Annotated in this window: 106 protein-coding genes and 1 riboswitch (2 of these 107 cut by a window edge); of the genes, 61 read left to right on the top strand and 45 right to left on the bottom strand. The window is 72.1% G+C overall.

Translation table 11 applies throughout. The features are described from left to right. A protein-coding gene (locus ACERZO_RS15580) for a methionyl-tRNA formyltransferase (RefSeq protein WP_372665343.1) crosses the window boundary here: on the bottom strand, positions 1-673 show its 5' portion. The gene continues 272 nt to the left of window position 1, outside the view; 673 of the gene's 945 nt are visible here — the first part of the coding sequence; its start codon is at positions 671-673; its stop codon lies off the left edge, out of view. A 115-nt stretch (positions 674-788) separates the two neighbouring features. Here ACERZO_RS15580 and ACERZO_RS15575 point away from each other — a divergent pair, with 115 nt between their 5' ends. Further along, positions 789-2,081: a lysine N(6)-hydroxylase/L-ornithine N(5)-oxygenase family protein gene (locus ACERZO_RS15575; RefSeq protein WP_372665342.1), complete on the top strand. Its 1,293-nt coding sequence runs from the start codon at positions 789-791 to the stop codon at positions 2,079-2,081. On the opposite strand, the gene ACERZO_RS15570 is transcribed toward ACERZO_RS15575, so the two are convergent. The 4 genes from ACERZO_RS15570 to ACERZO_RS15555 form a co-directional block, all read right to left on the bottom strand. After that, entirely contained in the window at positions 2,068-2,553 is a 486-nt protein-coding gene (locus tag ACERZO_RS15570) for a DinB family protein (RefSeq protein ID WP_372665341.1), read from the bottom strand. The two genes, ACERZO_RS15575 and ACERZO_RS15570, sit on opposite strands and share 14 nt — an antisense overlap. A gap of 73 nt (positions 2,554-2,626) precedes the next feature. After that, positions 2,627-3,424: an ABC transporter ATP-binding protein gene (locus ACERZO_RS15565; protein ID WP_372665340.1), complete on the bottom strand. Its 798-nt coding sequence runs from the start codon at positions 3,422-3,424 to the stop codon at positions 2,627-2,629. Between the two features lies 1 nt (position 3,425). Next, the gene (locus tag ACERZO_RS15560; protein WP_372665339.1) at positions 3,426-4,469 is read right to left on the bottom strand and encodes a FecCD family ABC transporter permease; all 1,044 of its coding nucleotides are present in this window, start codon (positions 4,467-4,469) and stop codon (positions 3,426-3,428) included. A 1-nt stretch (position 4,470) separates the two neighbouring features. Then, entirely contained in the window at positions 4,471-5,508 is a 1,038-nt protein-coding gene (locus tag ACERZO_RS15555; protein WP_372665338.1) for a FecCD family ABC transporter permease, read from the bottom strand. A 136-nt stretch (positions 5,509-5,644) separates the two neighbouring features. On the opposite strand from ACERZO_RS15555, the gene ACERZO_RS15550 reads away from it, so the two are divergent. The 4 genes from ACERZO_RS15550 (at position 5,645) to ACERZO_RS15535 (ending at position 25,406) form a co-directional block, all read left to right on the top strand. Then, positions 5,645-23,677, top strand: coding sequence for a non-ribosomal peptide synthetase (locus tag ACERZO_RS15550; protein WP_372665337.1), 18,033 nt, complete (start codon positions 5,645-5,647; stop codon positions 23,675-23,677). A 2-nt stretch (positions 23,678-23,679) separates the two neighbouring features. Then, positions 23,680-24,096, top strand: a complete 417-nt coding sequence (gene panD, locus ACERZO_RS15545) for an aspartate 1-decarboxylase (RefSeq protein WP_372665336.1) — start codon at positions 23,680-23,682, stop codon at positions 24,094-24,096. Between the two features lie 67 nt (positions 24,097-24,163). Continuing rightward, positions 24,164-25,186: an ABC transporter substrate-binding protein gene (locus tag ACERZO_RS15540; protein ID WP_372665335.1), complete on the top strand. Its 1,023-nt coding sequence runs from the start codon at positions 24,164-24,166 to the stop codon at positions 25,184-25,186. Between the two features lie 10 nt (positions 25,187-25,196). Beyond that, the gene (locus tag ACERZO_RS15535; protein WP_372665334.1) at positions 25,197-25,406 is read left to right on the top strand and encodes an MbtH family protein; all 210 of its coding nucleotides are present in this window, start codon (positions 25,197-25,199) and stop codon (positions 25,404-25,406) included. 46 nt (positions 25,407-25,452) lie between these two features. Here the strand turns inward: ACERZO_RS15535 and ACERZO_RS15530 are convergent, their stop codons facing one another. Further along, positions 25,453-26,061 carry a dihydrofolate reductase family protein gene (locus tag ACERZO_RS15530; RefSeq protein ID WP_372665333.1) on the bottom strand — a complete coding sequence of 203 codons (609 nt, stop codon included), beginning with the start codon at positions 26,059-26,061 and terminating at the stop codon, positions 25,453-25,455. 75 nt (positions 26,062-26,136) lie between these two features. On the opposite strand from ACERZO_RS15530, the gene ACERZO_RS15525 reads away from it, so the two are divergent. After that, positions 26,137-27,006, top strand: a complete 870-nt coding sequence (locus ACERZO_RS15525; RefSeq protein ID WP_372665332.1) for a LysR family transcriptional regulator — start codon at positions 26,137-26,139, stop codon at positions 27,004-27,006. A 48-nt stretch (positions 27,007-27,054) separates the two neighbouring features. Here ACERZO_RS15525 and ACERZO_RS15520 read toward each other — a convergent pair whose 3' ends face one another. From ACERZO_RS15520 to ACERZO_RS15510, 3 genes are read right to left on the bottom strand one after another with little or no spacing between them, the layout of a single operon-like run. Then, positions 27,055-28,806 (bottom strand): ABC transporter ATP-binding protein, encoded by a 1,752-nt coding sequence (locus ACERZO_RS15520; RefSeq protein WP_372665331.1) that lies wholly within the window; start codon positions 28,804-28,806, stop codon positions 27,055-27,057. Beyond that, positions 28,803-30,467, bottom strand: a complete 1,665-nt coding sequence (locus ACERZO_RS15515) for an ABC transporter ATP-binding protein (RefSeq protein ID WP_372665330.1) — start codon at positions 30,465-30,467, stop codon at positions 28,803-28,805. The genes ACERZO_RS15520 and ACERZO_RS15515 overlap by 4 nt, the downstream gene beginning before the upstream one ends. Positions 30,468-30,520: 53 nt before the next feature. Next, on the bottom strand, positions 30,521-31,372 hold the full coding sequence (locus tag ACERZO_RS15510; RefSeq protein ID WP_372665329.1) for a hypothetical protein: 852 nt from the start codon (positions 31,370-31,372) through the stop codon (positions 30,521-30,523). 44 nt (positions 31,373-31,416) lie between these two features. Here ACERZO_RS15510 and ACERZO_RS15505 point away from each other — a divergent pair, with 44 nt between their 5' ends. Together ACERZO_RS15505 and srmL are read left to right on the top strand one after the other, a co-directional pair. Then, positions 31,417-31,929, top strand: coding sequence for a DinB family protein (locus ACERZO_RS15505; RefSeq protein WP_372665328.1), 513 nt, complete (start codon positions 31,417-31,419; stop codon positions 31,927-31,929). A 450-nt stretch (positions 31,930-32,379) separates the two neighbouring features. Next, positions 32,380-33,546 (top strand): PheS-related mystery ligase SrmL, encoded by a 1,167-nt coding sequence (gene srmL, locus ACERZO_RS15500; protein ID WP_372665327.1) that lies wholly within the window; start codon positions 32,380-32,382, stop codon positions 33,544-33,546. Here srmL and ACERZO_RS15495 read toward each other — a convergent pair. Beyond that, positions 33,478-34,047, bottom strand: a complete 570-nt coding sequence (locus ACERZO_RS15495) for a TetR/AcrR family transcriptional regulator (protein WP_372665326.1) — start codon at positions 34,045-34,047, stop codon at positions 33,478-33,480. The genes srmL and ACERZO_RS15495 overlap by 69 nt on opposite strands. 48 nt (positions 34,048-34,095) lie before the next feature. On the opposite strand from ACERZO_RS15495, the gene ACERZO_RS15490 reads away from it, so the two are divergent. The 6 genes from ACERZO_RS15490 (at position 34,096) to ACERZO_RS15465 (ending at position 39,503) form a co-directional block, all read left to right on the top strand. Next, a complete protein-coding gene (locus tag ACERZO_RS15490; RefSeq protein WP_372665325.1) occupies positions 34,096-35,049 on the top strand; it encodes a zinc-dependent alcohol dehydrogenase family protein in 954 nt (317 codons plus the stop codon). 16 nt (positions 35,050-35,065) lie between these two features. Next, positions 35,066-35,776 carry an MBL fold metallo-hydrolase gene (locus tag ACERZO_RS15485; RefSeq protein ID WP_372665324.1) on the top strand — a complete coding sequence of 237 codons (711 nt, stop codon included), beginning with the start codon at positions 35,066-35,068 and terminating at the stop codon, positions 35,774-35,776. Positions 35,777-35,901: 125 nt separating this feature from the next. Beyond that, entirely contained in the window at positions 35,902-36,720 is an 819-nt protein-coding gene (locus tag ACERZO_RS15480) for an ABC transporter permease (protein WP_372665323.1), read from the top strand. Further along, complete coding sequence (locus tag ACERZO_RS15475; protein WP_372665322.1) at positions 36,705-37,406, top strand: ABC transporter ATP-binding protein; 702 nt, start codon at positions 36,705-36,707, stop codon at positions 37,404-37,406. The genes ACERZO_RS15480 and ACERZO_RS15475 overlap by 16 nt, the downstream gene beginning before the upstream one ends. Further along, positions 37,393-38,403 carry an ABC transporter substrate-binding protein gene (locus ACERZO_RS15470; RefSeq protein ID WP_372665321.1) on the top strand — a complete coding sequence of 337 codons (1,011 nt, stop codon included), beginning with the start codon at positions 37,393-37,395 and terminating at the stop codon, positions 38,401-38,403. Before ACERZO_RS15475 ends, ACERZO_RS15470 begins: the two co-directional genes overlap by 14 nt. Then, positions 38,400-39,503: an LLM class flavin-dependent oxidoreductase gene (locus tag ACERZO_RS15465; RefSeq protein WP_372665320.1), complete on the top strand. Its 1,104-nt coding sequence runs from the start codon at positions 38,400-38,402 to the stop codon at positions 39,501-39,503. The genes ACERZO_RS15470 and ACERZO_RS15465 overlap by 4 nt, the downstream gene beginning before the upstream one ends. Here ACERZO_RS15465 and ACERZO_RS15460 read toward each other — a convergent pair. The 5 genes from ACERZO_RS15460 to ACERZO_RS15440 all read right to left on the bottom strand — a co-directional run bounded on the left by ACERZO_RS15460 (position 39,500) and on the right by ACERZO_RS15440 (position 44,314). Next, complete coding sequence (locus ACERZO_RS15460; RefSeq protein WP_372665319.1) at positions 39,500-40,120, bottom strand: class F sortase; 621 nt, start codon at positions 40,118-40,120, stop codon at positions 39,500-39,502. The genes ACERZO_RS15465 and ACERZO_RS15460 overlap by 4 nt on opposite strands. Next, positions 40,110-40,955 carry a DUF4397 domain-containing protein gene (locus tag ACERZO_RS15455; protein WP_372665318.1) on the bottom strand — a complete coding sequence of 282 codons (846 nt, stop codon included), beginning with the start codon at positions 40,953-40,955 and terminating at the stop codon, positions 40,110-40,112. Before ACERZO_RS15455 ends, ACERZO_RS15460 begins: the two co-directional genes overlap by 11 nt. Positions 40,956-40,975: 20 nt before the next feature. Continuing rightward, complete coding sequence (locus ACERZO_RS15450) at positions 40,976-42,784, bottom strand: glycosyl transferase (protein ID WP_372665317.1); 1,809 nt, start codon at positions 42,782-42,784, stop codon at positions 40,976-40,978. A gap of 95 nt (positions 42,785-42,879) precedes the next feature. Then, positions 42,880-43,665: an IclR family transcriptional regulator gene (locus ACERZO_RS15445; RefSeq protein WP_372665316.1), complete on the bottom strand. Its 786-nt coding sequence runs from the start codon at positions 43,663-43,665 to the stop codon at positions 42,880-42,882. A gap of 58 nt (positions 43,666-43,723) precedes the next feature. Next, entirely contained in the window at positions 43,724-44,314 is a 591-nt protein-coding gene (locus ACERZO_RS15440) for a TetR/AcrR family transcriptional regulator (RefSeq protein WP_372665315.1), read from the bottom strand. Between the two features lie 85 nt (positions 44,315-44,399). On the opposite strand from ACERZO_RS15440, the gene ACERZO_RS15435 reads away from it, so the two are divergent. From ACERZO_RS15435 to ACERZO_RS15420, 4 genes are all read left to right on the top strand, one after another. Further along, positions 44,400-45,320 carry an oxygenase MpaB family protein gene (locus ACERZO_RS15435; protein WP_372665314.1) on the top strand — a complete coding sequence of 307 codons (921 nt, stop codon included), beginning with the start codon at positions 44,400-44,402 and terminating at the stop codon, positions 45,318-45,320. Positions 45,321-45,329: 9 nt separating this feature from the next. Beyond that, positions 45,330-46,355, top strand: a complete 1,026-nt coding sequence (locus ACERZO_RS15430) for an LLM class F420-dependent oxidoreductase (protein ID WP_372665313.1) — start codon at positions 45,330-45,332, stop codon at positions 46,353-46,355. A gap of 121 nt (positions 46,356-46,476) precedes the next feature. Beyond that, the gene (locus tag ACERZO_RS15425; RefSeq protein ID WP_372665312.1) at positions 46,477-47,790 is read left to right on the top strand and encodes an MFS transporter; all 1,314 of its coding nucleotides are present in this window, start codon (positions 46,477-46,479) and stop codon (positions 47,788-47,790) included. Beyond that, positions 47,777-49,192 (top strand): pyridoxal phosphate-dependent decarboxylase family protein, encoded by a 1,416-nt coding sequence (locus ACERZO_RS15420; protein ID WP_372665311.1) that lies wholly within the window; start codon positions 47,777-47,779, stop codon positions 49,190-49,192. The genes ACERZO_RS15425 and ACERZO_RS15420 overlap by 14 nt, the downstream gene beginning before the upstream one ends. 1 nt (position 49,193) lies before the next feature. Here the strand turns inward: ACERZO_RS15420 and ACERZO_RS15415 are convergent, their stop codons facing one another. The 8 genes from ACERZO_RS15415 to mrf form a co-directional block, all read right to left on the bottom strand. Beyond that, the gene (locus ACERZO_RS15415; protein WP_086675395.1) at positions 49,194-49,466 is read right to left on the bottom strand and encodes a DUF6295 family protein; all 273 of its coding nucleotides are present in this window, start codon (positions 49,464-49,466) and stop codon (positions 49,194-49,196) included. A 13-nt stretch (positions 49,467-49,479) separates the two neighbouring features. Next, positions 49,480-50,220: a dienelactone hydrolase family protein gene (locus ACERZO_RS15410; RefSeq protein WP_372665310.1), complete on the bottom strand. Its 741-nt coding sequence runs from the start codon at positions 50,218-50,220 to the stop codon at positions 49,480-49,482. Beyond that, positions 50,217-51,908, bottom strand: a complete 1,692-nt coding sequence (locus tag ACERZO_RS15405; protein ID WP_372665309.1) for an MFS transporter — start codon at positions 51,906-51,908, stop codon at positions 50,217-50,219. The genes ACERZO_RS15410 and ACERZO_RS15405 overlap by 4 nt, the downstream gene beginning before the upstream one ends. Next, a complete protein-coding gene (locus ACERZO_RS15400) occupies positions 51,905-52,339 on the bottom strand; it encodes a MarR family winged helix-turn-helix transcriptional regulator (RefSeq protein ID WP_372665308.1) in 435 nt (144 codons plus the stop codon). Before ACERZO_RS15400 ends, ACERZO_RS15405 begins: the two co-directional genes overlap by 4 nt. A gap of 63 nt (positions 52,340-52,402) precedes the next feature. After that, complete coding sequence (locus ACERZO_RS15395; RefSeq protein WP_372665307.1) at positions 52,403-53,452, bottom strand: GTP-binding protein; 1,050 nt, start codon at positions 53,450-53,452, stop codon at positions 52,403-52,405. Next, the gene (rpmF, locus tag ACERZO_RS15390) at positions 53,449-53,598 is read right to left on the bottom strand and encodes a 50S ribosomal protein L32 (RefSeq protein WP_372665306.1); all 150 of its coding nucleotides are present in this window, start codon (positions 53,596-53,598) and stop codon (positions 53,449-53,451) included. The genes ACERZO_RS15395 and rpmF overlap by 4 nt, the downstream gene beginning before the upstream one ends. Then, positions 53,598-53,852: a type B 50S ribosomal protein L31 gene (locus tag ACERZO_RS15385; protein ID WP_372665305.1), complete on the bottom strand. Its 255-nt coding sequence runs from the start codon at positions 53,850-53,852 to the stop codon at positions 53,598-53,600. The genes rpmF and ACERZO_RS15385 overlap by 1 nt, the downstream gene beginning before the upstream one ends. Continuing rightward, positions 53,849-55,093 carry a ribosome hibernation factor-recruiting GTPase MRF gene (mrf, locus tag ACERZO_RS15380; RefSeq protein ID WP_372665304.1) on the bottom strand — a complete coding sequence of 415 codons (1,245 nt, stop codon included), beginning with the start codon at positions 55,091-55,093 and terminating at the stop codon, positions 53,849-53,851. Before mrf ends, ACERZO_RS15385 begins: the two co-directional genes overlap by 4 nt. A 79-nt stretch (positions 55,094-55,172) precedes the next feature. Here mrf and rpmB point away from each other — a divergent pair, with 79 nt between their 5' ends. The 5 genes from rpmB to cobA all read left to right on the top strand — a co-directional run bounded on the left by rpmB (position 55,173) and on the right by cobA (position 57,444). Next, positions 55,173-55,409 carry a 50S ribosomal protein L28 gene (rpmB, locus tag ACERZO_RS15375; protein ID WP_372665303.1) on the top strand — a complete coding sequence of 79 codons (237 nt, stop codon included), beginning with the start codon at positions 55,173-55,175 and terminating at the stop codon, positions 55,407-55,409. Next, complete coding sequence (gene rpmG / locus ACERZO_RS15370; protein ID WP_372665302.1) at positions 55,409-55,576, top strand: 50S ribosomal protein L33; 168 nt, start codon at positions 55,409-55,411, stop codon at positions 55,574-55,576. The genes rpmB and rpmG overlap by 1 nt, the downstream gene beginning before the upstream one ends. After that, on the top strand, positions 55,576-55,881 hold the full coding sequence (rpsN, locus tag ACERZO_RS15365) for a 30S ribosomal protein S14 (protein WP_372665301.1): 306 nt from the start codon (positions 55,576-55,578) through the stop codon (positions 55,879-55,881). The genes rpmG and rpsN overlap by 1 nt, the downstream gene beginning before the upstream one ends. Next, on the top strand, positions 55,878-56,132 hold the full coding sequence (gene rpsR / locus ACERZO_RS15360; RefSeq protein ID WP_372665299.1) for a 30S ribosomal protein S18: 255 nt from the start codon (positions 55,878-55,880) through the stop codon (positions 56,130-56,132). The genes rpsN and rpsR overlap by 4 nt, the downstream gene beginning before the upstream one ends. Before the next feature lie 85 nt (positions 56,133-56,217). Continuing rightward, on the top strand, positions 56,218-57,444 hold the full coding sequence (gene cobA / locus ACERZO_RS15355; protein ID WP_372665298.1) for a uroporphyrinogen-III C-methyltransferase: 1,227 nt from the start codon (positions 56,218-56,220) through the stop codon (positions 57,442-57,444). Here cobA and ACERZO_RS15350 read toward each other — a convergent pair. Together ACERZO_RS15350 and ACERZO_RS15345 are read right to left on the bottom strand one after the other, a co-directional pair. Beyond that, a complete protein-coding gene (locus tag ACERZO_RS15350; protein ID WP_372665297.1) occupies positions 57,432-57,677 on the bottom strand; it encodes a hypothetical protein in 246 nt (81 codons plus the stop codon). The genes cobA and ACERZO_RS15350 overlap by 13 nt on opposite strands. A 4-nt stretch (positions 57,678-57,681) precedes the next feature. Then, positions 57,682-58,560, bottom strand: coding sequence for an alpha/beta fold hydrolase (locus ACERZO_RS15345; protein ID WP_372665296.1), 879 nt, complete (start codon positions 58,558-58,560; stop codon positions 57,682-57,684). A 136-nt stretch (positions 58,561-58,696) separates the two neighbouring features. Here ACERZO_RS15345 and ACERZO_RS15340 point away from each other — a divergent pair, with 136 nt between their 5' ends. Both ACERZO_RS15340 and ACERZO_RS15335 read left to right on the top strand, forming a co-directional pair. Further along, positions 58,697-59,539 (top strand): crotonase/enoyl-CoA hydratase family protein, encoded by an 843-nt coding sequence (locus ACERZO_RS15340; protein WP_372665295.1) that lies wholly within the window; start codon positions 58,697-58,699, stop codon positions 59,537-59,539. A 13-nt stretch (positions 59,540-59,552) separates the two neighbouring features. Continuing rightward, entirely contained in the window at positions 59,553-61,256 is a 1,704-nt protein-coding gene (locus tag ACERZO_RS15335) for an AMP-binding protein (protein ID WP_372665294.1), read from the top strand. Positions 61,257-61,333: 77 nt separating this feature from the next. On the opposite strand, the gene ACERZO_RS15330 is transcribed toward ACERZO_RS15335, so the two are convergent. Both ACERZO_RS15330 and ACERZO_RS15325 read right to left on the bottom strand, forming a co-directional pair. Continuing rightward, on the bottom strand, positions 61,334-61,738 hold the full coding sequence (locus ACERZO_RS15330; RefSeq protein ID WP_372665293.1) for a hypothetical protein: 405 nt from the start codon (positions 61,736-61,738) through the stop codon (positions 61,334-61,336). A gap of 34 nt (positions 61,739-61,772) precedes the next feature. After that, positions 61,773-62,282, bottom strand: coding sequence for a hypothetical protein (locus ACERZO_RS15325; RefSeq protein ID WP_372665292.1), 510 nt, complete (start codon positions 62,280-62,282; stop codon positions 61,773-61,775). A 317-nt stretch (positions 62,283-62,599) separates the two neighbouring features. Between ACERZO_RS15325 and ACERZO_RS15320 the strand changes: the two genes are divergently transcribed. The 8 genes from ACERZO_RS15320 to trxA all read left to right on the top strand — a co-directional run bounded on the left by ACERZO_RS15320 (position 62,600) and on the right by trxA (position 66,986). After that, positions 62,600-62,830 (top strand): hypothetical protein, encoded by a 231-nt coding sequence (locus tag ACERZO_RS15320; protein ID WP_372665291.1) that lies wholly within the window; start codon positions 62,600-62,602, stop codon positions 62,828-62,830. Between the two features lie 13 nt (positions 62,831-62,843). Further along, positions 62,844-63,470, top strand: coding sequence for a CDP-alcohol phosphatidyltransferase family protein (locus tag ACERZO_RS15315; RefSeq protein WP_372665290.1), 627 nt, complete (start codon positions 62,844-62,846; stop codon positions 63,468-63,470). 325 nt (positions 63,471-63,795) lie between these two features. After that, the gene (gene gcvH / locus ACERZO_RS15310; RefSeq protein ID WP_086679382.1) at positions 63,796-64,182 is read left to right on the top strand and encodes a glycine cleavage system protein GcvH; all 387 of its coding nucleotides are present in this window, start codon (positions 63,796-63,798) and stop codon (positions 64,180-64,182) included. A 115-nt stretch (positions 64,183-64,297) separates the two neighbouring features. After that, positions 64,298-64,768, top strand: coding sequence for a glycogen accumulation regulator GarA (gene garA / locus ACERZO_RS15305; RefSeq protein ID WP_086679381.1), 471 nt, complete (start codon positions 64,298-64,300; stop codon positions 64,766-64,768). Next, complete coding sequence (gene ftsR, locus ACERZO_RS15300) at positions 64,765-65,511, top strand: transcriptional regulator FtsR (RefSeq protein WP_372665289.1); 747 nt, start codon at positions 64,765-64,767, stop codon at positions 65,509-65,511. Before garA ends, ftsR begins: the two co-directional genes overlap by 4 nt. Positions 65,512-65,727: 216 nt before the next feature. Further along, on the top strand, positions 65,728-66,201 hold the full coding sequence (locus tag ACERZO_RS15295) for a bifunctional nuclease family protein (protein ID WP_009078856.1): 474 nt from the start codon (positions 65,728-65,730) through the stop codon (positions 66,199-66,201). A 42-nt stretch (positions 66,202-66,243) separates the two neighbouring features. Beyond that, on the top strand, positions 66,244-66,639 hold the full coding sequence (locus tag ACERZO_RS15290) for a MerR family transcriptional regulator (RefSeq protein WP_372665288.1): 396 nt from the start codon (positions 66,244-66,246) through the stop codon (positions 66,637-66,639). 11 nt (positions 66,640-66,650) lie between these two features. Beyond that, the gene (gene trxA / locus ACERZO_RS15285) at positions 66,651-66,986 is read left to right on the top strand and encodes a thioredoxin (protein WP_372665287.1); all 336 of its coding nucleotides are present in this window, start codon (positions 66,651-66,653) and stop codon (positions 66,984-66,986) included. On the opposite strand, the gene ACERZO_RS15280 is transcribed toward trxA, so the two are convergent. Continuing rightward, positions 66,967-67,599: a TetR/AcrR family transcriptional regulator gene (locus tag ACERZO_RS15280; protein ID WP_372665286.1), complete on the bottom strand. Its 633-nt coding sequence runs from the start codon at positions 67,597-67,599 to the stop codon at positions 66,967-66,969. The genes trxA and ACERZO_RS15280 overlap by 20 nt on opposite strands. Positions 67,600-67,877: 278 nt before the next feature. On the opposite strand from ACERZO_RS15280, the gene ACERZO_RS15275 reads away from it, so the two are divergent. Together ACERZO_RS15275 and gcvP are read left to right on the top strand one after the other, a co-directional pair. After that, positions 67,878-68,456: a MerR family transcriptional regulator gene (locus ACERZO_RS15275; RefSeq protein WP_372665285.1), complete on the top strand. Its 579-nt coding sequence runs from the start codon at positions 67,878-67,880 to the stop codon at positions 68,454-68,456. Positions 68,457-68,498: 42 nt separating this feature from the next. Further along, positions 68,499-68,597: riboswitch (glycine riboswitch) on the top strand. Positions 68,598-68,766: 169 nt separating this feature from the next. After that, positions 68,767-71,643, top strand: coding sequence for an aminomethyl-transferring glycine dehydrogenase (gcvP, locus tag ACERZO_RS15270; RefSeq protein ID WP_372665284.1), 2,877 nt, complete (start codon positions 68,767-68,769; stop codon positions 71,641-71,643). 1 nt (position 71,644) lies between these two features. Here the strand turns inward: gcvP and ACERZO_RS15265 are convergent, their stop codons facing one another. Both ACERZO_RS15265 and ACERZO_RS15260 read right to left on the bottom strand, forming a co-directional pair. Continuing rightward, on the bottom strand, positions 71,645-72,388 hold the full coding sequence (locus tag ACERZO_RS15265; protein ID WP_372665283.1) for a helix-turn-helix transcriptional regulator: 744 nt from the start codon (positions 72,386-72,388) through the stop codon (positions 71,645-71,647). 68 nt (positions 72,389-72,456) lie between these two features. Further along, the gene (locus tag ACERZO_RS15260) at positions 72,457-73,125 is read right to left on the bottom strand and encodes a hypothetical protein (protein WP_372665282.1); all 669 of its coding nucleotides are present in this window, start codon (positions 73,123-73,125) and stop codon (positions 72,457-72,459) included. A 124-nt stretch (positions 73,126-73,249) separates the two neighbouring features. Between ACERZO_RS15260 and ACERZO_RS15255 the strand changes: the two genes are divergently transcribed. Further along, a complete protein-coding gene (locus ACERZO_RS15255; protein WP_372665281.1) occupies positions 73,250-74,197 on the top strand; it encodes an NAD-dependent epimerase/dehydratase family protein in 948 nt (315 codons plus the stop codon). Next, positions 74,194-76,368 carry a glycosyltransferase family 2 protein gene (locus tag ACERZO_RS15250; protein WP_372665280.1) on the top strand — a complete coding sequence of 725 codons (2,175 nt, stop codon included), beginning with the start codon at positions 74,194-74,196 and terminating at the stop codon, positions 76,366-76,368. Before ACERZO_RS15255 ends, ACERZO_RS15250 begins: the two co-directional genes overlap by 4 nt. Here the strand turns inward: ACERZO_RS15250 and ACERZO_RS15245 are convergent. Next, the gene (locus ACERZO_RS15245; protein WP_372665279.1) at positions 76,298-76,795 is read right to left on the bottom strand and encodes a GtrA family protein; all 498 of its coding nucleotides are present in this window, start codon (positions 76,793-76,795) and stop codon (positions 76,298-76,300) included. The two genes, ACERZO_RS15250 and ACERZO_RS15245, sit on opposite strands and share 71 nt — an antisense overlap. 137 nt (positions 76,796-76,932) lie before the next feature. Between ACERZO_RS15245 and ACERZO_RS15240 the strand changes: the two genes are divergently transcribed. Continuing rightward, positions 76,933-78,087, top strand: coding sequence for an NAD-dependent epimerase/dehydratase family protein (locus ACERZO_RS15240; RefSeq protein WP_372665278.1), 1,155 nt, complete (start codon positions 76,933-76,935; stop codon positions 78,085-78,087). Positions 78,088-78,138: 51 nt separating this feature from the next. On the opposite strand, the gene ACERZO_RS15235 is transcribed toward ACERZO_RS15240, so the two are convergent. Continuing rightward, positions 78,139-78,501 carry a nuclear transport factor 2 family protein gene (locus ACERZO_RS15235; RefSeq protein WP_372665277.1) on the bottom strand — a complete coding sequence of 121 codons (363 nt, stop codon included), beginning with the start codon at positions 78,499-78,501 and terminating at the stop codon, positions 78,139-78,141. Positions 78,502-78,641: 140 nt separating this feature from the next. Here ACERZO_RS15235 and ACERZO_RS15230 point away from each other — a divergent pair, with 140 nt between their 5' ends. From ACERZO_RS15230 to ACERZO_RS15220, 3 genes are read left to right on the top strand one after another with little or no spacing between them, the layout of a single operon-like run. Further along, positions 78,642-78,956: a hypothetical protein gene (locus ACERZO_RS15230; RefSeq protein ID WP_372665276.1), complete on the top strand. Its 315-nt coding sequence runs from the start codon at positions 78,642-78,644 to the stop codon at positions 78,954-78,956. 36 nt (positions 78,957-78,992) lie between these two features. Next, entirely contained in the window at positions 78,993-79,802 is an 810-nt protein-coding gene (locus ACERZO_RS15225) for a helix-turn-helix domain-containing protein (protein WP_372665275.1), read from the top strand. 43 nt (positions 79,803-79,845) lie between these two features. Next, positions 79,846-80,619: an aldo/keto reductase gene (locus ACERZO_RS15220; RefSeq protein ID WP_372665274.1), complete on the top strand. Its 774-nt coding sequence runs from the start codon at positions 79,846-79,848 to the stop codon at positions 80,617-80,619. Here ACERZO_RS15220 and ACERZO_RS15215 read toward each other — a convergent pair. The 6 genes from ACERZO_RS15215 to ACERZO_RS15190 all read right to left on the bottom strand — a co-directional run bounded on the left by ACERZO_RS15215 (position 80,616) and on the right by ACERZO_RS15190 (position 86,823). Then, a complete protein-coding gene (locus ACERZO_RS15215) occupies positions 80,616-82,064 on the bottom strand; it encodes a hypothetical protein (protein ID WP_372665273.1) in 1,449 nt (482 codons plus the stop codon). The two genes, ACERZO_RS15220 and ACERZO_RS15215, sit on opposite strands and share 4 nt — an antisense overlap. A 115-nt stretch (positions 82,065-82,179) precedes the next feature. Continuing rightward, entirely contained in the window at positions 82,180-83,061 is an 882-nt protein-coding gene (locus ACERZO_RS15210; RefSeq protein ID WP_372665272.1) for a 3-methyladenine DNA glycosylase, read from the bottom strand. Then, positions 83,058-84,101 carry a hemolysin family protein gene (locus ACERZO_RS15205; protein ID WP_372665271.1) on the bottom strand — a complete coding sequence of 348 codons (1,044 nt, stop codon included), beginning with the start codon at positions 84,099-84,101 and terminating at the stop codon, positions 83,058-83,060. The genes ACERZO_RS15210 and ACERZO_RS15205 overlap by 4 nt, the downstream gene beginning before the upstream one ends. Then, on the bottom strand, positions 84,098-85,435 hold the full coding sequence (locus ACERZO_RS15200) for a hemolysin family protein (protein ID WP_372665270.1): 1,338 nt from the start codon (positions 85,433-85,435) through the stop codon (positions 84,098-84,100). The genes ACERZO_RS15205 and ACERZO_RS15200 overlap by 4 nt, the downstream gene beginning before the upstream one ends. A gap of 215 nt (positions 85,436-85,650) precedes the next feature. After that, positions 85,651-86,217, bottom strand: a complete 567-nt coding sequence (locus ACERZO_RS15195) for a TIGR03086 family metal-binding protein (protein WP_372665269.1) — start codon at positions 86,215-86,217, stop codon at positions 85,651-85,653. A gap of 24 nt (positions 86,218-86,241) precedes the next feature. After that, entirely contained in the window at positions 86,242-86,823 is a 582-nt protein-coding gene (locus ACERZO_RS15190) for a TetR/AcrR family transcriptional regulator (RefSeq protein WP_257918778.1), read from the bottom strand. A 186-nt stretch (positions 86,824-87,009) separates the two neighbouring features. On the opposite strand from ACERZO_RS15190, the gene ACERZO_RS15185 reads away from it, so the two are divergent. The 5 genes from ACERZO_RS15185 (at position 87,010) to pip (ending at position 91,174) form a co-directional block, all read left to right on the top strand. After that, positions 87,010-87,408: a hypothetical protein gene (locus ACERZO_RS15185; RefSeq protein ID WP_372665268.1), complete on the top strand. Its 399-nt coding sequence runs from the start codon at positions 87,010-87,012 to the stop codon at positions 87,406-87,408. Further along, entirely contained in the window at positions 87,405-88,055 is a 651-nt protein-coding gene (locus ACERZO_RS15180) for a DUF3558 domain-containing protein (protein WP_372665267.1), read from the top strand. Before ACERZO_RS15185 ends, ACERZO_RS15180 begins: the two co-directional genes overlap by 4 nt. A gap of 3 nt (positions 88,056-88,058) precedes the next feature. Further along, positions 88,059-89,390, top strand: a complete 1,332-nt coding sequence (locus ACERZO_RS15175) for a hypothetical protein (RefSeq protein ID WP_372665266.1) — start codon at positions 88,059-88,061, stop codon at positions 89,388-89,390. 34 nt (positions 89,391-89,424) lie between these two features. Then, positions 89,425-90,153 (top strand): ESX secretion-associated protein EspG, encoded by a 729-nt coding sequence (locus ACERZO_RS15170; RefSeq protein ID WP_372665577.1) that lies wholly within the window; start codon positions 89,425-89,427, stop codon positions 90,151-90,153. 79 nt (positions 90,154-90,232) lie between these two features. Next, entirely contained in the window at positions 90,233-91,174 is a 942-nt protein-coding gene (pip, locus tag ACERZO_RS15165) for a prolyl aminopeptidase (protein ID WP_372665265.1), read from the top strand. Between the two features lie 67 nt (positions 91,175-91,241). Here the strand turns inward: pip and ACERZO_RS15160 are convergent, their stop codons facing one another. Further along, entirely contained in the window at positions 91,242-92,441 is a 1,200-nt protein-coding gene (locus ACERZO_RS15160) for a Glu/Leu/Phe/Val dehydrogenase dimerization domain-containing protein (protein ID WP_372665264.1), read from the bottom strand. A gap of 123 nt (positions 92,442-92,564) precedes the next feature. Here ACERZO_RS15160 and ACERZO_RS15155 point away from each other — a divergent pair, with 123 nt between their 5' ends. The 7 genes from ACERZO_RS15155 to ACERZO_RS15125 all read left to right on the top strand — a co-directional run bounded on the left by ACERZO_RS15155 (position 92,565) and on the right by ACERZO_RS15125 (position 100,220). After that, on the top strand, positions 92,565-93,491 hold the full coding sequence (locus ACERZO_RS15155; protein ID WP_372665263.1) for a LysR family transcriptional regulator: 927 nt from the start codon (positions 92,565-92,567) through the stop codon (positions 93,489-93,491). Positions 93,492-93,611: 120 nt separating this feature from the next. Then, the gene (locus tag ACERZO_RS15150; RefSeq protein ID WP_372665262.1) at positions 93,612-94,874 is read left to right on the top strand and encodes a glutamate-cysteine ligase family protein; all 1,263 of its coding nucleotides are present in this window, start codon (positions 93,612-93,614) and stop codon (positions 94,872-94,874) included. Continuing rightward, positions 94,871-96,208 (top strand): ergothioneine biosynthesis protein EgtB, encoded by a 1,338-nt coding sequence (gene egtB, locus ACERZO_RS15145; protein WP_372665261.1) that lies wholly within the window; start codon positions 94,871-94,873, stop codon positions 96,206-96,208. Before ACERZO_RS15150 ends, egtB begins: the two co-directional genes overlap by 4 nt. A 4-nt stretch (positions 96,209-96,212) precedes the next feature. Then, positions 96,213-97,031: an ergothioneine biosynthesis protein EgtC gene (gene egtC, locus ACERZO_RS15140; protein ID WP_372665260.1), complete on the top strand. Its 819-nt coding sequence runs from the start codon at positions 96,213-96,215 to the stop codon at positions 97,029-97,031. Further along, positions 97,028-98,005, top strand: a complete 978-nt coding sequence (gene egtD, locus ACERZO_RS15135) for an L-histidine N(alpha)-methyltransferase (RefSeq protein ID WP_372665259.1) — start codon at positions 97,028-97,030, stop codon at positions 98,003-98,005. The genes egtC and egtD overlap by 4 nt, the downstream gene beginning before the upstream one ends. Positions 98,006-98,051: 46 nt before the next feature. Next, a complete protein-coding gene (locus tag ACERZO_RS15130; RefSeq protein WP_372665576.1) occupies positions 98,052-98,474 on the top strand; it encodes a nitroreductase family deazaflavin-dependent oxidoreductase in 423 nt (140 codons plus the stop codon). 141 nt (positions 98,475-98,615) lie between these two features. Continuing rightward, complete coding sequence (locus tag ACERZO_RS15125; RefSeq protein ID WP_372665575.1) at positions 98,616-100,220, top strand: alpha/beta hydrolase; 1,605 nt, start codon at positions 98,616-98,618, stop codon at positions 100,218-100,220. A 45-nt stretch (positions 100,221-100,265) separates the two neighbouring features. Here ACERZO_RS15125 and ACERZO_RS15120 read toward each other — a convergent pair whose 3' ends face one another. Beyond that, a complete protein-coding gene (locus tag ACERZO_RS15120; protein ID WP_372665258.1) occupies positions 100,266-100,844 on the bottom strand; it encodes a TetR/AcrR family transcriptional regulator in 579 nt (192 codons plus the stop codon). A 90-nt stretch (positions 100,845-100,934) separates the two neighbouring features. On the opposite strand from ACERZO_RS15120, the gene ACERZO_RS15115 reads away from it, so the two are divergent. Further along, positions 100,935-101,780 (top strand): alpha/beta fold hydrolase, encoded by an 846-nt coding sequence (locus ACERZO_RS15115; protein ID WP_372665257.1) that lies wholly within the window; start codon positions 100,935-100,937, stop codon positions 101,778-101,780. Positions 101,781-101,950: 170 nt separating this feature from the next. Continuing rightward, positions 101,951-102,655 (top strand): MgtC/SapB family protein, encoded by a 705-nt coding sequence (locus ACERZO_RS15110; protein ID WP_372665256.1) that lies wholly within the window; start codon positions 101,951-101,953, stop codon positions 102,653-102,655. Here ACERZO_RS15110 and ACERZO_RS15105 read toward each other — a convergent pair. Together ACERZO_RS15105 and ACERZO_RS15100 are read right to left on the bottom strand one after the other, a co-directional pair. Further along, a complete protein-coding gene (locus ACERZO_RS15105; protein ID WP_372665255.1) occupies positions 102,652-103,440 on the bottom strand; it encodes an alpha/beta fold hydrolase in 789 nt (262 codons plus the stop codon). The genes ACERZO_RS15110 and ACERZO_RS15105 overlap by 4 nt on opposite strands. Before the next feature lie 70 nt (positions 103,441-103,510). Then, positions 103,511-106,324: an aconitate hydratase gene (locus ACERZO_RS15100; RefSeq protein WP_372665254.1), complete on the bottom strand. Its 2,814-nt coding sequence runs from the start codon at positions 106,322-106,324 to the stop codon at positions 103,511-103,513. Between the two features lie 348 nt (positions 106,325-106,672). Here ACERZO_RS15100 and ACERZO_RS15095 point away from each other — a divergent pair, with 348 nt between their 5' ends. Continuing rightward, a complete protein-coding gene (locus tag ACERZO_RS15095) occupies positions 106,673-107,983 on the top strand; it encodes an NlpC/P60 family protein (protein WP_372665574.1) in 1,311 nt (436 codons plus the stop codon). Positions 107,984-108,027: 44 nt separating this feature from the next. Beyond that, positions 108,028-108,738 carry an SAM-dependent methyltransferase gene (locus ACERZO_RS15090; RefSeq protein ID WP_372665253.1) on the top strand — a complete coding sequence of 237 codons (711 nt, stop codon included), beginning with the start codon at positions 108,028-108,030 and terminating at the stop codon, positions 108,736-108,738. Between the two features lies 1 nt (position 108,739). On the opposite strand, the gene ACERZO_RS15085 is transcribed toward ACERZO_RS15090, so the two are convergent. Next, positions 108,740-109,141, bottom strand: a complete 402-nt coding sequence (locus ACERZO_RS15085; RefSeq protein ID WP_372665252.1) for a DUF1801 domain-containing protein — start codon at positions 109,139-109,141, stop codon at positions 108,740-108,742. A gap of 27 nt (positions 109,142-109,168) precedes the next feature. On the opposite strand from ACERZO_RS15085, the gene mobA reads away from it, so the two are divergent. From mobA to ACERZO_RS15065, 4 genes are all read left to right on the top strand, one after another. After that, the gene (gene mobA / locus ACERZO_RS15080) at positions 109,169-109,714 is read left to right on the top strand and encodes a molybdenum cofactor guanylyltransferase (RefSeq protein ID WP_372665251.1); all 546 of its coding nucleotides are present in this window, start codon (positions 109,169-109,171) and stop codon (positions 109,712-109,714) included. Between the two features lie 478 nt (positions 109,715-110,192). Beyond that, positions 110,193-111,263, top strand: a complete 1,071-nt coding sequence (locus ACERZO_RS15075) for an AAA family ATPase (protein WP_176169441.1) — start codon at positions 110,193-110,195, stop codon at positions 111,261-111,263. A gap of 7 nt (positions 111,264-111,270) precedes the next feature. Next, a complete protein-coding gene (locus ACERZO_RS15070) occupies positions 111,271-112,215 on the top strand; it encodes a DUF58 domain-containing protein (RefSeq protein ID WP_372665250.1) in 945 nt (314 codons plus the stop codon). Beyond that, entirely contained in the window at positions 112,212-113,192 is a 981-nt protein-coding gene (locus ACERZO_RS15065) for a VWA domain-containing protein (protein ID WP_372665249.1), read from the top strand. Before ACERZO_RS15070 ends, ACERZO_RS15065 begins: the two co-directional genes overlap by 4 nt. A gap of 1 nt (position 113,193) precedes the next feature. Here ACERZO_RS15065 and ACERZO_RS15060 read toward each other — a convergent pair whose 3' ends face one another. Next, the gene (locus ACERZO_RS15060; RefSeq protein WP_372665248.1) at positions 113,194-113,703 is read right to left on the bottom strand and encodes a hypothetical protein; all 510 of its coding nucleotides are present in this window, start codon (positions 113,701-113,703) and stop codon (positions 113,194-113,196) included. Between the two features lie 23 nt (positions 113,704-113,726). Beyond that, positions 113,727-113,844: the end of a tRNA (cytidine(34)-2'-O)-methyltransferase gene (locus ACERZO_RS15055; RefSeq protein WP_372665247.1), read on the bottom strand. The gene runs 344 nt beyond the window's last position; only the last 118 of its 462 coding nucleotides appear in the window; its start codon lies off the right edge, out of view — the gene reads right to left on this strand; the stop codon is at positions 113,727-113,729.

Raw genomic sequence — 113,844 nt, 5'->3', positions numbered from 1 at the left:
GCGCCCGCACGAAACGCTCGATGTCCGACGGCGACGACGTCCAGTCGACGAGGCTGTCGCGCGCCGCGCGCTTGTGGAAGAAGCTCGCCTTCGAGCGGTCCTGGGGCACCGGCGTGTAGCCCGTCTCGATCTTCGAGATGGCTTCCGCCGTGATCGGGGCGATCAGGTCGACCGTGCGGTGGAACAGGTCCGTGGTCGTGTCCGCCGGCCCGACCGGGATCGCGCGCTGCAGGACGATGTCGCCCGCGTCCAGCTCGCCGTCCATCATGTGGGCGGTCACGCCGACCTCCGGCTCGCCGTTGATCATCGCCCAGATCAGCGGCGAGAAGCCCGCGTAGGAGGGCAGCAGCGAGTCGTGGATGTTCAGTGTGCCGTGACGCGGCAGCTCGAAGATCTCCGGCGGCAGCCACGTGCGCCAGTTGTTCGCGACGATCAGGTCGAGGTCCGCGGCCTTCAGCTCGGCCAGCAGTTCGGCGTCGTCCGGGCGGTTGCGCAGCAGGACGCGGATGCCGTTGGCCTCGGCGAGGTCGGCGACCGAGTTCGCCCAGATCCGCTCGTAGGCGTGGTCGCTCTTCGGGTGGGTGACCACGAGGGCGACCTCGTGGCCGGCGTCGATGAGCGCCTGGAGGGTCCGGTGCCCCCAGGTCTGGTAGCCGAACATCGCCACGCGCATTCGAGAGTGCCCTTTCGTGATCGGGGGACGAACATCACCACGAACGTACTAGGCGAGGCTCGCCTAAGTTAGGTTAGGGTTCCCTGAACCGTACCGGAGCGCGCGAGGGAGCAACATGACTGCAGAGGTCCCGATCTACGACATCGTCGGCGTGGGCTTCGGACCGTCGAACCTGGCCCTCGCGATCGCCCTCGCCGAGCACAACGCCGGCGCCGGGGAGCCGGTGACCGCGCACTTCCTCGAACGGCAGCCGCGCTTCGGCTGGCACCGCGGGATGCTGATCGACACGGCGACCATGCAGGTGTCGTTCCTGAAGGACCTGGTCACCATGCGGAACCCGACCAGCGAGTTCAGCTTCCTCAACTACCTGCACGCGGCCGGCCGGCTGGTCGACTTCATCAACCACAAGAACCTCTTCCCGCTGCGCGTCGAGTTCCACGACTACTTCGAGTGGGCGGCCGCGAAGGTCGACGACGTCGTCTCGTACGGCACCGAGGTCGTCGCGGTCAAGCCGGTGTACGACGGCTCCGAGGTGGCCTACTTCGACGTCGAGGCTTCGGACGGCTCCTCCCTGCGCGCGCGGAACCTCGTGGTCGGCACGGGCTTGCGGCCCCAGCTGCCCGCCGGCGTCACCACCGGCGACCGGATCTGGCACAACAGCGAGCTGCTGTTCCGCGTCGACGCCCTGCGCGGCACGTCGCCACGGCGGTTCGTCGTCGTGGGCGCCGGGCAGAGCGCGGCCGAGGTGGCGGCGTTGCTGCACGAAGAGTTCCCGCGCGCCGAGGTGTGCGCGGTGTTCGCGCGCTACGGCTACAGCCCGGCCGACGACAGCGCGTTCGCGAACCGGATCTTCGACCCCGAAGCGGTCGACCAGTTCTACGGCGCGGACGAGCCGGTCAAGGACCGCCTGATGCGCTACCACGGCGCGACGAACTATTCGGCCGTCGACATCGACCTGATCGACGAGCTCTACCGCCGGATGTACCGCGAAAAGGTGCTGGGCGTCGAACGGTTGCGGTTGTTCAACGTCTCGCGGCCGGTCGAGGTGACGCCTTCGGGAACGGTGACGGTCGAGTCGCTGACGACGGGCGCGCAGACGGTGCTGGAGGCGGACGCGGTGGTGTACGCGACGGGCTACCGGCCCGCGGACCCGACGCCGCTGCTGGGCGAGCTGCGGTTCCTGCGCGACGAGTCCGGCCGGTTGCGGGTGGAGCGCGACTACCGGTTGTCGACGGACATGCCCCTGCGCGGCGGGATCTACCTGCAGGGCGGCACCGAGCACACGCACGGCATCACGTCGTCGCTGCTGTCGAACACCGCGGTGCGGGTGGGGGAGATCCTCCAGTCCATTGTGGAGCGCCGGGTGGTCGCGGAGCCGGCGGGGGAGTACGCGGTCAGCGCGCGCTGAGCTGCTCCCGCAGGATGTCGCCGTGGCCCGCGTGCCGGGCGAAGTCCTCGATCAGCAGCAGGTAGACGAACCGGAGGTTGACCTCCCCGAGCACCTCGTGGGTCCAGGTGTCGTCGAGGTCGAAGCCGGCGGCGATCTCGCGGGACCGCGCGCTCGCCCGCTCGAAGTCGGCGACGACGTCGGCGAGCGTTTCCCCCTCGGCGACGACGAAACTGGCGTCGCCGGGGGTGGTGGGGCCGTCGCATGCGGACTCGGGCAGGCCGAGCAGGAAGAGCTGGAACCACCGCCGTTCGGCCATGGCGGCGTGCTTGACGAGGCCGATCGGCGTGGTCAATGACGTGACCAGCCGCTGGCGGGCATCGGTTTCGGAAAGGCCGCGCGCGGTGTCGATCACGGCGCGCCGGTTGCGGTCCATCGTCGCCTCCAGCAGGCGGCGCTCGGGTCCGGTGGTGGTTTCGGGCAGCACGAACACAGGTCAGCTCCTAGGGGATTGGTGGCCGGACGGACCTCGGGACGACACGAGGCGGGCCACGCCCAGGATAGCGCTAGTTGACCGGCGCCGGGTGGTGGCGGCTGATCGGGATCACCATCGGGGTTCCGCTCACCGGGTCCGGCGTCACCTGGCAGCGGACGTCGAACACCTCGTCCACCAGCTCCTCCGTGATCACCTCCACCGGCTTGCCCGACGCCACGATCCGCCCCGCCTTCATCGCGATCACGTGGTCGGCGTAGCGGCACGCCTGCGGCAGGTCGTGCAGGACCATGACCACCGTCCGGCCCTCGCCGCGGTTCAGATCCACCACCAGGTCCAGCACGTCGATCTGGTGGGCCAGGTCGAGGTACGTCGTCGGCTCGTCCAGGAGCAGCACCGGTGTGCCCTGGGCGACGGCCATCGCGATCCACGCTCGCTGGCGCTGGCCGCCGGACAGCTCGTCCACCGGGCGGTCGGCCAGGTCGGTCATCGAAGTTGCTTCCAGTGCCGCGTGTACCGCGCCTTCGTCCGATGTGGACCATTGGCGCCACCAGTTCTGGTGCGGGGCGCGGCCGCGGCCGACGAGGTCGGCCACCGTCATGCCCTCGGGCGCCACCGGGGACTGCGGGAGGATGCCGAGCCGCTGGGCGACCTGGCGCGTCGGCAGGTCGTGGATCGACCGGCCGTCCAGGTACACCCCGCCCGCCTTCGGCGTGAGCAGGCGCGCCAGCGTGCGCAGCAGCGTCGACTTCCCGCACGCGTTCGGCCCGACGATCGCCGTGATCTGCCCCGAGGGGATCTCGAGGTCGAGGCCGTCGATGACGACCCGGTCGTCGTAGGCGACACGCAGGTCCTGCACTTCGAGAGTCATGTCAGCCTCCGGAACCGGATCGGTTGGCCCTGGCCAGCAGCCAGAGCAGCAGCGGGGCGCCGAGCACGCCGGTCACGATGCCGACCGGCAGCGCCGACGCGGTGAGCGAACGCGCGATGATGTCGCTGCCCAGCACCACCACCGCGCCGGTGAGCGCGGACGCCGTGAGCGGCGGCGACGACATCCGGGCGAGGCGTTGCGCGATCTGCGGCGCCGTCAGCGCGACGAACGAAACCGGGCCCGCCGACGCCGTCGCGAACGCCACCAGGCCGGCGCCGGCCAGCAGCAGGCCGAGCCGGACCGGCTGCACCGGCGTGCCTAGCCCGGCCGCCACGTCGTCGCCGAGCAGCAGCGTGCCCATCCACCGGGACAGCGCCAGCACCAGCGGGTACAGCACGACGAGCGCGAGCGAAAGCGGCACGACGTGTTCCCAGCCGCGGTTGGCCAGATTGCCCACCAGCCAGCCGATCGACGCCTGCGCCTCGGTGATCTGCGCCTTGCTCAGCAGGTAGTCGGTGAGGCTGGTGCACATCGCGAAGATCCCGATGCCCACCAGCAGGATGCGGTAGCCGGTCGTGCCGCGCCGCCACGCCAGCGCGTACACCAGCAACGCCGTGAGCAGGCCGCCGAGGAGGCCGAGCGTGGTGGTGCCGAGGCCGCCGCCGAAGCCGAACGCGATGCCCGCGACGACGAAGGTGGCCGCGCCCGCGTTGATGCCGATCATGTCCGGGCTGGCCAGCGGGTTGCGGGTGATCGTCTGGAACACCGCGCCGGACGCGCCGAACGCGAACCCGGCCAGCAGCCCGGTCAGCGCCCGCGGCAGCCGCAGTTCCTGGACGATGTAACCGTTCCCGCTGTCGCTGCCGCCGAAGAGGCCGGACAGCACGTCGGACACGGTCATCGGGACGTCGCCGATCGTCATGCCTACGCAGAAGAGCACGAACGCCAGCACCGCGAGGACGACCGAGACGAGCAGCAGCCGGGGCCGGACCCGGCCGGACACCGGACCGGCGCGGAAGGTGACGCGGTCGCGCAGCAGGCTCACGTCACGACTCCACGAGCTTGCGGCGGCGGACCAGGTAGATGAAGAAAGGCGCACCCAGGAACGCGACGATCACGCCGGCGCGGATCTCGCTCGGCCGCGCCAGGACCCGGCCGAGGATGTCCGCGGCGAGCAGCAGGCACGGCGCGAGCACCGCGGTGTAGGGCAGCAGCCAGCGGTGGTCCGGTCCGATGACGAACCGCACCGCGTGCGGGACGATCAGGCCGAGGAACACGATCGGCCCGGCGACGGCGACGGCCGCGCCGGTCAGCAGCGTGATCGCCAGCGCGCCGCGCAGCCGCAGCGGGCCGAGCTTGCGGCCCAGCGCGATCGCGACGTCGTCGCCGAGGGCGAGGCTGTTCAGCGCCGGCCCGCTCGCGATCGCCAGCACCACGCCGACCACGAGGAACGGCAGGACCTGCAGCAACGCGGTCGCGTCGACGCCGGAAAGCGAGCCGGCGGACCAGAAGCGGTAGCGGTTGAGCGCCACCGGGTCCGACAGCACCATCGCGCTGGTGAAGGACGAGAGCAACGCCGTGACGGCGGCACCGGCGAGCGCCAGCTTGACCGGGCTCGACCCGGCCCGGCCCCGTGTGCCGAGGTAGTAGACGACGGCCGTCGCGCCGAGCGCGCCGGCGAAGGCGAACCAGATGTAGCCGTAGACCGAGCCGACACCCAGCACGGTGATCGAAAACACGATGGCGAACGCGGCCCCGGCGCTGACGCCGAGCAGGCCCGGATCGGCCAGGGGGTTGCGGGTCAGCGCCTGCATCACCGTGCCGGCCAACCCGAGGCCCGCACCCACCAGCACCGCCAGGAAGGTCCGCGGCATCCGGACACTGTGGATGATCACGGCGTCCGCCGACCCGTCGTCGTGCCACAGCACCTGCCAGACCGCGCCGAACGAGATCTCCTTCGACCCCAGCCAGACGCTCAGCAGGCACAGGAAGACCAGCACCGCGAAGGCGGCCAGCAGACCGAGGGCGCGGCCCGTGTGTGGCGGGCGTCGCGTGAGAGCGATCCCTCCGGGGTCTGTTCGCACCGCACCTCCGACTGGTACTCATTTTAGGTAAGGCTAACCGATGGTACAGCAGTGCATTCTCACCGTCGGTTTGTTAGGTTGCCCTAAGTTGGCGCCCCACTCGGGGCGTCTTGAGCAGCGGGAGGCTGGTCTACCGGTGAGCAACGGTGACGCTGTGCAGCAGGTGGCGGAGCTGGAATTCTGGCGTGACCGCCTTGCTTCGGCGCCGAAGGAGCTCGCGCTGCCGGTCGACCGCCCGTACGCCGCGGAGCCCGTCCGCGCCCGGCTGGCCCGGCCCCGGCCGGACGCCGACGAGCTGACCCTCCTCTCGGCGTTCGTCGTCCTCCTGTCCCGGTACGCGGGCACCGCCGACGTCGTCCTCGGCATCGGCTCGCTGACCCCGCTGCGGATCGACCTCGGCGGCTCGCCCGGTTTCGCCGACGTCGTCACGCGCGTGCGTGACGCGCGCGAAGAAGCACTGGCGCACGAAGTCCCTCTGGACGAGCTGGTCGCCGAGCTGAAGCCGGAGCCCGGTCGCGGGGGATCAGTGCTCGTCAGCGTCGGCTTCGGCGCCGTGACGGACCTCCCGCTCGACCTGAACCTCCGTATCGACGACGGCGAACTCGTCGCCGACTACCGCGCCGACGCGCTCGACGAGTCCACAGTGGACCGCATGCTCGGGCACCTGGGGAACCTCCTGTCCGACGCGCGGCAGCGTCCACAGTGGCCGGTCGAGCGGCTGGACCTGATGAGCGCAGCGGAACTTCGGCAGCTGCTGGAAGAGTGGAACGACACCGACCTCGACACGCCGTTGTCGACGCTTCCGGACCTGTTCGCCGCTCGCGTCCGGGAGGCGCCGGACGCCGTGGCGCTCGTCTTCGAGGACGAGGAACTGACCTACGCCGAACTGGACGCGCGCGCGAACCGGCTCGCCCACGTCCTCATCGCTCGCGGGGCCGGGCCGGAACGGGTCGTCGCACTGGCCGTGCCGCGCTCGGTCCAGATGATCGTGGCCGAGCTGGCCGTGCTCAAGGCCGGCGCCGCGTACCTCCCGCTGGACCCGGACTACCCGGCCGAGCGCCTCGCGTTCATGGTCGCCGACGCCCGTCCGGTGTGCGTGCTGACCACAGCTGACCTGGCGGAGCACTTCGAGAGCCCGGTCCTCCTCGACGACCTGGACCTCGCGTCGGCGCCGGACACCGAGCCACGAGCAGCGATCGTCCCGGCGAACGCGGCCTACGTCATCTACACCTCCGGCTCCACCGGACGGCCCAAGGGCGTCGTCGTGTCCCACGCCGGGGTCGCGAAGCTCGTCGCGACGCAGTCGCAGCGGTTCGGCATCGGCCCGCACAGCCGGGTCCTGCAGTTCGCGTCGCCCAGCTTCGACGTCGCGTTCTGGGACCTGTGCCTCGGCTTGCTTTCGGGCGGGCGCCTCGTGGTCGTGCCCGCCGAGCGGCGCGTGCCCGGCCCCGAACTCGCCGAGTACGCCCACGCCCACGGCGTCGACTTCATGATCCTGCCGCCCGCGCTGCTCGCCGAGTTCCCCGACGACTGCGACCTGCCGCGCGACAGCGTTTTGCTGGCCGGAACCGAGCGCGTGTCGCCGGAACTCGTCCGGAGGTGGGCGCCGGGCCGCCGGATGTTCAACGCCTACGGCCCGACCGAAGCCACGACCAACTCGACGCTCGGGCTCTGCGACCCGGACATCGCGCCCGGCTCGGCCGTGCCGATCGGCGTCCCGGACCCGGGCACCCGCGCGTACGTCCTCGACGCCTCGCTCGCGCCGGTCCCGGTCGGCGTCGCCGGCGAGCTGTACCTCGCCGGCTCCGGCCTGGCCCGCGGGTACCTCGGCCGCCCCGGTCTGACGTCGGAACGGTTCGTGGCGGACCCGTTCGGTTCGGGCGACCGGCTCTACCGCACCGGCGACCTCGTGAAGTGGCTGCCGGACGGCCGGCTGGTGTTCCTCGGCCGGGCCGACGACCAGGTCAAGATCCGCGGCTACCGCATCGAGCTGGGCGAGATCGAGTCGGTGCTCGCCGAGCACCCGCGCGTCGGCCAGTCGGTCGTCGTCGCCCAGGACGGCCGGCTCGTCGCCTACGCCGTGCCGCTGCCCGACCGCGACCAGGCGGCCGAGCAGGGGCACGTCGAGGAATGGCACGCCGTCCACGAAGAGATGCTCGCCGGCTCCACCGGCATCGAAGAGAACTTCGCGGGCTGGAACTCCAGCTACGACGGCTCCGACATCCCCCTCGAAGAGATGCGGGAGTGGCACGCGGCGACGATCGACCGCATCCGGTCCCTCGCGCCGAAGCGGGTCCTGGAGATCGGCGTCGGCAGCGGGCTCATCCTCTCGCGGATCGCCCCGGACGCCGAAACCTATTGGGGTGTAGACCTTTCCGAGAGCGCGATCGAGAACGTCCGGCGGGAGGTCGCCGCGACGCCGTTCGCCGGCCGGGTGCACCTCGCCGCCCGCCCGGCGCACGACCTGGGCGAGCTGCCGGCCGAGCCGTTCGACACGGTGATCATCAACTCGGTCGCGCAGTACTTCCCGAGCGCCGACTACCTCACCGAGGTCGTCCGGACCGCGGCCGGCCTGCTGGCGCCGGGCGGCACGATCTTCCTCGGCGACATCCGCAACCTCCGGTCGCTGCGGGCGTTCCGCACCGCCGTCGAGCTGCGGCACGGCCGCGCCGACGTGGCGGGAGTCGACCAGGCGATCGCGCGCGAGGGCGAGCTGGTGCTCGATCCGGACTTCTTCCCGGCCCTCGCCCGCGGCCTCGACGGCTTCGGCGAAGTCGACCTCTGGGTGAAGCGCGGCCGGGCGCACAACGAGCTGACCCGGCACCGCTACGACGTCGTCCTGCGGAAGGCGCCGAAGCCGGAGCCGGTCGACGAGCAGGTCGTCGCGTTCGGCGATCTCGGTGCGGTGGAACGGTTCCTGGCCGCCGAGGCGCCGGACCGGCTGCGGGTCACCGGCATCCCGGACGCGCGGCTGTCCGGCGAGCTGGCGGCCGCACGTGCCCTCGACACCGGCGATCCGGCCGCCGCTCGCGAGGCGCTCGAGCGGCGCGACGGTGTCGACCCGGAGGACCTGCACCGGCTCGGCGGCACCGCCGGCTACCGGGTCGCGGTGACCTGGGCCGCCGAGGGCGGTGTGCTGGAGGCCGTCTTCTCGAGGGGGGAGGACGGCCAGACCTACCGTCCCGGGCGGCAATCGGGCCCGCCGGCGTCGTATGCGAACAACCCGGCGGCGCGGCGGGACACCGGCGCCCTGGTCGCGTCGCTGCGCGCGCACGTGCGGGACCGGCTGCCGCTGTACATGGTGCCGTCGGCGTTCGTCGTGCTCGACAAGCTGCCGGTGCTGGCGTCGGGCAAGCTCGACCGCAAGGCCCTGCCCAGCCCCGAGCGGTTCGCCGCCGGGCCGGGCCGTGCCCCGCGCAACCCCGTCGAACAGCTGCTGTGCGAGATGTTCGCCGACGTCCTCGGTGTACCGCAGGCGGGTCCGGACGACGACTTCTTCGCCCTCGGCGGGCATTCGCTGCTCGCGACCCGGCTGATCCAGCGCATCCGCGCGGCCGTCGGCGCCGAGGTGCCGGTGCGGGCGGTGTTCGACGCGCCGACCCCGGCCGCGCTCGCCGAGCTCCTCGCCGGCGCGGTGACCGGCACCGAGCGGCGCCCGCTCACCCGCGTCGCCGACCGGCCCGAGCGGCTGCCGCTGTCGTTCGCGCAGCAGCGGCTCTGGTTCCTGCACGGCCTGGAAGGCGGCTCGGCGACCTACAACGTCCCGCTCGTCATGCGGCTGGCCGGCGAACTGGACGTCGAGGCGCTGCGGGCGGCGCTGCACGATGTCCTCGACCGGCACGAGGCCCTGCGGACGGTCTTCCCGACCGCCGACGGTGCGCCGTACCAGGAGATCCTGGCCGACGCCGTGGTGGACCTGACCGTCCGCGAAGTGCCGGAGTCCGAAGTGGACGCGGAGGTGAACACGCTCGTCCGCGGCGTGTTCGACCTCGGCGCCGGCGTCCCGGTGCGGGCCGCCCTGCTGACCGTCGACGAGCGACGGCACGTGCTCGTCCTCGTGGTGCACCACATCGCCGCCGACGGCTGGTCGTTGACCCCGCTCTGGCGGGACATCGCCACGGCCTACCGCGCCCGGCTCCGCGGTGAGAATCCACAGTGGACGCCGCTGCCCGTGCAGTACGCGGACTACACGCTCTGGCAACGGGAACTCCTCGAAGCCGAAGAGCCCGCGCAGCTGGACTACTGGCGCCGGACCCTCGACGGCCTGCCCGAGCGCATCCCGCTCCCGCTCGACCGGCCGCACCCGGCGGTGTCCGCCTACCGCGGCGAGTTCTTCACCTTCACGTGGGACGCCGATCTTCAGTCCGGGCTGACCGAGCTAGCCCGCGCGTGCGGCGCGAGCCCGTTCATGGTCGTGCACGCCGGCCTGACCGCGCTGCTGTCGCGGCTCGGCGGCGGGACCGACATCCCGATCGGCACGCCGATCGCCGGCCGGACCGACCCCGCGCTCGACGACCTCGTCGGGTTCTTCGTCAACACCCTGGTGCTGCGGGTGGACACCGCCGGCGATCCGTCGTTCCGCGACCTCGTGGCGCGCGTCCGCGACCGCGGCCTCGACGCGTACGCCCACCAGGACGTCCCCTTCGAGCGCCTGGTCGAAGCCCTGAACCCGGCGCGTTCGCTCGCGCACCACCCGCTGTTCCAGACCATGCTCGCCTGGCAGAACACCCCCGGCGCCGGCGTCGAGCTGCCCGGGCTGACCGTCACCGAGCGGCCCGTCGGCACCGGCACGGCCAAGTTCGACCTCTGGTTCTCCTTCACCGAGCGAGCCGACGGCCTCCACGGGCAGGCCGAGTTCAACGCCGAGGTCTTCGACCACCCCACCGTCGCCGGTCTGCTCGACCGCCTCGAAGTCCTGCTGCGCCAGGTCGTCGCCGCCCCGGACCGCCGCCTGGGCGCGCTGGACGTCCTCACCCCGGCCGAGCGCGGAGGTCTCGAAAGGACCTGGTCCGGCGCGCTCGAAGACGTCCCCGCGGTCACCGTGCCCGAGCTGTTCGCCGCTCAGGTCGCGCGGACCCCGGACGCCACCGCGCTCGTCTTCGAGGACGACGAGCTGACCTACGCCGAGCTGGACGCCGTCTCGAACCGCCTCGCGCGCGTCCTCGCCGATCGGGGCGCGGGGCCCGAGCGCGTCGTCGCGCTGGCCCTGTCGCGCTCGACGCACCTGGTCACGGCGATCCTCGCGGTGCTCAAGACGGGCGCGGCCTACCTGCCGCTCGACCCGGGCTACCCGGCCGACCGCATCGCGTTCATGCTCCAAGACGCGCAACCGGCGCTGGTCCTCGCGACCGCCGATGACCTGCCGCGGCTCGACGGAGTCTCGGACGCGCCCCTCGACGTCGTACTCCGGCCGGAGAATCCGGCCTACGTCATCTACACCTCGGGCTCGACCGGCCGCCCCAAGGGCGTTGTGGTGCCGCACGCGGGCATCGTCAACCGGCTGCTGTGGATGCAGGACGAATACGGCCTGACCGGCGACGACCGCGTCCTGCAGAAGACGCCGTCGAGCTTCGACGTCTCCGTTTGGGAGTTCCTCTGGCCGCTGATCACCGGCGCCACCGAGGTCATCGCCCGGCCCGACGGCCACAAGGACCCGGCGTACCTGGCCCGGCTGATCCGCGACCGCGGCGTCACGACCGTCCACTTCGTCCCGTCGATGCTCCAGGTGTTCCTGCAGGAGCCGGCGGCGGGGGAGTGCACGAGCCTGCGCCGGGTCCTGTGCAGCGGCGAAGCCCTGCCTGCCGACGCGGTTGTCCAGTTCGGTCAGGTCCTCGACGCCGAGCTGCACAACCTCTACGGCCCGACCGAAGCCTCGGTCGACGTCACGTCCTGGCGCACGTCCACCGAGGACACGTCCGTCCCGATCGGACGTCCGGTGTGGAACACGCGCACCTATGTCCTCGACGCCGCCCTGCGGCCGGTGCCGCCGGGCACCGCCGGGGAGCTGTACCTCGCCGGGGTCCAGCTGGCCCGCGGTTACCTCGGGCGCCCGGGGCTCAGCGCGGAACGGTTCGTCGCCGACCCGTTCGGCGCGTCGGGCTCCCGGATGTACCGGACCGGTGACCTGGCCCGGTTCCGCCCCGACGGTGTCCTCGAGTTCCTGGGCCGGGGGGACGAACAGATCAAGATCCGCGGGTTCCGCGTCGAGCCCGGGGAGATCGCGGCCACGCTCGCCGCGCACGACGACGTCGCGCACGCCGTGGTCGTGGCCCGGGAGGACCGGCCCGGCGACGTCCGCCTGGTCGGGTACGTCGTGCCCGCCGAACTGTCGCCATCGGACGAGGCCGAGCAGGTCGGCGAATGGCGCGAACTGTACGACTCGATGTACGCAGGCGCCGCCGACGAGTTCGAGGGCTGGAACTCCAGCTACACCGGCGAGCCGATCCCGCGCGACGAAATGCGGGAGTGGCGGGACGCCATCGTCACGCGCATCCGCGACCTGAACCCGCGCCGCGTGCTGGAGATCGGCGTCGGGACCGGTCTGCTGCTCACCGAGCTGGCCCCGCACTGCGAAACCTACTGGGGCACGGACTTCTCCGCCGAGGTCATCGCGTCGCTGGGCCGCCGGGTCGAGGCGGACCCCGTGCTCGCCGATCGCGTCGAACTGCGCACCGGCGACGCCGCGGACCTGTCCGGCCTGCCGTCCGGGTTCTTCGACACCATCGTGCTCAACTCCGTCGTCCAGTACTTCCCGAGCGGGACGTACTTGCTGGAGGTGCTGCGCGGGGCCCTCGAGCTGCTCACGCCGGGTGGGTCGCTGTTCGTCGGCGACGTCCGCGACCTCCGTCAGGTGCGCGCCTTCCACACGGCGGTGGCCGAAGCGCGCGGGGGCGACGTCGAGCAGAACCTCCTGCGGGAAAAGGAACTTCTCGTCGCACCCGAGTTCTTCGCCGGGCTCCCCGAGGTCACCGCGGACATCCGGGTCAAGCGCGGCCGGGCGGTCAACGAGCTGACCCAGTACCGCTACGACGTGGTCCTGCGTCCCGGTTCGGCCACGGCACCCGAGGTGCCCGCCTTCGTGTGGGGCACGGAGCTGTCCACTGTGGACGAGGTCACCGGGCCGTGCCGGATCGAACGGGTTCCGAACGGCCGTACCGCACCGGGCGGGGTGAACCCCGAAGACTGGTACGCCTTCGGTGACGCGCACGGCTACCGCACGGTCGTCACCTGGTCGGCCGCCAGCGACGGCTCGGTCGACGTCCTCTTCACGACCGGGGACCCGGCCGGCGCCTTCCGGCCCGGCACCGGCCCGCTGCTGTCCTACACCGGCAACCCCGGCCGGTTCCGCCGGATCAGCACGCTCACCGCGGACCTGCGCGCCCTCGCAACCGACCGGCTGCCCGAGCACATGGTGCCCTCGGCGATCGTCGTCCTCGACGCACTCCCGGTGACCGCCAACGGCAAGCTCGACCGCCGGGCCCTGCCCTCGCCCGACCCGGTCGCCCCGACCTCGGACCGCGAGCCGCGCAGCCCGGTCGAACGCCGGCTGTGCGAGCTGTTCGCGGACGTCCTCGGCCTGCCGCGAGTGGGCCCGGACGACAGCTTCTTCGCCCTGGGCGGCCATTCGCTGCTGGCCACCCGGCTGATCGCCCGCATCCGCACGACGCTGAACACCGAGCTGGAAGTCCGTTCGGTCTTCGAGACGCCGACCGCGGCCGGCCTGGCCGCACTGGTCGGCACCGCAACCGGCGTCGCGCGGCCGCCGCTCGTCCCGGTGGAGCGGCCGGCGCTGGTGCCGCTGTCCGGCGCGCAGCAGCGGCTGTGGTTCCTGCACCACCTCGAAGGCCCGTCGGCCACCTACAACGTCCCGCTGATCATGCGGCTCGAAGGCGAGGTCGACGTCGAGGCACTGCGGATCGCACTGTCCGATGTGGTCGCCCGACACGAGGCCCTGCGGACCCGCTTCCCGCAGCACGACGGCGTGCCGTACCAGGACGTCCTCCCGGCCGCCGAGGTCGACCTGCCCGTGCGGCCGGTCACCGACCTCGACGCCGAACTGACCGGGCTCGTCCGCGGCTCCTTCGACCTCGAGCGCGAAGCGCCGATGCGCGTGGAGCTGCTGCGGCTGAGCGAGCGCGAGCACGTCCTGGCCCTGGTGTTCCACCACATCGCCTCCGACGGCTGGTCGATGGCCCCGCTGTGGCGGGACATCGCGACGGCCTACGCGGCCCGTCGCGCCGGTGAGACTCCACAGTGGACGCCACTGCCGGTCCAGTACGCGGACTACACGCTGTGGCAGCAAGATCTGCTCGGCAGCGAGGACGACCCGGACAGCGTGCTCAGCACGCAGCTGGACTACTGGCGCGACACCCTCGACGGCCTGCCCGACCGCATCGAGCTGCCGCTCGACCGGCCGCACCCGGCCACCGCCACCTTTCGCGGCGAGCTGCACACCTTCGCGTGGGACGCCGACCTCCACGCGCGGCTGGCCGAGCTGGCCCGCGAATCCGGCGCGAGCGTGTTCATGGTCGTGCACGCGGCGCTCGCCGCCCTGCTGACCCGGCTCGGCGCGGGCACCGACGTCCCGATCGGCTCACCCATCGCCGGCCGCACCGACTCCGCGCTGGACGACCTCGTCGGGTTCTTCGTCAACACCCTGGTGCTGCGGGTGGACACCGGCGGCGACCCGACGTTCCGGGACCTCGTCGCCCGCGTCCGCGAACGCAACCTCGACGCCTACGCCCACCAGGACGTCCCGTTCGAGCGCCTGGTCGAGGTGCTCAACCCGGCGCGGTCGCTGTCCTACCACCCGCTGTTCCAGGTGATGATCGCCGGCCAGAACAACGCGCGCGCCGAAGTCACCCTGCCCGGCCTGACGGTCACCGAGATCCCGGTGACCACCGGGACGTCGAAGTTCGACCTGTCGATCTCGCTCACCGAACGCGAGGCCGGGATCGCCGGCGTGCTGGAGTTCAACGCCGACGTCTTCGACCACGCCGGCGCGAACGCGATCCTGCGCCGGCTCGAAGTGCTGCTGCGCAAGGCGCTCGCCGAGCCGGACCGCCCGGTCGGCGCCCTCGACCTCCTCGCCGGGGACGAGCGCGACCGGATCCTGACGGAGTGGGCCGGTTCGCTCGACCCCGCCGGCACCGAGACGTTCCCGGGCCTGTTCGCCCGCCGCGTGGCCGAAGCGCCGGACGCCGTGGCGCTGGTCTTCGAGGACGTCGAGCTGACCTACGCCGAGGTGAACGCCCGCGCGAACCGGCTCGCGCACCTGCTCCTCGAGCGCGGCGCCGGGCCCGAGCGCGTGGTCGCGCTGGCCGTGCCCCGGTCCCTCGAAATGATCATCGCCGAGCTGGCGGTGCTCAAGGCCGGCGCCGCCTACCTGCCGGTCGACGTCGACTACCCGGGCGATCGGATCGCCTACATGGTCGACGACGCGCGCCCGGTCTGCGTCGTGACGACGCGGGAGATCGACGTCAAGCTGCCCGCGGACGTTCCCCGCGTGCTGCTGGACGACCCGGCGCTCGCCACGATGTCCACAGTGGACCCGGACGTCGTGGTCAAGCCGGAAAACGCGGCCTACGTGATCTACACGTCCGGCTCGTCCGGCCGGCCCAAGGGCGTCGTCCTCCAACATTCCGGTGTCGCCAAGCTGGTCGCGACCCAGGTCGAGCGGTTCGGGATCGGCTCGCACAGCCGGGTGCTGCAGTTCGCGTCGCCGAGCTTCGACGTCGCCTTCTGGGACCTCTGCCTCGGCCTGCTCTCCGGCGGCAGGCTGGTCGTCGTCCCGGCCGAGCGGCGGGTTGCCGGGCCCGCGCTGACCGAGTACGCGCACCAGCACGCGGTCGACTTCATGATCCTGCCGCCCGCGCTGCTCGACGCGATGCCCGCGGACTGCGACCTGCCGCGCGACAGTGTCCTGCTGGCCGGCACCGAGCGCGTGTCGCCGGAACTCGTCAAGAGGTGGGCGCCCGGGCGGCGGATGTTCAACGCCTACGGGCCGACCGAAGCGACGACCAACTCGACGCTCGGCGAAAGCGATCCGGTCGAGCTGGCGGACGCGACGGTCGTCCCGATCGGCATCCCCGACCCCGGCACCCGGGCGTACGTGCTCGACGCCGGGCTGCGGCCGGTCCCGCCCGGTGTGGTCGGGGAGCTGTACCTGGCCGGGTCCGGCCTGGCCCGCGGATACCTCGGGCGCGCCGCGCTGACCTCGGAACGGTTCGTCGCGGACCCGTTCGGCGACGGCGGCCGGCTCTACCGCACCGGCGACCTGGTGAAGTGGCTGCCCGACGGACGGCTGGTGTTCCTGGGCCGCGCCGACGACCAGGTCAAGATCCGCGGCTACCGCATCGAGCCCGGCGAGATCGAGACCGTCATCGCCGAGCACCCGGCCGTCGGCCAGTCCGTGGTGATCGCCCAGGACGGGCGGCTCATCGCCTACGCCGTCCCGGTTGCCGGCCGCGACGAAGAAGCGGAACTGGACCACGTCGGCGAATGGCGTGAGCTGCACGAGAACGTGTTCACCGAAGCCGCCTCCGGCGGCCTGGAGGAGAACTTCACCGGCTGGAACTCCAGCTACGACGGCTCCGAGATCCCCCTCGACGAGATGCGCGAGTGGCACGCGGCGACCATCGACCGGATCCGGTCGCTGCGGCCGAAGCGGGTGCTCGAGATCGGGGTCGGCTCGGGGCTCATCCTGTCCCGGATCGCGCCGGACGCCGAGGAGTACTGGGGCGTCGACCTGTCGGAGAAGGCGATCGTCAACCTGCGGCGCGAACTCGCGGCGACGTCGTTCGCGGGCAAGGTCCACCTGGCGGCCCGCCCGGCGCACGACCTCGGCGAGCTGCCGGCCGAACCGTTCGACACGGTGATCGTCAACTCGGTCGCGCAGTACTTCCCGAGCGTCGGCTACCTCGCCGAGGTGATCCGCACGGCCGCCGCGCGGGTCGCCCCGGGCGGCGTGATCTTCCTCGGCGACATCCGGAACCTGCGCTCGCTGCGCGCGTTCCGGACCGCGACCGAGCTGCGCCACGGCCGCCGGACCGCGGCCGCGGTCGACCAGGCGATCGCCCGCGAGGGCGAGCTGCTGCTGGACCCGGACTTCTTCGCGACGCTGGCCCGTGAGCTGGCCGGCTTCGACGACGTGGACCTCCGGGTGAAACGCGGTCACGCGCACAACGAGCTGACCCGGCACCGCTACGACGTCGTCCTGCGGAAGGCGCCGAAGCCGGCCGCGGTCGAGGAAACCGTCGTTCCGTTCGCGTCGCTCGACGAGCTGAAGCGGCTGCTGGCCGAACGCCCGGCCCGGCTTCGGGTCACCGGGGTGCCGGACGCGCGGCTGTCCGGTGAGCTGGCCGCCGTCGCCGCGCTCGCCGAGGGCGACGCCGACGCCGCAGTGTCCGCTTTGGACGCTGAGCCGTCCGGAGTGGACCTCGAGGAGCTGCAGGGCCTCGGCTACGGCTGCTACGCGGCGCCGGCGCGGCCAGGCTTCCTGGAAGTGGTGTTCACCACCGGCGAGCCGACGCGGATCCACCGGGGCAAGCCGGTCCGGGCCGCGCTGGAAACGCTGGGCAACCACCCGGCCGGCCGGCGGGACACCAGCGCCCTCGTCTCGGCCCTGCGCGCCCACGTCCGCGACCGGCTGCCGCAGTACATGGTGCCCTCGGTGTTCGTCGTGCTGGACCGGCTGCCGCTGCTCGCCTCGGGCAAGCTCGACCGGCGCGCCCTGCCGAGTCCGGACCAGCAAGCCGGCACCGCCGGCCGCGCGCCGCGGACCCCGGTCGAAGAGGTCCTCTGCGGGCTGTTCGCCGAAGTCCTCGACACCGCGTCGGTCGGCGTCGACGACGACTTCTTCGCCCTGGGTGGGCATTCGCTCATGGCGACGCGGCTGGTCGCGCGGCTGCGCGCGGTGTTCGGCGTCGAGCTGCAGGTGCGGTCGGTCTTCGAGACGCCGACGGTCGCCGGGCTCGCGGCCTTGCTGTCCACTTCGGACGCCTCCGTGGCCCGGCCCGCGCTGGAACGCGTCGAACCGCGGCCGGACGTGCTGCCGCTGTCGTTCGCCCAGCAGCGGCTGTGGTTCCTGCACCGGCTGGAAGGCGCGTCGGCGACGTACAACATGCCGACGGCGGTCCGGCTGACCGGCGACCTCGACGTCGCCGCGTTGGCGCTCGCCCTGTCCGATGTGGTCGGCCGCCACGAGGCCCTGCGCACGGTCTTCCCGGAAATCGACGGCGAAGCCCGGCAACTGGTGCTCGACGACGTCACGATCCCGTTGCCCACCCGCACGGTCACGGAGGCGACGCTCGCCGACGCGGTGTCCGAGGTGGCGCACACGGTGTTCGCGTTGGAGTCCGAGATCCCGCTGCGGGCCGAGCTGCTGCGCCTCGGTGCCGAGGAGCACGTCCTGGTGCTGGTGTTCCACCACATCGCCTCGGACGGCTGGTCGACCGCGCCCCTGTGGCGCGACCTCGCGACGGCCTACACCGCGCGGCAAGCCGGCGAAACTCCCGAGTGGACGCCGTTGCCGGTGCAGTACGCGGACTACACGCTGTGGCAGCGGGACGTCCTCGGCGAGCCCGTCATCGAGCCGCAGCTGGCCTACTGGCGTGAAACCCTCGCCGGCCTGCCGGAACGGATCGAGCTGCCGCTCGACCGGCCGCACCCGGCCGAAGCGTCCTACCGCGGTGAGCAGTTCGCCTTCGGCTGGGACGCCGACCTCCACAGTGGACTCGTCGAACTGGCCCGGGCCTGCGGCGCCAGCGTGTTCATGGTCGTGCACGCCGGGCTCACCGCGGTGCTCACCCGGCTCGGTGCGGGCACCGACATCCCGCTCGGCACGTCCATCGCCGGCCGGACCGACCAGGCCCTCGACGACCTCGTCGGGTTCTTCGTCAACACCCTCGTGCTGCGGGTGGACACCGGCGGCGACCCGACGTTCCGCGACCTCGTCGCCCGCGTCCGGGACCGCAGCCTCGACGCCTACGCCCACCAGGACGTCCCGTTCGAGCGCCTGGTCGAAGTGCTCAACCCGGCGCGTTCCCTGTCCTACCACCCGCTGTTCCAGACGATGCTGGCGTGGCAGAACAACGCCGTCGCCGACCTCGGGCTGCCCGGCCTGACCGTCGCGGAGGAACCGGTCCGCACCGGCACCGCGCGCGCCGACCTGACGTTCTTCGTCGGCGAGCGGCCGGGCACCCGGACCGGCATCCGCGGCACCGCCGAGTACAACAGCGACGTCTTCGACCGCGGCAGCGTCGAGGCGATCCTCGACCGGCTCCGGATGCTGCTCCAGGCCGTCGTCGCCGATCCGGACGCCCGGATCGGCGCGGTCGACCTGCTCACCGCCGCCGAGCACGAGCAGGCCGCCCCCGCGACGCCCCTGCCGGCGGAGACGACCGCGGAGCTGTTCGCCATCCAGGTGGCCCGCACCCCGGAAGCCACGGCGCTGGTGTTCGGCTCCGAGCGGCTGACCTACGCTGACCTCGACACGCGGGCCACGGCGCTCGCCCGGGCCCTGCTCGCCCGCGGCGCGGGACCCGAACGAGTCGTGGCCGTGGCGCTGCCGCGGTCGCCCGACCTGGTGGTCGCGCTCCTGGCGGTGCTCAAGACCGGCGCCGCCTACCTGCCCCTGGATCGGAACCACCCGGCCGAGCGCGTCGAGCTGATGCTCACCGATGCAGAGCCGCACCTGGTCATCGCCGAGGACGGTTTCGGGGACCGGCTGGTCCGCCCCGGGGACACCGGGCCGGCAGCGGCGTGGCCGTCGATCAGCCCGGACAACCCCGCGTACGTGATCTTCACGTCCGGCTCCACGGGACGTCCGAAGGCCGTCGCCGGGACCCAGCGTGCGCTGGCCAACCGCCTGTACTGGGGCCGGGACCTCGCCGGAGGCGTGCGCGTGGCCAAGAGCGCGCTGACGTTCATCGACGGCTCGACCGAGCTGCTCGGCGGGCTCGTCGCGGGCGATCCGGTGGTCCTGGCCGACGACCCGACGGCCACCGACCCGCACGCGCTCGCCGAACTGGTCCGGACGTCCGGCGCGCAGGTGCTGACCGTCGTCCCGAGCCTCCTCGACAGCTTCGCCGAGGACGGCGCGGCCGGCGCGTTCGACACCGTGACCACGTGGATCACCAGCGGCGAGCCGCTTTCCGGCGCACTGGCCGAGAAGGTCGCGAAGCGGTGGCCGACGGCGAAGCTGGTCAACCTCTACGGCTGTTCCGAAGCCGCGGGCGACAGCCTGGCCCAGGTCTGCGGGCCGGTGGCGATCGGACGGCCGGTCGCGAACACCCGCGCGTACGTCCTCGACGCCGCGCTGCGGCCGGTCCCGCCGGGCGTCCGCGGCGAGCTGTACCTGGCCGGCGCCGGGCTCGCGCGGGGCTACCTCGGCCGCCCGGCGCTGACGGCGGAACGGTTCGTCGCGTCGCCGTTCGAACCGGGGGAGCGGATGTACCGCACCGGCGACCTGGCCCGCCGCCGCGCCGACGGCGCCCTGGAGTTCCTCGGCCGCGCGGACCAGCAGATCAAGATCCGTGGCTTCCGCGTCGAGCCGGGGGAGGTCGAGGCGGCGCTGACCGCCTCGGTGGCCCGCGCGGCGGTGATCGCCCGCGACGACCGCTTGATCGCCTATGTCGCGCCGTCGGGCGACCCGGTCGCGTTGCGGGCATCGTTGGCCGCGCGGCTGCCGGACCACCTGGTGCCCTCGGCGATCGTCGTGCTGCCGGAGCTGCCGGTGAACGCCAACGGCAAGCTCGACCGCGCCGCGCTGCCCGACCCGGAGATCCGGACCTCGGGCCGCGTCGCGCGGACACCGGCCGAGCAGGCGCTGTGCGACCTCTTCGCCGACGTCCTCGGCGTGTCGCGGGTCGGCCCGGACGACGGGTTCTTCACCCTCGGCGGCCATTCGCTGCTGGCGACGCGGCTGGTCAGCCGGATCCGCGCGCTGCTCGGCGTCGAGGTGCCGATCCGGGCGGTGTTCGACGCGCCGACGCCGGCCCGGCTCGCGGAACTCCTCGACCCGGGCCGGGAAAGCCGTCCGGCGCTGGTGCCGGTCGAGCGGCCCGAGGTGCTGCCGCTGTCGTTCGCCCAGCAGCGGCTGTGGTTCCTCGACCGCCTCGACGGGCTGAGCGCGACCTACAACATCCCGTGGGCGTGGGAACTGACCGGACCGGTCGACGCCGAGGCGCTGCGGGTGGCGCTCGCCGACGTCGTCGCCCGGCACGAGATCCTGCGCACGATCCTCGCCGAGGACCACGGCACCCCCCGGCAGGTCGTCCTGGACCCGGGCGACGCCCGCGCCCGGCCGGTGCTGGTCACCGAGACGGCGACCGACCTCGACGAGAGCGTCACGGCGGCGGCGTCGTACTGCTTCACCCTGGACGCCGAAATCCCGATCCGCGCGACGCTCGTGTCGGCCGGCCCCGAGCGGCACGTGTTCGTGCTGCTGGTGCACCACATCGCGGGCGACGGCTGGTCGTTGCCGCCGCTGAAGCGGGACCTCGACACGGCGTACGCCGCCCGGCTGCGCGGTGAAAGTCCACAGTGGACGCCATTGCCGGTGCAGTACGCCGACTACACGCTCTGGCAGCGAAAGATGTTCGGCCGGGCCGACAACCCGGACAGCATCCTCGGCCGGCAGGCCGCGTTCTGGCGGGACACCCTCGCCGGGATCCCGGACGAGCTGGCGCTCCCCGTCGACCGGCCCCGCCCGGCGCGCTCGACGAACCGGGGCGCCGCCGTGCCGTTCACCGTGCCCGCCGAGGTCCACAGTGGACTTCGCGAGCTGGCGCACGGCAGCGACACCAGCACGTTCATGGTGCTGCAAGCGGCTCTCGCGGCCCTGCTCACCCGGCTCGGCGCGGGCACCGACATCCCGCTCGGCACCCCCGTGGCCGGCCGGACGGACCACGCGGCCGATGACCTCGCCGGGTTCTTCGTCAACACGCTGGTCCTGCGCACCGACACCGGCGGCGACCCGACGTTCCGCGAACTCCTGGACCGCGTCCGGGAGGCCGACCTGGCCGCGTACGCGCACCAGGACCTGCCGTTCGAGCACCTCGTCGAGCTGCTCAACCCGGCCCGGTCCCTGGCGCGGCACCCGCTGTTCCAGGTCATGCTCGCCGTCTACCACGCGGGCTCGGAGCCGGAACGGCTGCTCGGCCTCGACGCGGAGTACCGGGACACCGGGCTGCGGCAGGCGAAGTTCGACCTGTCGTTCGACCTCGTGGAAACGCCCGGCGGCATCGAGGGCGACCTCGAGTTCAGCCTCGACCTGTTCGACGAACCGACCGCCCGTACCCTCACCGAGCGCCTGGTGCGGCTGATGACGGCCGTCGTCGCGGACCCGGACCGGCCGCTGAGCCGGATCGACGTCCTCGAACCGGCCGAGCGGCACCGGATCCTGCGCGACTGGGGCGCGGGCGCGCCGCTGACGACGTCGGCGCCCACCGTGGTCGACCGGCTGGCCGCCCAGGTCGCGGCGACGCCCGGCGCGACCGCGTTGAGTGACGCTGCCGGCAGCGTGACGTTCGCCGAGTTCGCGGCGAAGACCGAGCGGCTGGCCCGGTGGCTGGCCTCGCACGGGGCCGGTCCCGAGCGGATCGTCGCCTTGGTGCTGCCGCGGTCCGCGGCCGTCGTCGAGGCGATCTTCGGTGTGTTCAAGACCGGGGCCGCGTACCTGCCGGTGGATCCGGACCAGCCGGCCGAGCGGATCGCGTCGATCCTGGACGACGCCGGTGCCGCCCTGGTCCTGACCAGCCGCGCGGTGGCCGCGCCGGTTCCGGGGGCGCTGTTCGTCGAGGACCTGCCTGAGAACACAGTGGACAGTTCCGTCGTCCTCACCCCGCCGTCGCCCGCGAACCCGGCGTACGTGCTCTACACCTCCGGCTCGACGGGCAAGCCCAAGGGTGTCGTCATCCCGCACTCCGGGCTGGTCAACCTGTTCCACAGCCACCGCGAGACGCTCTACCGCCCGGCGGTCGCCGCGGCCGGCGGGCGGCGGCTGCGGGTCGGGCACGCGTGGGCGTTCTTCTTCGACGCCTCCTGGCAACCGCAGCTGTGGCTGCTCGACGGGCACGAGGTGCACGTCGTCGACGACGACACGCGCCGCGACCCCGCCCGGCTCGCCGCGGTGGTGCGCGAGCGCGGGCTCGACTTCCTCGAGCTGACGCCGTCGCACTTCGCGCAGCTGGCCGCGGCCGGCGTCGTGGAAGACGGGAAGTGCGCCCTCGGGGTCGTCGGCGTCGGCGGCGAAGCCGTGTCGCAGACGCTCTGGGAGCAGCTGCGGTCGATGCCGGGTACCGAGGCGTACAACCTCTACGGCCCGACCGAGGCCACAGTGGACGCTCTCGTCGGCCGCTTCTCCGATTCCGACCGCCCTGTGGTCGGCCGCCCGGTGCACAACGCCCGCGCGTACGTCCTCGACGGCGGCCTCACGCCGGTCCCGGCCGGCGTGCCCGGCGAGCTGTACCTGGCCGGCGCCGGGCTGGCCCGCGGCTACCACGGCCGGCCGGCACTGACCGCCGACCGGTTCGCGGCCGACCCGTTCGGGCCGCCGGGGGAGCGGATGTACCGCACCGGGGACCTGGTGCGGTGGCGGCCGGACGGGCAGCTCGAGTACCTCGGCCGCACCGACGACCAGGTCAAGGTCCGCGGCTTCCGGATCGAGCCGGGCGAGATCGAAACGGCCCTGACCCGGCACGACGACGTCGAGCAGGCGCTCGTGGTCGTCCGCGAGGACCGGGACAAGCGGCTGGTCGCCTACACGACCCCGGCGACGGCGGATCCCGCGCGGCTGCGGGAGTTCGTGGCCCGGTCGCTGCCCGGATACATGGTGCCGGCGGCGATCGTCCCGCTCGACGCGTTCCCGGTGACGCCCAACGGGAAGCTCGACAAGGCCGCGCTGCCGGTGCCCGGGTTCGAAACCCGGGGCCGGGCCCCGGAAACACCCCTGGAGAAGACCCTCTGCGAGATCTTCGCGGAGGTCCTGGACGTCGGCGCGGTCGGTGCCGACGACGACCTGTTCGCCCTCGGCGGCCATTCGATGCTGCTGGTGGTCCTGCGCAACCGGATCACCGAGCGGCTCGGGACCGAGCTCCCGATCGCCGAGTTCTTCCGCACCCCCACGGCGGCCGGGCTGGCCGCTTTCCTGACCCGAGACGCGAGGTAGCAGTGCACCGCACCCTGATGAACGCCAAGATCCACCGGGCCACCGTCACCCAGGCCGACCTGCACTACGTGGGTTCGCTGACGATCGACGCCGACCTGATGGCCGCCGCGGACATCGTCGAAGGTGAGAAGGTCCAGGTCGTCGACATCACCAACGGCGCCCGGCTGGAGACCTACGCCATCACCGGCGACCCGGGTACCGGGGTCATCGGCGTCAACGGCGCGGCCGCGCACCTGGTGCACCCCGGCGACCTCGTCATCATCATCACCTACGCCCAGGTCGACGAGGCCGAGCGCGCCGGCCACCGGCCGCGCGTGGTGCACGTGGACGCCGACAACCGCCAGGTCCACTTGGGACACGACCCGGCCGAGCCGGTGCCCGGGGCGGAAGCGCAGCTGTCCGGCCGAGGTGGGCGCTGACACAGTTGCTTTCGGCAGGCTCCCCTAAATAAGGTGTGCCTATCCTAAAAGCTGGCGAGAGGTTCTCATGTCCGTGTTTCAAGGTGCTGGCCTCAGCCGGCGTGGATTCCTGATCGGCACCGGCGGGCTCGCCGCGGCCGCCGCCCTCACGGCTTGCGGCAGCAGCGACGACAAGGCCGCCCCGGCGTCCTCGGGCCCGTGGGAGTTCACCGACGACCGCGGGCAGAAGACCTCCCGCGACCAGCGTCCGGCGCGCGTCGTGGCCTACGTCAGCTCCGCGGCCGCGCTGTGGGACTACGGCGTCCGCCCGGTCGGCGTGTTCGGCCCGCAGAAGACGGCCGACGGCGGCAAGGAGATCCAGGCCGGCAACATCGACCTGAACGCCGTGACGTCGATCGGCAACGCCTGGGACGACTTCAGCATGGAGAAGTTCGCCGCCACCAAGCCCGACCTGGTGATCACCGGCCTCACTGGCGCCAAGCCGACCGACCTGTGGGTGCTCAAGGACGACCTCGGCCCCAAGGTGCAGCAGGTCGCGCCGATCGTCGCGCTCTCGGAGTACAAGGTCACGCTGCCGAAGGTGATCGAGCGCTACGAACAGCTCGCGGTCGCGCTCGGCGGCGACGCGAACTCCGACGTCATCAAGAAGGGCAAGGACGACTTCCGGAAGGCGTCCGACGACCTCAAGGCGGCCATCAAGGCCAAGCCGGGCCTCAAGGTCCTGGTCGTGTCCAGCGATAAGGACAACCTGTACGTCTGCAAGCCGGAGTTCTTCGCGGACCTGGCCTACTACCGCGACCTCGGCCTGGACATCATCAACGGCGCCGGCTCGGACGACTACTTCGAGACGCTCAGCTGGGAGCAGGCCGGCAAGTACCCGGCCGACCTGATCCTGACCGACAGCCGCACGTACGCGCTGTCGCGCCAGCAGCTGGCCGCCATCCCGACGTGGGCGCAGCTGCCCGCGGTCAAGGCGAACCAGCTCGCCGACTGGTCGACCGAACCCCGGTTCAACCCGGTGCTCGCGGCCCCGGTCATCCGGAAGCTGACCGAGGTCGTCACGGGCGCCCGCACGGACATCACCGCCTGAGGAGGCCCGCATGACCAACCCGTTCGAAGACCCCGACGGCACGTACCTCGTGCTGGTGAACGCCGAGAACCAGCACAGCCTCTGGCCGGAGTTCGTCGACGTCCCGGCCGGCTGGACGGTCGCGTTCGGCCCGGCGTCCCGCCAGGAGTGCCTGGACCACGTGGAAGCGAACTGGACGGACATGCGGCCCAAGTCCCTGGCCGACGCCATGGACGACTGAGTTCCTTTGCCGAGAACGCCGGGGCCCCATCGGGTTCCCGGCGTTCTCAGTGCCGTACGCGGTAGATCAGGTGCACGACGGACTTCGCCGCCCGCGCCTCGACCTGCTCGAGGTCCAGCGGCGGGACGCCGTCGAACAACCGTGAACCGGCGCCGAGCATCAGCGGGACCACGTGCAGCCGGATCTCGTCGATCAGCCCGGCGGCGAGGTACTGGTTGACGGTCTGCGCGCCGCCGTGGATGGAGATGTCCCCGTCTCCGGCCGCTTCGCGAGCGCGTTCGAACGCGGCCTCGATCCCCTCGGTGACGAAGTGGAACGTGGTGCCGCCGTCCATCGGCTGGGGCTCGCGTTCGTGATGGGTGAGGACGAAGACCGGGCCGTGGTACGGCGGGTTGTCGCCCCACCAGCCCGTCCACTGCCGGTCCCAGTCGCCGCGCACCGGGCCGAACATGTTGCGGCCCATGATGAACGCCTTCGCGGTCATCATCCGGGCGAACTCGCCGGGGTGCTGCTCGGCGCCTTCGCCGTACCAGGCGTGCAGCTTGTCGCCCCAGCCGTCGCCGCCGTCTTCGCCGAACGGGCGCTGCTCGGTCTGGTTGATGCCGGCGGCGTAGCCGTCGAGCGAGATCGTGAGGTCGCAGGTCACCTTCGTCATGGGCCCCAGCTTGCGGCGTTCGGCGCATGACGTCCAATGCCAAAACGGCCGCGAACGCATTGATAACGTTGATGAATGCTGAACCTGGTCCACCTCAAGGTGCTCGCCGCGGTGGCGCGGCACGGATCGGTGACCGAAGCGGCGCGTGAGCTGCACTATTCGCAGCCGTCGGTGAGCCACCACCTGTCCCGGCTGGAGGCGGCGACCGGCGCGCAGCTCGTCCAGCGGATCGGCCGCGGCATCCGGTTGACGCCGGAAGGCCGGCTGCTGGCCCACCGCGCGGCGGAGATCGTGGGCCGGGTCGACGCGGCGGCCACCGAGCTGGCGGCGCAGGTCGGCCTGCAGGCGGGCGTGGTCCGGCTGGCCGCCAACGCGTCCACGTTGGCCACGATCGTCCCGAAAGCCGCCGCCGTGCTGGCCGAGGCGCACCCGGGACTGCAGCTGGGCCTCGTCGACGAGCACCCCGTCGAAGCGCTGCGCATGCTGCGCCACGGTGAGATCGACGTCGCCGTCGTCTTCAGCCACGCCGAAGCCCCCGTCGAGGAGGGATTCCGCCTGCGTCACCTCGGCGAAGACCCGATCCACCTCATCAGCCGGGAGGCCGGCGACCGCCTCGAAAACCACCGGGAATCCGGCTGGATCGGTGGGTGCCCGGGGTGCCGGGAGGAACTGGGCGCGGTGTGCGCGCGGGCCGGCTTCAGCCCGCGCGTCACTTCCTTCAGCGACGACATGGTCGTCGTGCAGTCGCTGGTCGCCGCGGGGGCGGGCGTCGCCATCCTGCCCGGGCTGGCGCTGGAAGCCCACCGCCGGCCCGGCGTGCACGCGACCGACACCGGCTTCCGCCGCCGGATCCACGCCGCCACCTACGGCGATCCGCCCGACCCGCCCGCGGTCGCGGCCGTGCTGGCGGCGCTCACGGACGCGGTGTCCGGCGCGCCGGCTTGACCGGGTGGCCGGCAGCTCCGCCCGTGAGCCGTCCGATCGGCCCGCGTGTCAAGCGCGCTGGCCTGACCAGGCCGCCCACAGCTTCGCGTACTGACCACCTGCGGCGACCAACTCGTCGTGGGTGCCGGACTCCACCACCGCGCCCGCGTCGAGGACCACGATCCGGTCGGACGCCGCCGCCTGCGTCAGGCGGTGCGCGACCACCAGCGCCGTGCGTCCCTCGAGGGCCGCGGCGGCCGCGGACTCCAGGACCCGCGAGCCCGCGCTGCCCGCTTCCGCCGTGGCTTCGTCGAGAATCACGATCGGCGGGTCGGCCAGCACCAGCCGGACCAGGGCGAGCTGCTGGGCCTGGGTCACCGTCAGCTGGTGGCCGCCTTCGCCGACGACCGTGGCGAGGCCGTCCGGCAGGCTGTCCACCCAGGACAGCGCGCCCACTTTCGCCAGTGCCGCCCGCAGTTCCGCGTCGGTCGCCGACGGGCGCGCGAGCCGGAGGTCGTCGGCCAGCGGCCCGGCGAAGACGTGGACCTCCTGGCTGATCAGCGCGACCGTGCGGCGGGTGGCCTCCGGTCCCAGCTCGTCCAGCGGGACGCCGCCGAGCGTGACGGATCCGGTGTCGGGCGCGTGGATGCCGGCGATCAGCTTCGCCAGTGTCGTCTTGCCCGCCCCGCTCGCCCCGACCAGCGCCACCCGCTCGCCGGGCGCGACACCGAGGTCGATGTCGCGCAGCACCGGGTGACCGTCCACATAGGAATAGCCGGCCGCCGCCGTCTTCACCGACGCGTCCACCGGCCGGGCCGGCTTCGCGGGCGCGGTCTCGGCGGGCAGGTCCGCGACGCCGATCAGCCGCGCGAGGCCGGCCGCGGCCGCCTGCGCGTCGTCCACCAGGGCCAGCGCCGTCGTGATCGGGCCGAACAGGCTGTGGAAGTACAGCGCCGCGGCCGTCGCGACGCCGACCGTCACCGCGCCCGCCCCGACCAGCAGGAACCCCATGGCCAGCACGGCCGACAGCCCGACGAACTCCGCCAGGTTGAGCCGCGCGTAGAACCGCGTCACCAGCCGGATGCCGCGCAGGGCGAGGTCGACGGCGGTGTTCGACCGGTCGCGCACCCGGTCCAGGTGCGCGTCCGCCAGCCGGAACGCGCGGACGGTCTTCGCGCCGCCGATGGTGTCCAGCAGCTGCTGTTGTTGCGCGCCGACGGCCTCGCGCTGGCTCGCGTACAGCGGCTTCGCGCGGGGCACGTACCAGCGGACGGTCCACAGCTGGATCGGCACGGCGACCAGCGCGGCCAGCAGGAACCGCCAGTCCAGCACCGCCAGCGCGCCCAGGGTGAGCACCACCGTCAGCACCGAGCGGCCCAGCTCGGGCAGCGCCTGCCGGACGGCTTCGGCGACGACCGAGACGTCGTTCGTCACGCGCGTGGTCAGGTCGCCGGACCCGGCGCGCTCCAGCTGGTCGAGCGGCAGGCCGAGGGCCCGCTCGACGAAGCGTTCGCGCAGCTCGGCGAGGATCGTCTCGCCCAGCCGCGCCACCAGCGACACGCCGATGGCCGTCGCGACCGCCTGGGCGAGCGCGACGAGCACCAGGCCGGCCACGGGCGTGACGAGGTCGGCTGCCGGCCGGCGCGTCGCGACCAGGTCGACGACCCGGCCGAGCAGGGGAGCGGTGAGCAGCCCGATCGCCGTAGCGGCGACGAGCATCGTGAACGCGGCGGTGGCGCGGCCCTTAAACCGGCCGGCGAGCTCGCCGAGGACGGCACGGATCCGGCGGCCGTCGGCCACGGGGAGGAGTTCGCGGGTCACGACAGCACCGCCGCCCGGTAGTCGGCGCGACCGGCCAGGTCGGCGTGGCTGCCCTCGCCCGCGATCCGCCCGTCGTCGAGGAGGACGACGCGGTCGGTCGCGGCGAGCAGCGCCGGGCTGGTGGTCACGAGGATGGTGGTGCGGCCGCGCCGCAGTTCGGCCAGGCCCGCGGCGATCCGGGCCTCGGTGACGGTGTCGACGGCGGTCGTCGGGTCGTGCAGCACGAGCACCGGCGCGTCCACCGCGAGGGCGCGGGCGAGCGCGACCCGCTGCCGCTGACCGCCCGAGAGCGACCGCCCGCGTTCGCTGACGGCGGTCGCGACGCCGTCGGGCAGCGCCTCGGCCACCTCGTCGACGGCCGCCGCGGTCATCGCCGGTGCGGCCAGCGGGCCGGCGCCGCAGTTCTCGGCGACGGTGCCGGCGAACAGGTCCGCGTCGTGCGCGGCCACCAGCACCACCTCGCGGACCCGGCTGGGGTCCACAGTGGACAGATCGACCGCATCGACGGTCACGGTGCCGGTCGCGGGGTCGGCGGCGCGGCCGAGGCAGTCGAGGAGGTCGGTCGCGACGGCCGGGTCCGTGGCGACCACGCCGAGCAGTTCGCCCGGGCGGGCTTCGAGGTCGACGTCCCGCAGCGCGCCGCGGCCCAGCGCGGACAGCCGGACGTGCCCCACGGCCGGCGTCGGCAGCGTCGCGTCCCCGGCGTCGACGGCGGGCGGGGCGTTGAGGACGTCGGCGATGCGCCCGGCCGACGCGCGGCCCTGGGCGAGTTCGCCGTTGACCCACGAGAAGATCGAGAACGGCGTGATCAGGTACTGCGCGAGCCCGACCGCGGCGACGAGGTCGCCGACGCTGATCTCGCCCGCGGCCGCCAGGTTCCCGCCGACGAGCGCGACGACGGCGATGAAGATCCCGGTCAGCGCGAGCAGCGCGCCGTTGTGCCAGGCCTGGGCGCGCGCCGCCCGCAGCGTCGCCTTCAGCGAGTCCTGGCTGGTGCGGCGGTAGCGATCGACGGCGGCGCGTTCGGCACCGACGCCCTTCAGCACGCGCAGCCCGGCGACGAGGTCGGTGGCGATGCCGGACGCGAAGGCGGAGCGTTCCTGCTCGGCTTCGCTGCGGCGTTCGAGGGGTTTGCCGATCAGGTGCGCGAGGTACAGCATCGGCGGCGTGCCGAGCAGCACCAGCAGGCCGAGCGGGACGCTCATGGTGAGCAGCACGACGGCGCTGACCAGCAGCCCGGCCAGCCCGGCGACGCCGAACGGCAGGACGCCGTTGACCTGGCCGACCCGCTTCGCGTCCGACGTCCCGATGCTGACGAGCTCGCCCGCGAGGGACTCCGCGCCGCCGCCGGGGTGCAGGACCCGGCGCCCGACGTCGAGCCGCAGTTGGTGGGCGGCGCGTTCGGCGGCGCGCTCGCCGAAGCGGGCGCCGAGCCGGTAGCTGGTCGACAGCACGGCGAAGAGCACGCCGAGCACCGCGAGCCAGAGGAGCAGCGTGCCTGCCGAGCCGCCCGCGACGGCCTGGTCGATCACCACGCCGATCACCACCGGCACCAGCGCTTCGCCGCCCTGGTGGCACGCGGTCAGCAGTGCCGCGAGGCCCACCGATCGTCGTTGCCCGGTGATCGAACGGCGGAGGACTTCCCGTCCGGTCGTGCTCACCCGCGCCTCCCTGTCCTGTCGTGGGATAGGTAAGGCTAGTCTAAGTAAAGAAGTTACGGGAACACGGTCGGCTTCGTCTCACTTGTGTCCGGCTCGCCGAAGCGGGCCAGTGCGAGCGCGGCGGCCACGGCGAGGACGAACCCGGCGATCGCGATCACCGCGAACCCGGGCCGGGTCCGGTCGCCGAGGACGAGCACCCCGACCAGCGAGGGGAAGATCGTCTCGCCGAGCACCATCATGGCGGTGCTCGTGGTGACGCTGCCGCGTTGCAGGGCCGTCGCGTAGAACAGCATCGCCATCCCGCCCGCGACCGCGACGGTGTAGGTGGCCGGGTCGGTGAGCAGGTCCAGCGGGGCGAGGCTGGGGATGATCCGGCCGGAAATGGCGACGACCCCGAAGCTGAGGCCGGCGACGAGCCCGAGCGCGGGCGTCCGGACGCGGCGGCTCGCCTTCCCGGCGGCGATCCCAGCGCCGGCCAGCACGGCGACGGCACCGATCAGCGCGAGCCGGAAGCCCAGCCCGACGGGATCGGAGCCTTCGCTCTCGGCGGCGGCGCCGAGCAGCCCGAGCCCGGCGCACACGACGGCGACGGCCACCCACTCCTTGGTCCCGAGCCGCACGCCGAGGAACCGCGCGGCGACGGCGGTGACGGCGAGACTGGCGGCGAGGGCGGCCTGCACGACGAAGAGCGGAAGGACGTGCAGGGCGGCGATCTGCGCGACGAACCCGAGGACGTCGAGGGACAGGCCGAGCACGAACTTCCACTGCTTCAGGACGCGGACCAGGAGCTTCGGGTCGACGCCTTCCTTGCCGGTGTCCGTCGCCTTGGCGGCGACCGACTGCATCACCGAAGCCACGCCGTACGCGATCGCCGCGCCGAGCGCGCAGAGCAGTCCCCACCACATGGTGATCACTCTATTTTGTCGGTGCGGTGGGGTACGTTGCGGTCATGTCGAACACGAGTTCGAAGACGCAGCGGTCATGGCCGGCCCGGCTGGCTTCCGACGAGCTGCGCCTTCAGCTGGACTTCCTGCAGTTCCTCCGCGCGACGGCGGTGAACAAGCTGGCGGGGTTGCCGGTGTCGCTGGCGGTGGCCACGCCGCTGCCTTCGTCGCCGCGGTTGAGTGCGCTGGGGGTGGTGAAGCACTTGACGGCCGTGGAGCGGTGGTGGTTGTCGATCGAGGCCGGGGGCGCGGATCTGCCTTCGTTGTGGGCGGGTTCGCCGGATCCCAGCTGGGATCTGGCGCCGGAGGACACGCCGGCTTCCGTGGTGGCGGCTTACAAGGCGGAGTGGGGGCGGGCGGAGAAGTCGTTGCGGCGGTTGGGGCCGGACGACCGGACGCGGCGGCGTGGGGAGTTCACCGTGCGGTGGGTGGTCGCGCATGTCGTTCAGGAGACTGCGCGGCATGTGGGGCATTTGGATTTGCTTCGGGAGCTGGCTGATGGGGAGGTGGGTGAGTAGGGGTGAATTGGGCGAGGGCCAGGGCCAGGGCCAGGGCCAGGGCCAGGGCCAGGGCCGGGGCCGGGGCCGGGGTCGCGGCCGGGGTTCCGGGAAGGCGGCCTGCGAGGGGCCAGTGTGGCCCGATGCGGGGCTTGCCGTGTCTGGTGTGGACAGCCGCCGCCGCAGCCGCAGCCGCAGCCGCCGCCACCACCGCCGCCGCCGCGGTGCGTGCCGTGGGCGCGGTTTCGGCGGGAAAATCGCGTGACATGTCCGGCTAGCCTGGATTCGTGGCCGTCGTCGCGGAACACCGCCGATTTACCGGCCCCCTGGCCCTTCACAGGCACCAGCGGGGTTCCGGTGTCACGCCCGTCGTCGACTCTGCCCGAGCCGCGCCGCGGTGAACCTCGCCGAGTGTCCGGGCCAGGGGGAGCGCTTCCGCTCACCCGTCCCGCTCACCCAGGAGGCTCCGTCATGCCCGAACCCCTCACGCCCGCCCAGCTCACCCGCGACCTCGCCGTCCGCGATCTGACCGATCCCGCGGCCGGCCCGCACGCCATCCAGCTCGTCGTCGACAAGGCCGTCTCCGCCGTCGCGGGCCCGGGCACCGACGTCCGGCGGTGGCCCGGGGCCCGGATCGTCACCGTCGCCGACAACTACGACCACCTCGGCTACGACCCCGCCGACGTCACCCGCGACGCGCGCTACACCCGCTACGTCGACGCCGACCACGTCCTGCGCAGCCACTCCAGCGCGATGATCCCCGCGGCGCTCCGGGCGCTCAAAGCTCGCCCCGCCGATGACGTCCTGCTCGTCTGCCCCGGCGTCGTCTACCGGCGCGACTCCATCGACCGCCTCCACAGCGGCACCCCGCACCAGCTCGACCTCTGGCGGATCGCCCGCGGCGCCGGCACCCGAACCCACCTCGAGCAGCTCGTGACCTCCCTCGTCGAAACCCTCCTGCCGGGACGGCGATGGCGGCTCGAACCCCGCCGTCATCCGTACACAGTGGACGGTTCCCAGCTCGACGTCGAACACCACGGCGAGTGGATCGAGATCGCGGAATGCGGGCTGGCCCACCCGGCCGTCCTCGCGCGGGCCGGGCTCGGCGACGGCTGGTCCGGCCTCGCCCTGGGGATGGGCCTCGACCGGATGCTCATGGTGCTCAAGGGCATCCCCGACATCCGCCTGCTGCGCTCGGCCGACCCCGCCGTCGCCGCGCAGCTCGCCGATCTCGCGCCCTACCGTCCGGTGTCCGCGCTGCCGCCGGTTCGCCGGGACCTCTCGATCGCCGTCGCCGCGGACGATCGCGCCGAGGACCTCGGCGACCGCGTCCGCACCGCCCTCGGCGGCGATTCGGACCTCGTCGAGTCGGTCGAGATCCGCCAGGAGACGCCGTGCGCGCAGCTCCCGCCGCAGGCCCTGGCGCGCCTGGGTGCGGCCGAAAACCAGAAGAACCTCCTGGTCCGGCTGGTGCTCCGGCCCCTCGGCCGGACGCTGTCGGACGCCGAGGCGAACGTCCTGCGAGATCGCGCCTACGCGGCCCTGCACCAGGGAGCCGCGCACCAGTGGTCAAGCCCGGAAGCCACGCAACGCAAGTGCGGCGAAGCGCCGGGAAGCGGCGACGCGGGCGGCCGGTGACGCGGCCCGGATGCCGCCGTTGGCCATCAGGATCAGGACCACGTCGTCGAGACCGACGTCGGAACGCACTTGGCCGGCCTCCTGGCCGCGGCCGATCAGCTCGGCGATGGAGCGCAACGCCCGCTCGCGGTCCGCGGTGAAGTCGATCGCGTGGGGGAAGGCCGCGGTGAACGCCGCGGTGAAACCCCGGTCGCGCGCCTGCAGTTCGCAGAGCTTTTCCACGACCAGGGCGAAGCCGTGCCACGGGTCGGGGTCGGCGAGCCCTTCGTCGACGATCGTGTAGCACGCCCGCATCTGGTCGGTGAACGCCGCGGTGACCAGCAGCTCCTTGGTCGGGAAGCGGCGGTACAGCGTCGCCGGCCCGACGCCGGCGCGCCGGGCGATTTCGCGCATCGGCACGTCCAGGCCGTCGGCGGCGAACACCGCGCGAGCCGCTTCGAGGATGCGTTCGCGGTTGTCACGGGCGTCGGACCGCAGCTTGTGAGGCAAAAGATCGACCACGCTCTCAGTTTAGCCAAGTGGACGCCGGCGTCCACTACCGTCGGCCGCATGAAAGCAGTTGCGGTACAAGCGTTCGGCGGCCCCGAAGGGCTCGCGGTCATCGACCTCCCCGACCCCGAACCGGGCCCCGGCCAGGTGCTGGTCGCGACGGAGGCGATCGGCGTCGGCGGGGTCGACGCCGTGATCCTCAGCGGTGCCGTCGCCGCGTACGGGTTCAAGCCGGGGCACGTCCTCGGCGGCGAAATCGCGGGCACCGTGACGGCGGCCGGCGACGGCGTCGACCCCTCGTGGCTCGGCCGGCGCGTGTGGGCATTCGCCGGTACCGGCGGCGGCTACGCCGAGCAAGCCGTCGCCCCGGCGGAGACGCTCGTTCCCCTGCCGGAAGGTCTGTCGCCCGTCGACGCGGTGACGCTCGGCAGCTCCGGTTTCGTGGCCCACTTCGCCCTGCGCCACGCCCACTTCGCCCCGGGTGAGTCGGTGCTGCTCCGCGGCGCCGCGGGCGGGATCGGGATCATGGCGGTCCAGCTCGCGGCCGGAGCCGGCGCGATCGCGGTCACGACGTCGTCCCCGGAGCGCGGGCAGCGGCTGCGCGAACTCGGCGCGACGCAGGTGCTGAACCGCGCGGCCGACGGCGCGGACACCTACGACGTCATCATCGACGTCGTCGCGGGCCCGGAGCTGCCCGGCTTCTTCGCCAAGCTGAAGCCGAACGGCCGGATGGTGGCGGTCGGCGTGATCGCCGGGATGCCGCCGGCGGACTTCGGCAAGGAACTGCTCACCGAGTTCCGCAGGTCGCTGTCGTTCGCGACGTTCAGCGCGGACACGATCCCGTGGACCGCCCGCCGCGAGGTGGCCACCGACCTCTTCGCGGCGGCAACCCGCGGCGAGCTGACGTCGGTGGTCCACGAGGTACTGCCCCTGGCGGACGCAGCGGCGGCGCACCGGAAGATGCAGGACGGCGAGGTGTTCGGGCGGATCGTGCTGACGCCGCCGGAAAGCTGACCCGTAGGGTGGGGCCATGGCAGATCGGCTCTACTTCCGGCAGCTGCTCGCCGGGCGGGACTTCGCCGTCGGCGACCCGGTCGCGACGCAGATGGTGAACTTCGCCTACCTCATCGGGGACCGGGACACCCGGGAAGCGGTCATCGTCGACCCCGCCTATGCCGTGCAGGATCTGCTCTCGGTCCTGGAAACCGATGGCATGCGGCTCACCGGGGTGCTCGCCACGCACCACCACCCCGATCACGTCGGTGGCGAGATGCTCGGCTTCGACCTGCCCGGCATCGCCGAACTGCTGGCCATCCAACCGGTGCCGATCCACGTCAACGGGGCCGAGACCGAGTGGGTGCGCCGCGTGACCGGGGTCGAGCACACCGATCTGCGCGCCCACGACCACGACGACGTCCTCGAGGTCGGGTCCGTTCCCATCCGGATGCTGCACACGCCCGGCCACACGCCCGGCAGCCAGTGCTTCCTCGTCGAGGACAAGCTCGTCTCCGGCGACACGCTCTTCCTCGAAGGCTGCGGCCGCACCGACTTCCCCGGCGGGGACGCCGAGGAGATCTACCGCAGCCTCCAGGCCCTCGCCGGGCTGCCCGGCGATCCCGTCGTCTACCCCGGCCACCAGTACTCGGCCGAGCCGTCGGCCGCGCTGTCGGACGTCAAGCGCAGCAACTTCGTCTACCGGCCTCGGTCGCTCGACGAATGGAAGGTCATGTTCGGCGGCTGAGCAAGCCGTTCCACGGGCTGAAACCCCGCTGTTTCACGGACTGGGCACCGATTGACTTCGCCTGCCCGGGACCCGATGGTCGGGACCACACAGGTCCCGAACATCCCCGTCCCCGGGAGAAATCCGTGTCGATTTCCACCACGGGCGTGCTCGCGCGCGCCCGGAAACGCGCCGACGGGCCGCCGCGCAGGACAGCGCGCCGGCCCGACCTGCGGCGCTGGATCAGCCCGGTGGTGCTCATCGCCGCCTGGCAGATCGCCAGTGCCACCGGCGTGCTGCCACCCGACAAGCTCAGTTCACCGTGGACGGTCGTGCAGGCCGGCGTCGAAGTCGCGCGTACCGGCGAACTCGGCAACGCTTTCGCCGTGTCGCTCGGGCGCGTCGGCGCCGGGTTCGCGATCGGCGCCGTCGTCGGGGTGGTGCTGGGCATCGTGTCCGGGCTGTCCCGCTGGGGCGAGGTGCTGGTCGACCCGCCGGTGCAGATGCTGCGCACGCTGCCGTTCCTCGGCCTGATCCCGCTGTTCATCCTGTGGTTCGGCATCGGCGAGGAAACCAAGATCGTGCTCGTCGCGCTCGGCGTGGCGTTCCCCCTCTACCTGAACGTCCACTCGGGAATCCGCAGCGCCGACCCGAACCTCGTCGAAGCGTCCCGCGCATTGGGATTCAGCCGCGCGGAACGGCTCTGGCACGTCGTGATCCCCGGCGCGCTCCCGCAGGCCCTGGTCGGGCTCCGGCAGTCGCTCGGCATCGCCTGGCTGGCGCTGATCGTCGGCGAGACGGTCAACGCCGACGCCGGCGTCGGCTACCTCATCAACAACGCGCGCGAGTTCCTGCGCACCGACGTCGTGGTCGTCGGCCTCGTCCTGTACGCCCTGCTCGGCCTGGTCACCGACGCGCTGGTCCGGCTGCTCGAACGGAAGGTGCTGCGGTGGCGAACCCGGTAGCGGAAGTCCGCGACCTCACGAAGAAGTTCGGCGACCGGACCGTCCTCAGTGGACTGGACCTGACGGTCGAGCGCGGCGAGTTCGTCGCGCTGCTGGGCCGCAGCGGCTCCGGCAAGTCGACGCTCCTGCGGGTCCTCGCGGGCCTCGACGACGACGTGGCCGGCCAGGCGACCGTGGCCGGGACCGTCTCGGTCGCCTTCCAGCAGCCGCGGCTGCTGCCGTGGCGGAAGGTCTGGCGCAACGTCGTCCTCGGCCTGCGCCAGGACGGCGTCTCGAAGGCCCGCAACCGCGCGCTGGCCGAGAAGGCCCTGGCCGAGGTGCACCTGACCGAGCACGCCGACGACTGGCCGCTGACGCTGTCCGGCGGCGAGGCGCAGCGCGTCTCGCTGGCCCGCGCCCTGGTCCGTGAACCCGGCCTGCTGCTGCTCGACGAGCCGTTCGGCGCCCTCGACGCGTTGACGCGGATCGCGATGCACGGCCTGGTCGTGGACCTGTGGCGGCGGCACCAGCCGGGCGTGCTGCTGGTGACCCACGACGTCGACGAGGCCCTCCGGCTCGCCGGCCGGGTCCTGGTGCTCGACGGCGGCCGGATCGTCGCCGAGCACCGGCCGCGCGAAGCCGGCCACGACGACCTCCGCCGGCGCGTGCTGGCCGACCTGGGAGTGATCGAAGATGCAGTGGCGTAAGGGAATCGCGGTCGTCGCGGCGGCGCTGGCGCTGGCCGGCTGCGGCTCGGCGACCGGCACCGATCAGGCGGCGGTGCCGGGCCCGGTGAGCGCGGCGGACCTGGCCAAGGTGACGCTCAAGGTCGGCGACCAGAAGGGCGGCGTCAAGTCGCTGCTGACCGCGGCCGGCCTGCTCGACGGCACGCCGTACAAGATCGAATGGTCGACGTTCACCTCCGGCCCGCCGCTGCTCGAAGCCGCGTCGGCCGGCGCGATCGACGTCGGCCGGGTCGGCAACACCCCGCCGATCTTCGCGGCCGCGGCGAAGGCCAAGATCAAGGTGATCAGCGTGGCACGCAGCAACGTCGAGCGGGAGGCCATCCTCGTCCCGCCCGATTCGACGCTGCCGGACGTCGCCGCGCTGAAGGGCAAGACGATCGGCGTCGCCAAGGGCTCCTCGGCTCACGGCCAGCTGCTGAACACCTTGCACAACAACGGGCTGTCCACGAAGGACGTCAAACTGAGCTTCCTGCAGCCGTCCGAGGCCTACGCGGCCTTCACCCAGCACACGATCGACGCCTGGGCGATCTGGGACCCCTACACCGCGCAGGCGCAGCTCGAAGCGCACGCCAAAGTGCTGGCCGACGGCCGGGGCGCCTCGAACGGGCTCGGCTTCCTGACCGCGGGCACCGCCGCGCTGGCCGATCCCGGCAAGAACTCCGCGCTGCGGGACTTCGCCGTCCGGGTCGTCAAGGCGCAGAAGTGGGCCGACACGCACCGGCCGGACTGGGCGCGGGCCTGGGCGAAGGAGACCGGGCTGAAGCTCGAAGTCGCGCAGAAGGCCGTCGACGCGGGCCGCGACCGGCCGATCGCGCTGGACGACTCGGTGATCGCGTCCGAACAACAGCTCGCGGACGCCTTCACCGAAGAGAAGACTCTGCCGGGCAAGGTGGACTTCGCCGCGTTCGCCGACCGGCGGTTCGCCCCCGACCTGGACCAGGCGAGGAGCAACGGATGACCATCACGCTGCACTGGTTCCTGCCCACCAGCGGCGACGGCCGCACGATCGTGGAACGCTTCCACGCCAACCGGTCCGCCGGCCCGTCGGCGCAGCGCCAGCCCGACCTGGACTACCTGGCCCAGGTCGCCCGAGCCGCCGAGCGGCAGGGCTTCGAAGGCGTCCTCACCCCGACCGGCACGTGGTGCGAGGACGCGTGGCTGACCACGGCCGCGCTGATCCGCGAGACGACCCGGCTGAAGTTCCTGGTCGCGTTCCGCCCCGGCGTGATTTCGCCGACGCTCGCCGCGCAGATGGCCGGCACCTTCCAGCGGCTGTCGGAGGGGCGGGTGCTGCTCAACATCGTCACCGGCGGCGACGCGGTCGAACAGCGGCGCTTCGGCGACTGGCACGACCACGACGGCCGGTACGCGCGCACCGACGAGTTCCTGACGATCGTGCGCGGGGTCTGGTCCGGGCAGCCGTTCACCTTCGAAGGCGAGCACCTGCGTGTCGAAGGCGCGACGACGCTGGCCGCGCCGGACCCGGTGCCGCCGATCTACTTCGGCGGGTCGTCGCCCGCGGCGCTGCCGGTCGCGGCGCGGCACGCCGACGTCTACCTGACCTGGGGCGAGCCGCCGGCGCAGGTCGCCGAGAAGATCGGCAAGGTCCGCGAGCTGGCCGGGGACCGGCCGATCCGGTTCGGAGTGCGGCTGCACACGATCTCCCGCGACACGTCGGCCGAGGCGTGGGCGGAGGCGCAGAAGCTGCTGGACGCGCTGAGCCCGGACCAGGTCGCGAAGGCGCAGGCCCAGCTGGCCGCGAGCGAGTCGGTCGGGCAGCAGCGGATGGTCGCGCTGCACGGCGGCCGGACCGACGGCGGCGTGCGCGGGCTGGAGATCCACCCGAACCTGTGGGCGGGCGTCGGCCTGGTCCGCGGTGGCGCGGGCACCGCGCTCGTCGGCAGCCACGAGGAGGTCGCGGACCTGATCGAGGAGTACCACAGCGTCGGCGTGAGCGAGTTCGTGCTGTCGGGCTACCCGCACCTGGAGGAGGCGTACTGGTTCGGCGACGGCGTCCGGCCCGAGCTGGCCCGGCGCGGGCTGCTGAAGGAGTACTAACCCCAGCGGGTCGACGCGTAGACGACGATGTTGTCGCGGTAGGACCGTTTCGCCGCGTCGAAGCTGCCGCCGCAGGTGATGAGCCGCAGCGCGCTGCCCGGCGCGGGCCCGTAGACGGCGTCGGTCGGGAACGCGTTCTTCGGGTAGCGCTGGACGGTGTCCACGACGAACCGGGTCTCCTGGCCGTCCGAACGCCCGACGAACACCTCGTCGCCGTCCCGCAGGTCGCGCAGCCGGAAGAACGGCGCCGGGCCGGACCGGGAGTCGACGTGGGCGGCGATCACCGCCGGCCCGGGGTCTCCCGGCACCGGACCGGCGGCGTACCACCCGACGTCTTCGAAGCGCGCCGGTGCTTCGAGCTGGTGGTCGGCGCCCAGCCCGAGCGGGACGAGCGCGGGCGCGTCGACGGCGATCGCCGGGATCCGCAACCGCACCGGGCGGACCTCGGCCGCCGTGGGCAGCGGCTTCGGCCCGGTCGCCGTCTCGGTCGTCGCTGCCACCGCCGACGGTGCCACCGCCGACGGTGCCACCGCCGACGGTGCCGCGGGCGGCGGTGCCGGGGCACAGCCCGCCACGACCAGGGCGGCGACGAGCAGGGCTCCGACGTCAGCGCGCACGAGCCGCCCGGCGTCCCACGACGAGCGCGGCCAGCAGCGCGACCGCCGCGAAGGCCGGCCACAGCGGCGGTCCGGACGGCGACGCCGTGCCTCCGCCACCGGTCTCGACGCCCAGCTTCGGCGGCTCGGGCAGCGAAGCGCCGTCGGAGATCGGGTTCGCCTTCAGCACGCCGTTGTTCTCGAGGACCAGGACGGTCGTCGAACTCCCGGCCTTGACGTCGACTTCGGGAGCGGACTGCACCGAGCCGGCCCGCAGCTGCAGTGGCCAGCGTCCCTCCGCCACGTCGACGTAGGGCGAGGTGAAGCCGTAGGGCGCGTCCTTGGCGAGCAGGACGCCCGGGCCGTCCACGGAGACCGGCGCGATCGCGGCCGACCCTTCGACGATCCGGAGCCGGCCCTTGCCGGCGGCGGGTGCGGTGAGGTCGTCGGTGACCAGCGTGCCCTTGAGCGTGTCGCCCGGGCCGTTCGCGAAGACCAGCAGCGAGTAGGCGGACCGTTCGGCGATCTCGATCGTCGCCGACAGGGCGGGCGGGGTGCTGGACGCGGCGTCGGCGGGCCGCATCGACAGCGTGTACTTGCCGGGGTCGAGTGAGGAGTACGGCGTGACGGCGCCGTAGCCCGCCTTGCGGATGACGGCCTTCTCGGCCTGGCCGAACGGCGCGAAGTAGATGTCCACCGGCGGGACCTTGGGGGAGAGGTGACCGACCCGGATCCAGCCGACGCCCGGGCCGGGGGCGGTCGCCGCCTCGGCCGTGACCGGCGTCAGCGCGACGAGCAGGAGGGCTGCGGCGGTCAGCCCGCCGGGTCTGAGCAGGAGCTGGGGGAGAGTGCGCATCGGTGGGCCTCTTTCGCCGGTCAGGGGGAGGAGAACGGGACGAGCAGTCCCGGGGGTGCGAACAGCGGGTAGGTGACGAGCACGCCGCCGCCGGTTCGGGTGACCGACGAAGGGCGGAACAGGTCGCGCTGGCCGGTGTAGAACGCGGCCGCGCCGTCTTCGCCGCCGGTGAGCAGCACCCGGCGGCGGGGTTGCCCGGCGGGGTCTTCGCCGGGGACCTCGGGGAACGCCGCGACCTGAACCGGCTGCAGGGCCGCGAGCGCGGCGAGCGTCGCGATCAGCCGGGGGTCGACGTGGCCCGCGCGCAGCGGGCCGGCGGCGTCGGAGGTGAATGTGATCCGGGTCGACGCCTGCAGCGCCTCGCCCGCGTGGGCACGGGCCGAGGCCTCGGACGGCGCGGCCGGGTCGGCGGGCGGGAGCCCGAGGCGCGAGACGGTGACGCGGTCGTCGCCGGTGCCGAACACCGCGGTCGCGGCGGCCGTCTCGAACGCGGCGCCGATGTCCGGGTACCGGTGCCGGAGACCGGTCTCGCCGGCGGTGAAGACCGCCCACTCGGCGGGCGGGCAGGTGACGGTGCAGGCCGAGGAGGCGACGAGCATGCCGGTCGGCCAGCCCGCCTTCGCGAGCTCGGCCCAGGCGGCGTCGCCGACCAGCACGCGGGCGCCGGAAGCGTTGACCCGCAACCAGTCCCGCGCCTGCGCGAGCGGGCCGGTCCGGTCGGCGGCGGGCGTCAGGGCGGGGTAGCCGTACCCCCAGCCGACGGCGGTCGTCGCGACCAGCACGACCGCCGCGAGCGCGACGCCGGTTCCGCGCCGCGCTTCCCACCGGTGGGCCGGGAAACGCTGCCGGGTCACGGCCTGGACGACACCGGCCAGCAGCAGCGGCGTCACCGGTACCAGCAGGGCCAGCACGGCGGTGTCCGGAACCCCGGGGACGAGCAGGGTGGCGACGAGCAGCAGGCCGGACACCGCGAACGGCCGCAGGGACGACACGGCCAGGGCGGCCACGAGGGCGACGGTCGACAGCACCGCCCAGGACGGGTCGAGCGCGACCCAGTCGGCGACCGAGGGATGGCCCGCGGCCGCGAGGTGCGGCCGCAGGGTTCCCGCCGCCGGGCCGAACGCGATGCCGAGCCCGAGGTTGAGCAATACCGCCACGAGCGCGGCGCGCACAGGTGCGCGCCGCACCAGCAGCCAGCCGGCCGCGGGCAGGAAGACCAGCGCCAGCGGCGAGGTGAGCACGGCCGCCAGCAGGCAGACCGCGGCGGAGACGTCGTGCCGGATCCGGGCGCCGGGCCGGGTGAGCAGCACCAGCGCCCCCAGCGCCCACACCGCCGCCAGGTGTTCGACGACGACCAGCCGCTGCAGGCCGAGCGCCAGCGGGGACACCGCGAGCAGCAGCACCGCGGCCGCCGCCGCCCACCGCGTCAGGCCGAGCCGCCGGGCCAGCACCCACAGCAGCAGGGCGCCGAGCACCGCGACGACGAGCATCGCTTCGCGGACCGCCACGAGCGCCGTGGCCGAGCGCCCGAAGGCGTCGAGGAGCATCGTGTACGCCGAAAGCTGCCACCAGCCGAACGGGCTGACCCCGGCACCGCCCGCGTCGGTGAACGCCGTGAAGTGCCCGAGCGCGTAGGCGTGGGCGACGTTCGCGGCTTCGGCGGGCAGGGCCGGGGCCGGCGCGGCGAGGTAGAGCACCCGCAGGCCGCCGGCCAGCGCCAGCAGCGCGAGCACGATGTCGAGCGACAGCAGCCGGTGCGCGGCCACCGGTTCGGAGAGCGTCGCGGGGGAGCGGCCGGGGACCGTCATCCCGCGGCTGTGCTGGGCCATTGGACGGATCGTAGCCGCTCCCGATCACCCGTCCAGCTCGGGAGGGTCACGTCAGCCGGTCGGCCCAGTGACCGGAAAAGCGTTGTCCCGCAAGATTATTTCCGACTGTCCGGAGTGGATCCGGAGAGTGTCCGGGTCAACGCGAGCGCGACCGTCCGGACGGCCGGGGCGACCCGTTCGGTCCGCATCCGGTTGGCCCAGCCGGAAATCGAGACCGCGGCCACCGCGGCACCGCGCGCGTCGAGCAGCGGGCTCGCCGCGCAGACGACGCCGACGCCGGATTCCTCGCGCTCCAACGCGATCCCGTCTTCGCGAACGCGCGTCAACTGGCGGCGCAGCAAGCCGGGTGCGGTGATCGTCTTCGGGCTCATCCTGGGCAATCCGGCGTCGATCACCTTCTCCACCACGGATTCCGGAGAAAACGCGAGGATCGCCTTGCCGACCCCGGTGGCGTGCGCGGGGAACCGGCCGCCGATGCGCGACGGCAGCGTCGGTGCGTCCGGGCCGCGCAGCACATCGAGGTAGACGACTTCAGTGCCTTCGAGGATCGCGAGGTGGACGGTGTTGCGGGTCGCCTCGCGCAGGTCGGCGAGGTACGGCCGGGCCGCTTCGACCAGCCCACGGCGGGGCGAGGCCAGTTGGCCGATTTCGAACAGCCGGAGCCCCAGCCGCACCGCACCCCCCTCGCGGGTGAGGAGGCCGGTGCCGGCGAGGTGGCCCACCAGCCGGTGCACGGTCGTCTTCGCCAGCCCGGTCCGGCGGGCCAGCTCGGAGACGCCGAGCGTGTCGTCGCCCGGCCGGAAGGCTTCCAGGAGCGCGGCGAGCCGGGCCGCGACGAGACCGTCGCCGCTCGCGCCGTCGTTCCGCCCAGCGGTACGCATGGGTTGAGTGTGCCCGATCCGCCGCGCGACTGTCACCAGGTCGGCAAGGAGGTGGACGTCAGTGGTCGTCGGCGCCGAGCACGAGTTTCACGCAGTGGGCGACGAGCCGCTCGCGCGAGACCTTCAGCGAGCCGTCGAGGTAGGCGATGAAAACGTTGCTCAGCGCGCCCACCAGCCCGATCGCGACCATCCGGCGTTCGGTCTCGTCGCCGTGGGACAGTTGCTCGCCGACGAGCGCGGCGAACACCGGCAGCAGGTGCAGGCCCCGGCGGGTGAGCGCCGGGTCGGTCAGCGGCGCGAGCAGCAGGATTCGGCCCTGGCGGGGGTCGTCGACGATCAGCTCGACGAACGCGCGGACGGCGTGCTCGGCGCGCAGCACCGGGGTCGGCGCGTCCCGGACCGCGTCCACCAACGCCTGGCGGGCCTGCTCGCCGACGTGCTCGTAGACGGCGGCGACCAGCTCTTCGCGGTCGGTGAAGCTCTCGTAGAAGTAACGCTCGGTGAGCTTCGCGTGCCGGCACACCGCGCGCACGCTCGTCCCGGCCGAGCCCTCGGTGCCCAGCAGCTCCAGGCCCGCGGAGACGAGCTGCGCGCGCCGCTGCGCCTTCCGGTCGTCCAGGGTCGTGCCCGCCCACGTGCGGCCCGGCATGCTCACTCCTCGGTTGACTACGTGTGTTGTCAGATCCTAGCCTGACAACAGCCGTAGTCAGTTGGACTCGACGAGGAGACCGCCGATGGACGCCCCCCAACCGCTGGGCCCCGACTCGCTGACGTGGAAGTACTTCGGCGACTGGCGCGGCCTGCTCATCGCGCTGTGGGCCGGGTCGATGCAGAACATGCACCCGGGCCTCGGCGCCGGCGTCGAGCAGCACTCGCGGTTCTTCGAGGAGCGCTGGCAGCGGCTGTTCCGGTCGCTCTACCCGATCGGCGGGGTGGTCTACGACGGCCCGCGCGCGCACGCGACCGCCCTCGAGATCCGCGGCTACCACGATCGCATCAAGGGCGTCGACGCGCAGGGCCGCCGGTACCACGCGCTCGATCCGGACACCTACTACTGGGCGCACTCGACGTTCTTCGTCAGCACGATCCTCATCGCCGACCACTTCATGGGCGGCATCGGCGAGGCGGAGAAGCGGCGGCTGTTCGACGAGCACGTCACGTGGTGGCGGATGTACGGCATGACCATGCGGCCGGTGCCCGGGAGCTGGGAGGACTTCCAGCGCTACTGGAAGCACATGTGCGCCGAGGTCCTGGAGGACAACAAGGCCACCAGGGACGTCCTCGACCTGCGGGGAATCGCGAAGCCGCCGTTCCTGCCCTGGCTGCCGGACGTGCTGTGGCGGCCGGCGAGCGCACTGGTCGCGAAGAACTTCCGCTGGCTGACCATCGGGCTCTACGACCGCGAGATCCGCGACCTGCTCGGCTTCCGGTGGTCCGAGCGGGACGCGCGCCGGCACCGCCGGGTCGGGAAGCTGATCAACGCCGGGTTCAAGCTCGTCCCGCACGACCGCCGCTACCACCCGCGGGCCCGCGCCGGCTGGCGCCGCGTGCGCGGCGAGGTGGCTCCGGACGCGCCGGTGGTCGAGACTCCACCCAGGAACCTGCCGCCGCTGTCCGAGCGGGGCAAGCCGGAGCACTACGCGCCGAACGTTTAGGAGGCATTCGTGAAGCTGGGATTCCACGTCGGGTACTGGGGCAGCGGCCCGACCCCGGGCGCGCTGGAGGCCGTGGTGAAGGCCGAGGAGCTCGGCTTCGACTCGGTGTGGACGGCGGAGGCGTACGGCTCGGACGCGTTCACGCCGCTGGCCTGGTACGGCGCGTCCACCAGCCGGATCCGGCTCGGCACGAACATCGTGCAGATGTCCGCGCGCACCCCGACCGCGACGGCGATGAGCGCGATGACGCTCGACCACCTCTCCGGCGGCCGGATGGTGCTCGGGCTGGGCGCGTCCGGCCCGCAGGTCGTCGAGGGCTGGTACGGGCAGCCGTACCCGAAGCCCCTGGCGCGGACGCGGGAGTACGTGGACATCGTCCGGCAGGTGATCGCCCGCGAAGCCCCGGTGACGCTCGACGGGCAGCACTACCAGCTGCCGCTCAAGGGCGGCACGGGACTCGGCAAGGCGCTGAAGCCGACCGTGCACCCGCTGCGCAAGGAGATCCCGATCTACTTGGCCGCGGAAGGCCCGAAGAACGTCGCCCTGTCGGCCGAGATCGGCGACGGCTGGCTGCCGCTGTTCTTCTCGCCGAAGTCCAACGGCTTCTACAAGGCCGCGCTGGAGGAGGGTTTCGCCCGGCCCGGGGCCCGGCACACGCTGGAGACGTTCGAGGTGCCGTGCTCGATCCCGGTGATCGTGCACGACGACGTCGAGGAGGCGGCTTCGTGGATCAAGCCGTCGCTGGCGCTGTACATCGGCGGGATGGGGGCGAAGAGCGTCAACTTCCACCACGACGTCTTCGCCCGCCTCGGCTACGAGGACGTCGCCGACAAGGTCCAGGAGCTGTACCTGGCCGGCCGCAAGGACGAGGCGACCGCGGCGATCCCGACGTCGCTCGTGGAGGACACGTCGCTGATCGGGCCGGCCGCGAAGATCCGCGACGAGCTGCAGGCGTGGGAGGAAACGGTGGTGACGCAGCTGCTCCTGCGCGGTGACGCGGCGGCACTGGAGAAGATCGCGGGCGCGCTCGGCTAGCGCGGGCCCCTGTCGTGGCCTTGGTCACGACGATGGCACGATTCCCCTCGACCACTACCGGGTGCGCGCCGAGATCGAATACTCATGGCCTGCACCCGGTACGCCTGTCTCGAGGAGGACCATGGCGACGCTGTCCGGCCGGACGAGGTTCCGCTATTCGCTCGGCTCGTTCGTCACCGGGTCCTTCGGGACGGTGCCCGGCCTGGTCCTGGTCAAGTACCTGACCGACACCATGGCGGTGCCCGCCGGCTGGGCCGCCGCCATCGTGTTCGTGCCCAAGGCCTGGGACTTCTTCTTCAACCCGGTCGCCGGCCGGCTGTCCGACGCGGACCTGATCAAGACCGGCAGCCGGCGCCGCTTCCTGCTGGTCGGCGGCGTCGGCGTCGCGATCCTCTTCGCGGCGATGTTCGCCCACCCCGGGCTCGGCGGGCCGCTGCCGGACGCGCTGTACGTGGCGATCCTGTTCGCCGCCTGCGCCACGGCGTACGCGCTGTTCCAGGTGCCGTTCAACGCGCTGCCCGCCGAGCTGACCGAAGACGCGACCGAGCGCACGAAGCTCACCAGCGTCCGGATCGGCGTGCTGGCCGTGACGATCCTGATCTGCGGCGGCGGCGCCCCGGCGATCACCGCCGCGATCGAAGGCGTCGCCGGCTACCGGATCATGGCCGTGGTGATCGGGCTGATCGTGCTGGCCGCGACGCTGCTGGTGTACTTCGGGCTCAAGGACGCGCCGGTCGGCTCGCTGCGGCCGAACACCGTGAGCCTGAAGGAGCTCGTCAGCACGCTGGCCGGCTGGCGGCCGTTCCGCTGGCTGCTCGGCACGTACTTCATCCAGGCGCTGGGCATCGGCACGGTGCTCGCCGCGATCCCGTTCTTCGCCCAGCGCATCCTCGGCGATGACGCCTACGGCACGATCCTGTTCGTCATCTTCGTCGGCCCGGCGCTGGTCACCATGCCGCTGTGGCCGCGCCTGGGCGACCGCGTCGGCAAGCTGAACGGCTTCCGCCTGGCGACCGGCGCGTTCGCGATCGGCCTGCTGGGGCTGGTGTTCGCCCAGTCGATCCCGCTGGTCGTCACGTTCGTCTTCGTGGCGCTGTGCGGGGTCGGCTACGCCGGGATCTCGGTGTTCCCGCTGGCGATCCTGCCGGACCTGATCACCGCCGAAGAGGAGCGCACCGGCGAGACCCGCGCGGGGATCGCGGCCGGCGTGTGGACGGCGGGGGAGACGCTGGGCTTGGCCTTCGGCGGCGGGCTGTGGGCGCTCATCCTCGCGTTCGGCGGGTACGTCTCCAGCACGGATGCGACGGCCTTCCAGCCGCACAGCGCGATCGTGGCGATCCTGATCGGGTCGTCGGTCATCCCGGGCGTGCTCATCGCGCTGGCGCTGCCGCTGCTGCGGCGCAAGGTCCTGGAGCCGCGCCATGAGCCGGCCTGAGGACGTCCTCGCGCAGCTGCGGGAGCTGCGCGCGGGTGACCTGCCGACGCACGGCGGCCGCACCCTGGCGTACGTCTACGACAGCGGGCTGTCCGAAGTGGACTCCCTCGGCGCGGCGGCGCACGCGCTGGCGTCGTCGGCCAACGGCCTGGACCCGACGGCGTTCCCGAGCCTGCTCCGCATGGAGAACGACCTCGTCTCCGCGGCTTCTTCGTTGCTCGGCGACGTTCCCGGTGTCGTCGGCTCGGTGACTTCCGGTGGCACGGAGTCCTGCCTGCTGGCGGTGCTCGCGGCCCGGGACGCGCGGCCGGACGTCGCGTCGCCGTCGATCGTGCTGCCGACGACCGCGCACGCGGCGTTCCACAAGGCGGCGCACCTGTTCGGGCTGCGGCGGATCGACGTCCCGGTCGACCCGGTGACGTTCCGCGCCGACCCGGCGGCGATGGCCGCGGCGATCGACGGCTCGACGGTGCTGGTGGTGGCGAGCGCACCGTCGTACGCGCACGGCGTGCTGGACCCGATCGAGCCGATCGCGGCCGCCGCTGCGGCCCGGGGCGTCCGGATGCACGTCGACGCGTGCATCGGCGGCTGGGTATTGCCGTACTTCGCGCGCCTCGGCGCCGATGTGCCGCCGTTCGACTTCCGCGTCCCCGGCGTGACGAGCATTTCGGTGGACCTGCACAAGTACGCCTACTGTCCGAAAGGGACGTCGGTGCTGCTGCACGCGTCGGCGGAGCTGCGGCGGTCGCACTACTTCGCGAGCGCGGCCTGGCCCGGGTACACGATGCTGAACACGACGATCCAGAGCACCCGCTCGGGCGGCCCCCTCGCGGCGGCGTGGGCGGTGACCCGCCACCTCGGCTCCGAGGGCTACCTTTCGCTGGCGGCGTCCACGCGGGAAGCGGTTTCCCGGCTCCGGTCCGGCATCTCCGAGATCCCCGGCCTGCGCGTGCTCGGCGACCCGGTGTCGACGCTGATCGCGTTCACCGGCGACGACGGCTTCGACCTCTTCACGGTGGCGGACGAAATGAAGGCACGCGGCTGGTACGTCCAGCCGCAGTTCGCTTTCGCGGGATCGCCGGCGAACCTGCACCTGACGGTGACAGCGGCGAACCACGGCAGCGAGAAGGAGTTCCTGACCGACCTCGCGGCTTCGGTGGACGCGGCCCGCGCGGCGGGCCCGGTGACGGTGGACCCGGCGGTGGCGGAGTTCGTGGCCGCGCTCGACCCGGCGACGTTGACGTGGGAGCAGTTCGCGAGCCTCCTCGCCGCCGCGGGTCTGGGCGGCGCCGCGGGACTGCCGGACCGGATGGCCCCGATCAACGCGCTCCTCGCAACGGCACCGGCGCCGTTGCGGGAGCGGCTGCTGCTGGAATTCCTGGGCGCGCTCTACACGCCCTGACTCACTGGTTCCGCGAAGCCAACCCTTCGGGTGCCGACTTGACGGCCGCGTGGATCGCGTCCGCCAGCGCCAAAGCGTCCTCTTCGGTGAGTTCCAGGGCGACGCGGGCCGAAGCGCCCAAGCCGGGGTTGCGGAAGTCGATGTTCACCGTGTGCGCGTACGGCGCGTGGACCGGGTGGTCGACGTACACAGTGCCTTCGTTCAACCGGAACCAGCCGCGGGCGCCCTTGCCGCTGCCCTCGAGCTCGAACTTCTCCGTCAGGTAGGTGCACATGAGTGAGGTCCTCTCAGGCGGTCAGCGTGCGGGAGTAGAAGTCGAGGATGCGTTCCCAGCCGTCCTTCGCGGCTTCCGGCCGGTAGCTCGGGCGGTCGACCGCGAAGAACGCGTGACCCGCGTCCGCGTACGTGTGGAACTCGTGCTCCTTGCCCAGCTTCTCCAGCTCGGCCGCCAGGACGGCGACCTCGTCCGGGCTCGGGAACTGGTCGTCCGCCCCGAAGATGCCGAGCAGCGGGCACGACAGCTGCGGCGCCAGGCCCAGCAACGGCTTCATCTGCTTCATGGCCTCCGGCGGGTCGTTGACGACGAAGGCGCCGTAGCAGTCGACCGCCGCGTCGAGGTCGAGAGAACACGCGGACAGGAAGGCGTGCCGCCCGCCCGAGCAGTGCCCGATGACGCCGACGCGGCCGTTCGCGTTCTCCAGGGCACGCAGGTAGTCCGCCGCGCCCGAGACGTCACCGACCAGGCGGTCGTCCGGGATTCCGCCGGACGCACGGACCGTCGCCGCCGCGTCGTCCGGGTCCGCGCCCGGTGCTTCGCGCGTGTACAGGTTCGGGCAGAGCGCGTTGTAGCCCTCGACGGCGAAGCGGCGCACCATCTCCTTCGTGGCCGCGTCGTAGCCGGGCATGTGGTGGATCACCACGACCCCGCCGCGCGGGGTGTCGTCGGTCGGTTTGGCCAGGTACGCCTCGAGCTCGTCCCCGCCGTGGCCGGTGATGGTGACGGTCCCGGCGACGATCTCGTCGGTCATCGGTTCTCCTTCGATCCCTCGGGGGTGTGGAAGTAGCGCTTGCCGCGGGAGGCGGACGCCACCGCGGCGACGACGGCCATCACCGCGGCCGCGGTGAACACGACCACCAGGCCGTGGTGGAACGGGCCGGAGACGAGCTGCGGGAAGAACTCCCCGCCGGTCAGCGTCGAGCGGTCGGCCGGGGAGAGCCCGGCCAGGACGTCCGGGCCGAGCAGGTGCCCGACCGGGTTGCTGCCGAGGAACGCCGCGAACAGCGTGCTCACCGGCGGCAGCTGGGCGACGCCGTCGGCGACGGTCGCCGGCACGCCGTGCGCCTGCAGGCCGCTGGTCAGCGTCTGCGGGAGCGACGAAGCCAGCCCGGCGATCATCAGCGAGAAGAACACGCCGATCGACAGCGACGTCCCGGAGTTCTGGAACGTCGCCCGCATGCCGGAGGCGACCCCGCGCTGCTCGGTCGGCACGCTGCTCATGATCGCCGACGTGTTGGGCGCGGAGAACATGCCCTGCCCGATCCCGCTGACGACCAGCAGCGCGGCGAACGCCGGGTACGGGAAGTCCACCGGCAGCGCGAGCAGGCCGAGGAACGCCGCCGCCACCAGCAGCAGCCCGCCGGTGGAGAACAGCCGCGCCCCGAACCGGTCGGACAGGTAGCCCGAGACCGGCCCGGCGAGGAGGAACCCGACGGTCAGCGGCAGCAGGTAGATGCCGGCCCACAGCGGCGTCCGCTCGTAGTCGTAGCCGTGCAGGGGCAGCCAGATCCCCTGCAGCCAGATGATGAGCATGAACTGCATGCCACCACGGGCCACCGAAGTCAGCAACGCGGCGACGTTGCCGGCGGCGAACGCGCGGATCTTGAACAGCGAAAGCTGGAACATCGGTGCGGCGACCCGGGTCTCGATGACGCCGAACAGCAGGAGCAGCAGCACGCCGGCGCCGATCCCGCCGAGCACCCAAGGGCTGCCCCAGCCGGTCGCGGCGCCGCCGTAGGGCTGGATGCCGTAGGTGATCGCGGCCAGCAGCAACGCGGTCCCGGCGGCGAAGGTGACGTTGCCGCCCCAGTCGACCTTCGCCCGCTTCGGCGTCCCGACCTCGCGGAGGCTGCGGATCGACCAGATCGTCCCGAGCAGCCCGAACGGGACGCTCACCCAGAACACCGCACGCCAGTCGATCTCGGCGAGCAGCCCGCCGGCGACCAGGCCGAGGAACTGCCCGGCCAGCGCGGTGATCTGGTTTACGCCCAATGCCATCCCGCGCTGCTCGGCGGGGAAGGCGTCGGTGAGGATGGCGGCCGAGTTCGCCGTCAGCATCGACCCGCCGACGGCCTGCACGATCCGCCAGCCGATCAGCCACAGGGCGCCGCCGCCGGCGTGGAACGGGTCGAACGAGAGCGCCACCGAGGCGACGCTGAAGACGACGAACCCGAGGTTGTACATCTTGACCCGGCCGAACATGTCGCCGAGCCGCCCGAGCGTCACCACCAGCACGGCCTGCACCAGCAGGTAGCCGAGGATCATCCAGAGCAGGTAGCCGATGTTGCCCGGCGCCAGCGGATCGAGGCCGATGCCGCGGAAGATCGCCGGCAGCGAGATGATCACGATCGAGCCGTCGAGCGCGGACATCAGCACACCGAGCGTCGTGTTCGAAAGCGCGACCCACTTGTAGCGGCTCGGGGTTTCCGTGACGGTCACAGCTCGTCCGCCAGCCGCTCGATGAGCGGGATGGCCGCGATCAGCTCGCGCTGCTCGGCCGCGGTGAACTTCTCGGCCAGCGCGGTGGCCATCTTTTCGGTCGTCCGGGAACGGCGGTCGGTGAGCAGCTTGACGCCGGTTCCGGTGACCGACATCAGCACCTTGCGGCCGTCGGAGTCGTCCTTGCGGCGCTCGACGAGCCCGCGTTCGACCAGCCCGGCCAGGGTCACGCCCATGGCCTGCGGCTTGACGCGTTCGAGGTCGGCGAGGCAGCCCGGAGTGGCCGGGCCCTCCCGGTCGAGCCGGGAGAGCACCGACCGTTCGGGCAGCGTCAGCTCCCCGACGACGTACCCCTGCCGCAACCGCCGGATCACCCGGCCCAGCGCCACGCGTAGGTCCGCACTCGCCTGGAGGAGGTCCTCGTCCGTCACGATCGTCAACCTAGACTGATAAACCTGGGTTGATCAACTCGGACGTTTCGCCCGGCGGACCGCTTAGTGGACGTGCACGGGATCCCACGCCGGGAACGGGTCCGGCCCGGTCGCCTCCCCGAGGCAGTCGCGCAAGGCCGCGAGGAGCTGCTCGCCCGCCAGCTCGACGCCGATGAACACCAGCTCCTGCTTCGGCTCCGCGGCCACCCCCTGCGGCTCGAACCGCGCGACCGAGCCCGCCTGCGACCACAGTCCGGTCGCCCCCGGCCGGGACGCCAGCGCGAAGAACCCCTTGGACCGCAACACGGTCCCGAACTCACCGGAGTCCAGCCGCCGCGTGACGAAGTCCCACAAGGCCGCGGGGTCGAACGCCCGCGATGCCCGGAAGACCACGCTCGAAATGCCGTACTCCTCGGTCTCCGGCACGTGGTCGCCGTTCAGCTCGGCCACCCACCCCGGCGCCTCCTGGGCCCGCTCGGCGTCGTACCGGCCGGTCGCGAAGACCCGGTCGAGCGGCACCTTCCCGAAGCTGCCGGTGACGACGTCCGCGGCGGGGTTGAGCCGCCGCAGCGTCGCCACCAGGCGGTCGACGTCCGGGACGAGGTCCGTCTTGTTGAGCAGCAGGACGTCGGCGAACTCGACCTGGTCGACCAGCAGGTCGCTGACCGTCCGCTCGTCGTTTTCGTACTGGTCGAGCCGGCGCTCCACGAGGGAGTCGCCGGCCGCCAGTTCGCGGGCGAAGTTCGCCGCGTCCACCACCGTCACCATGGTGTCGAGGCGGGCGACGGCGTCCAGGAAGGTGAACGTCGCCGCCACCGGCATCGGCTCGGAGATCCCGCTCGACTCGATCAGCACGTGGTCGAACCGGTCCTCCGCGCAGAGCGCGGCCACTTCCTCGAGGAGGTCCTCCCGCAGGGTGCAGCAGATGCACCCGTTGGTCAGCTCGACGAGGCGCTCCTGCGAGCGCACGAGCGCGGCGTCGATGTTGACCTCGCTCATGTCGTTGACGATCACCGCGACCCGCAGGCCCGCCCGGTTGGCGAGGATGTGGTTGAGCAGCATCGTCTTGCCCGCGCCGAGGAAGCCCGACAACACCGTGACCGGAACGCTCACGAGTGGAAGTGCCGCATCAGCCGCCGCGGCACCAGCTGGACCTCGCCGTCGACCTTGATCGGCACCAGGTCCGGCACCGCGGCTTTCCACTGCGACCGCCGGGACCGGGTGGTGCTGCGGGACTTCTTGCGCTTCGGGACGGCCATCAGCGCGTACCCCGCTTCCCGTAGCGGCGGTGGAACTTCTCGACCTGGCCGGCGCTGTCCATGATCCGCTGGGTGCCGGTCCAGAACGGGTGCGACCACGAGCTGATGTCGACCACGACGAGTGGGTAGGTCCGGCCGTCGGACCACTCGATCGTCTTGTCGGAGGTGATGGTGGAGCGGGTCAGGAAACTGTCGCCGGTGGACGAGTCCTTGAACACCACGGGGTGGTAGTCGGGGTGGATTCCGGTCTTCATCGTTCTTCCTTTCGGTTCGCCGCGGAGTGCCGCGCCGGGTCGGGTTCGGTGTCCTCGCACGGTTCTTCGTGCCAGTCGCCGAACGGGTCGGAGTAGCGCGCCCACGCCTCGGGTCCTGCCGCGAGTTCCTCTTCGGTCAGTAGAGCGTCGCGCAGGGCCGCGTCGATCTCATCGGGCGTTGTCTGGTCCGTCACGACGACGAGCTCCTGCGCGCGGTCGCCGTGCACCGGGTGCCACCGCAGGGACGCCAGCGTCCGGCGCTCGGGGGAGACGTCCGTCCACTCCGGACCGTCCGGCGCCGCGAGCCACGGCCCGGCGTGGCCGATGCCCAGGCCGCCGCCGGCCGACTCGATCCAGAACGCGACGTCGGGTTGGCTGGCCACCCAGGCGCGTCCGCGGGTCCGGACGACGCCGTCGAGCAGGACGTCCAGGGCGTCGTGCAGGCGCCCGGGGTGGAACGGCCGCTGCGCGGTGAAGGTGACCAGCCCGATGCCGCAGTCGACGTGCACCGGTGGTTGGCCGCGCAGCAGGGCGCCGTGCATGTCGGTGACCTCGCCGCGCCGGGCGTCGGCCGGCACGGCGTCGAGCACGCTGTGCCCGTCGACGCGCGAAAGCTCGACCCGGGGCACCGAGGGCGCGACCCGGTCGAGGACCGCGGACGCCTTCGCGGCAGTCCACGCGTCGGTCGCGGCGCCGGCCAGCACCAGGACGTCGGCGAACTCGACCTGCGAAAGCGCGACCTGGGCGACCGTGCGCTCGTCCTCCGGGCTGGCCTGCAGGTTGCGTTCGGCCAGGACGTCGTCGCCGGTCGCGTCGGCGAGGAAGGTCGCGCAGTCGACGACGGTGAGCACCGCGCGCAGGTCGACGTCGTCGCTCACCGGGTGGTCGCCGACCAGGACGTTCCGGATCGCCCAGCTCACCGGCTCCGGCTCCATGGCCTCGTCGAGCCGCACGACGATCCGGCGCACCTGCGGCAGCCGCGCGAGGTGCCGCAGCAGCGGGAGGAGGTCTTCGCGCAGCGTGCACGACACGCAGCCGTGCGCCAGTTCGAGCACGGTCAGCTGGTCGCGCTGTTCGAGCCGGAGCCGGCGCCGGACGGCGCCGGAGTGGATTTCGCGCAGGTCGTGGTGGACGACGGCGGTGCCGGGCCCGGCCACGCGCAGCAGCTCGGCGAGCGTGGCGTTCGGTCCCGGCGCGAGGCCGCTCACCAAGACGAGCGGGGTGCGGGAATCAGGGGTCACGGGTGCTCCAGGAATACGGGCGGGGTACGGTGCGTAAGAGTAGATGAAAACGACAACCACTATCAACTTGGGAGGTCTCGTGTCCGCCGTGTGCCAGGTCACCGGCCGCAAGCCGGGCTTCGGCAAGCAGGTCTCGCACTCGCACCGCCGCACGTCCCGGCGCTGGGAGCCGAACCTGCAGAACCGTCGCTACTTCGTGCCGAGCGAGGGCCGCTGGGTGCGGCTGCGCGTCTCCGCCAAGGGCATGAAGACGATCGACAAGCGCGGTATCGAGGCCGTCGTGGCCGAACTGAAGGCAAGGGGAGTGAAGCTGTAATGGCGAAGAGCACCGACGTCCGCCCGGTCATCAAGCTGCGGTCCACCGCGGGAACGGGCTTCACCTACGTCACGAAGAAGAACCGGCGGAACGACCCCGACCGGATGGTTCTGCGCAAGTACGACCCGGTCGCGCGCAAGCACGTCGAGTTCAAGGAAGAGCGCTGATGGCCAAGAAGTCCAAGATCGCGAAGAACGAGCAGCGGAAGGTGGTCGCGGCGCGGTACGTCGCCCGGCGTCGCGAGCTGAAGGCCGTCATCGCCTCGCCGTCGTCGTCTCCGGAGGAGAAGGCCTCGGCGGTGGTCGCGTTGCAGAAGCTGCCGCGCGACGCGAGCCCGACGCGCATCCGCAACCGCGACGCCGCCGACGGGCGCCCGCGCGGCTATCTGCGGAAGTTCGGGTTGTCGCGGGTGAAGGTGCGGCAGGCCGCGCACCGGGGCGAGCTGCCCGGCGTCACGAAGTCGAGCTGGTGAGCCGGGTGCCGAAGCCGAACCGGGACCGCCCGGGCAAGCGCCGGGTGAACCTGTTGCGCGCCAACAAGGTCACCCACGTCGACTGGAAGGACGTCGACCTGCTGCGGAAGTTCATCTCGGACCGGGGCAAGATCCGTGCCCGCCGCGTGACGGGGTTGACCCCGCAGCAACAGAAGCAGGTCGCCACGGCCATCAAGAACGCGCGCGAGATGGCCCTGCTGCCGTACCCGTCCGCGGGGCGCGCGAGCTGACGGCGTCACGCCACCCGGAGGTTCTCCGGGTGGCGTGACCCACGCTGGGCTGGCGCGGGGGTGAACCGTCAATAAACTCCCGCCCATGGACGACCCGCACTACCTCTCCGGCCTCCAGCTCACCGGCCGCCGCGTTGTCATGTTCGGCGGCGGCTCGGTGGCCCAGCGGCGGCTGCCCCGGCTGATCAGCGCGGGCGCGCGCATCGAACTGGTGTCGCCGCACACGACGCCGTCGGTGCAGGGGATGGCGGACGCGGGCGAGCTGGTGTGGCACGAGCGCGGCTACACCGAGGGTGACCTGAAGGACGCCTGGTACGCCCTGGCCTGCACGAACGACCCTTCGGTGAACGAAGCGATCTGCGCCGAGGCCGAGCGGGAGCGGGTGTTCTGCGTCCGCGCCGACGAGGGGGAGTCCGGTTCCGCGGTGACCCCGGCGTCGGGCCGGCACGGCGGCCTGCTGTTCGGGGTCCTGTCCGGCGGCGAGCCGCTGCGCTCGGCGGCGGTCCGCGACTCGATGCTCGACGGCCTGCACAACGGCACGATCGAAGACGGCCGCCGGCCGCACCCCGAGGGCACCCTGCCCGGCGTGGCCCTGGTCGGCGGCGGCCCGGGCGACCCGGAGCTGATCACGGTCCGCGGCCGCCGGCTGCTCTCTCGCGCCGACGTCGTCGTGGTCGACCGGCTGGGGCCGCGCGAGCTGCTCGACGAACTCGCGCCGGAGGTCGAGGTGGTGGACGCGGCGAAGATCCCCTACGGCCGCGCGGCCAGCCAGGACGTCATCAACCGGACGCTGATCGAGAAGGCCAAGGAGGGCAAGTTCGTGGTCCGCCTCAAGGGCGGCGATCCGTACCTGTTCGGCCGCGGCTTCGAAGAGGTGCTGGCCTGCGCCGAGGCGGGCGTCCCGGTGACGATGGTCCCGGGCATCACGAGCGCGTTCGCGGTCCCGGCGGTGGCGGACGTCCCGGTCACCCACCGCGGCGTCGCGCACGAGGTGGTGGTGGTCTCGGGCCACGTCGCCCCGGGCGACGACCGGTCGCTGGTGGACTGGGAGCTGCTGGCCCGGATGCGCGGCACGATCGTGCTGATGATGGGCGTGGAGCGGCTGCCGCAGTTCGCGAAGGCGTTGCTGGACGGCGGCCGCCCGGCGGACACCCCGGTGGCGATCATCGAGGACGGCACGATGCGGACCCAGCGAACGCTGCGGTCCACATTGGACACGGTGGGCACGGACGCGGCGGCGTCGGGGGTCCGGCCGCCGGCGATCATCGTGATCGGCCCGGTGGCGGGGCTGGCGCCGGTTCAGGCTTCGTAGGCGGCGGCGAGGATCGCGTCGGCGACCTCGGACAGCGGCCGCCGGTCGTCGACGCACGTCGCTTCGAGTCGCCGGCGGGCCGCCTCGCGCCGGCGAGTGCTGCGGCGCGAGGGCCTCGACCCGCGCCCGGCTGGTCTTCCGCGCGAAACGGTCGAGCCGGCCCGCCGGCACGGGATCCGGGGGATCGACGACTTGCCGGCTCCCGCGTTGCCGGTCACCCACACCAGCGGCATCGGCTCAGTCCTCGTAGCAGCTCGCGGCGAAATCCCGGATCGCGTCGGACAGCCGGGTCGGGTCGAACCGCAGCTCGACCGGGCTGCGCGCCTGGACGAACTCCGCGTCCGGCATGTCCACCGCCAAGGTGTCCGCGTCGCCGAACGGGTGGATCGGGTCGCCCTGGTGGCCGATCACCAGCGCCCGCGTCGTGATCTTGCGGCGCACCGACTTCGGGGGCGCGATCCGGCCGAACAGCACCCCGTGCAGCAACGCCGCCATCGGTGCGGGACGCTGCGAGAGCGTGTCCGTCACGACGTCGACCCACTGGTTGCCGTGCGGGACGAGGGACGCCGCCAGTGCCACCGCCTGGACCGTCACCGGCAGGAACCGGGCCGCCATCAGCAGCGGTGCGAACGTGATCAGCCCCGCCACGATCGCGTTGTCCAGCACCGGCATCTCGACGATCAGCCCGCGCACCCGCGACGAATCCTGCACCGCGACTTCCAGCGAGACGTTCGCGCCCAGGGACGTCCCGCCGACGACCGCCGAGGAGACCTCCAGGTGGTCCAGCAGCGCCAGGGTCTGCTCCGCGAACGACGGCATCGAGTAGAGCCACGACTCGGTCGGCCGGTCGGAGTCGCCGTGGCCGAGCAGGTCGAGCGTGACCACCCGGAACCCCGCGCGGGCCAGCCGGCGCGCCAGCGGCGCGTGCATCCGGCGGGTCAGCATGATGCCGTGGGTGAGCACGACGACGCGGTCGCCGCTGCCGAACTCCGTGTACCAGAGCCGGTGCCCCTCGTGCTCGAACGAGCCGGTCAGCTCGATCGGCCGGGACGCGCGCCGCACCGGGGCGGCGGGGGGATCGGGCTCGATCGCGGTCGCGCTGCTGGCCGGGCTCATGTCCCACCGTCCTCCCCGTGTCGTGGTGACCTCTGTTCAGGAAAGCATCCCCGGACCCCGTCGGCACAGTGACATCCCCATCAGTTGACAAGGTGCCAATGGCGGCCCGGCGCGGTCATGGGTGAAGATGACCCCCATGACCGCTACTGCTGACAGTCTGCCCGGCCTCGTCTCCCTGAAGGTCGACGTCGCCGGCCCCGTGGCCGAAGTGACGCTCCTCGGCCCGTCGAAAGGCAACGCGATGGGCCCGGACTTCTGGCGCGAGCTGCCGCTGGTCTTCCGCGCGCTGGACGCGGACCCGCAGGTCAGGGCGGTCGTGCTGACCGGCAGCGGCAAGCACTTCTCCTACGGCCTCGACCTGCCGGCCATGATGGGCGACTGGGCGCCGATGCTCGGCGGCGAGAACCTGGCCGGCCCGCGGACGGCCTTCCTCGACCAGGTCCGGTCGCTGCAGGCGGCGGTCAGCTCGATCGCGGAATGCCGCAAACCGGTCGTAGCGGCCGTTTCGGGCTGGTGCATCGGCGGCGGGGTCGACGTCGTCGCGGCCGCGGACATCCGCCTGGCCAGCGCCGATGCGAAGTTCAGCGTTCGCGAGGTGCGCGTCGCCATCGTCGCCGACCTCGGCAGCCTCCAGCGGCTCGCCTCGATCATCGGCGAGGGGCACCTGCGCGAGCTCGCGCTGACCGGCAAGGACATCGACGCCGCGCGCGCCGAGAAGATCGGGCTCGTCAACGACGTCCACCCGGACCAGGACGCGCTGCTCGAGGCCGCGCGGGAACTCGCCGCGGAGATCGCTGCGAACCCGCCGCTCGTGGTGCAGGGTACGAAGCAGGTACTGGCGACGAACACCGAGCGCCAGGTCGCCGACGGCCTCCGGTACGTCGCGGCGTGGAACTCGGCGTTCCTGCCCAGCAAGGACCTCGGCGAAGCGGTCCAGGCGTTCCTGGAGCGGCGCCCGCCGGAGTTCAAGGGCGAGTAACTAGGAGGCAGCCGTGACCGCTTCGGAGGTCCACCACGCGTTCCGCGTCGCGCGGGACTACCTGCAGACCCACCGCGAGGACTACGAAACGGCGTACCGGGACTTCGCCTGGCCGTCGCTCGACGAGTTCAACTGGGCGATCGACTGGTTCGACGTCGTCGCGCACGACCCGGTCAACGCCGAGCGGTACGCGCTGTGGATCGTCGAGGAGGACGGCACCGAGAACCGCTGGACCTACCCGGAGCTGTCCGGCCGGTCCAACCAGGTCGCGAACTGGCTGCGGAGTCTCGGCGTCCGCCGCGGCGACCGGCTGATCCTGATGCTGGGCAACCAGGGCGAGCTGTGGGAGACGATCCTCGCCGCGATCAAGCTCGGCGCCGTGATCATCCCGGCGTCCACGCTGCTCGGCCCGGCCGACCTGACCGACCGCGTGGAGCGCGGCGCGGCGAAGCACGTCGTGGTCCGCTCGGTGGACGCGCCGAAGTTCGCCGACGTCTCCGGCGGCTACACGCGGATCGCCGTGGGGGAGCCGGTCGAGGGCTGGCAGCAGTACTCGGCCGCGTTCGCGCAGTCCCCGGAGTTCGCTCCGGACGCGCCGACGAAGGCCGGCGACCCGCTGCTGCTCTACTTCACCTCGGGCACGACGGCGAAGCCGAAGCTGGTGCAGCACACGCACGTCTCGTACCCGGTCGGCCACCTGTCCACGATGTACTGGATCGGGCTCGAGCCGGGCGACGTCCACCTGAACATCTCCTCGCCCGGCTGGGCGAAGCACGCGTGGAGCAACTTCTTCGCGCCGTTCAACGCCGAGGCGACGGTCTTCCTCTACAACTACAGCCGCTTCGACGCGGGCGCGCTGATGGCCCAGATGGACCGCTGCGGCGTGACGAGCTTCTGCGCACCGCCGACGGTGTGGCGGATGCTGATCCAGGCCGATCTGACGGCGCTGAAGACGCCGCCGAAGAAGGTCGTCGGAGCCGGGGAGCCGCTCAACCCCGAAGTGATCGAGCAGGTCCAGAAGTCGTGGGGCGTCACCATCCGCGACGGCTTCGGCCAGACCGAGAGCAGCGTCCAGATCGCCAACACGCCGGGGCAGGACGTCGTGCCGGGCTCGATGGGCCGGCCGCTGCCCGGGTTCGTGGTGGCGCTGGTCGATCCGGTCAGCGGCGAGCGCGCGACGGAGGGCGAGATCTGCCTCGACCTGCAGCACCGCCCGGTCGGCTTGATGACCGGTTACGCCGACGACGACGAGCGCACGTCCGCGGCGTTCGGAGGCGGCTTCTACCACACCGGCGACGTCGGTTCGATCGACGAGCGCGGCTACATCACGTACGTCGGGCGCACGGACGACGTGTTCAAGGCGTCGGATTACCGGATCTCGCCGTTCGAGCTGGAGAGCGTGCTGATCGAGCACGAGGCCGTGGCGGAGGCGGCGGTCGTGCCGGCCCCGGACCCGATCCGGCTCGCGGTGCCCAAGGCGTACGTCGTGCTGGCTTCGGGCTTCTCCCCGGACGCCGCGACGGCGCGGTCGATCCTCGCGTACTGCCGCGAGCACCTGGCCCCGTACAAGCGCATCCGGCGGCTCGAGTTCGCGGAGCTGCCGAAGACGATCTCGGGCAAGATCCGCCGCGTCGAGCTGAGGGGCCGCGAGAGCGACCCGAAACGCGCCGAGGGGACCGAGTACCGCGAAGAGGACTTCCCGGACCTCAAGGGCTAGCTGAATGACGTGAATGACTCATTGCTGTCGTCAGGCGACATGAATGAGTCATTCACGTCGTTCCGGCCGGGCGCCGGTCAGCTGCGGGTGCCCTCGACCTGGCGGCCGTCCTCGGTCGAGCACGCCGTCACCGGGTCGTTCGCGCCGCTGCCGCACGTCCACTCGTCGAGGACGATCGGGCCCGGGCCGTCGGCGGAGGCCGCCTCGGCCGGGGTCAGCTTCGCGAAGTAGTCCTTCAGCAGCTTGGTCGCCGCGGTGCAGTCGACCTGGCCGTGCGCGACGACCGCCGTCTTCGCGCCGCCCGTGCCGGTGATGTCGCCGCAGGGGACGCCGGGGGCCGTCGACCCGGCCGCCGCGGCCGCGGCGGGAACCGGCGCGGGCTCGCCGGAGGACGGCGCGGCGGGCGCCGGGTCACCGCCGCCGCAGCCGGCCAGGACGGCGGTCGCGGCGACGAGCAGCAGGGGGTACGCGAGTGTCTTCATGGGCCCTTCAGGAGCGGAAGCGGATCGGGAGGGGTCACTCGGAGGGCACGACGGCGGCGAACACCGTCTGCTCGCCCTTCGTGCAGGTGGTGCCGCCCTGCGCGGCCGGCGGCCCGGAGGTGCACAGCCAGCCGTCGACGGTCTCGTTCACCGCGTCGTTCGAGCCGGCGCCCTGGCGCCCGGCGATCTTGCGGTGGAAGTCGCCGACCAGCTTCGTCGCCGCGACGCAGCTGACGCCGGCCGAGCCGCTGTCGAACACGTAGAGCGTCAGGCCGCTGGCGGCGGTCACCGTGCCGCAGGACCCGGGCACCGGCGGCGGCGCGCCGGACGGCTTCGTCACCGGCGCGGGCGCGGACGAGCTGCCGTCGGCGGGCGGCGGCGGGGGAGCGGTGGTCGACGCCGAGGCCGCGGCGGACGTCGAAGGCGGGGCCGATGAGGCCGGGGCCGGCGCGGCCGGCTCACCGGAGCAGGCCGCGAGCGCGGGTACGGCGAGGCAGGCGGCGAGCAGCGGCCGCCACGTCCTCGTGGTGGTCGGGTGGGGCACCGCGATCGTTCCTCCCCGGGGTCGGGCCGGCCCGGTCATTCTGGCCCGTCCGGGTGGGGGCCCCGTGGACCGACTCGCCCACAGGTGTGCGGCAGATTACTCCAGCCGGGTGGAAGCCGGTCACGGTGGGCGCTCCTGCACCGTCCACAGTGGACGATTAACATTCCGTTCACGCTCCGAAACCTCACGCTGCCATCAAGAATCGATCGGTCTAATTCCGGCCGTGTCGGTTAACAATCCGGCTCCGCGCGCCGAAGATCTTGGTGGAGGCCGACGAGCTTCCCGTCCCCGACACCCGTACCGAGCCCGTGAGAGCGATGAACGCCGACGCTGTGACCAGCCCCGAACCCAGCACCGACGAGAACACCGACCCGTCCGGTCCGCCGACCGTCCCCAGCAGCGTCGTCTGGTGCTGCGGGCGGCCGTACGTCCTGGAGGCGCGCCCCGGCCGCGCCCGCTGGATGGGCACCGACTACCGGGGCCGTCCCGAGGCGCTGAGCAGCGCCGAACTGCAGCGGCGCGGCTGGAGCCGCCGCCGCGCCTGCTGACTACGCTGAGCGGGTGAGCACAGCCGCACCCGAACCAGCCGCGCAGGCGAGCGCCGCCGAGCCGTCCCTGCTCAGGCAGGCTTTCAACGTCCCCAACATGCTGTCGCTGCTGCGGCTCGCCGGCGTCCCGGTGTTCCTGTGGCTGCTGCTGGGGCCGGAGGAGGACGGCTGGGCGCTGGCGCTGCTGGTGTTCAGCGCGCTGACCGACTGGCTCGACGGCAAGCTGGCCCGCTGGCTCAACCAGATGTCCCGGCTCGGCCAGCTGCTCGACCCGGCGGCCGACCGGCTCTACATCCTCGCGACGCTGATCGCGTTCCTGGTCCGCGGCATCATCCCGTGGTGGGTCGTGGTGCCGCTGGTGCTGCGCGAAGCGGTGCTGGGGGTGTGCGTGGTGGTGCTGCGCCGCCGCGGTTTCGCCCCGCCGGAGGTGACCTACATCGGCAAGGGCGCGACGTTCGTACTGATGTACGCGTTCCCGTTCCTGCTGCTCGCGCAGGGCGGTTCGGACGTGGCGGCGGTGGCCCGGCCGATCGGCTACGCGTTCACGATCTGGGGCGCGGTCCTGTACGTGTGGTCCGGCGTGCTGTACGTGGTCCAGGCCCGCAACGCCCTGCGCGGCGCCGCTTCTCCGCCGGACTGAGCCGGCGCCGGTGGGGTGCCCGCAAGGGCGGAGCCCGGCGCATGTTTCGGCGGGCGCAGGTGGGCGGCCCGGCCGGCGGTTGTCATGAATGACTCATTCACGTCGTCTGACGCCATGAATGAGTCATTCACGGCGTTCGACCAGGGCGGCGCACCCCCGTCGTCCGGCGCCGTCGGGCCGTGCCGCGCACGCGCGCACGCCGTCGCCCGGCGCCGCCGGCGACTGAGGGCGACCTTTTCCCGGCCCGTGCCGGGCGGCTGCGCCGTGTGGGTGTAAGACTTCGCCCAGCACGTTTCGCCAGTGAGGGCATGAAAGGGGACCGCTGGTGTCCGCTCCTGAAGAGCTTCGCTACACCGAGGAACACGAGTGGGTCGCCACCCGCGGCGAGGACACCCTCGTCCGCATCGGCATCACCGAGTACGCCCAGGACCAGCTCGGCGACGTCGTCTTCGTCGACCTGCCCGAGGTCGGCCGCCAGGTCAGCGCGGGCGACGTGTTCGGCGAGGTCGAGTCGACCAAGAGCGTTTCCGAGCTGTTCGCGCCCGTCGACGGCGAGGTCGTGGCGGTCAACGACGCCGTCGCCGACTCGCCCGAGCTGATCAACAGCGACCCCTACGGCGAGGGCTGGCTGATCGAGATCCGGCTCGACGACCCGGCGGGCCTGGAAGCCCTGCTCGAAGCCGAGGCGTACGACGCCCTGACCAAGGGCTGAAGCCCGCTCCGCCGGTTCGGGGAGCCGGGGCTCGGAGAATCGATCAGGCACGGTACGTTGGCAGCTACACGTTCTTGAGTACTAGGCATCACAGCATGTGTGGAGGAGAGCTCAGGTGAGCACGAACGACGGGCCCGGCGGCGTTCCCCCGGAGCAGTCTCCGGAGCGGACCTCTGTCTTCCGGGCCGACTTCCTGGCCGAAGCCGAAGGCCACGAGCCCGCCCCGGCCGCCGAGGCGCCGGTACAGGGCGTCGACGCCCTGCCGCCGGGTTCGGCCCTGCTGGTCGTGAAGCGCGGGCCCAACGCGGGTTCGCGGTTCCTGCTCGACCGCGACACCACCAGCGCCGGGCGGCACCCGGACAGCGACATCTTCCTGGACGACGTCACGGTCTCGCGGCGGCACGCGGAGTTCCGGCGCGAGGGCGGCGAGTTCGTCGTCATCGACGTCGGCAGCCTCAACGGCACCTACGTCAACCGCGAGCCGGTCGACCAGGCCGTCCTCGCCGGCGGCGACGAGGTGCAGATCGGCAAGTTCCGCCTGGTCTTCCTGACCGGCCCGGGTCACGGGGGCCAGGGGGCGCAGTGACGGCGGCCGGGCGGCCACAGAACCACGGACTGAGCATCGGGGCGGTACTCGCGCAGCTGCGCGGGGACTTCCCCGATGTCACCATCTCCAAGATCCGGTTCCTCGAAGCGGAAGGCCTGGTCACGCCGGGCCGGACGCCGTCGGGCTACCGGCAGTTCGCCGCGGCGGACGTGGAGCGCCTGCGGTTCGTCCTGGCCGCCCAGCGGGACCACTACCTCCCGTTGAAGGTCATCAAGGAGCAGCTGGACGCGGCGGACTCGGGGGCCGAGCCCGCCGCGGCCCTGCCCCGCCCGCCGCGCCGGCTGGTGCCGATCGACGCGCCGGCGGAGAACGTCGGCCTGCCCGTGGCGGAGGACTTCGCCGTGGGCAAGGAGCTGCGCCTGACCCAGGAGGAGCTCCTGGAGCAGGCCGGCATCGACGCCGCCGCGCTGGCCGAGCTGCAGCAGTACGGCCTGGTCCGGTCCGGTCCCGCGGGGTTCTTCGACCCGGACGCGGTGCTGGTCGCCCGGACGGTGAAGGCGATGACCGAATTCGGTATCGAGCCGAGACACCTGCGTGCCTTCCGCGCCGCGGCCGACCGCGAGGTCGGGTTGCTGGAGCAGATCGTGACCCCGGTGTATCGGCACCGTGACCCGGAAGCGAAGTCGAGGGCGGACGAAGTCGTCCGGGAGGTCGCGGCACTGTCCGTGACGCTCCACACGCTTCTCGTCAAGGCGGGAATCCGCGGCGTCACGGGGTGTTGATCGGCAACGGGGCGGTGAGATCCTCTTTGCGGTCCCATGTCAATGACTGAATGTTCGGTGCCGCATGCCGTACCGTGAAGGCAAGGGTTTGCGGCAGGCGAACCGAGATAGTCTCGACAGCGAGCACAGTGTGGGAATGACGGGTAGCGTCGGCAGTGGCGGCGCCGAAACGTTCCAGCACCTGCGCCCGCGTGCACGAGAGGGAGGCGAAGCCCGATGAGCGAGATGCGCGTCGTCGGTGTGCGGGTCGAGCTGCCCGCGAATCAGCCGATCTTGCTGCTGCGGGAGACCGAGGGTGAACGGTACCTGCCGATCTGGATCGGCTCGGTCGAAGCCACCGCCATCGCCTTGGAGCAACAGGGAGTCCGGCCCGCCCGTCCGCTCACCCATGACCTGCTGAAAGAGGTCATCGGAGCGCTCGGCCGGGAGCTCGAGCAGGTCGTCATCACCGACCTCAAGGAAGGCACGTTCTTCGCGGAACTGGTCTTCGACGGCGACATCCGGGTGTCCGCCCGGCCGAGCGACTCGGTCGCGCTGGCCCTGCGGATCGGCGTCCCCATCCACGCCGTGGACGCGGTGCTGGAAGAGGCGGGCCTGATCATCCCGGACGAGCAGGAGGACGAGGTCGAGAAGTTCCGCGAGTTCCTCGACTCGGTGTCCCCGGAAGACTTTCGCGGAGCCGATACCTGAGAACTTGCCTTGACGCGGACGTCAACGTCTAGCGTCGGAGGCATGCGGATCGGAGAGCTTGCGCAGCGCACGGGTGTCACCACCCGTGCGCTGCGGTTTTACGAGGCCCAGGGTCTCCTGGCGGCCCGTCGCGCGGCGAACGGCTACCGCGAGTACGGCGAGGAAGACCTGCAGCTGGTCAAGGAGATCCAGACCCTGCAGACGGTCGGCCTGACCCTCGAGGAGACCCGCCCCTTCGTCGAATGCCTGCGCAGCGGCCACGAAACCGGCGACTCCTGCGCGAGTTCGATCGAGGTCTACCGGCGCAAGCTCGAAGAAGCCGACGCGCTTCTCGCGCGGCTCGGCGGTATCCGCGGCGAACTGGCCGCGAAGCTCGCCGGCGCGCTCGCCCGGCAAGCGCCCGATCCGTGTGTCGTGCCCGCCTCCCCGCGCCCGTGAAGGAGTCCCTCGTGTCCGAAGTCGCCGAAGTCACCGACAGCACGTTTTCGGAGGTCGTCGGCAGCGACGTCCCCGTGCTGGTCGAGTTCTGGGCCACCTGGTGCGGCCCGTGCCGGATGGTCGGCCCCGTCCTGGAGCAGCTGGCCGCCGAGCGGGCCGGCAAGCTCGCCGTCCGCAAGATCAACGCCGACGAGAACCCGGAGACCACCCGCTCCTACCAGGTCATGTCCCTGCCGACGATGATCCTCTTCTCGGGCGGCGAGCCGGTCGAGACGATCGTCGGCGCGTTCCCGAAAGCCCGCATCGAAGAGCGCCTCGACCGCGCTCTCACGGTGCCGTCGCCTTGACGAAAGTGTCCGCCACCTCGCGCCCGTAGTTCTCCAGGTCGAGCGACGGGTCGGCCGCGTACGCCGCGGCCACCCCGTCGATCGCCTGCGCGATGGACATCGCCATCACCTCCGGCGTGAACTCGCCGAACGCCCCTTCGGCCTGCCCCTGCTTGAGCTGACGCGCGAGGCCGTGCACGCGCATGTCGTCGACCAGCACCTTCGTCATCACCCAGCCGTCTTCGTCGTCGGCGTTGGCCGACAGCTCGGTCAGCACGCGGACGCACTCGGGGTACGCGCGCAGGAACGCGACCGACGTCTCGATGTGAGCTCGCAGGTAGCCGACCCGATCGGCGGGGTCGAGCCCGCCGCCCGTGCGCTCCTTCAGGAACTCGCCCTTCGTCTCGACGACCGTGCTCAGCACGGCCTGCATCAGGCCGGCCTTGTTCGTGAAGTGGTAGGAGATCAGCCGGGTACTGCTGAGCCCGGCCCGCTCCTTGATCTTGGCGAACGTCGTCTTGCGGTACCCGAGGTCGTTGAGCACGCCGATGGTCGCCCCGATGATCTGCGCGCGGCGGGCCGCCTCGGTGACGCTGAGCCCCAGTTCCGCCATGAGGTCGGTGTTTACTTGCATGAGTAAAAAGTTACTCGACTGAGTAAAACGACGCAAGAGGTTTGAACCACCGGTCCGGGGGTACGGCGAACGGTGCAAAGGCTCAGCCGACCGTTGAGGCTTGCCGCGCGTCGCGTTGACCGGCACTGTCCGGGCGCTTACCGTCGAAGGAGGTAAATCGCCACGATGTCATTAACGGTCTGGGGCCGGATCGTGGCGGTTGATCTCCGGCTGGTCCCGCTCCTGGGACCGTCCGGCTGTCATTCGCCGGCCGCCAGGTCGGGCGAGGGGAGGCTTGCGTGGTCGAGGCTGGTTCCGAGAAGCAGCCTGTTGAGGTCGCGGCTGGCGAGCAGGGTGAACTGTTCCCCGACAACTCGCTGCCGGACGAGCTGGTGGGCTACCGCGGCCCGGCCGCGTGCCAGATCGCCGGGATCACCTACCGCCAGCTCGACTACTGGGCCCGGACGAAGCTGGTCGCACCCAGCATCCGCACCGCCCACGGCTCCGGCTCGCAGCGGCTGTACTCGTTCAAGGACATCCTGGTCCTCAAGGTCGTCAAGCGGCTCCTGGACACCGGGGTCTCGCTGCAGAACATCCGCGTCGCCGTCGACCACCTGCGCGTCCGCGGGGTCCGCGACCTCGCGCGCGTGACGCTGTTCTCCGACGGCACCACCGTCTACGAGTGCACCTCGCCGGAGGAGATCGTCGACCTGCTCCAGGGCGGCCAAGGCGTCTTCGGCATCGCGGTCAGCGGCGCCATGCAGGAAATCAGCGGCACCATCCACGAGTTCCCGGCCGAACGCGCCGACGGCGGCGTCGTCGAGACCCACCAGCCGGACGAGCTGACCCAGCGCCGCAACGCCCGCCGGACCGGGTGATCACCGCTGCGGCGGACGGAGTAAGGTTCACAGCGCGGTCGACGAATCCGCGCGGGAGAGTCCGAGCCACACCTTGAGCTCGGCGCCGAAGGAGCAAGTCCTCCCCGGAACCTCTCAGGCACCCTGGACCGCGCGGACGAGACGCCTCTGGAAAGCGGGTCGTCAGGACACAACCTGATGGCCCCGCCGACGGTGCAAGCCCGGCTCAACCTCGGGCGAAACTCTCAGGCGCCCCTCGGGGTACGGACAGAGTGGGGAGGGCCAGGACACTGCCGTCCCGGTCCACCCCCGCTGTCCCCAGGAGGCCATCGTGGATCCGTCACTAGCCTCGCTGGAACAGGGTGTTCCCTTCGCCGACCGGCACATCGGGCCCGGCCCCGGCGAACTCCGCCACATCCTCGACGTCATCGGCGTCGCTTCTCTCGACGAGCTCTCCGAGCGTGCCGTTCCCGAGTCGCTCCGGCGGTCCGCGCAGCCGCTCGAACTCCCGCCCGCCGCCACCGAAGCCCAGGCGCTCGCCGAACTCCGCGCGCTCGCCGGCCGGAACCGGCCCATGGCGCAGATGATCGGGCTCGGCTACCACGACACCGTCACCCCGCCCGTGATCCGGCGCAACGTGCTCGAGAACCCCGCCTGGTACACCGCCTACACGCCCTACCAGCCGGAAATCTCCCAAGGCCGGCTCGAAGCGCTGCTCAACTTCCAGACGATGGTCGCCGACCTGACCGGCCTGCCCGTCGCCAACGCCTCGATGCTCGACGAAGCCACCGCGGCCGCCGAAGCCATGACCCTCGTGCGCCGGGCGGGCAAATCGGCCTCGAACCGGTTCGTCGTCGACCAGGACACCCTCCCGCAGACCCTCGCCGTGCTCCGGACCCGCGCCGAACCGCTCGGCATCGACCTGGTCGTCGAAGATCTTTCCCAGGGGCTGACCGGCCTCGGGCTCGGCGGCGACTTCTTCGGCATCCTGCTCGCCTACCCGGGTGCCTCCGGCGCGGTGCGCGAACTGGACCTGACGATCGCCGACGCCAAGAAGCACGGCGCCGCCGTGATCGTCGCTGCCGACCCGCTCGCCCTGACCCTGCTGCGGCCGCCCGGCGAGCTCGGCGCCGACGTCGCCGTGGGGTCGACGCAGCGCTTCGGCGTCCCGCTCGGCTTCGGCGGTCCGCACGCCGCCTACCTCGCCGTTCGCAAGGGCCTCGAGCGGCAGCTGCCGGGACGGCTCGTCGGCGTCTCGAAGGACGCCGACGGCGCCCCCGCGCACCGGCTCGCCCTGCAGACGCGGGAGCAGCACATCCGCCGCGAGAAGGCGACCTCGAACATCTGCACCGCGCAGGTCCTGCTCGCGGTGATGGCCTCGATGTACGCCGTCCACCACGGCCCCGACGGGCTGCGGGACATCGCGTTGCGCGCCCACCGGATGGCCACCGTGCTGGCGGCCGGCCTTTGCGAGGGCGGGGTCGACGTCGTGCACGGCGAGTTCTTCGACACGATCACCGCCGCGGTCCCGGGCCGCGCCGACCTCGTCGTCGAGGCGGGCCGCGATCTCGGCGTCAACCTCCGGCGCGTCGACGACGACCACGTCGGCGTCGCCTGCGACGAGACGACGACCCGCGAACGGCTTTCCCTCGTGTGGAAGGCATTCGGCGTCTCGGTGTCCGATGTGGATGGCCTCGACGCCGACACGGCGGACGCGCTCCCGGCCCCGCTGCGGCGCACCAGCGCCTTCCTCACACACCCGGTGTTCCACGCCCACCGCTCGGAAACCGCGCTGCTGCGTTACCTGCGGCGGCTGTCCGACAAGGACGTCGCCCTCGACCGCAGCATGATCCCGCTCGGCTCGTGCACCATGAAGCTCAACGCCACCGCGGAGATGGAGCCGGTCACGTGGCCGGAGTTCGCCGGCCTGCACCCGTTCGCGCCCGCCGAGGACGCCGCCGGGCTCCTGGAGGTGGTCGCCGACCTGAGCGCGTGGCTTGCGCGGATCACCGGCTACGACACGGTTTCCCTGCAGCCCAACGCGGGCAGCCAGGGCGAGTTCGCCGGGCTGCTGGCCATCCGCGCGTACCACCGGTCGCGCGGCGAAGGCGAGCGGGACGTCTGCCTGATCCCGGCGAGCGCGCACGGCACGAACGCGGCGAGCGCCGTCATGGCCGGCATGCGGGTGGTCGTCGTCCGCTGCGACGACGACGGCAACATCGACCTCGGCCACCTGCGGTCCACTGTGGACGACCACCGCGCCGACCTGGCCGCGATCATGATCACCTACCCGTCGACGCACGGGGTGTACGAGGACACCGTGGGCGAGGTGTGCGCGCTGGTGCACGACGCGGGCGGCCAGGTGTACGTCGACGGCGCCAACCTGAACGCGCTGATCGGCGTGGCGCAGTACGGCCGCTTCGGCGCGGACGTCTCGCACCTGAACCTGCACAAGACGTTCTGCATCCCGCACGGCGGCGGCGGACCCGGCGTCGGGCCGATCGGCGTCCGCGCGCACCTGGCGCCGTTCCTGCCGAACCACCCGCTGCAGCCGGCGGCGGGTCCGGCGACCGGGGTCGGGCCGATCAGCGCGGCGCCGTGGGGGAGCGCGTCGATCCTGCCGATCTCGTGGGCGTACGTCCGGATGATGGGCGCGGAGGGCCTGCGCCGGGCGACGCTCGTGGCCGTGGCCAACGCGAACTACATCGCCCGCCGCCTCGGGGAGCACTTCCCGGTGCTGTACGCGGGCCACGGCGGGCTCGTCGCGCACGAGTGCATCCTCGACCTGCGGCCGCTGACGAAGGCGACCGGCGTGACGGTCGACGACGTGGCCAAGCGCCTGGCCGACTACGGTCTCCACGCGCCGACGATGTCGTTCCCGGTGGCGGGCACGCTGATGGTGGAGCCGACCGAGAGCGAGGACCTGGCCGAGCTGGACCGCTTCTGCGAGGCGATGATCGCGATCCGCGCGGAGATCGACCGGGTCGCGGCGGGGGAGTGGGCCCTGGCCGAGTCCCCGCTGCGCCAGGCCCCGCACACGGCCCGCTGCGTCGCGGGCGAATGGGACCGGCCCTACAGCCGCGAGATCGCGGTGTTCCCGGCCGGTCCGGCGGAGGCGAAGATCTGGCCCCCGGTCCGCCGCATCGACGGCGCGGCCGGCGACCGCAACCTGGTCTGCTCCTGCCCGCCTCCGGAAGCCTTCGCCTGACTCACGAGCCCGGATTGCGACCGCCGAGGTGGACCAGCAGCTCGGTGCGGCTGGTCAAACCCAGCTTGCGGTAGATCTGCTGCAGGTGCTTCTGCGCCGTCCGCGTGCTGATGCCGAGCCGGCGGGCGATCTCCCGGTCCGTCGCGGCCCGGGTCACCAGCTCGGCCACCTCGCGCTCGCGAACCGTCAGCACCTTCGCCGCCACCCCAGCGACCGGCCGGACCGGCGGGCGCTCCTCCCGCGCGAGCGCCTGGGCCAGGTGCGGCGCGAGCAGCTCGACCAGGGCGTGGTCCCGCGCCGAGAACCCGGGCCGCGACCGGCTCAGCGTCAGGACGCGCCCGTGCCGGTCGTCGACCTGGACCACGCACAACAGCTGGTCCACCGTCCCGCGCGGGCGGTAGAAATCCGTGTACAGCGGCAACGCCCGCAGCGTGCGCAGGTCCGCCAGGTCGGTCAGCGCGGCCGACGTCCCCAGCGGCAGCCGCCCGCTGCGGTGCGCCGCGAACGCCGGGTGCCCGCTCACCTGGGCCCGGAACTCCGGGTGGCGCAGCAGGTTGTCCTCCGGCCGCTCGGTGACGGCGCCCGTCAGCCGCCGCGTCGTGTGCTCCGCGCTCGTGCACGAGACGAAGTCGCAGCCGACGAGCCGGCCCAGCCCGGCGAGGCCCGCCGCCGGGCCCGCCGCCCGGAACTCGCGCACGACTTCCATGGCGCGGTGCAGGTGCCGCGCCGTCAGTTCACTGCTCACTCCGGATCCCCCTCGGTTCGCCCGGTGGAGAAAGACCCGGGCGGACCGAGGGAGATACGAACCGGGCGTTACCGGGCGATCCGGACGTTCAGCGTGGTGTTCGATCCGGCGCTCACCATCGACTGCGCGATGCTGCTGATCCCCGCCGGCGCCGAGTACTGGTTGTTGTTGCTGTCGTCCTCGTCGTCGGTGTGGAAGAAGCCCGAGGAGTCGACCCCGGAGAACACCAGGTAGCCGAAGCCGACGTTCGGGAACGCCGTCGTCGTGGCCACCCCCGGTGCGAACAGGCAGAACCGCAGCAGCGTGTTGCTGTCGCTCACGTTCGGGAAGATGTTGCCGGAGAACGAGTTGTTGTTGCTGTCGTCTTCGTTGTCGAACCGGCGCGAGAACTCCTGCGAGCCGTTCGGGCAGTTCGCGCCGAGCTTCAGCACGGCGTAGGGCCGGAACGAGCCGGACTGCGTGACCCCGCGGAACGCGGCCCCGTTGACCCGGCAGAAGAACATCTCCGTGTTGCTCGTGCTGCTGACGGCCCCGATGAACCCGCCGCGCGAGTTCGCGTTGCCCGAGTCCTCGTCGTCCATCCGGATGACGATCGCCTCGGTGCCGACCGGGCACGACCGGCTCGACGGGATGACACCGACGTCCGTCGTCGCCGCACTCGCGGGCGCGGCGGACACGGTGAGCGCCCCGGCCAGCGAGGCCAGCAGCAGTGCCGGAACGGTGAAGAGTCGTTTCATGGTGAGCCTTCCTCCCCATTGCTTCATGACCCCTCCAGGACACCAATCCGGCCGGGGAAGCGGCCATACGCAGTTCTGCGTACGCACACGGCGACCGCACAGGAACGGGAGGTAGGTTGACGCCATGGCGAATGCGCACGGTCCTGATCGGACGTCCGTGGTCGTGACCGGCGGCAGCGGCTTCATCGGCCGGGCCGTCGTGCGCGCCCTCCGCGACCGGGGCGCCGGGGTCACCGTCGTCGACCGCGTCCCGTTCCCCGAAGAGAGCGACGGCGTCCGCGTCGTGACCGGTGACCTTCGCGAAGCCGCGGTCCGCGAGGAAGCCGTGACGCCGGAGACCGCCGGGATCGTCCACCTCGCCGCGCTGACGTCGGTGCTGAAGTCGGTCGAGCTGCCCGAGGACACGTTCGCCGACAACGTCCTGGTCACCCAGGAACTCCTCGAGCTCGCCCGCCGCCGCGCGGTGCCGAAGTTCCTGCTCGCCTCGACCAACGCGGTGATCGGCGACGTCGGCACCGCGACGATCACCCCGGACCTGCCGCTGCGCCCGCTGACGCCGTACGGCGCCACCAAAGCGGCGTGCGAAATGCTGCTGTCGGGCTACGCCGGCGCGTACGGGATGACGACGTGTGCGTTGCGGTTCACCAACGTCTACGGCCCGGGAATGTCCCACAAGGACAGCTTCGTGCCGCGCATGATGCGTGCCGCGCTCTCCGGCGGCGGCGTCAAGGTCTACGGCGACGGCCGGCAGCGCCGCGACCTCGTGCACGTCGACGACGTCGTCCGCGCGATCCTGCTGGCCCTCGACAGCGGCCACTCCGGCCGGGCGATCGTCGGCGCCGGGCGCTCGGTTTCGGTGCTGGAGATGGTCGAAGCCGTGCGCGAGGTGACCGGCGCCGAGCTGCCGGTCGAGCACGTCGACGCGCCGGCGGGGGAGATGCCCGCGGTGGTCGTCGACGTCTCGGCGAGCGCCGAGACCATCGGGTACCGGCCGGAGGTCTCGCTCACCGACGGCCTGGCCACGGCGTGGAAGTACTTCGCCGGCCTCGACCGTCCAAACGCGACACCGTGAAAGCGTTCCTCACGCGCCACTGGCTGCTGCTCCTGCTCCTGATCCCGGCGATCGCCCTCCGGGTGCTGACCTGGCTCGCGTACAAACCCGCGCTGCTGTTCATCGATTCGTTCCGCTACATCGACAACCTGCACGCGCTGCGCGCCGACCAGCTCGACCCGATCGGCTACGACCTCGTGCTGCGCCCGCTGCTCGCGGTCGGCGGGCTGGCGTGGGTCGCGGCCGTCCAGCACGTCGGCGGCATCCTCATCGCGATCGGCTTGTACGCGCTGGTGCTGCGCCTCGGCGGCCGCCCGTGGGTGGGCGCGCTCGCCGCCGTGCCGGTGCTGCTCGACGCCTACCAGCTGCAGATCGAGCAGAACATCATGTCCGAAGTCGTCTTCGAGGCGGTGCTGCTCGGGCTGCTGTGGCTGTTGCTCGGCTGGGGCACCCCGGGCTGGAAACGCGCCGGCGTCGCGGGTCTGCTGCTCGGCTTCGGCGTGCTGACCCGGCTGATCGGGATCTCCCTCGCCTTGCCGGTCCTGGTGTTCCTGGTCGTCGCCGGGGGAGCGTGGCGGCACTGGGCGGGCTGGCGCCGGGCCGGTGCCGGCGTGCTGGGCCTGCTCGTCGTGCTCGTGCCGTACTCGGCGCGGGTGCACTCGGAGACCGGCAAGTGGGGCCTGACCGGCCCGTCCGGGAACATGCTCTACGGCCGCACCGCGGCCGTCGCGGACTGCGCGAACCTCCACCTCGACCCGACGCTGCAGGTGTTCTGCCCGGCCGAGCCGCGCGAGACACGGCTGGTGGACAACTACACCCACGCCGACCTCGACCCGAACTGGCCGGGCCCGCTGCCCCCGGGCGCGGACAAGGCCGCGCTGGCGCACGAGTTCGCGATCGACGTGCTGGAGGAACAGCCGGGCGACGTCGCCGACGCGATCCTGACGGACTTCGCCAAGAGCTTCGCCTGGACCCGCGAGCAGGACCCGACCGACGTCCCGCTGGACCGGTGGCAGTTCCAGCTCGGCTACCCGCAGTGGGCCGACCAGTCGCTGATCGACCTGGTCACGCAGCAGAACGACGGCGTCAACGCGAGTGTCGACCAGCCGCTCGCCAAGATCCTCCGCGACTACCAGCTCGGCGGCGGCTACGTCCCGGGCGCGGTCCTCGGCATCGGCGCGATCCTGGGCCTGCTGACGGTGTTCCGCCGCAAGAAGCCCCTGGACCGGGCGCGTGCGGGCGCGTTGCTGGCGGCGTCGAGCGGGCTGATCCTGCTCTTCGCCTCGGCGGTGTTCCAGTTCTCCTGGCGCTACCAGCTCCCCGCCCTCGTGCTGCTGCCCGTGGCCGGCGCCCTCGGCTTCACCACGCTGACGTCGGCCAGCCGGAAGCGCCTCACCGCGTTCCCCGACGACGTCGACACCGGTGCCCTCGACGACTTCCGCGGCCGCCACCCGGACCTGGAGCTGGCGCCGTTGACGGTGGTCATCGCCGCCTACAACGAAGCCGGCGGCATCGGCGAAGTCCTGGAAAAGATGCCCGACGAGTGCCTCGGCCTGCGCGTGGACGTGCTCGTCGTGGTCGACGGCGGCACCGACGACACGGCCGGTATCGCCGAAGAGCACGGCGCGTACGTCTGCGTCGCGCCCCGCAACCGCGGTCAGGGCGCCGCGCTGCGCCTGGGCTACCACCTCGCCGCGGAGGCGGGCGCCGACTACGTCGTGACGACCGACGCCGACGGCCAGTACGACAACAGCGAGCTGGAAGCGCTGGTCCGCCCGGTCGTCGAGGGCACCGCGGACTTCGTCACCGGATCCCGGCGGCTCGGGCACGAGGAGGCCGACAGCCGCGTCCGCTGGCTGGGGGTGCGCGTCTTCGCGGCGCTGGCGACGGTGCTGACCGCCCGGCGGATCACCGACACGTCGTTCGGCTTCCGCGCGATGCGGGCGGACCTGGCCTGCTCGGTGCCGCTCAACGAGCCGCAGTACCAGTCGTCGGAGCTGCTGCTCGGCGTCACCGCGCGCGGCGCCCGCGTCGTCGAGCTGCCGATGAGCATGCGGCTGCGCAAGGCGGGCAAGAGCAAGAAGGGCGGCAGCGTCGTCTACGGCGCGAACTACGCCCGGGTCATGACCGGGACGTGGTGGCGGGGGTACGTGCTGCGCCGCGGGCGAACACGAGCCGGTCGAGGAGCGTGAACTTGAGGACGAACACCAGCGCGTAACTAGCCACGTACGCGCCGTCGACCAGCACGACCCACCAGAAGTGCGGCAGGTCCAGCGGCGTGAGCAATGAACCCGCCAGGGTCGTCAGGCCGATCGAAGCGAGCCCGCCGAGACCGATGACGGCCAGGTAGGGCAGCAGTTCCCGGCGCACGCGCGGGCGTCCGGTGCGGCCCCACACCCAGCGCCGGGTGACCACGAAGTTCAGGACCGCACCGGCCGCCCAGGCCAGCGTGCTCGCCAGGGCCGCGGCGCCGCCCGTGGCGAGCACGGCGAGCAGCACGACCTGGCTGAGGACCGTGGCGGCGACGGACGTCATCGCGGCGCGCGCCAGGCGGGCCCAGCCGCGGCGGCGCGTCTTCTCCGTTGTGCGGGGCCGCACGCCGTTGGTTACGGTCGTCATGCCCCCATCCTCCCCGCGGGCCCGGGGCGCCGCCGTCCGGGTCCTCTACGCATAGGAGATTCACAGCTCTTTGCCAGGTGGTCATCAGCACCTGATCGATAGCGTCGGGTTTCTGAACGAGCAGGAAAGGCGGCACAATGCGAGTGCTGGTTCTCGGCGGTGACGGATATCTGGGCTGGCCGACCGCGCTTCACTTATCGGACAAAGGCCACGAGGTAGCCGTTCTCGACAATTTCGCCCGCCGCGGTTACGACGCCGAACTCGGTGTCGAAAGCCTCGTTCCGATCGAATCCCTCGCCGGCCGGATCGACGCGTGGGAGGAGGTCTCCGGGCGGACGATCACCAGCTACGAGGGCGACCTGCTGGACGCGGAGTTCCTGTTCGGGGCCGTGCGGGACTTCCGGCCGGACGCGGTGGTGCACTACGCCGAGCAGCGGTCGGCGCCGTACTCGATGATCGACCGCGAGCACGCGGTGTACACCCAGCACAACAACGTGATCGGCACCCTGAACCTGCTGTACGCGATCGCGGAGATCGATCCGGCGATCCACCTGGTCAAACTGGGCACGATGGGCGAATACGGCACGCCGAACGTCGACATCGAAGAAGGCTGGCTGGACCTCGAACACAACGGGCGCAAGGACCGGGTGCTGTTCCCCAAGCGGCCCGGGTCGTTCTACCACCTGACCAAAGTGCACGATTCGCACAACATCGAATTCACGTGCCGTGCGTGGGGGTTGCGCGCGACGGACCTGAACCAGGGCATCGTGTACGGCCAGCAGACACCCCAGACGGCGGCCGACCCGCGGCTGGCGACGCGCTTCGACTACGACGCGGTGTTCGGCACGGTGCTGAACCGGTTCGTCATCCAGGCGGTGCTGGGGCAGCCGCTGACGGTGTACGGCAAGGGCGCGCAGACGCGCGGCCTGATCGACATCCGCGACACCGTCGAGTGCATCCGGCTCGCCGTGGAGAACCCGGCCGAGGCGGGGGAGTTCCGCGTGTTCAACCAGATGACGGAGAGCATGTCGGTGGCCGCGATCGCCGACCTCGTCGCCGACCGGTTCCCCGGGCCGGTGCAGATCGAGCAGCTGGAGAACCCGCGCACCGAGGCGCCGGAGCACTACTACAACGTGAAGCACACCGGGCTGGTCGGGCTGGGGCTCGAGCCGCACCTGCTGTCGGACACGCTGATCGAGTCGATGTTCGACATCGTGGGCGCCAACAAGCACCGGGTGAACCCGGAGAAGCTGCGCCCGACGGTGCGCTGGCGGGGCGCGCTGAAGGGCTAGCGGGTGCGGGTGCGTGCGGGCTCCCCTGCCCGGGAGCCCGCACGCCGCGTTTCAGCCGGGCATCTTGTCCAGGAAGCCGTGCACCTGGGCGATCTTGCCGTCTTCGATCTCGACGACGTCGAACCCGATGGCGACCGGCTCGGCCGCCCCGGGCGTGCCGAGGTACCACTGGAACCGCGCGAGGCCGTGGTGCGCGTCGGGCTCGGCGGGCAGGCTGAAGCCGAGGCCCGCGAACTGCTGCTGGGCCCCCGCGATGAACTGGTCGATCCCGTCGTGCCCGGTGACCGCGCCGAGCGGGTCGGTGTAGCCGGCGTGTTCGGTGAAGACATCGGCGATGAGGGCGCGGCGCTTGTCACTGTCGGTCTCGTTCCAGACGGCGATGTACTGCTCGACGAGGGTGCGGACGTCGGTCATGAGGTGCTCCTTCGGTTGGGGGACAACGGGTTCTGTCGTCCCTGTGCTGAGGACGACTTTGGCGGACGGGCGGCGGCCCGTCGATTACGCGCGAGGTAATGCGGTGGCGTTGCCCGGCGCAGGTCCGCGAGACTGCCCACGTGGAAGAAGATCCGAACGACGCGTGGCACGCCAAACCAGGACCAGCGGATCCGGTCCTGGTCCGCGCCGTGCTCACGGCGGCCCGGAGCGAGGCGCCGGCGGAAGCCCTGGAAGAGGTGGCCACGGACGCGTACGAGGCCGGCGTCACGCCGCTTGGGATGATGCGAGCCTGCTACGAAGCCCAGGACACGATCGTCGCCGGCGCCCCGGAGGGCAGCGATGACCCGGCTTACGATGCCGTCCTCGATCTCATGGACCGCCTCACCGGCTTCTGCCCGCCGGGTGCGAAGCTCGAGCCATTACCCCCGAAGTAATGGCAGGCACCCCGTGATCGCCGTAGCGTCGCTCGCGTGACGACCACAGTGCAGGCGGCCGCTCGGCAGCGGCCCGTCGGGCAGCTGCTCCGGGAATGGCGTGACCGGCGCCGGATCAGCCAGCTCGATCTCGCCATCTCCGCCGACATCTCCACCCGGCACCTCAGCTTCGTCGAGACCGGCCGCTCGCAGCCCAGCCGGGACATGGTGCTGCGGCTCGGCGAGCACCTCGACGTCCCGCTGCGCGAACGCAACCGGCTGCTGCTCGCCGCCGGGTACGCGCCCGCCTACACCGAAAACGCGCTGGGGGACCCGGACATGGACGCCGTCCGCCGGGCCGTCCGGCAGCTGCTCGCGAGCCACGAGCCCTACCCGGCCGCCGTCGTCGACCGGAACTGGGACCTCGTCGACGCCAACGCCGCCGTCGGCCTGTTCGTCGCCGGCATCCCGGCCGAGCTGACCACCAACGTCCTGCGCGCGACCCTGCACCCCGACGGCATGGCCCCGCACGTGCTCAACCTGGGGGAGTGGCGCGCCCACCTGCTCGGCCGGCTCCGCCGCCAGGCCGGGCAGACCGGCGACCCCGGCCTGGCCGAGCTCCTCGCCGAGCTGCGCGGCTACCCGTGCGACCAGCCGGTGCCCGAGGTGGAGGTCCCTGGACCGGGTGACATCTTCGTCCCCCTGAAGTTCCGCCACGAGGGCACCGACCTGACGTTCTTCAGCACGGTGGCCACGTTCGGCACGCCCTTGGACGTCACCGTCGCGGAACTGGTCATCGAGTCGTTCTTCCCGGCCGACCCGGCGACGGCCGCATACCTGCGCGAGCGGGCCGCGTCGGTGGAATGATGGGGAACACCCGCGCAGCATCCGACGTGAGGATCACCGGTAGATGGCCGTCCCGCCTTCGCTCGCCCTGTCCGACGGAGTCCGCATCCCCCAGCTGCTGTTCGGTGTCACGGGGCTGACCCCGGCCGAAACCGGCCGCGCCGTCCGCATCGCCCTCGACGTCGGCTACCGCGGCTTCGACACCGCGCCGGGGACCGAGGCGGCGGTCGGCGCCGCGCTCGCCGGCACGCCCCGGGACGAGCTGTTCGTCAGCTTCAAGGTGCCCGCGCAGGGCTACGACGCCGCCCGCCGCGCCGCCGACCAGGCGCTGACCGCGCTCGGGGCCGAGCGGGCCGACCTGTGCCTGCTGGACGGCACGAAAGGCGCGTTCACCGACACCTGGCGCGCTCTCAGCCGGCTGCGGGCCGACGGCCGCGTGCGCGCGGTGGGCGTCGCCGGCTTCGGCGTCGCGGAACTGCGCCGGCTGATCGACGCCACCGGCGCGGTCCCGGTGCTGAACCAGGTCGAGCTGCACCCGTGGCTGCAGCAGCTCCCGCTGCGCGAGTTCCACACCGAACGCGGAATCGTGACCGCTGCGTCGAGCCCGGCCGCCAACGCCGGCCTGCTGGCCGACGAGACCGTCACCGCCCTCGCGGCGAAGTACGGCAAGACCCCGGCCCAGATCGTGCTGCGGTGGCATCTGCAGGCCGGCACGGTCGCCGTGGCGGCCTCGGCCACCACGACCCGCACCCGCGAGAACTACGGGATCTTCGACTTCGAGCTGGCCGACGACGACCTCGCCGTGGTGGCCGAGCTCGACAACGGCACGCGCGTCTAGGACTTGATCCCGGCGGCGGCGAAGTCGGCCTGCTGGGCAGGCTGTTCCAGGTACTCGCGGAAGGTCTGGGCCGCGCGCAGGACGGTGTCGTCGATGCCGTTCCCGGTGAGCCCGACGAACGGGTAGTCCGCCGAGCGCGCGTTGGCCACCGACTGGGCGGGGGAGCCGATCATCTCGGGCTTCTTCGTGGTCAGCTCGCTGACCCAGTACGACGACTCGGGCAGCCACGCGGCCGGGAGCCCGCCGATGGAGTCCAGGTTGGCCCGGCCGACCAGCGCGTCCAGGACCTGCGAAGACGCCTTGGCGTCGATCGTCACGTGCACGCACTGGCCGTGGACCACGGTCGCGGCCTGGTTCCAGCGGTCGGCGGCGGCGGTCAGCGGCTTCTGCACGCTCGGCGTGACGACGATCCGCATCTGGGACGTGCCGCCGGAGCAGCTGGCGGCCTGCGCCTCGGCGCGGCTGTTGAGCTCGCTGTCGGCCCAGTTCCAGCCGATCACGCCGAGCCCGATGAGGGCGGCGAGCACGGCACAGGCGATCGGCCAGCCGGCGATCCGCCGCCGCGGCGCCTTCTTGCCGACGATCCGGTGCGACCCGGTGGCCTCGCCCTTCCCGGCGATCCGGTGCGACCCCGTGGTTTCGCTCTTGCCGTCGGTGCGGTGCGGACCCGTGGTTTCGCTCTTGCCCTCGGTCCGGTGCGGGCCGGTGGTGTCGCGCTTGGGCGCGCGCCGGGTGGCCGGCTCGCCGGCGTCGTCGCGGCGGCGCCGGCGCGGGGTGCTTTCGGCGGCGGGGTCGGGGCGGTCGAGGGTGCGGCTCTCGCCGCGGCCGGCGGCCCGGAAGGCGCCGGAGTTCTCGCTGCGGGCCGTGATCGGGTAGTTGCCGGAGGCTTCGCCGTGCCGGGTGATGACCTCGGTCCGCTCGGCGGCGGTTTCGTCGCGCCGGGCGACCGGGAAGGAACCGGAGGCTTCCCCGCGCCGGCCGGCCCGGCGGCCGGTGACGGGGTAGGCGCCGGAGGTCTCGCCGCGGCCGGCGACGGGGTGGGGGCCGGACGCCTCGCCGCGACGAGCGGTGGGGTGCGGTCCGGTGGCTTCGGCGCGCCCGGTGACGGGGTACGAACCCGAAGCTTCACCACGCCCCGCGGCAGGGTGCGGTCCAGTGGTTTCACCGCGTCCGGCGGCGGGGTACGAGCCGGAAGCTTCACCGCCGCCGGAGACGAAGTAACCGGACGACTCGCCGCGGGGCGTGCCGCGGCCGGCGATCCCGAAGGCGTCGGAGATGGAGCTGCGCTTCTTCGACGGTCCCTGGCCCGCGACCGGGTAGGCGCCGGAGGCCTCGCCACGGCGGGCGTCGCCGGGGTGGCGGCGCGGCTGTCCCGCGGCGGGGGGCGTGCCGGCACGGTCCTGAGGGTGCGGCACGGGCTCGTCGTCCCGGGTGTGTCGCCCCATCGTCGTCCTTTCGGGGTGAGCGCATGTCAAGCACGCGCTGCGATGCAATGAAACCGTTATCACCCTAACAGGTGAGTATCAGTGAGAGAATAATCTGACTCACAGTGGAGCTTGCTCAGGGTGCTGCTCTGACCAGGCGATGGCAGTGCGCGATCAGCCGAGCACGCAGCGGTGCGGCCCGCCGGGCGAACCCGGCCTGCGCCCGGGCGTATTCGGCGCGGCCCTCGGCCGTCTCGATCCGCACCGGCGGGTAGCCGAGCGCGGCCAGGTCGTACGGGCTTGCCCGCATGTCCAGCGTCCGGATCTCCACGGCCAGCTCGAAGCAGTCCGCCACCAGCTCCGCGGGTACGAACGGATCGAGCTTGTACGCCCATTTGAACAGATCCATGTTCGCGTGCAGGCACCCCGGCTGCTCGAGTGCGACCTGCGTCTCCCGGGACGGCGTCAGCTCGTTGCGCGGCCGCGCGTCCGCGGTGAAGAACCGGAACGCGTCGAAGTGCCCGCAGCGGACGTCCAGCGCCTCCACGACGGCGTCGGTGCCCGCCGACCCGAGCCGCAGCGGGACCTGGTTGTGCCGGACGGAGTCGGCCGGCTCGCGGTAGACCATGGCCCACTCGTGCAGGCCGAAGCAGCTCAGCCGCGGCGCGCGCGACGCCGTCGCGGACAGCAGGCCGAGGACGAACTCGGCGGTCCGCGCCCTGCCCTCGGTGAAACCGGTGGGATCCAGCAGGACGCCGTCGGCCGTCGAGACGTACCCCTTGCGGTCCAGGAAGCGCCGCGCCGCGGGCCCGGCGAGCGCGACGCCGGGCCCGGGCTGCCACCGCTCCAGGTGCGACGGCCGGTACGAGTAGTAGGTGAACAGGAAGTCCAGCACCGGGTGCTTCTCGCCGCGCGAGCGCCGGTCCTGATGCGGGCCGGTCCACCGCCGCATCCGCTCGACGTGCGCCGCCTCCCGGGCCAGCCAGTCCGGTTCGGCGAGCACCTCGACACCCGTCATGCGCCGACGTGGGTTCCGTCGCGCACGGTGCCCACGTACTCCTCGACGAGGTCCTCCAGCGCGACGACGCCGACGGCGTTGCCGCCCGTGTCGAGCGCCCGTGCCAGGTGGCTGCCTTCCTTGCGCATGGCGGAAAGCGCGACGTCGAGCCGGGCGTCGGCGCGCAGCTCGGTGAGCGGGCGTGTCTTCGCGTCGGGCACGATCGTCGCCGGGTCGTGGCCGGCCAGGTCGAGGACGTCCTTCACGTGGATGTAGCCGGTCAGGCGGCCGTCGTCGGTGCACACCGGGAACCGCGAGAAGCCGGTCGAGGAGACCGCGCGCTCGACGTCGCCGACGGTCGGCCCGCACGGCAGCGTGGTCAGCTCGGCCGTCGGCACCAGCACGTCGGCCACCGTCTTCTGCACCGACGACAGCGTCTGGGTGAGCCGCCGGTGCTCGGACTGGTCGATCAGGCCCTCGCGGCGCGACTCGCTGAGCAGCTCGGCCAGCTCGTCGGACGTGTAGGCCGTCTCCAGCTCGTCCTTCGGCTCGACCTTCACCGCACGCAGCAGCGAGTTCGCGACGAAGTTCAGCAGCCAGATGAACGGGTTGGCGACCTTGACCCACCCGACGTGCACCGGCACCAGCCACAGCGCGAGCCGCTCGGGCTCGGCGATCGCGAGGTTCTTCGGCACCATCTCGCCGATCAGGACGTGCAGGACGGTGATGAACGCCAGCGCGATGGCGAACGAGATCGGGTGCAGCAGCGCTTCGGGCAGGCCCAGCAGGTCGAAGAACGCCGACAGCCGGTGCGCGACCGCGGGCTCGCCGAGGCGGCCGAGCAGCAGCGAGCAGATGGTGATGCCCAGCTGCGCGCCGGCGAGCATCAGCGACACGTGCTTGCTCGCGTTGATGACGATCTTCGCGCGCGTCTTGCCCTGCTCCAGCAGGGCTTCGAGCCGGTCTCGACGGGAGGAGATCAGGGTGAATTCCGCGCCGACGAAGAAGGCGTTCGTCAGCAGCAGGACCACGACGAGGGCGATGTTCAGCCAGTCGCTCACGAGGCCACCTCCGCCCGTTCTCCGGCGCGGACGGGGGCCACTTCGACCTCGGCGATCCGGCGCTTGTCCATCGTGGTCACGGTGAGCCGCCAGCCGTCGACCTCGGCGGCGTCCCCCTCGGCGGGGATCTTGCCCAGCCGTTCGAGGATCAGCCCGGCGATGGTTTCGTAGTCTCCGTCGGGCATCCGGAACCCGGTGACGTCGGTGACCTCGTCGGCGCGCAGCTGCCCGGACACCAGCCAGCTGTCGGTGCCGACCTGCTGCGAGGCCGGGCCTTCGTGGTCGTCGTGCTCGTCGCGGACGTCGCCGATGATTTCTTCGACGACGTCCTCCAGGGTGACCAGCCCGGCGGTGCCGCCGTATTCGTCGACGACGATGGCGAGCTGGAAGCGGGAGTCGCGCAGCCGGTTGAGCAGGTCGTCGCCGGGCAGCGACTCGGGCACGGTCGGCACCGGCCGCATGACCGAGCCGATCGGTACGGCGGCCCGATCGGCGGCGGGCACGGCGAAGGCCTGCTTGACGTGCACGGCGCCGCGGACGTCGTCGAGGTCCTCGGCGTGCACCGGGAACCGCGAGAACCCGGTGCGGCGCGAGATGTCGATGAGGTCCTCGATGGTGTCGTCGATCGAGAGCGACTCGAGCTGCACGCGCGGGGTCATGAGCTCCTCGGCGGTGCGCTCGCCGAAGCGCAGCGAGCGGTCGAGGAGTTCGGCGGTCGAGGTGTCGAGCGTGCCGCTTTCGGCGCTGGACCGCACGATCGAGCCGAGCTCCTGCGGCGAGCGCGCCGACCGCAGCTCTTCCTGGGGCTCGACGCCGAACTTGCGCACGAGGAAGTTCGCGCTGTTGTTCATGAGCGTGATGAGCCACCGGAAGAGGGCGGAGAACCGCGAGTGGTACCCGGCGACGGCCCGCGCGGTCGGCAGCGGCCGCGCGATGGCGAGGTTCTTCGGCACCATTTCGCCGAGGATCATCGACAGCGAGGTGGCGATGACCAGGGCGAGCACGATCGACGCGCCGGCGGCGAACCCCTCGGGGAGCCCGACGCCGGTCAGCAGCGGCCGGACGAGCTCGCCGATCAGCGGCTCGGCCAGGTAGCCGGTGATCAGCGTGGTGAGGGTGATCGCGACCTGGGCGCCGGAGAGCTGGAAGGACAGCGTCCGGTGGGCCTTCTGCACGGTCAGGGCGCGGCGGTCGCCGACCTGTCGCACGTTGGCCTCGACGGTGCTGCGTTCCAGCGCGGTCAGCGAGAACTCCGCGGCGACGGCCAACCCGGTGCCGACGGTCAGCAGCACGAAGAGGAGGACGCCGAGCACGGCGAAGAGGATTTGGATCATTCCGCACCCGCCCGGTCGGCGGGGGATGAACCTATCGGACAGCCGGGTCGGTCACCCGGCTCGGTACTGTCACCAGGTGACTGCGCTGCGCGCACGAAACGGTCACTCCTAGTAGGAAATCGGCGTGTACTGCGACGATGCGGACAAGTTTAACGTGTCGGCGGCGAGTGTCGCGGGGATATGGGTGTGTCGGCGCGCTCATCTTGCCGGGTGGTTCAGGCGGGCTGCCGCCCGAGCAGGGCGACGAGCCGCGCGGTCGGCCCGGCGTCGCGGCCCACCGGCACCGGTGGGTCGAAGATCCCCAGCCCCTGCCACTCGTCCACCCACGGCCGCACGATGTCGAGGAGGCCCTCGGCCAACGCCTCGGTCACCGGGCACGGGAGGCCGAGCGCCGTCGCCAGGTCCCACGCGTGGACCGCCGCGTCGATCGTCATCTGCCAGCCGTACTCGCGGGCCGGGACCAGGCCCGCCGACACGTGCACCGCGCGTTCGAGCACACCGTCGTCGAGGAAGGCCTCGCGAGCGGCCTCGGCAGCCGCGTCCCAGGCGGCCACCGGGTCGTCTCCGAGGACGTCGCCGTCGAAGCGGTCGCCCACGTCGTCCAAAGTGGCCCCCGCGAGCAGGGACGGTGCCCACAGCTGCTCGGCCACGAGGTGGTTCACGAGGTCGCGGACCGTCCACTCGGTACAGGGCGTCCGGCGGTCCCAGCCGCCGGCGCCGGCCGCGTGCACCGCGTCGCCGAAGGCCCGCAACGCCTGGCCGTGCGCCTCGAGGAGATCCACGCGGGCCATTGGACCACGGGGTGATCAGGCGGTGCCCGGCCGGTGCCGCCGCACCGTCTCCTCGACGAGGTCGAGCACCGGCCCGAGCCCGGCCGCGGGCAGCCCCATGGCCAGGTGCGAGACGAGTCCTTCGAGGACGAGTTCGAGGAACGCGGTGAGCACGTCGACGTCGACGTCGTCGCGCAGGTTACCGGCCTCCCGCTGGCGCAGCAGGCGCAGCCGGGTGGCGGTGGTGAGCTGCTCGGACCGTTCCGCCCAGCGGGCGCGGAACTCGGGGTCGGTGCGCAGCCGCCGGCTCACCTCCAGGCGCGTCCCGAGCCAGTCGGCCGGGTGGTCGCCCCCGGCGAGCAGGTCGCGCATGACCTGGACCAGGCCCTGCTCGGCGACGACGTCGGCCATCCGGATGGCGTCGTCCTCGGCGAGGGCGAGGAAGAGCGACTCCTTGTCGCGGAAGTGGTGGAAGATGGCCCCGCGCGACAGCCCGGTGGCTTCCTCCAGGCGCCGGACTGTGGCACCTTCATAGCCGTAGCGCGCGAAGCAGACGCGCGAGCCGTCGAGGATCTGGCGCCGGCGTGCGTCGAGGTGATCCTGGCTTACGCGTGGCATCCTGAAATCCTGGCACCGAGGACCGGGATTTCGCAATCCGTACGTACGTACTGTGACCCGGAGTGCCCGGGAACCGAACCCGAACCCCCATCGTCGGAACGTTGCGGCGATTCGCTGACACGGCGTGAGACAGTTGGCTAATCTTTGCACCATCACGGTGGGTGAACTGAGGGGAAGGTGCGCGGCGTGATCATCGGTGAGGCCGGGCAGGCGGTCCAGGCGGTCTGGGGAGACCTCCTGGGCAACAGCGGTCACGTCTACGGCGGCGGTGGCAAGGGTGGCCAGTTCAAGATGGACCCCGAGGAGCTCGCCTCGGTGATCGGTCTCTGGGAAGACGAGCTGGACAAGATCGTCGAAGACGGCCGCACGATCGAAACGATGAGTGCCACGGCGGTCCCTCCCGGGCAGGATCCGGTCAGCGGAACCTTCGTGTCGACGGCCCGCGACTCGATCGCGTCCCTGCAGCAGCAGAACGAGTCCATGCTCAAATACGTGCAGAGCTACATCAAGAAGCTCAAGGCCGCGCAGCAGAAGACCGTCGTGACGGACGAGAGCATGTCCGAGACCTTCAGGCAGGCGACGTGATCTTGGGCAAGACGACCCGGGCGAGCGTTCTTGCCGGGGCGTTCTTCGTGGGCTCGGCGCTCGTGAGTGGCTGCACCTCGACCACCCCGGGCACGGCCACGCCGGCCGCGTCTTCGCCGGGTGCGTCTTCGCAGGCCCCAGCGGACGCGAACGTTCCGAAGGTCGCCACACCGCTGAACGCGTCGAAGTACGAGAACGATCCGTGCGGTCTCGTTCCCAAGGACGAGCTGTCCCGGCTGAAGTTCACGGATCCGGGCGAGCCGCGCCTGAACGACGGCAGCGTCGAGAACGAGGCCGGACCCAACTGCGGCTGGAAGATCAAGGGCGAGGGGATAAGCCTGCTGGTCATCCTCGGCACCGGGAACCGCAACCGTGGAGGCGGGGGCCTGGCCGGGATTCAGGCCAACTACGAACGCCCCAATGGCGTGACCAAGTTCCTCGAGCGCGCGCCCGATGTCGAGGGATACCCCGCGATTTACGAGGACACGCGGGACCGGCGGCCGAACGGGTTCTGCAGCATGGCGATCGGCATCGCCGACGATCTGGCGGTTCACGTGGTCGCCGGAGGCTACGAGGGGCAACAGGATTCCTGCGACGCGGCGCAAGGCGCCGCGGCGGGAATCGTCAGAACACTCAAGGGGGCTTGACGAGTGGACGGCAAGCAGATCTACGACAACTTCAAACAGGGCGACACCGACGGGCTCCGGCGAACGTCGGAGTCGGTGAACAAGCTCTCCGAGGCCTACCAGGCGCGGGCGGAGGGCATCAAGGCACTGCAGAACCGGATGTTGAACGCCTGGACGGGCGACGCCGCCGACGCCGCCAACGCGGGGGCGGGTCCGCTCGAGCTGGCGTTCGCCGAGACCGCTCTGCCGCTCGACGAGACGAAGTTTTCCGTCGACACCCAGGCGGCCGTCTTCGACCAGTCCGGCAACACCGTCGTCGAGGTGCCGCCGAAGCCCGACAAGCCGAGCCCGTGGAGCGTCGGTCTCAAAGCCGCCATCCCGATCGCCGGGCCGTTCATGGCCAAGGACGACATCGACTCCTACCAGGAGGGGATGGCCAGGTACAACGCGGCGAACGAGACCAACGTCCGCGTGATGGACCAGTACAGCAGGGCCACCGACGGCACGACGGCGACGATGCCCACGAACTACGGCGTCCTCGAGGAGGACGGCGCGTCCATCGCCGTCAACACCCCGCCGCCGCCCCCGCCGATCCGGCCCTTGATCATCGACGAGCACGAGCTGAAGCCGAATCCGCCCGGTGGGGACGACGACCACACCTCGACCACCAGCGTCGACACCACGCACACCGGGGGGACCGACCGGCCCGGCGGGACCGACAAACCCGTCGGCACGGACAGGCCCGTCGGCACCGGCCGTCCCGTCGGCACCGACAAGCCGATCGGCATCGTCGAGCCTCCCTGGTTCCGTCCGCAGCTGCCCGGCGACGAGACCCACACGACCGGCACCGGCCGTCCCGTGCCGACGCGGCCCGTCCTCGACCGGCCGGGCGACACGACGCCGAACGTCGACGGGGTCAACTACTACCCGACCAACACCGGCGGGGGCGGCGGCCAAAACTACTCGAACACCTTCGGCAACGACCCCAACGCGCCCGGGCGCGGCCCGACGAGCGGCAACGCCGGCAGCCGGCTGCTGGACTCCAACGGCCGGCCGATCAGCGGCGGCGGCAGCGGTGCCGGCGGCAGCGGCAGCGGTGCGGCGGGGGAGCGCGGTCTCGGCAGCGGGCGCGGCTCCGGTATGGGCAACCTCGGCAACGCGGCCGCCGCGGAGGCCGCCGCCGCGCGGTCGGCGGCCGGGCGCTCCGGGCAGATGGGGCCGATGGGCCCCGGCGGCCGGCGGGGCGAGGGTGAGGAAGATGATGAGCACCAGCGGCCGGACTTCCTGATCGAAGCGGACCCGGACGCGATCTTCGGCACCGACCAGCGGACCAGTCCGCCGGTCATCGGCGAGTAGAGCGAGTAGGCGGGTGGACGTGGCAACAGGCCGGGTGGACGTTCCGGTCGAGGCGCTGGCCGCACTGGCCGAGCGCGAGCAGGTCGGTCAGCTGCACCTCACGCTCCGCCCGGAGCCGTTGTGGCTCTCGGACGAGGAGCGCGCCGAGGCCGACAAGCGGGTCGACGCCGCGTTGGCCGACGCCGGGCTGGTCGACGCGCGCGGCCGGGCCGCCGTCGACTTCCTCGACTGGCTCCCGCTGCTGGTCAACCCCGCGCGGGAGTGCTACGGCTGGGTCGGGGTGGACGGCCGGACCTACGGCGTGCTCGCCGCCGCGAAAGGCCTCCAGGCGGTCCTCGCCGTCTCCGACGGCACGCACGTGGGCGTCCAGGAGATCGACCGGAACCGGCTCGCCGAGTCGCTCGTCGAGCAGCTGCCGCCGCTGGGAGCCGGCGGCGGCCAGCGGCGCACCGTCCGGGTGGCGGACCTGGCCGAGGCGGCCCGCCGCGGTCAGGACGCCTACCCGCTCGACCCGGCCATCGCCGACGTCGTCAGCCTGGTGCAACGGCCGGTCTCGGGCAGCGGCGAGCTGTACGTCGGACGCCGCGACGAGGTCGGCCGCCACACCTGCCTCCAGCAGCCGCTGCACTACGCCGACACGGACTGGGGCCGCTACCTCAGCTACACCTCGGGCGCGGGCGACGACGCCGTCATCCACATCGGCCCGGCGGGCCCGCGCGAACTGGCCGACACGCTTGCGGAGCTGGCCGGCGCCCTGGTCTGAAGCGGATAATCCCGCGCGTCGAGTCGCGTTCGCCGCTAATGTGACAGCGCTGTTGTATTCCGGGTGGAAGGACGCGCTGATGCTGTACCCCGAGATCGAGCCGTACGAGCACGGCCTGCTCGACGTCGGCGACGGGCACGAGATCTACTGGGAGACCTGCGGGAACCCGGACGGGAAACCGGCGCTCGTCGTGCACGGCGGCCCGGGCACCGGCTGTTCGGCGAACCTGCGCCGCTACTTCGACCCGGCGCGCTACCGGGTCGTGCTGGTCGACCAGCGCGGCTGCGGGCGCAGCACCCCGCACGCCGGCGCCCCGGTGGCCGACCTGTCCGCCAACACCACCGACCACCTCGTCGCGGACTTCGAGCTGCTCCGCACCCGGCTCGGCATCGAGAAGTGGCTGCTGTTCGGCGGTTCCTGGGGGTCGGTGCTGAGCCTGACGTACGCCCTGCGCCACACCGAGCGGGTCAGCGAAATGGTCCTGATGGGACTCGCGACCGACCGGTTCATCGAAATCGAGATGCTCATCCGCGGGCTCGGCGCGTACTTCCCGGAGGCCTTCGAGAAGTTCCGCCAGGGCGTACCGGAGAGCGAGCGGGACGGCGACCTGTCCGCCGCCTACCACCGGCTGCTGATGGATCCCGACCCGGCGGTCCACCGCAAGGCGGCCGACGACTGGTGCGCGTGGGAGGACGCGATGCTCCCGGGCGTGCCCCCGTACAAGGCCTTCGCGGACCCGGCCTTCCAGCTCTGCTTCGCCCGGCTGGTCACGCACTACTTCAGCAACCGGGCCTTCCTGCCCGACGGCGAGATCCTCGGCAACCTCGGCAAGCTCGCCGGGATCCCCGCCGTGCTGGCCCAGGGCGTGCTCGACACGAGCAACATCGTCGGCACGCCGTGGCTGCTGCACCACGGCTGGCCGGGTAGCGAACTGGTCATGCTCGACGACATCGGGCACTCGACGCAGGACGCCCCGATGCAGGACGTGCTCGTCGGCGCGACCGACCGCTTCGCTCGCTAACCCGGTCGTGAGTGGGAAACAGGGTTAGAACACTGTTTCCCACTCACGACCGGCCGCGGCAGACCTCTTACGGGATGAGCAGCGCCGGCTCACCCTCCGGCGCGAGCGCCGCCTCGGCGCGCTGGGTCCGGTTGGCCTCGGCCAGCTTCAGCCCGGTGATGCGCAGCGGCAGCCGGTCCAGGTTCCACTCGGTCAGCAGCAGCGCCACCTTCGACTGCATCTCGGTGCGCAGCCGCAGGAACGAGTCGGCCGGGTCCGCGCCGACCTCGCCCAGCAGCAGCCACCACGCCCAGGCCGCCGCGCCCGCGTTGGCGACGAAGTCCGGCACGACCGCGACGCCACGGGCCGAGAGCGCGGCCTCCGCTTCCGGCGTCGTGGCCGCGTTGGCCGCTTCGACGACGACCGCGGCCTTGACCAGGTTCTCGTTGTCCGGCCGCAGCGCGTAGGAGATCGCGGCCGGCACGAAGATGTCCGCGTCGATGCCGACGATCGTCTCGCGCGGCAGCGAGCGGACCCCGGCGGGCAGCCGGGTCCGGTCCACCTCGCCGAAGCGGTCGCGCAGCTCGAGCAACGCCGGCACGTCGAGCCCCGCAGGGTCGTAGAGCGTCCCCGCGGCGTCGGCCACCGCGACCACCTTCATCCCGGCTTCGTGCAGGTACCAGGCCGCGCCGCCGCCCATGGTGCCGATGCCCTGGATCGCCACGGTCGTCGCGCGGACGTCCCAGTCCCACGCCGCCGCGACGCCGAGGCAGGCCTGCGCCACGCCGTAGCCGCCGACGACGTCGCCGAGCAGCAGCCCGCCGGGCACCGGCGCGTTGAGCCCCGCCTGGACGCGGCGCAGGGTGCGCGCCGGGTCGGCCGAACGGCCGATCGCCGCGTGGTACGACTGCTCCAGCCCGAGCTCGGCGAACACCTCGTCGATCAGGTGCTGGGGCACGCCGAGGTCCTCGGCGGTCACCCAGTGCGCGTCCAGCCACGGCCGCAGGAACGCGCAGAACCGCTTCAGCACGCCGAACGCCCGCGGGTCCTTCGGGTCGAAGTCGATGCCGCCCTTCGCCCCGCCGACCGGCAGGTTGAAGGTCGCGGTCTTGTTGGCCATGCCCCGGGCGAGGTCCTCGACCTCGCTCATCGTGCAGCCCGCCCGCATCCGGGTGCCACCGGTGGCGACGCCGGAGACCAGGCTGTGCACGACCAGGTAGCCGTGCGCGCCGGTGACGGGATCGGTCCACGTGAGCCGCATCAGCGGCTCGGCGTTGCGCGGGGTCATCAGGGCCACTCACCTCCAGGGAAGTCCGGGGCGGCCCGTCGTGACCGCCTCCCCCGAGCGTGCGCCCCGGACCGCCCACGCGTCCATTTAACGAACCTGCACGATCTCGTTTAGGTTTGGTGTATGGAGCTTTCGTTGCACCGCTTGCGGATGCTGCGCGAGCTGCACCGCCGGGGCACGGTGACGGCGGCAGCCGCTTCGCTGCACTACACCGCTTCGGCGGTATCGCAGCAGCTCGCGCAGCTGGAGCGCGACGTCGGCGCGAAGCTGTTCGAACGGCTCGGCCGGCGCGTCCAGTTGACGGAGCTGGGCAACCTCCTCACGGAGCACGCCGAGGAGATCCTCGGCTCGGTCGAACGGGCGACGCTGGCCCTGGAGGAGGCCCAGGAGGCGCGCACGGTCCGGCTGACCGCCGGGGTCTGGGCGTCGGTGGCCTCCGGGCTGCTGCCGACGGCGCTGACCGCGCTGGCCGGCGACCACCCCGGCATCGAGGTGCGCACGCGCGAGCTGGCGCCGGAGGACACCGCGGAGGCGGTCCGCGACGGCACGCTCGACCTGTCGTTCGTGATCGACTACTCGGACGCGCCGACGCCGTGGGACGCCGGCCTGGAACGCGCCGTCGTGGCGGTCGAGCGGCTGCACGCGGCGGTCCCGCGGGGCGCGGTGCCGTCCGGCTCGGCCTCCCTCGACGAGCTCGCCGAGCACCCGTGGATCCTGGCCAGCCCGAAGTCGCACTTCGGCCGGGCGATGCGCACGGCCTGCCAGCGGCACGGTTTCGCGCCGAAGATCAACCACGAGGTCGAAGAGCAGTCCACGGCGATGGCGATGGTGGGCGCCGGTCTGGGCGTCACCCTCGTCTCGGACCTGGGCCTGCGGCTGCTGCGGCCGCCCGGGATCGACGTCGTCGCGCTCACCACACCGCTGCTGCGGACGGTGTCGATCGCCTACCGGCGGACCGCGTTCCGGCGGCCCGCGTTGCACCTGGTGATCGAGGCCGTGCGGGCGTCGGCGGCCTCGCTGGGCCTGGGCACCGAGTCCGCTTTGCCCTGATCCGGCACTTCTTACGGAGTGGTGAACCCGTCTTGCACCGCAAGATCCGGCCTGATTTTGTCGTACCCCGCGTGTAGCGTCCGAAGTCAAGAAGTTCCACCACACGGAACAGGAATGGACATGACAGCGGTGCACCATTTTCCCGAGAAGTCGGGGAGTGCGTCGAACCGTACCGCGCGGGTCCTGGCGGACCGCGCGGCCGGCGAGGCGTACGTCGCATCGGTGTGTTTCAAGCACGGACCACCCCGCCTGACCGGCGTGGAGCTGGAGTTCACCGTGCACCATGCCGACGACCCGGCCAGACCCCTCGATCCCGACGTCCTCGCCGCGGCGCTGGGTCCGCACACCCCGCGGACGCTTCGCCCCGACAGCCCCGCTTCGCCGCTCCCGGCAGGTTCACCAGTGAGCCTCGAGCCCGGGTGCCAGGTCGAAATCTCCGCTCTTCCCCAGGCCTCCCTGCGCGATCTCGACGCAGTCGTCACGGCCGACCTCCACCACCTGCGTGACCGCCTCTCCGGGCACGGCCTCGTGCTGGGCGAAACGGGCATCGACGCCCACCGCGCGCCCCGCCGGGTCCTGCACACCCCGCGCTACGCGGCGATGGAACGGCGGTTCGCGCCGATCGGTCCCGGTGGCATCACGATGATGTGCAGCACCGCGGGTCTGCAGGTCTGCCTCGACGCGGGGGAGCCCGAGCACTACGCGGCCCGGTGGGCGGCGGCCCACGCGATGGGCCCGCCGCTGCTCGCCCTCTTCGCCAATTCCCGCGTCCACGCCGGACGGGACACGGGACACGCCTCCGCCCGCTGGCTCGCGGTGCACGACACGGAGGCGGTCCGCACGCGCACGGCCGGCGTCACCGGCGACGACCCCGCCGGAGCGTGGGCCGAGCGCCTGATGGACACGCCCCTGATGGTGCTGCCCCGCGGCGACCGGCCGTGGGACGCGCCGGAGGGGCTGACCTTCGCCGACTGGATCGAGGGCAAGGGCGCGGCCGCCCTGCTGCCGAAACCGACGGCGGCGGACCTCGACTACCACCTCACGACGATGTTCACGCCGGTCCGGCCCCAGGGCTACCTGGAGATCCGGTACCTCGACGCGCAACCGCCGGACGAGTGGCTCGCGCCGGTGGCGCTGGTCTCGGCGCTGCTCGCCCGGCCGTCCACTGTGGACAAGGTGCGCGCGGTCTGCGCACCGGTCGCGGACCGGTGGACCGAGGCGGCGCGGCGGGGACTGGCCGATGCGGAGCTGGCGGCCGTCGCGGCGGCGCTGGCCGACCTCGGCTGCGCCGAGCTGGGCGTGACGGGGCTGGCGGACGAGTCGATCACCGAGATCAGCGAGAGCGTGCAGGGGCGCGCGTACCGATCGAGGAGCGAAGCATGAGCACGGAAGCACTGGGTGACCTGAGCGCGCAGGACCTGCGTGCCCGGGTGGCCGAAGCACTGACCCGGGCACGGGCGCGCAGCGTGGCGCTGACCGACGCCGTGGACGACGAAGACCTGGTCCGCCAGCACTCCAAGCTGATGTCGCCGCTGGTCTGGGACCTCGCGCACATCGGCGTCCAGGAAGAGCTCTGGCTGGTCCGCGACGTCGGCGGCCGCGAGCCGCTGCGGCCGGACATCGACGACATCTACGACGCGTTCCAGCACGCCCGCGCCGACCGGCCGGAGCTGCCGCTGCTCGGCCCGGCCGAGGCGCGCGCGTACGTCAAGCAGGTCCGCGAGAAGGCGTTCGACGTGCTGGAGCACGCGCCGATGGAGGGGCGGCGGCTGACCGAACAGGCCTTCGCGTTCGGCATGATCACCCAGCACGAGCAGCAGCACGACGAGACGATGCTGGCCACCCACCAGCTGCGCCGGGGCGACCCGGTGCTGCACGCGCCGGAGCCGCCGGCCGCGCGGGCGGGCACGCTGCCCGCCGAGGTGCTGGTGCCGGGCGGCGCGTTCACGATGGGCACGTCGGCCGAGCCGTGGGCGCTGGACAACGAGCGCCCCGCGCACGAGATCGCCGTCGAGGCGTTCTGGATGGACACCGTCCCGGTGACGGGCGGCGCCTACGCGCGGTTCCTCGACAGCGGCGGCTACGACGACGAGCGCTGGTGGAGCCCGGCGGGCTGGGCCTACCGGCGGGACCACGGCATCACCGCGCCGCGGTTCTGGAAGCGCGAGCAGGACGGCTGGTGGCGGACCGCGTTCGGCGTGTACGAGCGCGTTCCCGCCGACGAGCCGGTCGTGCACGTCTCCTATTACGAGGCCGAGGCTTACGCGGCTTGGGCCGGGCGGCGGCTGCCGACCGAGGCGGAGTGGGAGAAGGCCGCGCGCTTCGACCCGGCGACCGGCCGGTCGCGGCGGTTCCCCTGGGGTGACGAGGAACCGTCGGCGGACCACGCCAACCTCGGCCAGCGGCACCTGCGCCCGGCGCCGGCGGGGGCATACCCGGCGGGGGCGTCGCCGACCGGCGTGCACCAGCTGATCGGGGACGTCTGGGAGTGGACGAGCACCGACTTCCACGGCTACCCGGGCTTCGCGCCGTTCCCGTACCGGGAGTACTCGGAGGTCTTCTTCGGACCCGAGTACAAGGTGCTGCGCGGCGGGTCGTTCGGCACCGACTCGGCGGCGATCCGGGGCACGTTCCGCAACTGGGACTACCCGATCCGGCGGCAGATCTTCGCCGGCTTCCGCACCGCCCGCGACGCGGCACCCGGCGAGGTGGGCTAGGCGCATGTGCCGGCACATCGCCTACCTCGGCGAGCCGCTTTCACCCGCCGAGGCGGTCTTCCGCGCGCCGCATTCGCTGCTGGTGCAGTCCTACGCGCCGGCGGACATGCGCGGCGGCGGTTCGGTCAACGCCGACGGGTTCGGGCTGGGGTGGTACCCCGGCCCGGGCTCGGCCCCGCTGCGCCACCGCCGCTCGACTCCACTGTGGACGGACGAGACGCTGCCGCCGCTGGCCGCGGCGGTGACCTCGGGCGCGTTCGTCGCCGCGGTCCGCAACGGCACCACCGGCCTGCCGGTGACCGAAGCGGCCGCGGCGCCGTTCACCGCCGGGCGGTGGCTGTTCAGCCACAACGGCGTCGTCCGCGGCTACCCGGACTCGCTGGCCGAACTCGCCAAGACCCTGCCGGTCACCGAGCTGCTGACGCTGGAGGCACCGACGGACTCGGTGGTGCTCTGGGCGTTGCTGCGCGCCCGGCTCGCCGCGGGCGAGGACCCGCTGACGGCGGTGGCGGAGCTGACCCTCGCCGTCGAAGCGGCCGCGCCCGGTTCCCGGCTCAACTTCCTGCTCACCGACGGCTCGACCCTCGTCGGTACCGCCTGGACGCACGCGCTGTCCGTGCTGGAGACCCCGGCCGGCAGTGTTGTGCCGGGGCTTCGCCCCGGGCCGGGGGCTCCGCCACCCGGAACCCCCGGAAGCAACGTGTGGCTTGCGTCCGAACCCCTGGACGGTGATCCGCGCTGGCGGCCCGTCCCCGACCACCACGCCGTGCGCGCCACCGCCGCCGGCGTCGACCTGCTTCCCCTGACCCAGGAGCGTTCATGACCGAGATCGACCTCGACCACCACCGGTCCGGCGACGCCGTCACCGCGGAACTGCGCGCGGACGTCGTCGCCGGGCTCACGGCCGAGCGCAAGTGGCTGCCGCCCAAGTGGTTCTACGACGCCGAGGGCAGCGAGCTGTTCGAGAAGATCACCCAGCTGCCGGAGTACTACCCGACCCGCAGCGAGCGCGAGGTGCTGGCCGCGCACGCCGGCGACGTCGCGCGGCTGTCCGGCGCGCACACGCTCGTCGAGCTCGGCTCCGGGTCGAGCGAGAAGACCCGCCTGCTGCTCGACGCGCTCACCGGGCACGGCAGCCTGGAAGCGTTCGTCCCGCTCGACGTATCCGAGTCCGCGCTGGCCGACGCCGCCGAAGCGATCTCGAAGGACTACCCGGGACTGACCGTCCGCGGGGTCGTCGGCGACTTCACCCAGCACCTCGACCTGCTGCCCGGCGGCCAGCCGCGGGTGGTGGCGTTCCTCGGCGGCACGATCGGCAACTTCCTCCCCGCCGAACGCGCGACCTTCCTGCGTTCGGTCCGCGACGTGCTCGACGAGGGGGAGTGGCTGCTGCTCGGCACCGACCTCGTGAAGGACCCGGGCATCCTCGAACGCGCCTACGACGACGCCGCGGGTGTCACGGCCGAATTCAACAAGAATGTGCTGCGGGTGATCAACACGCGTTTGGGCGCGAACTTCGACGTCGACGAGTTCGAGCACGTGTCGCACTGGGACGCCCACAACGAGTGGATCGAGATGCGGCTGCGGGCCCGCCGGGCGCTGACCGTCGAGATCCCCGGCGCGGACCTCACGGTGAACTTCACCGAGGGGGAGCACATCCGGACGGAGATCTCGGCCAAGTTCCGGCCCGCCGGCGTCGAGGCGGAGCTGGCCGCGGCCGGGTTCGCGCTGGAGCACTGGTGGACCGACTCCCAGCAGCGGTTCGGGGTGAGCCTGGCAAGATCGGTGCGTGGCTAATCCTCTCCGGGCGCTGGCCCGGGCCCTCGGTACCCGGCCGTGGCTGATGCGCACGGCCGGGGCCGTGGTGTGGGCGGACAAGAAACTGCACCGCGCGTTCGGCGGCCGGGTGAGCCTCGTGGCGCTCGCCGGGCTGCCGTCGCTGCGCCTCACGACGACGGGCCGCAAGAGCGGGCAGCCCCGCAGCACGAACCTCCTGTACTTCCCCCACGGCGACGACCTCGTCCTGACGGCCTCGAACTGGGGCCGCCCGAACGACCCGGCGTGGGCGCTGAACCTGCGCGCGAACCCGAAGGCGGAGGTCGCGCTCAAAGGCCGGCCGCGTGCGGTGGTGGCGCGCGAGCTGCACGGCGAGGAATACGACGCCATGTGGCGGAAGCTGCTCGCGTTCTGGCCGGGGTACCGGATGGAGCAACGCGAGGCGGGCCGGCCGTTACCGGTTTTCGTGCTGACCCCGGTGGCCGGGTAGGTTCCCACCATCCTTTTGGCCGGTGACGGCTTTCACCGGTTTGTGCCAGTCTCTCCGGGGTAACGCGCCGTGACGGCTCGACCGCGCGGCTCATGCGTCACCAAGGGAGGAGACGTCTTGCCGAGATCCACACAGGGCCGGGTGCGGTCGTTCGCACTGGTGGGGGCACTCGTGGCCGGCGTGGGACTGGCCGGAACGGCCGGAACCGCCGCGGCGGCCGAAGACACCGTCGCCAAACCCGCCGTCGTCGGGGCGACCGCCGCCGTCAACTGGGGCACCTGCTCGAGCGACACCCTCGCCGGCGTGCCCGCGGACCAGGTCAAGTTCTACAGCTGCGCGCGCTACCGCGTGCCGATCGACCACGACAACGCCTCGCTGGGCACCATCGACATCGCGCTGCTCAAGCGCGCCGCCCGCACGCCCGACAAGCGCGTCGGCTCGCTGTTCCTCAACCCCGGCGGCCCCGGCGGCTCGGGCCTGCGGATGCCGATCAGCGGGCAGTACTACTTCCAGCCGCAGGTGCTCGACCGGTTCGACCTCGTCGGGTTCGACCCGCGCGGCGTCGGGCAGAGCAACCCGCTTCGCTGCTTCACCACCCAGGAGGACGCCGACGAGGTCTTCGGCGCCCAGATCCCGGTGCCGCTGACCCGCGCCGAGATCTCCGGCACCCTCGCGAGCTACCGCGACTACGGCCGGTTCTGCAAGAACAACGCGGGTTCGCTGCTGAACCACATGTCCACCAAGGACGTCGTGCGCGACCTCGACACGCTGCGCGCGGCGGTCGGCGACCAGAAGCTGACCTACGTCGGCTTCTCCTACGGAACGCTGATCGGCTCGACCTACACCTCGATGTTCCCGAAGCAGTCGCGCGCGATCGTCATCGACGGCAACGTCGACCCGGCGCTGCGCACCAGCGACGGCGTCCAGTACGACCGGGAACGCGCGCAGGGCTTCGAAATCTCGCTCGACGGCTTCCTCAAGCGGTGCGACCAGGTCGGCGCCAAGTGCGCCTTCAGCGACGGCACGCCGCGCGCGAAGTTCGACGAGCTGCGCGAGTACCTCCGCAAGCAGCCGATCACCATCCCCGGTGGCGGCACGGTGGACATCAACAGCTTCACCGGCGGTGTCTCGAGCGTCCTGTACTCGCCGTCGGCGTTCCCCGGCCTGGCCGAGGACCTGCAGGCGCTGTACGCCGTGATCCACCCGGCGGGCGCGCAGGCGCAGACCTTGCAGGCCAAGCCGCTCAAGGTCCTCACCGGCGGCAAGCAGGGCCTGGCCGACCAGAACCCGGACAGCCCCTACACCAGTGACGACTCGTACTTCGCCGTCAACTGCTCCGACAAGCCGTTCAGGATCAAGCAGGAGCAGGTGCCGGACATCGCCGCGAAGTGGGAGCGCGAGTCGCGCACCTTCGGCCGCTACCAGGCGTTCGCCGACACAGCGGGCTGCCCGGTGTGGCCGGCGAAGAAGCCGGACGTCTACCGCGGTCCGTGGCGGGCCAAGACCGACGTCCCGGTGGTCGTGGTGAGCAACTACTACGACCCGGCGACGCAGTACCGCTTCGGCCAGCGGATGGCGGCCGAGCTCGGCAACTCGCGGCTGCTGTCGGTCGACGCGTTCGGCCACTGCATCCTCGGCGACGCCCTGGGCGTCGACAAGGCCGTGGCGGACTACCTGACCGACCTCAAGGTGCCGGCGAACGGGCAGGTGTTCCAGCCGAACGTCCAGCCGTTCGAAACCGCGTAGCAGCAAGGAAAACGGGCCGGGGTGACTTTGTCGCCCCGGCCCGTTTCACGTCCCGAGCAGCCGGTCCAGCACCTCCCCGGCGGCCGCCTCGGCTTCGGCGACCGCGCTCTCGTGGTCGTCGGCCCGGGCGACCAGCAACGCGATCTCGTTCATGCCGGCGAGCAGGACGTGCGCGAAGAGGTCGACGCGCGCGGCGGGGATCCGGCCGTCGCGCCGCAGCGCCGCCTTGATCCGGCCGAGCGTGCGCACCTCGTCCAGTTCCCGCCACCGCTGCCAGCCCAGCACGGCCGGCGCGTCGATCAGCATCACCCGCCGCACCACCGGGTCCCGGGTGCTCCGGATCCACGCGAGGCACGCGGCGCGCAGCGCCTCGACCGGGTCGGTCATCCCTTCGACGGCTCGCGCCCCCTCCGCGCCGACGCGGTCGTAGACGGTGTCCAGGACCGCCGCGAACAGCGCGTCCTTGCCGGGGAAGTGGTGGTAGAGCGCGCCGCGGCTGACGTCGGCGGCCCGCAGGACGGCCTCGATCGACGTGCCGTCGTAGCCGTGCTCGGTGAACAGGCCGGTCGCGACCGCGACGAGGTGCTCGCGGGTCGCCTGACCCCGGTCGATCTTCTTGTTCATGCGGGTCGGCTGCCTCCGTCGTTGACAAACCGACTGTCGGTCTGTTGATACTAGACCGTCAGTCGGTTTACTTCTGAAGGGACTCTACCGATGGACGTGCGAACCTCGGAGGACCAGCGCGGACGCGTGTCGACGGCGTCCGGCGACGTGAGCTACACCGACGTCGGCGAAGGGCCGGTCGCGCTCTTCGTGCACGGCGTGGGAACGAACAACCTGCTGTGGCGCAAGGTGGTGGCCGAGCTGGCCGGGGAGCGCCGGTGCGTCGCGCCCGACCTGCCGGGGCACGGCGCCTCACCGGTGACGCCCGAGCAGGACCTCAGCCTGAACGGGCTGGCCCGGCTGCTCGAAGACTTCTGCGAGTCATTGGAACTGGGCGAGGTCGACCTGGTCGCCAACGACACCGGCGGCGCGGTCGCGCAGGTCTTCGCCGCGCACCACGCCGACCGTCTCCGCACGCTCACCCTGACCAACTGCGACACGCAGGGGAACCTGCCGCCCGAGGCGTTCCGCCCGGTCGTCGAGCTGGCCGAACGCGGGAAGCTCGCGCCGCTGCTGGTCCAGCTCGCGGCGGATCCGGAGCGGGCGCGGGCCGGGGCGCTCGGCGGCGGTTACGAGCACCCCGAACAACTGCCCTCCGACGTCCTGGCCGCCTTCGTGCGGCCGGTCGGCGCCGAGGCACGGCAGTTCGAACGCCTGCTGACGGAGGTCCGCGGCGAGGAACTGGACGCGATCGAGCCGCTGCTCAAGGAGTTCCGCGTGCCGACGCTGCTGGTGTGGGGGACCGGCGACCCGAACTTCGGTGTCGAGTGGGCGTACCGGTTCCGGGACGCGGTCCCCGGTGTCACCGACGTCGTCGAGGTGCCCGGCGCGAAGCTCTTCTTCCCCGACGAGCGTCCTGGAGACCTCGTGCCGCACCTGCGCCGGCACTGGAGGTAGCGCTACAGTGGTGGAGTTGATCAACCACGAGCACGGGAAGCGAGGTGAGCGGCACATGCCAGCGGACAGTCATCGGACGGCCGGGCGCGCGCTCACCGGAGGTTTCCGGCTGGGCTGAGTCCGTACCGTCCCCTGTCCGGCAGTGCGCGCACGCCGGAAAAGAGTCGGACATGACCATCTTCGAAATGCTGCTGCGCGTCGGCGCCGGTGTCGGCCTGGGTGCCGTCATCGGGATCGAGCGCCAGTTCCGCGCCCGGATGGCCGGGCTGCGCACCAACGCGCTGGTCGCGGTCGGCGCGACGCTGTTCGTGCTGCTGTCCGCGCACGGCTTCGGCGGACTCACCACCAGCGGCGACGCCGACCCGACGCGGGTCGCGGCCCAGATCGTCTCGGGCATCGGGTTCCTCGGCGCCGGCGTCATCCTGCGCGACGGGCTCAACGTCCGCGGCCTCAACACCGCGGCGACGCTGTGGTGCTCGGCCGCGGTCGGGGCGCTCGCCGGGGCCGGCCTCTACCCGGTGGCGGTGGCCGGGACCGCCGTCGTCGTCGGGGTGAACGTGGTGCTGCGGCCGCTGGGCCGGGTCGTCGACCGCCGCCCGGACGCGGGCGACGAGACACCGACGCGGTACGCGTTCCAGGCCGTCACCCGCGACGCGACCGAAGCGCACGTGCGGGCGCTGCTCGTGCAGTCGCTGACCCGCACGGACTTCCGGCTGCTGTCGGTGCTGAGCACCGACCGCGACGACCGCACGGTCGAAGTTCGCGCCGAGCTGGTCGGCGACCAGCGCGACGACGCCCAGATGGAGGCGGCGGTCTCGCGGCTCTCGCTGGAGCCGTCGGTCTCCAGCGTGCGCTGGGAAGCCGTGCCGGCCTAACCGAGGAACTCCTCGAGCAGCTGGCCGAACCGGGCGGGCTGCTCGAGGTTCACCATGTGCGCCGCGCCGGGCACCTTCACCCGGCGCGCGTGCGGTGCCTCGCGGCCGACCAGGTCCGCGACGGCGAAGATGTCGGTCGAATCCAGGTCGCCGGTGACCACCAGCGTGCGGGCGTCGATCTCGGCGACCCGGCCGATCGCGCCCAGCTCGGTGCCGAGGACCGGCGCCGGGTGGCCCTGCGCGGCGTTGTCCACCAGCATGTCCCGGCACGCCTGCCGGACCACCGGATCGACTTCGGCGGCCGTGCGGTGCGGCCCGTCCACCCACAGCCTCAGGACGCAGTCGAGCAGGGCGGGGCCGTCGCCGGACCGGGCCGCCTCGCCTGCCTTCCCCAGCAGGTCGAGGACGAACGGGTCGTGGAACTCCATGCCGCTGATCCCGGGCGAGGTGAGGACCAGGCCGCCGACCCGGTCCGGGTGCGCCAGTGCGAAGTCGAGGAACACCCGGCTGCCGAAGGAACAGCCGACCAGCACCGGCCGCTCGATGCCTCGGGCGTCGAGCAGTTCCCGCAGGTCCTCGCCGTGCGAGAACTCCGGCGGCGGGTTCGACGAACCGCCCGCGCCGCGGGCGTCGTAGCGGAGGACCCGGTGGGTCCGCGCGAGGCGGGCGAACTGCTCGTCCCACATCGCGCGGGTCATGCCGCCCGAGTGCAGGAACACGATCGGCCGGCCGTGGCCGCGTTCTTCGTAGGACAGGGTGCCGTCGCCGAGCTCGATTTCCCCCATGCCCGGCACCGTACCCGAAAAGAAGGCCTCCCCACCGCGATCGATGGGGAGGCCTTCGGGGCGAAAAACCTTACGCCTGCGTCATCTTCCGCAGCACGTACTGCAGGATGCCGCCGTTGCGGTAGTAGTCCGCCTCGCCCGGGGTGTCGATGCGGACGTCCGCCTCGAACTCCACCTTGGTGCCGTCCGCCTTGGTGGCCGTGACGTGCACCGTGCGCGGGGTCTCGCCGTCGTTCAGCTTGGTGATGCCCGAGATGTCGAACGTCTCGGTGCCGTCCAGGCCGAGCGACGAGGCCGATTCGCCCTGCGGGAACTGCAGCGGGATGACGCCCATGCCGATCAGGTTCGAGCGGTGGATGCGCTCGAACGACTCGGTGATCACCGCGCGCACGCCCAGCAGCGACGTGCCCTTGGCCGCCCAGTCACGCGACGAGCCCGAGCCGTACTCCTTGCCGCCCAGCACGACCAGCGGGGTGCCCGCCGCCGCGTAGTTCTGCGCCGCGTCGTAGATGAACGCCTGCGGCGCGCCCTCCTGCGTGAAGTCGCGGGTGTAGCCGCCCTGGACGTCGTCGAGGAGCTGGTTGCGCAGCCGGATGTTCGCGAACGTGCCGCGGATCATCACCTCGTGGTTGCCGCGGCGCGAGCCGTAGGAGTTGAAGTCCTTCTTCTCCACGCCGTGCTCGGTCAGGTACTGCGCGGCCGGGGTGCCCGGCTTGATCGCGCCGGCGGGGGAGATGTGGTCGGTGGTGACCGAGTCGCCCAGCTTCGCCAGCACGCGCGCGCCGGTGATGTCGGTGACCGCCGACGGCTCCGGCGTCATGCCCTCGAAGTACGGGGGCTTCCGGACGTAGGTGGACTCGGCGTCCCACTCGAAGGTCTTGCCCTCCGGGGTGGGCAGCGACTTCCAGCGCTCGCCGCCGTCGAAGACGTCGGCGTAGTCCTTGGTGAACATCTCCTGCGTGATCGCGTAGTCGATGGTCTCCTGGATCTCCTGCGCGGTCGGCCAGATGTCCTTGAGGAAGACGTCGTTGCCGTCCGTGTCCTGGCCGAGCGGCTGGGACGCGAAGTCGAAGTCCATCGTGCCGGCCAGCGCGTAGGCGATGACCAGCGGCGGCGACGCGAGGTAGTTCATCTTCACGTCGGGGTTGATCCGGCCTTCGAAGTTCCGGTTGCCCGAGAGCACCGAGACCGCGGTCAGGTCGTTCTCCTGGATGGCCGCGGAGATCTCGTCCGAGAGCGGGCCGGAGTTGCCGATGCAGGTGGTGCAGCCGTAGCCGACCAGGTGGTAGCCCAGCTTCTCCAGGTACGGCCACAGGTTGGCCTTGGTGTAGTAGTCGGTGACGACCTGCGAGCCCGGCGCCATCGACGTCTTCACCCACGGCTTGACCGCGAGGCCCTTGTCCACGGCGTTGCGCGCGAGCAGCGCGGCGCCGAGCATGACCGACGGGTTCGAGGTGTTGGTGCACGAGGTGATCGAGGCGATCACCACGGCGCCGTGGTCGAGGACGAACTCGCCGCGGTCGGCCGTCGAGACCTTGACCGGCTTGCTCGGGCGGCCCGACGCGCCGTTCGCGGCGGAGCTGGTGACCGGCGCGGCGTCGTCCTCGGCGAACGACAGCGAGGGCGCGTCGCTGGCCGGGAAGGACTCCTCCGAAGCCTCGTCCATCTTGGTGTGCGGCGTGGTGTCCTCGCCGTCCACGTAGTCGTGGATCGACTTGCGGAACGACGACTTCGCGTCCGACAGCTCGATGCGGTCCTGCGGGCGCTTCGGGCCGGCGATCGACGGGACGACCGTCGAGAGGTCCAGCTCGAGGTACTCGGAGTAGGACGCCTCGCGCGACGGGTCGTGCCAGAGGCCCTGCTCCTTGGCGTAGGCCTCGACCAGCGCGACCTGCTCGGCGGAGCGGCCGGTCAGCTTGAGGTAGCGGACGGTCTCCTCGTCGATCGGGAAGATCGCCGCGGTGGAGCCGAACTCCGGGCTCATGTTGCCGATGGTGGCCCGGTTGGCCAGCGGCACGGCGGAGACGCTCTCGCCGTAGAACTCGACGAACTTGCCGACCACGCCGTGGCGGCGCAGCATCTCGGTGATCGTGAGCACGACGTCGGTGGCGGTGACGCCGGCCGGGATCTCACCGGTCAGCTTGAAGCCGACGACGCGCGGGATGAGCATCGACACCGGCTGGCCCAGCATGGCCGCCTCGGCCTCGATGCCGCCGACGCCCCAGCCCAGCACGCCCAGGCCGTTGACCATGGTGGTGTGCGAGTCGGTGCCGACGCAGGAGTCGGGGTAGGCCTGCCCGTTGCGGGACATGACCGTGCGCGCGAGGTGCTCGATGTTGACCTGGTGCACGATGCCGGTGCCCGGCGGGACGACCTTGAACTCGTCGAAGGCGCCCTGGCCCCAGCGCAGGAACTGGTAGCGCTCGCGGTTGCGCTCGTACTCGATTTCGACGTTGCGCTCGAACGCGTCAGGGCGGCCGAAGACGTCGATGATGACCGAGTGGTCGATGACCAGCTCGGCGGGGGCGAGCGGGTTGACCTTGTCGGGGTCGCCGCCGAGGTCGGTGACCGCCTCGCGCATGGTGGCGAGGTCGACGACGCACGGCACGCCGGTGAAGTCCTGCATGATCACGCGGGCGGGCGTGAACTGGATCTCGATCGACGGGTCGGCGTTCGGGTCCCACGAGCCGAGCGCGCGGATGTGGTCGGCGGTGATGTTCGCGCCGTCCTCGGTGCGCAGCAGGTTCTCGAGCAGGATCTTCAGGCTGTACGGCAGGCGCTCGGCGCCTTCGACCTTGTTCAGGCGGAACACCTCGTACGAGGCGTCGCCGACCTTCAGCGTGTCTTTGGCGCCGAAGCTGTCCTTGCTGGCAGGTGCGGTCACGTCTAACTCCAGTGGCGTGGACTTCCGCGCCGGTGCGGCGGTCGAGTCCCGGGTCAGTTCGGTCGGGTTCGGTGGTGGCGAGTCTTGCGCACCCCCACCGTAGGACCGGATTCGGGATGCCACACCTCGCGGTGCCTCAAACAGTACGCGTGTCCTGTTTAACGGACAAGACGACACGCGGTGTGGGCTGCGCCATCCGCGACGGGGGTCCCTCAATGAGGGGAATTGGTGCCTACGGTGTGTAAGTTTCCGCTGATGCTTGTGATAGTGGTGTGACTGCAGTGACGCGCGATGTGCGCAGGTGAGCGGAGGTGGGCGGTCGTGGCGGGACGGCGTCGGGTTTCGGAGGTGCCGCGCGGCCGCCGTGGACTCACCGTGAGCGCGCTCACGCTGGTGATCTTGTTCGGCGCGGGCGGCACGGGCCTCGCAGCGCCCCCGCCGCCGCCCAACCCCAGCGACTCGGACATCAATTCGAGTAAGGCCGAGGCCAACTCGAAGGCCGGCGAGGTCGGCCGGCTGACCAACCAGCTGGCCCAGGCCGAGCAGAAGCTGTCGCAACTGCAGGACGACGTCGAGCTCAAGCAGGAAGAGGCCAACAAGGCCCTGGTCGACCTGCAGTCCGCGCAGGACGCCGCCACGCAGGCGGAGAACGACGCGAAGGCCGCGCGCACCGAGGCGGACGCGGCGGCCGCGGCGATCGAGAAGGCACGCAACGACCTCAAGTCGTTCGCCGCCGCGAGCTTCCAGCAGGGCAGCACGGTCGGCTCGCTCTCGGCGTACCTGAGCGCCGACAGCCCGAAGGACATGCTGGCCCGCGCGCAGCTGCTCGACGCCGTCGGCGGCGACCGGCTCAACGCCCTCGACCGGCTCCAGCAGGCGCAGACCGAGAAGTCGAACAAGGACGCCGCGGCCCGCAAGGCCGCCGAGATCGCCCAGCAGAAGCAGGACGCGGCGCGGCAGGCGAAGACCAGCGCGGACGCCGCGCAGGCCAGGGCGATCAGCGCGCAGGACAGCCAGGCCACGCAGAACACCCAGCTCGAGAAGAACAAGTCCGACGTCGAGCAGCAGCTCTACGCCGCCCAGGCCAAGGTCAACGGCCTGCAGGGCCAGCGGCAGCGCTACCAGGACTGGCTCGCCGAGAAGCAGCGCGAGGACGACGAACGCGCCCGCCAGGCCGCGCTCGGCTCCTCCGGTGGTGGCGGGCGCCCGGCGAGCAAGCCGGCGTCGGGCCCGGCGGGCTCCTCGATCGAGGCGGTCATCGCGCGGGCGCTGTCGAAGATCGGCCTGCCGTACGCCTGGGGCGGCGGCAACGCGAGCGGCCCGACGCGCGGCATCCGCGACGGCGGCGTCGCCGACCGGTACGGCGACTACAACAAGATCGGCTTCGACTGCTCGGGCCTGATGATCTACGCCTTCGCCGGCGTCAAGGGCCTGCCGCACTACAGCGGTTACCAATACACGGCCGGGCGGCGGGTGCCGCTGTCGCAGATGCGCCGCGGCGACATGCTGTTCTGGGGCGGCGCGGGCGGCATCCACCACGTCGCGCTCTACCTCGGCGGCGGCCAGATGGTCGAGGCGCCGCAGTCCGGGCTGCGCGTCCGGATCGCGCCGGTCCGCTACGGCGGGATCATGCCGTACGCGACCCGCTTGATCGGCTGAAAACCCGGTCGACGCGGTCGGCGGCGGCCGCCAGGATCGTCCGCGTGGACGACGAACTGAACGCGCTGCGGCGCACCGGGATGCGCTGGAACACGCCCCTGTCCGAGGCGCACGCTTCGCTGCTGCTCGATCGGATGGCCCTCGGCGAAGGACACCTCGTCGACCTCGGGTGCGGCTGGGGCGAGCTGCTGCTGCGGGCCTCGGCGCGGGCGCCGGGCCTGCGCGCGACCGGCGTCGACACCGACGTGACCGCCCTCGACCGCGGCCGGGCGGCGGCCGCCGAGCGGGGGCTCGCGGTGGACTTCACCGAGGCGGACGCCGCGACCTGGGACCTCCCCGTCGAGCGGGCGTTCTGCGTCGGCGCCGCGCACGTCTTCGGCTCGACCAAGGCCGCGCTGGAGGGGCTCGCCCGGGTGGTGCCGTCCGGCAGGCTGCTCTACGGCGACGGCTTCTGGGCGACGCCTCCGAACGACGCGGCCCGCGAGATCTTCGGCCCGGACATGCTCACGCTGCCGGAGCTGCTCGACGCCGCGACCGCGGCCGGCTGGCGTGTCCGGCACCTGAGCACGGCTGACCAGCTCGAATGGGACGACTTCGAGTCGACCTCGCGGGCCGGCTGGGAGGACTGGCTGGCGGCGCACCCGGCCGATCCGCGGGCCGGCGAGGTGCGCGAGTGGCTCGACCGGCGGCTGCGCGAGTACGTCCGCGACTACCGGGGCGTGCTGGGCCTGGCCTACCTCGTGCTGACCCGCTGAATCAGGCCTTCCCCTCGCGCTTCAGCTTGCGCCAGCCGCCGGCGCGGTTGTTCGCGATGATCTGCCGGAACATCGCCGTGAGCGCGGGTGCGTTGATCGGCTCGCCCTCGCGGAAGGCGACCGTCCGCGCGGTCTTGTTGCCGTGCCCGGCGGTGATGATGCCGTCCGGGTCGGGGACGATGCCGCCGTCGTAGACGAAGACGTTGACGTGGTCCTTCGCGGCCAGCAGGGCGCAGATGTTGCCCTCCAGCACGAAGTACGGCTGGCGGGTGCGCTTGATGGTCTCGACGACGTCGGGGTCCGCCGCGTGGACCAGCTCGCGGACCTCCCGGCAGATCGCCTGCTGCCACCCGGGCAGGGCGTCGATGTAGGCGTCGACGCGCGGTTCGACGGTGTAGGACACGCGTCCAGTATGGGTTAGATTCCCCGGATGCGGTACGCGGGGATCGTGGTGGCCGGGGGTTCGGCCAGCAGACTGTCCGGTGTGGACAAGCCGGCGCTGTCGGTGGGCGGGAAACCCTTGCTGGCCCGCGCGATCCACGCGCTCTCGGGCGCCGAGCGCGTCGTCGCGGTCGGTCCGCGGCGGCCCGGCTTCGACGTCGTGTGGACGCGCGAACCGGTGCCCGGCACCGGGCCCGTCGCGGCACTGGCCGCCGGTCTCGCGTTCGTCCCGGACGGCGTCGAGGCGGTCGTCGTACTGGCGGCCGACCTCCCGGGCGTCCGCCGGTCCACTGTGGACCGCCTGGTCGCGGCGATCGGCGACGGCGACGGCGCGGTCCTCGTGGACGCCGGCGGGGCCCGGCAGTGGCTGCTCGGCGCGTGGCGGACCGCGGCGCTGCGGGCGGCGTTGCCCGAGCAGGTGGAGAACGCGGCGCTGCGGCGGGTGCTCGGCGGGCTGAGCGTCACCGAGGTGCCGGCCGAACTGGGCGAAGCGGACGATATCGACACGCCCGAGGACCTCGAGCGGCACCGCTGAGACCGGCAGCGGATGAGCTTCGCCGCAGGTTGGCTTTGCTGCCGGAGCCTGCGGTCGACCGGCGGAATCGCCGCCGGAACGGGGTGCCGCGCGCCTGGTGGGCGGGACCGGATCGGCGTGGCCGGAAGCCGCTGCGCGTCCGGTGCCGACCGGCGGAACGGCACGGGTGAGACCGGGAACCGCAGCAGCGAGCCGCGGGTGTCCTGCCGGGGGCTCGCGGTCGACCGGCGGAATTGCCGCCGGACCAGACAGGGGCGCCGGAAGCCGCTGCGCTCCTCCGCTGTCGACCGGCCGATCGGCACCGGTGAACCCGGGAACCGGATCAGCTTCACAGATGTCACACCGCTGACGGTGTTGGCTACTCACGGCGAACCCGTGCGTCCGCGTGCCGGATGCGACGGACGACCGGGGGACGCAGTACGGTCGCACCGCGTGATCACCGTCGCGGGGGCGGCGCACGAACTTTCGAGGAGGCAGAGTGACCGAGCCCGGCTACGCCGAGGGCGGGAACGGCCAGCAGGCGACACCGGCGCGGGACGCCCAGTTGCTGGAGCGGACCGTGTTCGAGGTCAAGCGGATCATCGTCGGCCAGGACCGCCTGGTCGAGCGGATGCTGGTCGGCCTGCTGGCCAAGGGCCACCTGCTGCTCGAAGGCGTGCCCGGCGTGGCGAAGACCCTCGCCGTCGAGACGTTCGCGCGGGTCGTCGGGGGCTCGTTCTCGCGCGTCCAGTTCACCCCCGACCTGGTGCCCGCGGACATCCTCGGCACCCGGATCTACCGCCAGGGCGCCGAGCGGTTCGACGTCGAGCTCGGCCCGGTCGTGGCCAACTTCGTGCTCGCCGACGAGATCAACCGCGCGCCGGCCAAGGTGCAGTCGGCGATGCTCGAGGTCATGGCGGAGCGGCACGTGTCGATCGGCGGGCAGACGTTCCCGATGCCCGACCCGTTCCTCGTGCTGGCCACCCAGAACCCGATCGAGAACGAGGGCGTGTACCCGCTGCCCGAGGCGCAGCGCGACCGGTTCCTGTTCAAGATCGTCGTCGAGTACCCCTCCGCCGAGGAGGAGCGCGAGATCATCTACCGGATGGGCGTCACCCCGCCCACCCCGCACGAGGTGCTCAGCCCGACCGAGCTGGTCCGGCTGCAGGGCGTCGCGTCGCAGGTGTTCGTGCACCACGCGCTTGTCGACTACGTCGTGCGGCTCGTGCTGACCACCCGCACGCCGAACGAGCACGGCCTCGCCGACGTCGCCGGCTGGGTGTCCTACGGCGCTTCGCCGCGGGCGAGCCTCGGCATCATCGCCGCCGCCCGCGCGCTGGCCCTGGTCCGCGGCCGCGACTACGTGCTGCCGCAGGACGTCGTCGACGTCGTCCCGGACGTGCTGCGCCACCGGCTCGTGCTGTCCTACGACGCGCTCGCCGACGGCGTGCCCATCGACCACATCATCACGCGCGTGCTGCAGACCGTGCCGCTGCCGCAGGTCTCGGCCCGGCCGCAGGGCGGGGCCGGCCAGGGCGGCCCGGTCCCGGCGGGCGCGCCGGTCAGGTAACCCGGCGATGGCGAAGAACGAGAAGGGCGAACGCCCTTCGTGGGCGCCCCCGGTGCTGCGGGGCGACCGCCTCGAAGCCGGGCTGCGGACACTGGAGCTCGACGTCCGCCGCCGGCTCGACGGGCTGCTGCAGGGCAACCACCTCGGCCTCGTGCCGGGGCCGGGGTCCGAGCCCGGCGAGGCGCGCCCGTACCAGCCCGGCGACGACGTCCGCCGGATGGACTGGGCGGTCACCGCCCGCACCACGACCCCGCACATCCGCGAGACCGTGGCCGACCGCGAGCTCGAGACGTGGGTGGTCGCCGACCTGTCGGCGAGCCTCGACTTCGGCACCGCGCTGTGCGAGAAGCGGGACCTGGTGGTCTGCGCGGTCGCGGCGGTCGCGCACCTGACCGGGGGCGGCGGCAACCGGCTCGGCGCGCTGGTCTCCACCGGCGCCGAGCTGACCCGCATCCCGGCACGCGGCGGCCTCGCGCACGCCCGCGGCCTGGTGCGGAAGCTGGCCGAGACTCCTCGGGCGGCCGAAGGCACCCGCGGTGACTTCGCCGCTGCTTTGGAAGCGCTGCGCCGGCCGCCGCGCCGCCGTGGCCTGGCCGTGGTGATCTCCGACTTCCTGGGTGACACGTCCTGGGAGCGGCCGCTGCGGGCGCTGGGCGGGCGCCACGAACTGATCGCGATCGAAGTCCTCGACCCCCGCGACGTCGACCTGCCCGAGGTGGGGACCGTCGTGCTGGCCGACCCGGAGACAGGGAAACAGCGCGAAGTGCATGCGTCGGCCTTGCTGCGCAAGGAGTTCGGGGCCGCGGCCCACGCCCACCGCCAGACGGTGGCGGCCGGCCTGCGGCGCGCGGGCGCGGCCCACCTGACGCTGCGCACGGACGCCGACTGGATCGCCGACATGGTGCGGTTCGTCGTCGCCCGCAAGCGCCGCTGGTCGGGGGGTGTTGCGTGAGTTTGACGGGTTTCGCCGCGCCTTGGTGGTTCCTGTTGCTGATCGCCGTCGCGGCGGTCGCGATCGGGTACGTGCTGGCGCAGCGCGCGCGGCGGAAGCGGACCATGCGGTTCGCGAACCTCGCGCTGCTGGAGAAGGTCGCGCCGAAGAGCCAGGGCTGGGTGCGGCACCTGCCGGCGGTGCTGATCGTGCTGTCGCTGCTGATCCTCACCGTGGCGCTGGCCGGGCCGACCGCCGAGCAGAAGGTGCCGCGCAACCGGGCGACCGTGATGCTGGTGATCGACGTGTCGCTGTCGATGGAGGCCACCGACGTCGCGCCGACGCGGCTGAAGGCGGCCCAGGACGCGGCGACGCAGTTCGCGCAGAACATGACCCCGGGCATCAACCTGGGCCTGATCTCGTTCGCGGGCACGGCGACCGTGCTGGTCAACCCGACCACCGACCGCAACGGCGTGATCAAGGCGATCGAGAACCTCAAGCTGGCCCAGTCGACGGCGACCGGGGAAGGCATTTTCGCGGCCCTGCAGTCGGTGGAGAGCTTCTCGAGCGTCGTGGGTGGAGCCGACGGACCGCCGCCGGCCCGCATCGTGCTGATGTCCGACGGCAAGCAGACGGTGCCGGAGGATCTGTACGCGGCGCGCGGTGGCTACACGGCGGCGCAGGCGGCGAAGCAGGCCGGGGTGCCGATCTCGTCGATCTCGTTCGGCACGACCCACGGTTCGGTGGACATCGACGGCAAGGCCCAGCCGGTGAGCGTGGACGACGAGTCGCTGCGCGAGATCGCCCGGCTGTCGGGCGGCGAGTTCTACAAGGCGGCGAGCGCCGAGGAGCTGAAGAAGGTCTACGCGGACCTCGGCGAGCAGATCGGCTACGAGTTGAAGGACGCCGACGCGAGCAAGCCGTGGGTGGTCGCGGGGACGCTGATCCTCATGCTCGGCGCGGCGGCGAGCTTGTTCTTCGGGCAGAGACTGCCGTGACTCAGGCTCGGCGGACGCCGTAGAGGCTTCCGCCGAGCAGGGTCACCCCGGAGAGCACCCCGCTGACGAACGGCACCCAGGTCGCCGCGCTCCCCAGCAGGGCGAGGCCGGCGACGCCGAGGACCGTGAGGAGCACGCCGACCACGAGGATCGAGCGGGTCTTCCACGCCGACGCCAGCGCGACGAAGTGCAGGCCGACGACGGTGGCGATCCACGCGACGTTCGCCTGCACCGGCGCGTCGAGCAGACTCAGCACGAAGAACCCGGCGATCAGCAGCACGACCTCGCCGATGACGACGACGCGGTAGCTCGGCCCGAACATCGGCCGTCCTTCGAGGGTGGGCCGGCCACCGGCGCGGACGCCGAGGACGACAACGGCCGCGAGCGCGAGCACGGCGAGAGCGCGCAGCACCCAGCCGATCGCGGCGGGAAGCGGGTCACCGGAGTTGACGAGGACGAACACGGTGCCGAACGCGGCGCCGATGAGCGCCCCCAGGAACTGCTGTCGCATCCGGCGAACCTACCGGACGGTGATCACGCGCCCGCGAAGCCGTTCTGCCGCCAGGCCTCGTAAACCGTGATAGCCGCTGTGTTGGCGACGTTCAGCGACCGGCTCGTCGGCACCATCGGCAGCCGCACGCGGTCGGTCACC

Source organism: Amycolatopsis kentuckyensis (assembly GCF_041679295.1).
GTDB classification, from domain to species: Bacteria; Actinomycetota; Actinomycetes; order Mycobacteriales; family Pseudonocardiaceae; genus Amycolatopsis; species Amycolatopsis kentuckyensis_A.
The sequence above is the reverse complement of the archived record's forward strand: the minus strand, read 5'-3'. Positions and strand labels throughout refer to the sequence as shown.

Excerpts from the sequence above, each read along its gene's own strand:
- ACERZO_RS15575 (WP_372665342.1), top strand. The coding sequence starts at position 789 with ATGACTGCAGAGGTCCCGATCTACGACATCGTCGGCGTGGGCTTCGGA.
- ACERZO_RS15565 (WP_372665340.1), bottom strand. The coding sequence starts at position 3,424 with ATGACTCTCGAAGTGCAGGACCTGCGTGTCGCCTACGACGACCGGGTC.
- ACERZO_RS15540 (WP_372665335.1), top strand. The coding sequence starts at position 24,164 with ATGTCCGTGTTTCAAGGTGCTGGCCTCAGCCGGCGTGGATTCCTGATC.
- ACERZO_RS15535 (WP_372665334.1), top strand. The coding sequence starts at position 25,197 with ATGACCAACCCGTTCGAAGACCCCGACGGCACGTACCTCGTGCTGGTG.
- ACERZO_RS15530 (WP_372665333.1), bottom strand. The coding sequence starts at position 26,061 with ATGACGAAGGTGACCTGCGACCTCACGATCTCGCTCGACGGCTACGCC.
- ACERZO_RS15525 (WP_372665332.1), top strand. The coding sequence starts at position 26,137 with ATGCTGAACCTGGTCCACCTCAAGGTGCTCGCCGCGGTGGCGCGGCAC.
- ACERZO_RS15510 (WP_372665329.1), bottom strand. The coding sequence starts at position 31,372 with ATGTGGTGGGGACTGCTCTGCGCGCTCGGCGCGGCGATCGCGTACGGC.
- ACERZO_RS15505 (WP_372665328.1), top strand. The coding sequence starts at position 31,417 with ATGTCGAACACGAGTTCGAAGACGCAGCGGTCATGGCCGGCCCGGCTG.
- srmL (WP_372665327.1), top strand. The coding sequence starts at position 32,380 with ATGCCCGAACCCCTCACGCCCGCCCAGCTCACCCGCGACCTCGCCGTC.
- ACERZO_RS15490 (WP_372665325.1), top strand. The coding sequence starts at position 34,096 with ATGAAAGCAGTTGCGGTACAAGCGTTCGGCGGCCCCGAAGGGCTCGCG.
- ACERZO_RS15485 (WP_372665324.1), top strand. The coding sequence starts at position 35,066 with ATGGCAGATCGGCTCTACTTCCGGCAGCTGCTCGCCGGGCGGGACTTC.
- ACERZO_RS15470 (WP_372665321.1), top strand. The coding sequence starts at position 37,393 with ATGCAGTGGCGTAAGGGAATCGCGGTCGTCGCGGCGGCGCTGGCGCTG.
- ACERZO_RS15465 (WP_372665320.1), top strand. The coding sequence starts at position 38,400 with ATGACCATCACGCTGCACTGGTTCCTGCCCACCAGCGGCGACGGCCGC.
- ACERZO_RS15455 (WP_372665318.1), bottom strand. The coding sequence starts at position 40,955 with ATGCGCACTCTCCCCCAGCTCCTGCTCAGACCCGGCGGGCTGACCGCC.
- ACERZO_RS15450 (WP_372665317.1), bottom strand. The coding sequence starts at position 42,784 with ATGGCCCAGCACAGCCGCGGGATGACGGTCCCCGGCCGCTCCCCCGCG.
- ACERZO_RS15445 (WP_372665316.1), bottom strand. The coding sequence starts at position 43,665 with ATGCGTACCGCTGGGCGGAACGACGGCGCGAGCGGCGACGGTCTCGTC.
- ACERZO_RS15440 (WP_372665315.1), bottom strand. The coding sequence starts at position 44,314 with ATGCCGGGCCGCACGTGGGCGGGCACGACCCTGGACGACCGGAAGGCG.
- ACERZO_RS15435 (WP_372665314.1), top strand. The coding sequence starts at position 44,400 with ATGGACGCCCCCCAACCGCTGGGCCCCGACTCGCTGACGTGGAAGTAC.
- ACERZO_RS15425 (WP_372665312.1), top strand. The coding sequence starts at position 46,477 with ATGGCGACGCTGTCCGGCCGGACGAGGTTCCGCTATTCGCTCGGCTCG.
- ACERZO_RS15420 (WP_372665311.1), top strand. The coding sequence starts at position 47,777 with ATGAGCCGGCCTGAGGACGTCCTCGCGCAGCTGCGGGAGCTGCGCGCG.
- ACERZO_RS15415 (WP_086675395.1), bottom strand. The coding sequence starts at position 49,466 with ATGTGCACCTACCTGACGGAGAAGTTCGAGCTCGAGGGCAGCGGCAAG.
- ACERZO_RS15410 (WP_372665310.1), bottom strand. The coding sequence starts at position 50,220 with ATGACCGACGAGATCGTCGCCGGGACCGTCACCATCACCGGCCACGGC.
- rpmF (WP_372665306.1), bottom strand. The coding sequence starts at position 53,598 with ATGGCCGTCCCGAAGCGCAAGAAGTCCCGCAGCACCACCCGGTCCCGG.
- ACERZO_RS15385 (WP_372665305.1), bottom strand. The coding sequence starts at position 53,852 with ATGAAGACCGGAATCCACCCCGACTACCACCCCGTGGTGTTCAAGGAC.
- rpmG (WP_372665302.1), top strand. The coding sequence starts at position 55,409 with ATGGCGAAGAGCACCGACGTCCGCCCGGTCATCAAGCTGCGGTCCACC.
- rpsN (WP_372665301.1), top strand. The coding sequence starts at position 55,576 with ATGGCCAAGAAGTCCAAGATCGCGAAGAACGAGCAGCGGAAGGTGGTC.
- cobA (WP_372665298.1), top strand. The coding sequence starts at position 56,218 with ATGGACGACCCGCACTACCTCTCCGGCCTCCAGCTCACCGGCCGCCGC.
- ACERZO_RS15350 (WP_372665297.1), bottom strand. The coding sequence starts at position 57,677 with ATGCCGCTGGTGTGGGTGACCGGCAACGCGGGAGCCGGCAAGTCGTCG.
- ACERZO_RS15345 (WP_372665296.1), bottom strand. The coding sequence starts at position 58,560 with ATGAGCCCGGCCAGCAGCGCGACCGCGATCGAGCCCGATCCCCCCGCC.
- ACERZO_RS15340 (WP_372665295.1), top strand. The coding sequence starts at position 58,697 with ATGACCGCTACTGCTGACAGTCTGCCCGGCCTCGTCTCCCTGAAGGTC.
- ACERZO_RS15330 (WP_372665293.1), bottom strand. The coding sequence starts at position 61,738 with ATGAAGACACTCGCGTACCCCCTGCTGCTCGTCGCCGCGACCGCCGTC.
- ACERZO_RS15320 (WP_372665291.1), top strand. The coding sequence starts at position 62,600 with ATGAACGCCGACGCTGTGACCAGCCCCGAACCCAGCACCGACGAGAAC.
- ACERZO_RS15295 (WP_009078856.1), top strand. The coding sequence starts at position 65,728 with ATGAGCGAGATGCGCGTCGTCGGTGTGCGGGTCGAGCTGCCCGCGAAT.
- ACERZO_RS15290 (WP_372665288.1), top strand. The coding sequence starts at position 66,244 with ATGCGGATCGGAGAGCTTGCGCAGCGCACGGGTGTCACCACCCGTGCG.
- ACERZO_RS15280 (WP_372665286.1), bottom strand. The coding sequence starts at position 67,599 with ATGCAAGTAAACACCGACCTCATGGCGGAACTGGGGCTCAGCGTCACC.
- ACERZO_RS15260 (WP_372665282.1), bottom strand. The coding sequence starts at position 73,125 with ATGAAACGACTCTTCACCGTTCCGGCACTGCTGCTGGCCTCGCTGGCC.
- ACERZO_RS15255 (WP_372665281.1), top strand. The coding sequence starts at position 73,250 with ATGGCGAATGCGCACGGTCCTGATCGGACGTCCGTGGTCGTGACCGGC.
- ACERZO_RS15245 (WP_372665279.1), bottom strand. The coding sequence starts at position 76,795 with ATGACGACCGTAACCAACGGCGTGCGGCCCCGCACAACGGAGAAGACG.
- ACERZO_RS15240 (WP_372665278.1), top strand. The coding sequence starts at position 76,933 with ATGCGAGTGCTGGTTCTCGGCGGTGACGGATATCTGGGCTGGCCGACC.
- ACERZO_RS15235 (WP_372665277.1), bottom strand. The coding sequence starts at position 78,501 with ATGACCGACGTCCGCACCCTCGTCGAGCAGTACATCGCCGTCTGGAAC.
- ACERZO_RS15220 (WP_372665274.1), top strand. The coding sequence starts at position 79,846 with ATGGCCGTCCCGCCTTCGCTCGCCCTGTCCGACGGAGTCCGCATCCCC.
- ACERZO_RS15215 (WP_372665273.1), bottom strand. The coding sequence starts at position 82,064 with ATGGGGCGACACACCCGGGACGACGAGCCCGTGCCGCACCCTCAGGAC.
- ACERZO_RS15210 (WP_372665272.1), bottom strand. The coding sequence starts at position 83,061 with ATGACGGGTGTCGAGGTGCTCGCCGAACCGGACTGGCTGGCCCGGGAG.
- ACERZO_RS15200 (WP_372665270.1), bottom strand. The coding sequence starts at position 85,435 with ATGATCCAAATCCTCTTCGCCGTGCTCGGCGTCCTCCTCTTCGTGCTG.
- ACERZO_RS15190 (WP_257918778.1), bottom strand. The coding sequence starts at position 86,823 with ATGCCACGCGTAAGCCAGGATCACCTCGACGCACGCCGGCGCCAGATC.
- pip (WP_372665265.1), top strand. The coding sequence starts at position 90,233 with ATGCTGTACCCCGAGATCGAGCCGTACGAGCACGGCCTGCTCGACGTC.
- ACERZO_RS15160 (WP_372665264.1), bottom strand. The coding sequence starts at position 92,441 with ATGACCCCGCGCAACGCCGAGCCGCTGATGCGGCTCACGTGGACCGAT.
- ACERZO_RS15155 (WP_372665263.1), top strand. The coding sequence starts at position 92,565 with ATGGAGCTTTCGTTGCACCGCTTGCGGATGCTGCGCGAGCTGCACCGC.
- ACERZO_RS15150 (WP_372665262.1), top strand. The coding sequence starts at position 93,612 with ATGACAGCGGTGCACCATTTTCCCGAGAAGTCGGGGAGTGCGTCGAAC.
- egtB (WP_372665261.1), top strand. The coding sequence starts at position 94,871 with ATGAGCACGGAAGCACTGGGTGACCTGAGCGCGCAGGACCTGCGTGCC.
- egtC (WP_372665260.1), top strand. The coding sequence starts at position 96,213 with ATGTGCCGGCACATCGCCTACCTCGGCGAGCCGCTTTCACCCGCCGAG.
- egtD (WP_372665259.1), top strand. The coding sequence starts at position 97,028 with ATGACCGAGATCGACCTCGACCACCACCGGTCCGGCGACGCCGTCACC.
- ACERZO_RS15130 (WP_372665576.1), top strand. The coding sequence starts at position 98,052 with ATGCGCACGGCCGGGGCCGTGGTGTGGGCGGACAAGAAACTGCACCGC.
- ACERZO_RS15120 (WP_372665258.1), bottom strand. The coding sequence starts at position 100,844 with ATGAACAAGAAGATCGACCGGGGTCAGGCGACCCGCGAGCACCTCGTC.
- ACERZO_RS15115 (WP_372665257.1), top strand. The coding sequence starts at position 100,935 with ATGGACGTGCGAACCTCGGAGGACCAGCGCGGACGCGTGTCGACGGCG.
- ACERZO_RS15110 (WP_372665256.1), top strand. The coding sequence starts at position 101,951 with ATGACCATCTTCGAAATGCTGCTGCGCGTCGGCGCCGGTGTCGGCCTG.
- ACERZO_RS15105 (WP_372665255.1), bottom strand. The coding sequence starts at position 103,440 with ATGGGGGAAATCGAGCTCGGCGACGGCACCCTGTCCTACGAAGAACGC.
- mobA (WP_372665251.1), top strand. The coding sequence starts at position 109,169 with ATGCGGTACGCGGGGATCGTGGTGGCCGGGGGTTCGGCCAGCAGACTG.
- ACERZO_RS15070 (WP_372665250.1), top strand. The coding sequence starts at position 111,271 with ATGGCGAAGAACGAGAAGGGCGAACGCCCTTCGTGGGCGCCCCCGGTG.
- ACERZO_RS15060 (WP_372665248.1), bottom strand. The coding sequence starts at position 113,703 with ATGCGACAGCAGTTCCTGGGGGCGCTCATCGGCGCCGCGTTCGGCACC.